The organism is Cryocola sp. 340MFSha3.1 (genome assembly GCF_000383315.1).
Taxonomy (GTDB): domain Bacteria; phylum Actinomycetota; class Actinomycetes; order Actinomycetales; family Microbacteriaceae; genus Leifsonia.
Genome location: NZ_KB911087.1, coordinates 739071 through 850096 on the forward strand (window position 1 = coordinate 739071; position 111026 = coordinate 850096).

115 protein-coding genes and 1 tRNA gene (2 of these 116 cut by a window edge) are annotated in these 111026 nt (G+C 70.4%); 47 read left to right on the forward strand and 69 right to left on the reverse strand.

Annotated features, from left to right (window positions below):
- The 8 genes from H284_RS0103505 to H284_RS0103540 form a co-directional block, all read left to right on the forward strand.
- Positions 1-828 carry the 3' portion of a ThiF family adenylyltransferase gene (locus tag H284_RS0103505; RefSeq protein ID WP_020075173.1) on the forward strand. 303 nt of this gene lie to the left of the window's left edge, so only the last 828 of its 1131 coding nucleotides appear in the window; its start codon lies off the left edge, out of view; its stop codon occupies positions 826-828.
- 113 nt (positions 829-941) lie between these two features.
- Positions 942-2171, forward strand: a complete 1230-nt coding sequence (locus H284_RS0103510; protein ID WP_020075174.1) for a molybdopterin molybdotransferase MoeA — start codon at positions 942-944, stop codon at positions 2169-2171.
- Complete coding sequence (gene moaCB, locus H284_RS0103515; protein WP_020075175.1) at positions 2168-3160, forward strand: bifunctional molybdenum cofactor biosynthesis protein MoaC/MoaB; 993 nt, start codon at positions 2168-2170, stop codon at positions 3158-3160. The genes H284_RS0103510 and moaCB overlap by 4 nt, the downstream gene beginning before the upstream one ends.
- On the forward strand, positions 3157-3570 hold the full coding sequence (locus H284_RS0103520) for a molybdenum cofactor biosynthesis protein MoaE (RefSeq protein ID WP_018190418.1): 414 nt from the start codon (positions 3157-3159) through the stop codon (positions 3568-3570). The genes moaCB and H284_RS0103520 overlap by 4 nt, the downstream gene beginning before the upstream one ends.
- A 36-nt stretch (positions 3571-3606) precedes the next feature.
- The gene (locus tag H284_RS0103525; RefSeq protein WP_018190417.1) at positions 3607-4011 is read left to right on the forward strand and encodes a TOBE domain-containing protein; all 405 of its coding nucleotides are present in this window, start codon (positions 3607-3609) and stop codon (positions 4009-4011) included.
- Positions 4008-4817 carry a molybdate ABC transporter substrate-binding protein gene (gene modA / locus H284_RS0103530; RefSeq protein ID WP_020075176.1) on the forward strand — a complete coding sequence of 270 codons (810 nt, stop codon included), beginning with the start codon at positions 4008-4010 and terminating at the stop codon, positions 4815-4817. Before H284_RS0103525 ends, modA begins: the two co-directional genes overlap by 4 nt.
- Positions 4818-4833: 16 nt before the next feature.
- Entirely contained in the window at positions 4834-5649 is an 816-nt protein-coding gene (locus tag H284_RS0103535; RefSeq protein ID WP_020075177.1) for an ABC transporter permease, read from the forward strand.
- A complete protein-coding gene (locus H284_RS0103540; protein WP_020075178.1) occupies positions 5646-6686 on the forward strand; it encodes a sulfate/molybdate ABC transporter ATP-binding protein in 1041 nt (346 codons plus the stop codon). Before H284_RS0103535 ends, H284_RS0103540 begins: the two co-directional genes overlap by 4 nt.
- 133 nt (positions 6687-6819) lie before the next feature.
- Here H284_RS0103540 and H284_RS0103545 read toward each other — a convergent pair whose 3' ends face one another.
- Positions 6820-7065, reverse strand: coding sequence for a MoaD/ThiS family protein (locus tag H284_RS0103545; protein ID WP_020075179.1), 246 nt, complete (start codon positions 7063-7065; stop codon positions 6820-6822).
- Positions 7058-8149, reverse strand: coding sequence for a GTP 3',8-cyclase MoaA (gene moaA, locus H284_RS0103550; protein WP_020075180.1), 1092 nt, complete (start codon positions 8147-8149; stop codon positions 7058-7060). Before moaA ends, H284_RS0103545 begins: the two co-directional genes overlap by 8 nt.
- A gap of 79 nt (positions 8150-8228) precedes the next feature.
- Here moaA and H284_RS0103555 point away from each other — a divergent pair, with 79 nt between their 5' ends.
- The 3 genes from H284_RS0103555 to H284_RS0103565 are packed head-to-tail and all read left to right on the forward strand — an operon-like array spanning position 8229 to position 9849.
- Positions 8229-8822 (forward strand): sulfite oxidase-like oxidoreductase, encoded by a 594-nt coding sequence (locus H284_RS0103555; protein WP_029042806.1) that lies wholly within the window; start codon positions 8229-8231, stop codon positions 8820-8822.
- 14 nt (positions 8823-8836) lie between these two features.
- On the forward strand, positions 8837-9586 hold the full coding sequence (locus H284_RS0103560) for an FAD-binding oxidoreductase (RefSeq protein ID WP_018190410.1): 750 nt from the start codon (positions 8837-8839) through the stop codon (positions 9584-9586).
- On the forward strand, positions 9583-9849 hold the full coding sequence (locus H284_RS0103565) for a DUF6510 family protein (RefSeq protein ID WP_018190409.1): 267 nt from the start codon (positions 9583-9585) through the stop codon (positions 9847-9849). The genes H284_RS0103560 and H284_RS0103565 overlap by 4 nt, the downstream gene beginning before the upstream one ends.
- A gap of 54 nt (positions 9850-9903) precedes the next feature.
- On the opposite strand, the gene H284_RS0103570 is transcribed toward H284_RS0103565, so the two are convergent.
- Both H284_RS0103570 and H284_RS0103575 read right to left on the reverse strand, forming a co-directional pair.
- Positions 9904-11895 (reverse strand): APC family permease, encoded by a 1992-nt coding sequence (locus tag H284_RS0103570; RefSeq protein ID WP_020075182.1) that lies wholly within the window; start codon positions 11893-11895, stop codon positions 9904-9906.
- Positions 11896-11935: 40 nt separating this feature from the next.
- Positions 11936-13438 (reverse strand): SDR family NAD(P)-dependent oxidoreductase, encoded by a 1503-nt coding sequence (locus H284_RS0103575; RefSeq protein WP_020075183.1) that lies wholly within the window; start codon positions 13436-13438, stop codon positions 11936-11938.
- Between the two features lie 29 nt (positions 13439-13467).
- Here H284_RS0103575 and H284_RS0103580 point away from each other — a divergent pair, with 29 nt between their 5' ends.
- Positions 13468-13893 (forward strand): DUF1622 domain-containing protein, encoded by a 426-nt coding sequence (locus H284_RS0103580; protein WP_018190406.1) that lies wholly within the window; start codon positions 13468-13470, stop codon positions 13891-13893.
- Positions 13894-13909: 16 nt separating this feature from the next.
- Here the strand turns inward: H284_RS0103580 and H284_RS0103585 are convergent, their stop codons facing one another.
- Positions 13910-14302 (reverse strand): DUF5997 family protein, encoded by a 393-nt coding sequence (locus H284_RS0103585; protein ID WP_018190405.1) that lies wholly within the window; start codon positions 14300-14302, stop codon positions 13910-13912.
- A gap of 33 nt (positions 14303-14335) precedes the next feature.
- Between H284_RS0103585 and H284_RS0103590 the strand changes: the two genes are divergently transcribed.
- The 3 genes from H284_RS0103590 to H284_RS0103600 all read left to right on the forward strand — a co-directional run bounded on the left by H284_RS0103590 (position 14336) and on the right by H284_RS0103600 (position 16912).
- Positions 14336-14983 carry a LysR family transcriptional regulator substrate-binding protein gene (locus H284_RS0103590; protein WP_020075184.1) on the forward strand — a complete coding sequence of 216 codons (648 nt, stop codon included), beginning with the start codon at positions 14336-14338 and terminating at the stop codon, positions 14981-14983.
- 117 nt (positions 14984-15100) lie between these two features.
- Complete coding sequence (locus H284_RS0103595) at positions 15101-16399, forward strand: alpha-hydroxy-acid oxidizing protein (RefSeq protein WP_020075185.1); 1299 nt, start codon at positions 15101-15103, stop codon at positions 16397-16399.
- A 36-nt stretch (positions 16400-16435) separates the two neighbouring features.
- Entirely contained in the window at positions 16436-16912 is a 477-nt protein-coding gene (locus H284_RS0103600; protein WP_020075186.1) for an acetyltransferase, read from the forward strand.
- Here the strand turns inward: H284_RS0103600 and H284_RS0103605 are convergent.
- The 4 genes from H284_RS0103605 to H284_RS0103620 form a co-directional block, all read right to left on the reverse strand.
- Positions 16909-17316, reverse strand: coding sequence for a hypothetical protein (locus H284_RS0103605; protein WP_018190401.1), 408 nt, complete (start codon positions 17314-17316; stop codon positions 16909-16911). The genes H284_RS0103600 and H284_RS0103605 overlap by 4 nt on opposite strands.
- Positions 17317-17332: 16 nt before the next feature.
- Positions 17333-18256: an NADP-dependent oxidoreductase gene (locus H284_RS0103610; RefSeq protein ID WP_020075187.1), complete on the reverse strand. Its 924-nt coding sequence runs from the start codon at positions 18254-18256 to the stop codon at positions 17333-17335.
- 86 nt (positions 18257-18342) lie between these two features.
- The gene (locus tag H284_RS0103615; protein ID WP_018190399.1) at positions 18343-19371 is read right to left on the reverse strand and encodes a 6-phosphofructokinase; all 1029 of its coding nucleotides are present in this window, start codon (positions 19369-19371) and stop codon (positions 18343-18345) included.
- Between the two features lie 117 nt (positions 19372-19488).
- A complete protein-coding gene (locus H284_RS0103620; protein ID WP_020075188.1) occupies positions 19489-20103 on the reverse strand; it encodes a CYTH domain-containing protein in 615 nt (204 codons plus the stop codon).
- A 76-nt stretch (positions 20104-20179) separates the two neighbouring features.
- Between H284_RS0103620 and H284_RS0103625 the strand changes: the two genes are divergently transcribed.
- Both H284_RS0103625 and H284_RS0103630 read left to right on the forward strand, forming a co-directional pair.
- Complete coding sequence (locus H284_RS0103625; protein WP_020075189.1) at positions 20180-20572, forward strand: DUF3224 domain-containing protein; 393 nt, start codon at positions 20180-20182, stop codon at positions 20570-20572.
- Positions 20573-20615: 43 nt separating this feature from the next.
- A complete protein-coding gene (locus H284_RS0103630) occupies positions 20616-20816 on the forward strand; it encodes a hypothetical protein (protein ID WP_020075190.1) in 201 nt (66 codons plus the stop codon).
- A gap of 85 nt (positions 20817-20901) precedes the next feature.
- On the opposite strand, the gene H284_RS0103635 is transcribed toward H284_RS0103630, so the two are convergent.
- The 3 genes from H284_RS0103635 to H284_RS0103645 all read right to left on the reverse strand — a co-directional run bounded on the left by H284_RS0103635 (position 20902) and on the right by H284_RS0103645 (position 24193).
- Positions 20902-23061: a DEAD/DEAH box helicase gene (locus H284_RS0103635; RefSeq protein ID WP_020075191.1), complete on the reverse strand. Its 2160-nt coding sequence runs from the start codon at positions 23059-23061 to the stop codon at positions 20902-20904.
- Between the two features lie 170 nt (positions 23062-23231).
- Positions 23232-23579 (reverse strand): DUF6804 family protein, encoded by a 348-nt coding sequence (locus tag H284_RS0103640; protein WP_020075192.1) that lies wholly within the window; start codon positions 23577-23579, stop codon positions 23232-23234.
- 110 nt (positions 23580-23689) lie between these two features.
- Positions 23690-24193 carry an RbsD/FucU domain-containing protein gene (locus tag H284_RS0103645; RefSeq protein WP_231371061.1) on the reverse strand — a complete coding sequence of 168 codons (504 nt, stop codon included), beginning with the start codon at positions 24191-24193 and terminating at the stop codon, positions 23690-23692.
- 118 nt (positions 24194-24311) lie between these two features.
- Between H284_RS0103645 and H284_RS0103650 the strand changes: the two genes are divergently transcribed.
- The 9 genes from H284_RS0103650 to H284_RS0103690 all read left to right on the forward strand — a co-directional run bounded on the left by H284_RS0103650 (position 24312) and on the right by H284_RS0103690 (position 34495).
- Positions 24312-24590, forward strand: coding sequence for a metal-sensitive transcriptional regulator (locus tag H284_RS0103650; protein WP_018190392.1), 279 nt, complete (start codon positions 24312-24314; stop codon positions 24588-24590).
- Between the two features lie 9 nt (positions 24591-24599).
- On the forward strand, positions 24600-25136 hold the full coding sequence (locus tag H284_RS0103655) for an O-acetyl-ADP-ribose deacetylase (protein ID WP_020075193.1): 537 nt from the start codon (positions 24600-24602) through the stop codon (positions 25134-25136).
- Entirely contained in the window at positions 25133-26458 is a 1326-nt protein-coding gene (locus H284_RS0103660; RefSeq protein ID WP_020075194.1) for a M20/M25/M40 family metallo-hydrolase, read from the forward strand. Before H284_RS0103655 ends, H284_RS0103660 begins: the two co-directional genes overlap by 4 nt.
- 241 nt (positions 26459-26699) lie before the next feature.
- Complete coding sequence (locus tag H284_RS0103665; RefSeq protein WP_020075195.1) at positions 26700-28085, forward strand: purine-cytosine permease family protein; 1386 nt, start codon at positions 26700-26702, stop codon at positions 28083-28085.
- A gap of 45 nt (positions 28086-28130) precedes the next feature.
- Positions 28131-29684 (forward strand): hydantoinase/oxoprolinase N-terminal domain-containing protein, encoded by a 1554-nt coding sequence (locus tag H284_RS0103670; RefSeq protein ID WP_020075196.1) that lies wholly within the window; start codon positions 28131-28133, stop codon positions 29682-29684.
- Positions 29681-30775: an S-methyl thiohydantoin desulfurase family protein gene (locus tag H284_RS0103675; RefSeq protein ID WP_020075197.1), complete on the forward strand. Its 1095-nt coding sequence runs from the start codon at positions 29681-29683 to the stop codon at positions 30773-30775. Before H284_RS0103670 ends, H284_RS0103675 begins: the two co-directional genes overlap by 4 nt.
- Positions 30772-31917 carry an S-methyl thiohydantoin desulfurase family protein gene (locus H284_RS0103680; RefSeq protein ID WP_020075198.1) on the forward strand — a complete coding sequence of 382 codons (1146 nt, stop codon included), beginning with the start codon at positions 30772-30774 and terminating at the stop codon, positions 31915-31917. Before H284_RS0103675 ends, H284_RS0103680 begins: the two co-directional genes overlap by 4 nt.
- A 38-nt stretch (positions 31918-31955) precedes the next feature.
- Entirely contained in the window at positions 31956-32984 is a 1029-nt protein-coding gene (locus H284_RS0103685) for an S-methyl thiohydantoin desulfurase domain-containing protein (RefSeq protein WP_020075199.1), read from the forward strand.
- Positions 32981-34495, forward strand: a complete 1515-nt coding sequence (locus H284_RS0103690; protein WP_020075200.1) for a PucR family transcriptional regulator — start codon at positions 32981-32983, stop codon at positions 34493-34495. Before H284_RS0103685 ends, H284_RS0103690 begins: the two co-directional genes overlap by 4 nt.
- A gap of 103 nt (positions 34496-34598) precedes the next feature.
- Here H284_RS0103690 and H284_RS0103695 read toward each other — a convergent pair whose 3' ends face one another.
- From H284_RS0103695 to H284_RS0103715, 5 genes are all read right to left on the reverse strand, one after another.
- Complete coding sequence (locus tag H284_RS0103695) at positions 34599-35192, reverse strand: SGNH/GDSL hydrolase family protein (protein ID WP_020075201.1); 594 nt, start codon at positions 35190-35192, stop codon at positions 34599-34601.
- Positions 35193-35265: 73 nt separating this feature from the next.
- Positions 35266-36126 (reverse strand): aldehyde dehydrogenase family protein, encoded by an 861-nt coding sequence (locus H284_RS0103700; protein WP_020075202.1) that lies wholly within the window; start codon positions 36124-36126, stop codon positions 35266-35268.
- Complete coding sequence (locus H284_RS0103705) at positions 36123-37628, reverse strand: aldehyde dehydrogenase family protein (RefSeq protein WP_018190381.1); 1506 nt, start codon at positions 37626-37628, stop codon at positions 36123-36125. The genes H284_RS0103700 and H284_RS0103705 overlap by 4 nt, the downstream gene beginning before the upstream one ends.
- 14 nt (positions 37629-37642) lie before the next feature.
- Complete coding sequence (gene deoC / locus H284_RS0103710; protein WP_020075203.1) at positions 37643-38680, reverse strand: deoxyribose-phosphate aldolase; 1038 nt, start codon at positions 38678-38680, stop codon at positions 37643-37645.
- Positions 38681-38709: 29 nt separating this feature from the next.
- On the reverse strand, positions 38710-39678 hold the full coding sequence (locus H284_RS0103715; protein WP_018190379.1) for a sugar-binding transcriptional regulator: 969 nt from the start codon (positions 39676-39678) through the stop codon (positions 38710-38712).
- A gap of 91 nt (positions 39679-39769) precedes the next feature.
- Between H284_RS0103715 and H284_RS0103720 the strand changes: the two genes are divergently transcribed.
- Complete coding sequence (locus H284_RS0103720) at positions 39770-40744, forward strand: ROK family protein (protein WP_020075204.1); 975 nt, start codon at positions 39770-39772, stop codon at positions 40742-40744.
- Positions 40745-40837: 93 nt separating this feature from the next.
- Here the strand turns inward: H284_RS0103720 and H284_RS0103725 are convergent, their stop codons facing one another.
- The 6 genes from H284_RS0103725 to H284_RS0103750 are packed head-to-tail and all read right to left on the reverse strand — an operon-like array spanning position 40838 to position 45543.
- Positions 40838-42058 carry an MFS transporter gene (locus H284_RS0103725; protein WP_020075205.1) on the reverse strand — a complete coding sequence of 407 codons (1221 nt, stop codon included), beginning with the start codon at positions 42056-42058 and terminating at the stop codon, positions 40838-40840.
- Positions 42058-43020 (reverse strand): bifunctional riboflavin kinase/FAD synthetase, encoded by a 963-nt coding sequence (locus H284_RS0103730; RefSeq protein ID WP_020075206.1) that lies wholly within the window; start codon positions 43018-43020, stop codon positions 42058-42060. The genes H284_RS0103725 and H284_RS0103730 overlap by 1 nt, the downstream gene beginning before the upstream one ends.
- Positions 43017-43517: a hypothetical protein gene (locus tag H284_RS0103735; RefSeq protein WP_020075207.1), complete on the reverse strand. Its 501-nt coding sequence runs from the start codon at positions 43515-43517 to the stop codon at positions 43017-43019. Before H284_RS0103735 ends, H284_RS0103730 begins: the two co-directional genes overlap by 4 nt.
- 30 nt (positions 43518-43547) lie before the next feature.
- Positions 43548-43916 carry a hypothetical protein gene (locus H284_RS0103740; RefSeq protein WP_018190374.1) on the reverse strand — a complete coding sequence of 123 codons (369 nt, stop codon included), beginning with the start codon at positions 43914-43916 and terminating at the stop codon, positions 43548-43550.
- Entirely contained in the window at positions 43913-44824 is a 912-nt protein-coding gene (gene truB / locus H284_RS0103745) for a tRNA pseudouridine(55) synthase TruB (RefSeq protein ID WP_020075208.1), read from the reverse strand. The genes H284_RS0103740 and truB overlap by 4 nt, the downstream gene beginning before the upstream one ends.
- On the reverse strand, positions 44821-45543 hold the full coding sequence (locus H284_RS0103750) for a TetR/AcrR family transcriptional regulator (protein WP_018190372.1): 723 nt from the start codon (positions 45541-45543) through the stop codon (positions 44821-44823). Before H284_RS0103750 ends, truB begins: the two co-directional genes overlap by 4 nt.
- Before the next feature lie 90 nt (positions 45544-45633).
- On the opposite strand from H284_RS0103750, the gene H284_RS0103755 reads away from it, so the two are divergent.
- Positions 45634-47121, forward strand: a complete 1488-nt coding sequence (locus H284_RS0103755; RefSeq protein WP_018190371.1) for a DHA2 family efflux MFS transporter permease subunit — start codon at positions 45634-45636, stop codon at positions 47119-47121.
- Between the two features lie 95 nt (positions 47122-47216).
- On the forward strand, positions 47217-48221 hold the full coding sequence (locus tag H284_RS0103760) for a ketopantoate reductase family protein (protein ID WP_020075209.1): 1005 nt from the start codon (positions 47217-47219) through the stop codon (positions 48219-48221).
- A 9-nt stretch (positions 48222-48230) separates the two neighbouring features.
- On the opposite strand, the gene H284_RS0103765 is transcribed toward H284_RS0103760, so the two are convergent.
- The gene (locus H284_RS0103765; RefSeq protein WP_020075210.1) at positions 48231-48815 is read right to left on the reverse strand and encodes a nucleoside/nucleotide kinase family protein; all 585 of its coding nucleotides are present in this window, start codon (positions 48813-48815) and stop codon (positions 48231-48233) included.
- Between the two features lie 39 nt (positions 48816-48854).
- On the opposite strand from H284_RS0103765, the gene H284_RS0103770 reads away from it, so the two are divergent.
- Entirely contained in the window at positions 48855-49718 is an 864-nt protein-coding gene (locus H284_RS0103770) for an iron-sulfur binding domain-containing protein (protein ID WP_020075211.1), read from the forward strand.
- Positions 49719-49731: 13 nt separating this feature from the next.
- On the opposite strand, the gene H284_RS0103775 is transcribed toward H284_RS0103770, so the two are convergent.
- The 5 genes from H284_RS0103775 to nusA form a co-directional block, all read right to left on the reverse strand.
- Positions 49732-50022, reverse strand: coding sequence for a YciI family protein (locus H284_RS0103775; RefSeq protein ID WP_020075212.1), 291 nt, complete (start codon positions 50020-50022; stop codon positions 49732-49734).
- A 32-nt stretch (positions 50023-50054) separates the two neighbouring features.
- A complete protein-coding gene (gene rbfA / locus H284_RS0103780; protein ID WP_020075213.1) occupies positions 50055-50570 on the reverse strand; it encodes a 30S ribosome-binding factor RbfA in 516 nt (171 codons plus the stop codon).
- Between the two features lie 57 nt (positions 50571-50627).
- Complete coding sequence (gene infB / locus H284_RS0103785) at positions 50628-53402, reverse strand: translation initiation factor IF-2 (RefSeq protein WP_020075214.1); 2775 nt, start codon at positions 53400-53402, stop codon at positions 50628-50630.
- Positions 53403-53505: 103 nt separating this feature from the next.
- Positions 53506-53832, reverse strand: coding sequence for a YlxR family protein (locus H284_RS20670; RefSeq protein WP_353597353.1), 327 nt, complete (start codon positions 53830-53832; stop codon positions 53506-53508).
- Positions 53833-53958: 126 nt separating this feature from the next.
- Positions 53959-54966 carry a transcription termination factor NusA gene (nusA, locus tag H284_RS0103790; RefSeq protein WP_018190364.1) on the reverse strand — a complete coding sequence of 336 codons (1008 nt, stop codon included), beginning with the start codon at positions 54964-54966 and terminating at the stop codon, positions 53959-53961.
- Positions 54967-55074: 108 nt separating this feature from the next.
- Between nusA and H284_RS0103795 the strand changes: the two genes are divergently transcribed.
- Positions 55075-55866 carry a DUF1206 domain-containing protein gene (locus tag H284_RS0103795; RefSeq protein WP_020075215.1) on the forward strand — a complete coding sequence of 264 codons (792 nt, stop codon included), beginning with the start codon at positions 55075-55077 and terminating at the stop codon, positions 55864-55866.
- A 13-nt stretch (positions 55867-55879) separates the two neighbouring features.
- On the opposite strand, the gene H284_RS0103800 is transcribed toward H284_RS0103795, so the two are convergent.
- The 4 genes from H284_RS0103800 to H284_RS0103815 are packed head-to-tail and all read right to left on the reverse strand — an operon-like array spanning position 55880 to position 61246.
- A complete protein-coding gene (locus tag H284_RS0103800) occupies positions 55880-57853 on the reverse strand; it encodes an ABC transporter ATP-binding protein (protein WP_020075216.1) in 1974 nt (657 codons plus the stop codon).
- Between the two features lie 11 nt (positions 57854-57864).
- Positions 57865-59598 (reverse strand): ABC transporter ATP-binding protein, encoded by a 1734-nt coding sequence (locus H284_RS0103805; RefSeq protein ID WP_020075217.1) that lies wholly within the window; start codon positions 59596-59598, stop codon positions 57865-57867.
- Positions 59589-60221 (reverse strand): TetR/AcrR family transcriptional regulator, encoded by a 633-nt coding sequence (locus H284_RS0103810; protein ID WP_231371062.1) that lies wholly within the window; start codon positions 60219-60221, stop codon positions 59589-59591. Before H284_RS0103810 ends, H284_RS0103805 begins: the two co-directional genes overlap by 10 nt.
- 53 nt (positions 60222-60274) lie before the next feature.
- Entirely contained in the window at positions 60275-61246 is a 972-nt protein-coding gene (locus H284_RS0103815; protein ID WP_020075218.1) for an aldo/keto reductase, read from the reverse strand.
- 144 nt (positions 61247-61390) lie between these two features.
- Here H284_RS0103815 and H284_RS0103820 point away from each other — a divergent pair, with 144 nt between their 5' ends.
- On the forward strand, positions 61391-61888 hold the full coding sequence (locus tag H284_RS0103820) for a methylated-DNA--[protein]-cysteine S-methyltransferase (protein ID WP_020075219.1): 498 nt from the start codon (positions 61391-61393) through the stop codon (positions 61886-61888).
- Entirely contained in the window at positions 61885-62484 is a 600-nt protein-coding gene (locus H284_RS0103825; RefSeq protein ID WP_020075220.1) for a DNA-3-methyladenine glycosylase I, read from the forward strand. The genes H284_RS0103820 and H284_RS0103825 overlap by 4 nt, the downstream gene beginning before the upstream one ends.
- Before the next feature lie 320 nt (positions 62485-62804).
- Here H284_RS0103825 and H284_RS0103830 read toward each other — a convergent pair whose 3' ends face one another.
- The 13 genes from H284_RS0103830 to H284_RS0103890 all read right to left on the reverse strand — a co-directional run bounded on the left by H284_RS0103830 (position 62805) and on the right by H284_RS0103890 (position 73627).
- On the reverse strand, positions 62805-63614 hold the full coding sequence (locus H284_RS0103830) for a YaaA family protein (RefSeq protein WP_020075221.1): 810 nt from the start codon (positions 63612-63614) through the stop codon (positions 62805-62807).
- A 1-nt stretch (position 63615) separates the two neighbouring features.
- Positions 63616-64176 carry a P-loop nucleotide/nucleoside kinase family protein gene (locus H284_RS0103835; RefSeq protein ID WP_018190355.1) on the reverse strand — a complete coding sequence of 187 codons (561 nt, stop codon included), beginning with the start codon at positions 64174-64176 and terminating at the stop codon, positions 63616-63618.
- Between the two features lies 1 nt (position 64177).
- Positions 64178-64438 carry a F0F1 ATP synthase subunit epsilon gene (locus tag H284_RS0103840; protein WP_018190354.1) on the reverse strand — a complete coding sequence of 87 codons (261 nt, stop codon included), beginning with the start codon at positions 64436-64438 and terminating at the stop codon, positions 64178-64180.
- A 2-nt stretch (positions 64439-64440) separates the two neighbouring features.
- Positions 64441-65904, reverse strand: coding sequence for a F0F1 ATP synthase subunit beta (gene atpD / locus H284_RS0103845; protein WP_026307115.1), 1464 nt, complete (start codon positions 65902-65904; stop codon positions 64441-64443).
- 25 nt (positions 65905-65929) lie between these two features.
- Positions 65930-66829 carry a F0F1 ATP synthase subunit gamma gene (locus H284_RS0103850; RefSeq protein ID WP_018190352.1) on the reverse strand — a complete coding sequence of 300 codons (900 nt, stop codon included), beginning with the start codon at positions 66827-66829 and terminating at the stop codon, positions 65930-65932.
- Positions 66830-66867: 38 nt separating this feature from the next.
- A complete protein-coding gene (atpA, locus tag H284_RS0103855; protein WP_020075222.1) occupies positions 66868-68505 on the reverse strand; it encodes a F0F1 ATP synthase subunit alpha in 1638 nt (545 codons plus the stop codon).
- A 22-nt stretch (positions 68506-68527) separates the two neighbouring features.
- Positions 68528-69319 carry a F0F1 ATP synthase subunit delta gene (locus H284_RS0103860; RefSeq protein WP_026307114.1) on the reverse strand — a complete coding sequence of 264 codons (792 nt, stop codon included), beginning with the start codon at positions 69317-69319 and terminating at the stop codon, positions 68528-68530.
- Positions 69319-69891 (reverse strand): F0F1 ATP synthase subunit B, encoded by a 573-nt coding sequence (locus tag H284_RS0103865; RefSeq protein WP_018190349.1) that lies wholly within the window; start codon positions 69889-69891, stop codon positions 69319-69321. The genes H284_RS0103860 and H284_RS0103865 overlap by 1 nt, the downstream gene beginning before the upstream one ends.
- A gap of 28 nt (positions 69892-69919) precedes the next feature.
- Positions 69920-70141 (reverse strand): ATP synthase F0 subunit C, encoded by a 222-nt coding sequence (gene atpE, locus H284_RS0103870; protein WP_018190348.1) that lies wholly within the window; start codon positions 70139-70141, stop codon positions 69920-69922.
- A 51-nt stretch (positions 70142-70192) separates the two neighbouring features.
- The gene (gene atpB / locus H284_RS0103875; RefSeq protein WP_018190347.1) at positions 70193-70990 is read right to left on the reverse strand and encodes a F0F1 ATP synthase subunit A; all 798 of its coding nucleotides are present in this window, start codon (positions 70988-70990) and stop codon (positions 70193-70195) included.
- A 179-nt stretch (positions 70991-71169) separates the two neighbouring features.
- A complete protein-coding gene (locus H284_RS0103880) occupies positions 71170-71664 on the reverse strand; it encodes a Cg1360 family ATP-synthase-associated protein (protein WP_018190346.1) in 495 nt (164 codons plus the stop codon).
- Positions 71661-72920: an MraY family glycosyltransferase gene (locus H284_RS0103885; RefSeq protein ID WP_018190345.1), complete on the reverse strand. Its 1260-nt coding sequence runs from the start codon at positions 72918-72920 to the stop codon at positions 71661-71663. The genes H284_RS0103880 and H284_RS0103885 overlap by 4 nt, the downstream gene beginning before the upstream one ends.
- A complete protein-coding gene (locus H284_RS0103890; RefSeq protein WP_020075223.1) occupies positions 72917-73627 on the reverse strand; it encodes an L-threonylcarbamoyladenylate synthase in 711 nt (236 codons plus the stop codon). Before H284_RS0103890 ends, H284_RS0103885 begins: the two co-directional genes overlap by 4 nt.
- 59 nt (positions 73628-73686) lie before the next feature.
- Between H284_RS0103890 and H284_RS0103895 the strand changes: the two genes are divergently transcribed.
- Positions 73687-74313 (forward strand): HAD family hydrolase, encoded by a 627-nt coding sequence (locus H284_RS0103895; RefSeq protein WP_018190343.1) that lies wholly within the window; start codon positions 73687-73689, stop codon positions 74311-74313.
- A 109-nt stretch (positions 74314-74422) separates the two neighbouring features.
- Here the strand turns inward: H284_RS0103895 and H284_RS0103900 are convergent, their stop codons facing one another.
- Together H284_RS0103900 and H284_RS0103905 are read right to left on the reverse strand one after the other, a co-directional pair.
- Entirely contained in the window at positions 74423-75220 is a 798-nt protein-coding gene (locus H284_RS0103900; RefSeq protein ID WP_020075224.1) for an ABC transporter permease, read from the reverse strand.
- On the reverse strand, positions 75217-76134 hold the full coding sequence (locus H284_RS0103905) for a daunorubicin resistance protein DrrA family ABC transporter ATP-binding protein (RefSeq protein ID WP_020075225.1): 918 nt from the start codon (positions 76132-76134) through the stop codon (positions 75217-75219). Before H284_RS0103905 ends, H284_RS0103900 begins: the two co-directional genes overlap by 4 nt.
- Before the next feature lie 132 nt (positions 76135-76266).
- Between H284_RS0103905 and H284_RS0103910 the strand changes: the two genes are divergently transcribed.
- Entirely contained in the window at positions 76267-77256 is a 990-nt protein-coding gene (locus tag H284_RS0103910; RefSeq protein ID WP_018190340.1) for a TetR/AcrR family transcriptional regulator, read from the forward strand.
- Between the two features lie 113 nt (positions 77257-77369).
- Here H284_RS0103910 and epsC read toward each other — a convergent pair whose 3' ends face one another.
- Together epsC and cysK are read right to left on the reverse strand one after the other, a co-directional pair.
- Positions 77370-77939: a serine O-acetyltransferase EpsC gene (gene epsC, locus H284_RS0103915; protein WP_018190339.1), complete on the reverse strand. Its 570-nt coding sequence runs from the start codon at positions 77937-77939 to the stop codon at positions 77370-77372.
- A gap of 5 nt (positions 77940-77944) precedes the next feature.
- Complete coding sequence (cysK, locus tag H284_RS0103920) at positions 77945-78883, reverse strand: cysteine synthase A (RefSeq protein ID WP_020075226.1); 939 nt, start codon at positions 78881-78883, stop codon at positions 77945-77947.
- Between the two features lie 101 nt (positions 78884-78984).
- Between cysK and prmC the strand changes: the two genes are divergently transcribed.
- Positions 78985-79893: a peptide chain release factor N(5)-glutamine methyltransferase gene (gene prmC / locus H284_RS0103925; RefSeq protein ID WP_020075227.1), complete on the forward strand. Its 909-nt coding sequence runs from the start codon at positions 78985-78987 to the stop codon at positions 79891-79893.
- 117 nt (positions 79894-80010) lie between these two features.
- Here prmC and prfA read toward each other — a convergent pair whose 3' ends face one another.
- The 8 genes from prfA to argS form a co-directional block, all read right to left on the reverse strand.
- Positions 80011-81087: a peptide chain release factor 1 gene (prfA, locus tag H284_RS0103930; RefSeq protein WP_018190336.1), complete on the reverse strand. Its 1077-nt coding sequence runs from the start codon at positions 81085-81087 to the stop codon at positions 80011-80013.
- Between the two features lie 90 nt (positions 81088-81177).
- Positions 81178-83406, reverse strand: a complete 2229-nt coding sequence (gene rho / locus H284_RS0103935; RefSeq protein WP_020075228.1) for a transcription termination factor Rho — start codon at positions 83404-83406, stop codon at positions 81178-81180.
- A gap of 251 nt (positions 83407-83657) precedes the next feature.
- Entirely contained in the window at positions 83658-84626 is a 969-nt protein-coding gene (gene thrB / locus H284_RS0103940; protein ID WP_020075229.1) for a homoserine kinase, read from the reverse strand.
- Positions 84623-85747, reverse strand: coding sequence for a threonine synthase (gene thrC / locus H284_RS0103945; protein WP_020075230.1), 1125 nt, complete (start codon positions 85745-85747; stop codon positions 84623-84625). Before thrC ends, thrB begins: the two co-directional genes overlap by 4 nt.
- Entirely contained in the window at positions 85747-87120 is a 1374-nt protein-coding gene (locus H284_RS0103950; RefSeq protein WP_018190332.1) for a homoserine dehydrogenase, read from the reverse strand. Before H284_RS0103950 ends, thrC begins: the two co-directional genes overlap by 1 nt.
- Positions 87117-88574 (reverse strand): diaminopimelate decarboxylase, encoded by a 1458-nt coding sequence (gene lysA / locus H284_RS0103955; protein ID WP_020075231.1) that lies wholly within the window; start codon positions 88572-88574, stop codon positions 87117-87119. The genes H284_RS0103950 and lysA overlap by 4 nt, the downstream gene beginning before the upstream one ends.
- A gap of 122 nt (positions 88575-88696) precedes the next feature.
- Positions 88697-89494 carry an LmeA family phospholipid-binding protein gene (locus H284_RS0103960; RefSeq protein WP_020075232.1) on the reverse strand — a complete coding sequence of 266 codons (798 nt, stop codon included), beginning with the start codon at positions 89492-89494 and terminating at the stop codon, positions 88697-88699.
- A gap of 20 nt (positions 89495-89514) precedes the next feature.
- Positions 89515-91203 (reverse strand): arginine--tRNA ligase, encoded by a 1689-nt coding sequence (gene argS / locus H284_RS0103965; protein ID WP_020075233.1) that lies wholly within the window; start codon positions 91201-91203, stop codon positions 89515-89517.
- Between the two features lie 141 nt (positions 91204-91344).
- Between argS and H284_RS0103970 the strand changes: the two genes are divergently transcribed.
- The 3 genes from H284_RS0103970 to H284_RS20840 all read left to right on the forward strand — a co-directional run bounded on the left by H284_RS0103970 (position 91345) and on the right by H284_RS20840 (position 93079).
- A complete protein-coding gene (locus tag H284_RS0103970; RefSeq protein ID WP_018190328.1) occupies positions 91345-91959 on the forward strand; it encodes a hypothetical protein in 615 nt (204 codons plus the stop codon).
- Positions 91960-92045: 86 nt separating this feature from the next.
- A tRNA-Arg gene (locus H284_RS0103975) sits at positions 92046-92121 on the forward strand.
- A 238-nt stretch (positions 92122-92359) separates the two neighbouring features.
- Positions 92360-93079 (forward strand): Abi family protein, encoded by a 720-nt coding sequence (locus H284_RS20840; protein ID WP_166645315.1) that lies wholly within the window; start codon positions 92360-92362, stop codon positions 93077-93079.
- Between the two features lie 124 nt (positions 93080-93203).
- Here H284_RS20840 and H284_RS0103980 read toward each other — a convergent pair whose 3' ends face one another.
- Genes H284_RS0103980 through H284_RS0103995 form a run of 4 tightly spaced genes read right to left on the reverse strand, consistent with a single transcriptional unit; the run spans position 93204 to position 97366 of the window.
- Positions 93204-93473, reverse strand: coding sequence for an HPr family phosphocarrier protein (locus tag H284_RS0103980; protein WP_018190327.1), 270 nt, complete (start codon positions 93471-93473; stop codon positions 93204-93206).
- Positions 93474-93504: 31 nt separating this feature from the next.
- Positions 93505-95592, reverse strand: a complete 2088-nt coding sequence (locus tag H284_RS0103985; RefSeq protein WP_020075234.1) for a PTS fructose transporter subunit IIABC — start codon at positions 95590-95592, stop codon at positions 93505-93507.
- A 41-nt stretch (positions 95593-95633) separates the two neighbouring features.
- Positions 95634-96584, reverse strand: a complete 951-nt coding sequence (locus tag H284_RS0103990; protein ID WP_029042808.1) for a hexose kinase — start codon at positions 96582-96584, stop codon at positions 95634-95636.
- Positions 96581-97366 (reverse strand): DeoR/GlpR family DNA-binding transcription regulator, encoded by a 786-nt coding sequence (locus H284_RS0103995; RefSeq protein WP_026307112.1) that lies wholly within the window; start codon positions 97364-97366, stop codon positions 96581-96583. The genes H284_RS0103990 and H284_RS0103995 overlap by 4 nt, the downstream gene beginning before the upstream one ends.
- A gap of 112 nt (positions 97367-97478) precedes the next feature.
- On the opposite strand from H284_RS0103995, the gene rlmC reads away from it, so the two are divergent.
- Positions 97479-98603 (forward strand): 23S rRNA (uracil(747)-C(5))-methyltransferase RlmC, encoded by a 1125-nt coding sequence (gene rlmC / locus H284_RS0104000; RefSeq protein ID WP_020075236.1) that lies wholly within the window; start codon positions 97479-97481, stop codon positions 98601-98603.
- 29 nt (positions 98604-98632) lie between these two features.
- Here rlmC and H284_RS0104005 read toward each other — a convergent pair whose 3' ends face one another.
- From H284_RS0104005 to msrB, 4 genes are all read right to left on the reverse strand, one after another.
- The gene (locus tag H284_RS0104005; protein ID WP_020075237.1) at positions 98633-99445 is read right to left on the reverse strand and encodes an ABC transporter permease; all 813 of its coding nucleotides are present in this window, start codon (positions 99443-99445) and stop codon (positions 98633-98635) included.
- On the reverse strand, positions 99442-100302 hold the full coding sequence (locus H284_RS0104010; protein ID WP_020075238.1) for an ABC transporter ATP-binding protein: 861 nt from the start codon (positions 100300-100302) through the stop codon (positions 99442-99444). Before H284_RS0104010 ends, H284_RS0104005 begins: the two co-directional genes overlap by 4 nt.
- Positions 100303-100375: 73 nt before the next feature.
- On the reverse strand, positions 100376-100885 hold the full coding sequence (gene msrA, locus H284_RS0104015) for a peptide-methionine (S)-S-oxide reductase MsrA (protein WP_020075239.1): 510 nt from the start codon (positions 100883-100885) through the stop codon (positions 100376-100378).
- A gap of 11 nt (positions 100886-100896) precedes the next feature.
- Positions 100897-101343 (reverse strand): peptide-methionine (R)-S-oxide reductase MsrB, encoded by a 447-nt coding sequence (msrB, locus tag H284_RS0104020; protein WP_018190319.1) that lies wholly within the window; start codon positions 101341-101343, stop codon positions 100897-100899.
- A 208-nt stretch (positions 101344-101551) separates the two neighbouring features.
- Between msrB and H284_RS0104025 the strand changes: the two genes are divergently transcribed.
- Complete coding sequence (locus H284_RS0104025) at positions 101552-102277, forward strand: alpha/beta fold hydrolase (RefSeq protein ID WP_020075240.1); 726 nt, start codon at positions 101552-101554, stop codon at positions 102275-102277.
- A gap of 1 nt (position 102278) precedes the next feature.
- On the opposite strand, the gene H284_RS0104030 is transcribed toward H284_RS0104025, so the two are convergent.
- The gene (locus tag H284_RS0104030) at positions 102279-102707 is read right to left on the reverse strand and encodes a hypothetical protein (protein ID WP_020075241.1); all 429 of its coding nucleotides are present in this window, start codon (positions 102705-102707) and stop codon (positions 102279-102281) included.
- The gene (locus H284_RS0104035) at positions 102704-103969 is read right to left on the reverse strand and encodes a mechanosensitive ion channel family protein (protein ID WP_020075242.1); all 1266 of its coding nucleotides are present in this window, start codon (positions 103967-103969) and stop codon (positions 102704-102706) included. The genes H284_RS0104030 and H284_RS0104035 overlap by 4 nt, the downstream gene beginning before the upstream one ends.
- Positions 103970-104125: 156 nt before the next feature.
- Between H284_RS0104035 and H284_RS0104040 the strand changes: the two genes are divergently transcribed.
- Positions 104126-105121 (forward strand): SDR family oxidoreductase, encoded by a 996-nt coding sequence (locus H284_RS0104040; protein ID WP_020075243.1) that lies wholly within the window; start codon positions 104126-104128, stop codon positions 105119-105121.
- A gap of 18 nt (positions 105122-105139) precedes the next feature.
- On the opposite strand, the gene H284_RS0104045 is transcribed toward H284_RS0104040, so the two are convergent.
- The gene (locus H284_RS0104045) at positions 105140-105697 is read right to left on the reverse strand and encodes a COG4315 family predicted lipoprotein (RefSeq protein WP_020075244.1); all 558 of its coding nucleotides are present in this window, start codon (positions 105695-105697) and stop codon (positions 105140-105142) included.
- 158 nt (positions 105698-105855) lie between these two features.
- Here H284_RS0104045 and H284_RS0104050 point away from each other — a divergent pair, with 158 nt between their 5' ends.
- From H284_RS0104050 to H284_RS0104070, 5 genes are all read left to right on the forward strand, one after another.
- The gene (locus tag H284_RS0104050) at positions 105856-107007 is read left to right on the forward strand and encodes an ROK family transcriptional regulator (protein ID WP_020075245.1); all 1152 of its coding nucleotides are present in this window, start codon (positions 105856-105858) and stop codon (positions 107005-107007) included.
- A gap of 97 nt (positions 107008-107104) precedes the next feature.
- On the forward strand, positions 107105-108436 hold the full coding sequence (locus H284_RS0104055) for an ABC transporter substrate-binding protein (protein WP_018190312.1): 1332 nt from the start codon (positions 107105-107107) through the stop codon (positions 108434-108436).
- Positions 108437-108446: 10 nt separating this feature from the next.
- Positions 108447-109430, forward strand: a complete 984-nt coding sequence (locus tag H284_RS0104060) for a carbohydrate ABC transporter permease (RefSeq protein WP_020075246.1) — start codon at positions 108447-108449, stop codon at positions 109428-109430.
- Positions 109427-110338 carry a carbohydrate ABC transporter permease gene (locus H284_RS0104065; RefSeq protein ID WP_018190310.1) on the forward strand — a complete coding sequence of 304 codons (912 nt, stop codon included), beginning with the start codon at positions 109427-109429 and terminating at the stop codon, positions 110336-110338. Before H284_RS0104060 ends, H284_RS0104065 begins: the two co-directional genes overlap by 4 nt.
- A gap of 4 nt (positions 110339-110342) precedes the next feature.
- Positions 110343-111026 carry the 5' portion of a 6-phospho-beta-glucosidase gene (locus H284_RS0104070; RefSeq protein ID WP_020075247.1) on the forward strand. The gene runs 588 nt beyond the window's last position, so the window shows 684 of its 1272 coding nt (coding positions 1-684); its start codon is at positions 110343-110345; its stop codon lies beyond the right edge, outside the window.

Below are 111026 nucleotides of genomic sequence, written 5' to 3' on the forward strand. Positions count from 1 at the left end.
GCCGTGCGCGCCCTGGACGACGAGGTGGAGCTGCGCCTGTACGCCGAGCGGCTGACGTCGCAGAACGCGCCGGGCATCCTCGCCGGGTTCGACCTGGTGCTCGACGGCAGCGACAACTTCCCGACCCGGTATCTGGTGGATGACGCGGCGACGCTCGCGGGCATCCCCGTCGTGTGGGGCGCCGTGCACCAGACCGGCGGCCAGGCGGGGCTCAGCTGGGCCGCGCACGGGCCGACCTACCGCGACCTGTTCCCGGTGCCGCCCGCGCCGGGCACGGTGGCGAGCTGCGCCGAGGCGGGCGCGCTGCCGTCGATGTGCGGCGTGATCGGCGGGCTGATGGTCAGCGAGGCGATCAAGCTGGTGACCGGGACGGGCGATCCGCTGCTCGGCCGGGTCGTCATCCACGACGGGTTGCGCGGGACGTTCCGCGAGCTGGCCTACGAGCGCGATCCGGAGGCGGCACCCGTCACGGAGCTGATCGACTACGACCTGTTCTGCGGGGTGACCGACACGATGTCGCCCGCCGAGCTGCACGCGCGGCTCGTGGCGGGTGAACCGCACACGCTGCTGGACGTGCGCGAGCCGTGGGAGGCCGACATCGTCGAGCTGCCCGACTCGCTGCTGGTGCCGCTCGGCGTCGTGGAGCGCGACGCGGCCGGAGTGGCCGAGCGGCTGCCCGACGCGCCGCTCGTGATCGTCTGCCACCACGGCATCCGAGCAGAGACCGCGCGCCGCTTGCTCGCCGACGCGGGCAGGCCCGGCCTGGTGCTCGCCGGCGGCCTCGACGCCTGGGCACGAGACGTCGACCCCGGAATGCCACGCTACTGACGCCGCGATTCGTGCCGAATGTGCGGAATGGGCGCGCGTAAACGCACATTCGGCACGAATGTGCGCCGCGAAGCAGCACGCCGCGAGACGGACGGACGCGGGATACTGAACGCATGACAGGCGATCCCTCCGCGCACCCGCGCAGCGTCGAAGACCACGCCGGCATCATCGCGCGGATGCTCGAGCCGCTCTCCGAGGAGCCCGACATCGAGACGGTCCCGCTCGAGGCGGCGCTCGGCCGGGTGACCGCCGACGAGGTGCGGTCGGAGGTCGACCTCCCGCTGTTCCGCAACTCGCAGATGGACGGCTACGCGGTGCGCGCGGCCGACATCCGGTCGGTGCCCGTCGCACTGGAGGTGTCGGGCGACATCCCGGCCGGGCACACCAGCCCCATGACGTTGATCGCCGGCACCGCGCTGCGCATCATGACCGGTGCACCCGTGCCGTCCGGCGCCGACACGATCGTGCCCGTGGAGGACACCGAACTCGTGCTCGGCCGCGACGACGACCTGGCCGGGGCGATCGTCGAGATCCGCCGGTCGCGCCGCGCAGGCGAGTACGTGCGCGAGCGCGGGAGCGACGTGCACCGAGGGGATGTGCTCCTCCCCGCGGGCACCCGGCTCGGCCCCCGGCACCTCGCCGCCCTCGCGGCCGCGGGCATCGCGAGTGTTCGTGTGCGGGCACGCCTCCGCGTGGCCGTGCTCACGACCGGGACCGAGCTCGTCGGCTCCGGCACACCGGTCTTCGGACAGGTGTACGACGCCAACGGCATCGCCCTCGCGGCGCTCGTCGAGGAGGCGGGCGCGACCGTGTCGGTGCGCGCGAGCAGCGACGACGACCCGGCGGCGTTCGAACGCATCCTGGACGACGCGTTGCACCGCAGCGACCTCGTCATCACCTCCGGCGGCATCTCCCGCGGGGCCTACGAGGTCGTCCGCGAGGTGCTGCTCCCCCACGGCGCCGACGTGACGACCGTCGCGATGCAGCCCGGCGGCCCGCAGGCGACCGCCGTGGTGGGCGGCGTCCCGGTGTTCGCATTCCCGGGCAACCCGGTCAGCACGCAGGTGTCGTTCGTCGTGTTCCTCCGCGACCCGCTGCGCGCGGCGGCCGGTCTTCCGGCCGTGCCCCCGGTCGAGGCCGCGCTGAGCGAAGGCCTGCGGTCCGTCCCCGGGAAGCGGCAGTTCCTCCGCGGCAGCCTCGACGACTCGGGTGCCGTGTCCCCCGTCTCCGGCCCGTCGTCGCACCTCGTCGCCGGGATGGCCCGCGCCGACGTCCTCATCGACGTGCCCGCCGAGGCGGAGGCGCTCGACGCCGGCGCGGCCGTGACAGTCTGGACACTATGACGCAGCTCACCCACCTCGATTCCGACGGCCGCGCCCGCATGGTCGACGTCGGCGGCAAGCCCGAGACGGACCGCGAAGCTGTCGCGCGCGGCCGGTTCGTCACCACCCCCGAGGTGATCCGCCTGGTCGCCGCCGACGACCTGCCCAAAGCGGATGTGCTGGCCACCGCGCGTATCGCGGGCATCGGCGGGGCGAAGCGCACGAGCGAGCTCATCCCGCTCTGCCATCCGCTTCCGCTGAACAGCGTGCGCGTCGACTTCGAGCTCGACCCCAAGGCGGGCGCGATCGATATCGAGGTGGTCGCGCGGACACACGGTCGCACGGGCGTCGAGATGGAGGCGCTCACGGCCGTCGCGGTCGCCGGCCTCACCCTGCACGACATGGTCAAGGCGGTGGATCCGGCCGCCAGCCTCACCGACATCCGCCTGGTCGCGAAGAGCGGCGGTAAGCGCGGCGAGTGGCGGCGCGATGGCGAGGAGGTGGAGGCGCCGGCTGAGTCCGCATCCATGGAGCCGGCCGTCGCCGTGCCCGCGATCGTGCTCGTGGCCTCCACCCGGGCCGCGGCCGGCGTCTACGAGGACACCACCGGTCCGGTGATCGCCGACTGGCTGGCGGAGCGCCGCCTCCCGGCCGACGTGCGTGTCGTCGCCGACGCCGAGGTGGATGCGGCCCTGCGCCAGGCGGTCGCCGAGCGTCCCCGCGTGCTCATCACGACGGGCGGAACGGGCGTCTCGCCCACCGACCGCACGCCGGAGGCCACTGCGGCACTGCTCGACCGGCAGCTTCCGGGCGTCGCCGAGGCCCTGCGTGCGCGCGGCGCATCCGCCACGCCTCTCGCCGCGCTCAGCCGCGGGGTGGTCGGCGTCGCGGGATCGACGCTCATCGTCAACCTGCCCGGCTCGCGCGGCGGCGTCGCCGACGGGCTCGCGGTGCTGGACGACCTGCTCCCGCACCTGCTCGACCAGCTGCGGGGAGGAGACCACGCATGAGCGACATCCTGGCCACCGTCACGGACGACCCGCTGGAGCCGTCGACCGTCGACGAGTTCGTCTGGCGCACTGATGCTGGGGCCGTCGTGTCCTTCCAGGGGATCGTGCGCGACCACGACGGCGGCAAGGGTGTCGTGTCGCTCGACTACCGCGCGCATCCCGAGGCGGAGACGTTCCTCCGGGAGTGCTGCGAGGAGGTCGCACGGACGACCGGGCTGCGGGTGGCCGCGCAGCACCGCGTCGGCTCGCTCACCATCGGCGATCTCGCCCTGATCGCCGCGGTCGCCGCGCCGCACCGCGCCGAGGCCTTCGCCGCGTGCGCCGAGCTGGTCGAGATCATCAAGGCGCGGGTGCCGATCTGGAAGCGGCAGCACTTCACCGACGGTGACTCGGAGTGGGTGGGGCTCTAGCTCGATTTCCGCATCTGCGGCCGTAGGATGGCATCCATGCCGCAGATTCGGATCAAGGACGCCGCCCTCTACCTCGGGGTGAGCGACGACACCGTGCGCCGCTGGATCGACGGCGGTGTGCTCGGGAGTGCTCGCGACGAGGCCGGCCGCACCGTCGTCGACGGACTCGAGCTCGCTCAGCTGGCCAAGCAGAACGCAGTGCTGCCCGGCGACCCGTCCGGCGTCGCGGGCTCGGCGCGCAACCGTTTCGTCGGGCTCGTGACCGACATCGTCATGGATCGGGTGATGGCCCAGGTCGAACTGCAGTGCGGCCCGCATCGCGTGGTGTCGCTCATCAGCAGCGAGGCCGTGCGCGAGCTGGGCCTCGAGCTCGGGTCGGTGGCGGTCGCCGTCGTCAAGGCGACCAACGTCATCGTCGAGGCTCCGGCGGTGGCCCGATGACCGGGCTTCGTCGCATCGCCCGGCTGGCGAGCGCAGGTGTCGCAGCCATCGCGGTCGTCGCTCTGGCTCTGTCCGGATGCAGCAGCCCGGCCGCATCCACGCCGTCGGCTCCGCGCCCCTCGGACGGCGTGACCGGCACGATCACGGTGTTCGCCGCCGCCTCGCTCACGAAGACGTTCACCGAACTCGGCACGCGGTTCGAGGCCGCGCATCCCGGCGCGAAGGTCACGTTCTCGTTCGCCGGCTCCTCGGATCTGGTCTCGCAGCTGACCGCCGGCGCCCCGGCGGACGTGTTCGCGTCGGCCGATGAGGCGAACATGACGAAGGCGGTGGATGCGAAGGTCACCAGCGGCTCGCCCGTGGACTTCGCGACGAACGTGCTCGCCATCGCGGTGCCGCCCGGCAACCCGGCGCACGTAACGGGCTTCGCCGATCTGGCCTCCCCCTCCGTCAAGACGGTCGTGTGTGCGCCGCAGGTGCCGTGCGGTGCCACCACCGCGAAGGTGGAGAAGTCGGCCGGCGTCACCCTGACGCCGGTGAGCCAGGAGTCGTCGGTGACGGACGTCCTCGGCAAAGTGACATCGGGCGAGGCGGACGCGGGGATCGTCTACGCCACCGATGTGAAGGGTGCCGGCTCGGCGGTCGAATCCGTTCCGTTCCCGGAGGCGGCGAAGACCGTCAACGTCTATCCGATCTCCGTCGTGGCCCAGGCGCCGAACGCCGCGGGCGCGAGGGCGTTCGTCGCGTACGTGACCGGGCCCGCGGGGCGCGCGGTGCTCGCCGCCGCCGGGTTCGGGGCACCGTGACCGGCACGGGTCGGCGATGAGCATCCGGCTGGGGGTTCCGCGCTGGATCGTGGTGGTCGCCGCCGTCGGCGGCCTGTTCATCGTGCTCCCGCTGATCGCGATGGCGGCCCGCGTCGACTGGGCGGACTTCATCCCCCTCATCACCTCGCCGTCGTCGGTGGATGCGCTCCTCCTCAGCCTGCGCACGTCGCTGCTGGCGACCGCCGCCTGTCTGGTGCTCGGCGTCCCGATGGCGATCGTGCTCGCCCGCGTGCCCTTCACAGGGAGCCGGGTCGTGCGGGCGGTCGTGCTGCTGCCGCTCGTGCTGCCGCCGGTCGTGGGCGGCCTCGCGCTGCTCGCCCTCTACGGCCGCCGTGGGCTGCTCGGCGGTGCGCTCGAAGTGGCCTTCTCGACGCCCGCGGTGGTGATCGCGCAGACGTTCGTCGCCCTCCCCTTCCTGGTGCTCAGCCTGGAGGGCGCACTGCGCTCTGCCGGGGAGCGCTACGAGGCGGTGGCGGCGACGCTCGGTGCACGGCCATCCACGGTGCTGTTCCGCGTGACGTTGCCGCTGGTGCTTCCGGCGATCGTCTCCGGGTCGATCCTGTCGTTCGCTCGGGCGCTCGGCGAGTTCGGCGCGACCCTGACGTTCGCGGGCAGTCTGCAGGGGGTCACCCGGACGCTGCCGCTGGAGATCTACCTGCAGCGGGAGACCGATCCCGATGCCGCCGTCGCGTTGTCGCTGGTCCTGGTGGCCGTCGCCATCGCCGTGGTCGCGGTGGCCCACGGAGCGGGCGAGGGGCTCCGACCGCGCCGGGTGAGCGCCGATGCCGACGTTCGCGCGAGGGCGGCGTGAGCCTCCACCTGGCGGCGTCGCTCGCCGCGCGAGACGTCGCGGTCGAGCTCACCGTCGCCGACGGCGAGACGCTCGCCCTGCTCGGGCCGAACGGCGCGGGCAAGTCGACGGTGCTCGGGATGCTGGCCGGGCTCGTCCGACCCGACGAGGGCCGTGCGACGCTCGGCGACCATACCCTGTTCAACCTCCCCGGCACCTGGCGGCCGCCGCATCAGCGGGGCGTCGCGCTGCTCGCGCAGGACGCCCTGCTGTTCCCGCATCTCAGCGTCCGCGACAACGTGGCCTTCGGGCCCCGGTCGTCCGGTGCCGGCCGTGCCGACGCCGCCGAGCGGGCCGACGAGTGGATGCGCCGGACCGCGACGGCGGAGTTCGCCGACCGGCGCCCCGCCGAGCTGTCCGGTGGGCAGGCGCAGCGTGTCGCTGTCGCGCGGGCGCTGGCCGCCGAGCCGCGACTGCTACTCCTCGACGAGCCGCTGTCTGCGCTGGATGTCGCTGTCGCTGCAGAGCTGCGAGGCACGCTCGCCGGGGTGCTGGCGGGGCGCACGACGGTCCTCGTCACGCACGACGCGCTGGACGCGTACCTCCTCGCCGACCGAGTAGCGGTCATGCACGAGGGTCGCGTGGTCGAGCAGGGGCCGATGCGACAGGTGCTCGAACGGCCACGGAACCCCTTCACCGCTGAGCTGTCGGGGCTGACGCTGGTAGCCGGGGCACGGACGGCCGACGGGCTCGTCACCGGCGACGGGATGCGACTGCGCGGCAGCGCGGTCGCGCCCGTCGAGGTGGGCGCTCGGGCGCTGGCGGCGGTACGTCCGTCCGCGGTGCGCGTGCTGCCCGACGGTGATGGGAGCGACCGGCCCGAGCGCATCCACGCGACGGTGACCGGTCTGGAGCCGCAGGCCGACCTCGTCCGCGTGCGCACCGACCGCCTCGACGCGCTGGTGCCGCCCGCCGACGTGGCGGACCTCCGCCTCCGCGTCGGCGACCGCGTCACCCTCGACGTTCCGCCCTCCGCCGCAACCGTCTACCCCGCCTGACCCCCTCGGGCCTCCGCCCACCGTCGAGTCCGCAAACTTTGCACGCTGGGAGGGCGGATTCTGTGCAGAGTTTGCGGACTCGACGGTGGGCGGACGAGCGCACGCGACAGGGAAGGGAAGGGACGGGACGGGGTCAGCCGCCGGCGAAGGGCGGCAGCACGTCGACGGTGGCGGTCAGCTCGCGGGAGGGGTCGCGCGAGACGACGCCGCCGACGAGGAACGAACCGGAGCGCACCACGCGTTCCATCGGCTCGCCGTAGCGCGACACGAGTTCGGCCTGGAGGCCTCCGACGGTCGCGTCCGCGACCTCCACGCGCTCCTCGGGCCGCCCCGCAGCCTCCTCCGCCGCAGCGAAGTACCGCACCAGCACCTCAGCCACCGATCGCCCCCATGCTCCGCACCGGCGGGGCGAACCCGGCCGCGTCCATCCCGTGACCGGCCTGCTTTCCCCACATGGCCGCGCGCCACCAGCGGGCGATCTCGGCGTCGTCCGCCCCGCCGCGGAGCAGCCCGCGGAGGTCGGTCTCATCGTCTCCGAAGAGGCACGACCGCACAGTGCCCTCGGCGGTGATGCGGGTGCGGTCGCAGGCCGAGCAGAACGAGCGGGTGACCGACGCGATGATCCCGACCGTGGCGGGGAGCCCATCCACCGTCCAGCCGTCGACCAGCCACTCCTCCGCGGGGGCGTGCGGGTCGTCGCGACCCGCCTCGATGAGGGTGAAGCGCTCGCCCAGCACCGAGAGCAGCTCCTCGGCCGACACCATGTTCTCGCGCAGCCACGACCGGTCGGCGTCGAGCGGCATCTGCTCGATGAACCGCAGCCGGCAGCCGTTCTCCAGCGCCCACGCGAGGAGGTCGGGGGCGTCGTCGAGGGTGTCGCGCATCATCACCGCGTTGAGCTTCAGCGGGGTGAGCCCGGCAGCGTGCGCCGCGTGGATTCCGGCGAGCACGGCGGGCAGGCGGTCACGCCGGGTGAGCCGGGCGAAGTGCTCCCGGTCGACCGTGTCGAGCGAGACGTTGACGCGGGTGAGGCCGGCGTCGACGAGCGAGCGCATGCGGTGGTCGAGTCCGATGCCGTTGGTCGTGATCGACAGGTCCACCCCGGGAGCCACCGCCGCCGAACGGCCGATGATCTCGGCGAGATCGGCGCGCATCAAGGGCTCGCCGCCGGTGAACCGCACCTCGCGCACGCCCAGGTCGCGGACGCCGATGCCGACGAGCCGCGCGATCTCCGTCGCACTCAGGAGGTCGTCGCGCGGGATCGCCGGCAGACCCTCCGCGGGCATGCAGTACGTGCAGCGCAACGAGCACTTCTCGGTCACCGACACGCGCAGGTCACGGGCGACGCGCCCGAACCGGTCGACGAGCCCGGGATGCTCGGGCCGACCCACTGTGCTGGGGGCCGACGGCGGCGCGGCCTGGCGCTGCGCACTCAGCGGGAGCCCCAGGTTGACGGCGGTCATGTCATCACCCTAGACCGCTCTCCCGACAACACCGAGTCCGTCGTAGACCCGGTGGCATGCGCGGCAATAAGCTTCCCCCATGGGAATCATCTCCTCCGGCTTTTCGGGCCGTCGCAGGGCCGACGACCCCCGTCTGCCACCGGGTCAGTATCTGACCGAGGGCTTCCCGGTGCTGTCGGCCGGGCCGACGCCCCGCATCGCCAAAGACGACTGGGCGTTCACCATCACCACCGAGAAGGGCGACGTCCACCGCTGGAGCTGGGATGAGTTCCTCGCGCTCCCGCAGGAGGACGTGAGCACCGACATCCACTGCGTCACCAGCTGGTCGAAGCTCGGGACGTCGTGGCGCGGTGTGGCGCTGGACACTCTGTTCCAGGATGTCGACACCAGCTTCGAGTACACCATGGCGCACAGCTACGGCGGCTACACGACCAACGTCCCGCTCGCCGACCTGCTCGGCGGCAAGGCGTGGGTCGCGCACAGCTTCGACGGCAAGGACCTCGAGCCCGAGCACGGCGGTCCCGCCCGGCTCCTCGTGCCGCACCTGTACTTCTGGAAGAGCGCCAAGTGGGTCAACGGGCTGCAGATGCTCCCTCAGGACCAGCCCGGCTTCTGGGAGCAGAACGGCTACAACATGTACGGCGACCCCTGGAAGGAACAGCGCTACTGGTGAGCAGCGTATGGCGGGTGGCCGACGTCGTCGCCACGCGGATGGAGACCCCGACGGCCCGCACCATCCGGCTGCGCATCCCCGGATTGCACGGCCACCTCGCGGGGCAGCACGTCGACATCCGGTTGACGGCGCCCGACGGCTACCAGGCGGTCCGGTCGTACTCGATCGCCTCCGGCGGCGGACGCGGAGCCATCGAACCGCATGACCTCCCCGACGACGAGCTGGAGCTGACGGTGGAGGAGCTCGCCGACGGCGAGGTCTCCCCCTACCTCGTCCGCGACCTCGCCGACGGCGACCAGCTGGAGGTGCGCGGACCGGTCGGCGGCTGGTTCGTCTGGCGCGACGGCGACACGACGCCGGTGCAGCTGATCGCCGGCGGTTCGGGTGTCGTCCCGCTCATGTCGATGGCGCGGGCGCACGCCGCCGCCGCGAGTCCCGCACCGTTCCGGATGCTGTACTCGCTGCGCTCCCCCGCCTCCGGGTACTACTCGGACGAACTCTCGGCGCTGGCCGCCGACACGGCATCGCCGCTCCAGCTCGACTACGTCTACACGCGGCAGGCTCCGGAGGGCGCACCGGCGCCCGCCCGCCTCACCGCCGAAGGCCTCATGCGTCGCACCATCCCGGCCTCCGACTCCCCCACCTTCTTCATCTGCGGCTCCACGCCGTTCGTCGAGGCGGTCTCCGGCTGGCTCGTCGACGCGGGTCACGAGGCGGCGCGCATCCGCACCGAACGCTACGGCGGCATCGGAGGCACGCCATGACGGATCAGGACTTCCTCGACGGGAACGCCGCGGCCGGGATGCTGTCTGAGGTCTTCGCGGCCGACGTCACCACCGCGGTCGGCTGTTGCGGCAACTGCGGCGACGAATCGGTCGTCGCGCGCGGTCGCGTCTACCTGGACGAGCACGGCCTCGTCGTGCGCTGCTCGGTCTGCGGCGACGTGCTGGCGGTCGCATCGGAGCGGGCCGGCCGCCTCTGCCTCGACCTGCGCGGCCTCGCCTGGCTGGAGTTCGCGGTCGAGTAGCCGCGCTCAGGACACGTTGCGCTCAGGACACGTGGCGCTCAGGACACGCCGCGCTCAGGACACGTGCACGGCCGGGCGCCGCTTGACGTCCTTCTCGGCCTCCCGCAGCACCTCGCGCGTGACGGGGGCGACCTCGCCGACGCCGGTGATCAGGTAGCGGAACATGTTCGAGATCGGGTTGCCCTCCGTCCACTCGAAGTAGATCGCCGGCACGACACCCGTGATGTCGCGCATCTCCAGCAGCACGGCCGCGATGGTGTTCGGCACGTTGCCGCTCCGCACCTGCAGCACCCGGTAGCCGTGCTTGACGACGCCCTGCACCTCCAGGTCCTCCTCGAAGTCGGAGGAGTCAGACGGCAGCACCTCGAGGAAGATAGTGCGCGACCGCTGCGGGATGTGGCTGAACTTCCGCTCGTCCTTGTTCTTCTGCGCGTACTCCTTGTCCGTGTCGACGTCGGGCTCGTGCGAGATGATCCGGATCTCGCCCTCCTCCGCGTCTTCGAGGATGAAGTCGAGGGCCGTCACATCGAACGTGACGGAGGTGGCGCGCAGCTGGAACGACCGCCCGATGCGCGACACGATCGACACGATCAGGATGGCGAGGATGAACAGGGTCGCGATCCGGAGGCCGTCCGGCCGTTCGATGATGTTGTCCACCGTCGTGTAGACGAAGATCGCCGTGATGATGCCGAACGCGACCATGCGCTTCCGCTGCCGCTTGCGTCGCGCCGACAGCGTCACCGCGAGGGAGGCGGACGTGATCAGCACCAGCACGCCGGTCGCGTAGGCGCCGCCCTGCGCATCCACGCTCGCCTCGAAGACGAGGGTGATCAAGAAGGCGATGGCCGTGAAGACGAGCACCAGCGGACGCACCGCGCGCGCCCACTGCGGCGCCATCCCGTACCGCGGCAGATACCGCGGCACCAGGTTGAGCAGGCCGGCCATAGCGGAGGCACCTGCGAACCAGAGGATGAGGATGGTCGAGATGTCGTAGACCGTGCCGAAGCCATTGCCCAGGTACTCGTGCGCGAGGTACGCCAGCGCACGGCCGTTGGCCTGTCCGCCGGGCTGGAACTCGCGCTGCGGGATGAGCAGCGTCGTGGTGAAGCTCGACGTGATCAGGAAGCAGCTCATGATGATCGCCGCCGTGGTGAGCAGCCGCCCCGCGCCACGGATGCGGCCCTTCGGGTAGGCGGGGTCGTCGTCCGGCCGTCCCTTGATCTGCGGCATCACCGCGACGCCGGTCTCGAAGCCGGAGAGGCCGAGCGCGAGCTTCGGGAACACGAGCAGCGCGACCCCGACGATGACGAGCGGGTTGCCGTTCTGTTGGAACAGCGCCTCCGACCAGTCGGTCACCGCATTCGGGTGCACGAACACCTGGACGATGGATACGCCGACCACGACGACGTTGAGCGCCAGGTACACGGCGACCAGCACCACCGCGATGCCGATCGCCTCCTTGAATCCCCTGAGGAACACGGCGCCCAGCAGCGCGAGCAGGAAGAGCGTGATCAGCACGTTGTTGCCGTGGAACCAGTCCGGCGCGTACGGGTTCTCGATCGCGTGCGCCGAGGCGTCCGCCGCCGACAGCGTGATCGTGATCATGAAGTCGGTCGCCGCGAAGCCCAGCAGCACGAGCACCAGCAGCTTGCCCGCCCACCACGGCAGCAGCCGCTCCAGCATGGCGATGGAGCCGGAGCCCTTGAAGCTCTCCCGCGCCACCCGGCGGTAGACCGGCAGCGCGCCGAGCAGGGTGAGGGCGACGAGCACCAGCGTCGCGAACGGCGAGATGAGGCCGGCGGCGAGCGCCGCGATGGCGGGCTGGTAGCCGAGGGTGGAGAAGTAGTCGACACCGGTGAGGCACATGACCTGCCACCACGGGTGGGTGCGTTCGGGGTTGCGGCCGTGCGGTCCCTGCTGGGTGCCGCGCTCATCCACCAGGCCGGTGAGCAGCCAGTGCCGGAGCGCGCCGCCCTTCGCCCGTTTCGGGGTGGGCCGCGCCTGACCGGGCACGGGGGAAAGCTGCTGGTCGGGAGTGCTCGACATCGGCGTCCTTCCGCTCATGCCTTCGTGGTCAGCGTAGCGCTCACCAGGCCGAGGCACGGTAGTCCTTCAGGAAGACGCCGTGCAGGTCCTCTCCGGCCTCTCCGCGGACGATCGGATCGTAGACGCGGGCGGCGCCGTCGACCAGGTCGAGCGGGGCGTGGAAGCCCTCCTCCGCGAGCCGCACCTTCGTGTGGTGCGGGCGCTCGTCGGTGATCCATCCCGTGTCGACGCTCGTCATGAGGATGCCGTCGGTCTCGAACATCTCGCCGGCGCTCGTGCGCGTGAGCATGTTCAGCGCCGCCTTCGACATGTTGGTGTGCGGGTGACCCGGCCCCTTGTAGCGGCGGCCGAAGACACCCTCCATCGCCGACACGTTGACGATGTACGACCGCCCGGCGGCGGCGAGGGAGGGACGCAGCCGGTCGATCAGGATGAAGGGGGCGGTCTGGTTGCACAGCTGCACCTCGAGCAGTTCCAGTGCGTCGATCGCTCCGATGTTCTGCGTCCAGCTGTTCACGTGCGCCACGTCGGGGACGAGCCCGCCCGCGTCGATGGCCGTGCCGTCCGCATGCTTCTCGAGCGACGACGAACCGGCGGCCATGGCGACCGCCGCCAGGTCGTCCGCGGTGAGCGCGGCCGCGCCGGCGACCTCGGCGATCGTGCCGCGGACGTCGGCCGCCGACAGCAGCGGGTGCGCCGCGACCGAACGCTCCAGGGCGAGGGGATGCGGATCCGCGGTGTGCCCGAACGTCTCGAGCTCCGGCAGCGGACCGTCGGGCAACGGCTGCGTCTCCGCCTCGGCCAGCAGGGAGTACGCCCCGGGTGAGCGACGGACGGTCTGCGCCGCGTTGTTGATCAGGACGTCGAGGGGTCCGCGCTCGGCGACCGAGTCGGCCAGCGCGATGACCTGCGCCGGGTCGCGGAGGTCGATGCCGACGACCCGGAGCCGGTCGATCCAGCGCCCGGCGTCGGGCAGCTGCGAGAACCGGCGCACCGCATCCCGCGGGAACCGGGTGGTGATGGTGAGGTGGGCGCCATCACGGAGCAGCCGCAGGGCGATGTGCATGCCGATCTTGGCCCGGCCGCCGGTGAGCAGCGCGCGCTTGCCGGTCAGGTCGGTGGTCGCGTTGCGCTTCGCGTGGCTGAAGGCGGCGCACGACGGGCACAGCTGGTGGTAGAACCAGTCGACCTGCGTGTAGTCCTGTTTGCAGATGTAGCAGGCGCGCGGCGTGATGAGGGTTCCGGCGGTGTGGGATGCGGTCGTGCCGGAGGTCAGCTCGCGCCCGCGCGTCTCGTCGTCGATGCGGTCCGGAGCGCCTGTGGCGGTCGCGGCGATGACGGCGCGGTCGGCCGCCTGCACCTGCTCGCGAAGCTGCCGCTTCCTGGCCTGCTTCGACGCCTTGAACATGTGCGCGGTCGCCCGGCGGACGGTCACGTAGTCGGGATGCTCCTGGTCCAGCTCGTGCAGCTGTCCGAGGACGCGGAGGGTGACGGCGAGTTCGTCGGGGTCGAGGCCGGAGGACGCCGGGGTTTCGGGAGGCACCGGAGAATTCTACGTGGCACCATGAGCACATGGATGCGCACGCGTTGTTCGAAGCGACCGGCACGGCGTTCGAGTTCGCCGGTGTCGCCGCGATGGCGATCGGCCTGGTGGTCGCGATCGGCCTGTCGCTGGTCGCCTGGCGGCGTCAGCGCAGCGGCGCTGCGGCGTTCCGGACGCTGCGGGAGAGCTTCGGCGGCGTCATCCTGCTGGGTCTCGAGATCCTCGTCGCGGCCGACCTGGTCAAGACCGTGACATCGACGCCGTCGCTGACGGATGCGGTGGTGCTCGGGATCATCGTGCTGATCCGCACCATCCTCAGCTTCTCGCTGCAGGTCGAGATCGACGGTGTCGCGCCGTGGCGGCGCGCGCTGGTCACCGGGCCGGAGACCATCGCACGAGCCGCCCGCTCGGCGAACCGCACGCCGGACGGCACCCCGGAGCCGCGCGGGGCCTGACGGTCGCCGCTCCCGCCTACTCCTCTTCGGCCGCGCGCCGGGCCGCCCGCTCGGCGTCGCGCTGCTTGACCCGCGCGTTCTCGGCGCGAACCGCCGCCTGCGTCGCCCGCTCGTCGACCAGCCACTGCGGCGGATCGGCCAGGAGGTCCTTGATCTGCGCGGTGGTCAGGGCCTCGGTCACCCCGCCGCGGGCGAGGCCCGAGTTCGAGACGCCGAGCTTGCGTGCCACCACGTCGCGGGGATGCGGACCCTCGGCGCGCAGGGTCTGCAGCCACTCCGGCGGCTCGGCGTTCAGCGCATCCAGCTCGGTCCGGCTGATCTCGCGGTCGCGGAAGTCGTCGGGCGCCGCCGGCAGGTAGATGCCGAGCTTCTTGGCCGCTGTGGCCGGTTTCATGGTCTGCGCCTTCATGTGCTCCAGGCTACCGTTCGCTACCCTCGTCAGGTGTCCTCCCGCTTCGCGATCGCCTTCCCGCTCGGTGTCACCGTCGGCAAGTGGACGCGCGCGTTCGAGCAGCGCCACCCCGACGTGGAGCTGGTGGTGCGGCCGAGCGACGATCCGCTCGGCGTGCTCGCGGCCGGAGATGCGGACATGGTGTTCGCCCGCGACGCCGAGGCGGACGACGACCGCCACCTCATCCCCCTGTACGCGGAGGATGTCGTCGTGGTCGTGCACCACGAGCACCTGCTCACCCTCGAGGAGCACCTTCACCTCGCCGACCTCGACGGCGAGCCCCGGGTTGCCGGCGAGCCGTCGGAGGCGTTCATGCGAAGTGTCGCCGCCGGCGACGGCATCGCGCTACTGCCCGCATCGGTCGCGAAGGCCCTCCGTCGGAAGGACGTGGTGGCCCTCCCCCTCGAGGACGGCCCGCAGAGCCGCATCGGCCTGACCTGGCCGCGCGAGGGGCAGCATCCACTGGTCGACGACTTCATCGGCATCGTGCGTGGGCGCACGGCGCACAGCTCGCGCAACCCGGAGGTCGCCGCGCGCGAGGCGGCGGACGGCCGCAAGGCGAGCGGCCGCGCGCCCGGCGGCCGCCCCTCCTCCGGCCGCGCTCGCCCCGGCTCCCCCAAGCGTCCGCGCCGCCGCTGACGCGCCCCGCGCTCGCCCACCTGCGTCCAGGGGTCGCAACACGCCGTTATCCGCCCCGCATAACGGCGCGTCGCGCCCCACGGATGCCTCGCCCGGCGGGAGGGGCATGATGGGGGGATGAGCTCCAGCGCCGGGCGCGACGCCCAGTCCGAGATCTACCGCGACGGTGTCGCGGGCCGTCGCCCGCGCATCCCCGTGGGATACCCCCAGCTGGAGCGAGCCGCACAGCGACGGCTGAGCCGAGCGGCGTTCGCGTACATCGCCGGGTCCGCCGGGCTGGAGCGCACGGCGGACGCCAACACGGAGGCGTTCCGGCGGCGGCGCATCGTCCCGCGCGTCCTGCGCGACGTGTCGGCGCGCGACCTCTCCGTCGAGCTGTTCGGCGTCCGGCGGCCGACGCCGCTGCTGCTCGCCCCGATCGGCGTGCTGGAGCTCGCCCGGCGCGGAGGGGATGCGGCAGCGGCCCGCGCCGCCGCCGCCCTCGGCGTGCCGGCCGTGCTCTCGAACCAGGCGTCGCAGCCGATGGAGGAGGTCGTCGGCGCTATGGAGGACGTGGCGCCCGCCGCATCCCGCTGGTTCCAGCTGTACTGGAGTTCGTCGCGCGACCTGGTGGCGAGCCTCGTCGAGCGGGCGGAGCGCTCGGGATGCGAAGCGATCGTGGTCACGCTCGACACGCACGTGCTCGGCTGGCGGCCGCGCGACCTCGCCCTCGGCTACCTTCCGTTCAGCCGGGGTCTGGGGATCGCGCAGTACACCTCCGATCCGGTGTTCCAGCAGCTGGTGCGCGAGCGGGCGACCGTCGCGTCCGGGCCGCGCCCGACGCCGACCCCGGCTGCGGTCGCGGCCTTCGCCAGCATGCTGCGCCACCATCCCGGGCCGCTGCGCGAGAAGCTGCGATCGGGAGAGCCGCTCGCCGCGGTCGAGACGTTCCTCGACGTGTTCGCGGACCCGTCGCTGACCTGGGACGACCTGGCGTTCCTCCGCGAGCACACCCGGCTGCCGATCGTGCTGAAGGGCGTGCTGCATCCCGACGACGCCCGACGTGCGCTCGACGCCGGGGTGGATGCCGTCCAGGTCTCGAACCACGGCGGCCGCCAGATCGACGGCGAGGTGGCGGCGCTCGATGCACTGCCCGGTGTCGTGGCGGCGGTCGACGGACGGGTGCCGGTGATCTTCGACAGCGGCATCCGCGGCGGTGCGGATGCGGCGATCGCCCTCGCCCTCGGCGCCCGGGCCGTCGCGATCGGCCGGCCGTACGCCTACGCCCTCGCCGTCGCGGGCGAGGCGGGCGTGCGGGAGCTGCTGCGCAACACGATCGCCGAGCTCGACATCACCCTCGGTCTCGCGGGCGTCCGCAGCGTCGCCGAGCTGGATGCGGGCATCCTGTCACCGACGCCCGCGCCGGTCGCTCACTAGGCTGGAAGATCGGTACCAGCCGAAGGGAGCCTGCTGATGTCCGAATCCACCGCGGCGCCTGTGAGCATCCGGGCCTCCATCGGGGTAGCCGAGTACCCGGCTCTCGTGGCGATCTGGCGACGAGCCGTGGATGCGACGCACGACTTCCTCTCGGCGACCGATCGCGACGAGATCGAGGCACGGCTGGCATCCGACTACTTCCCCGCCGTCACGCTGTCGGTCGCCGACCGGGACGGCCGCCCCGTCGGCTTCTCCGGTCTGCTCGACGGCACGCTGGAGATGCTCTTCGTGGATGCGGCCGAGCGCGGCGGCGGGATCGGCACGGCGCTTCTCGATCACGCGATCCGCGACCACGGCGTCGTCCGCGTCGACGTCAACGAGCAGAACGCATCAGCCGCCGGTTTCTACCGCTCCCGCGGCTTCGCGGTCGTCGGTCGGAGCGCGACCGACGAGGCCGGTCGTCCGTATCCGCTGCTCCACCTCGAGCTCGCACCGGCGAACCGGCCCCGCTAGGAGACCGACGCCCCGATCAGCGAAAGCAGCGCCTGCGCATAGGCGGTGGCGGCGTCATCGTGCTCGAAGTACCGCTCCTCCCCCTCGATCAGCACGGTCACCCGGTAGCCGTCGGGCGTGCGCGCCAGGTGGCGGAAGGTGCCGCCGAGCAGTTCGCGCAGCTGGTCCTCGCGCGGGATCCATAGGGCGTCCTCGACGGCGAGCGAGTCGAGCGCCCACTCGGTCGTGCCGTTGAAGCCGAGGATGGTCCCGGTGTCGAAGTGGTGCGGCTCGATCGTCATCTCGCTGACGGTGAAGCGCTCCCCCTCCATGCCGGGTCGGTCGATGGCGAATGTGTCGCCCGACGCCGGCTGCCAGCGCAACCCCGCCGTGCGAAGCTGCCGGGCGATGTCCTCTGCGATCATGGATGCTCCTTTGCGGTCAGTCGGTGACGATGACGATCTTGCCGCGCACGTGGCCCCCCTCGAGCCGCGCGTACGCCTCCACCGTCCGTTCGATCGGGTAGATCGAGTCGATCGGCAGCACCAGCTCGTTCTCGGCGAGCAGGTCGGCGAGCTCGGCGAGGTCGTCGTTGGTCGCGGCGCGCCCGCCGACGTTCTGCGCTCCCCGCGCCTCCGGCCCGAAGACCGCGATGGAGTTGACGCGTTCGATCGGCACACCGAGTTCCAGCGCCGCCTCGATCGTCTCCGGGCCGTGGTTGTCGAGCACGGCGGTCACACGGTCGTCGTCGAGGACGTCGCGCACGCGCTCGGCGAGACCGTCGCCGTAGGTCACCGGGATGACGCCGAGCGACTCGAGGAACTCGTGGTTCTCCTCGCTCGCCGTGCCGATCACCGTCGCCCCCGCGCGGACGACCAGCTGGGCGGCGAGCACGCCGACCCCGCCCGCTGCAGCGCTCACCAGCACGGTGTCGCGCTCGCGGATGCCCAGAGCGCGCACCGTGGCGAACGCCGTCCGGCCGACGACGCCGAGCGAACCGGCCACCTCAAACGTCAGCGGATCGGGTTTCGCGATCACCTGCCCGTCCTCCGGCACCACCACGAAGTCGGCGATGGAGGAGAACGGCGCCGTGCCGAGCACGGCCTGGCCGAGCTCGAACCGCGTTACGCCGTCGCCGATCTCCTCGACGAATCCGGCGAAGTCCTGTCCGATCCCGCTCGGCAGCGTCACGCCCATGTGCGCGGCGGCCCGCTCGTCGCGGTAGGCCTTCACATCCATCGGATTGAGCCCGGCCGCCATCACGCGGACCAGCACCTGGCCGGGACCCGGCCACGGTCTCTCCCGCTCCACCACGTGCAGGTAGTCGCGGGAGCCGAACTCATCGAACTGGACGAAACGCGGCACGGACGGGCTCCTTCCCTCTGGTAGCACGGAGCCTAGCCCCGACACCCCCGGAACAGCAGGGAGAGAGCCACAGGTGCAGCGAGCGCTCAGCCGAAGAGGAGCGCGGCCTCCTCGTAGCGCGCGGGCGGCACGGTCTTCAGACCGCCAGTCGCGTCGGCGATCGAGACGTTGACGACGTCGGTGCCGCGCAGCGACACCATGGAGCCCCAGCGACCCTCGTACACCGCATCCACCGCCGCCATACCGAGGCGGGTGGCGAGGACGCGGTCGTACGCGCTCGGGACGCCGCCGCGCTGCATGTGGCCGAGCACGGTCGCCCGCGACTCGATGCCGGTGCGCTCCTCGATCATGGGGGCGAGCATCTCGCCGATGCCGCCGAGGCGCGGCCGGTTGAACGCATCCAGTCCCTTGTGCGAGTGCGCCTCCTCCATCGTGTCGAGGTGGAAGCCCTCCGACACGACGATGACGGGCGCACGGCCGCGGTCGCGGACCGACTCGACCCACTCGCAGATCTGCTCGATCGACTGCGGCTGCTCCGGGATGAGGATGGCGTGGGCGCCGCCCGCCATGCCCGAGTGCAGGGCGATCCAGCCGACGTGACGGCCCATGACCTCGACGACCATGCAGCGCTGGTGCGACTCGGCGGTGGTGCGGAGGCGGTCGATCGCCTCGGTGGCGATCTCGACGGCCGTGTCGAAGCCGAACGAGTAGTCGGTGGCGGCGAGGTCGTTGTCGATGGTCTTCGGCACGCCGACGATCTTGAGCCCGGCGTCGGTGAGACGGCGTGCGGCCGTCAGGGTGCCCTCTCCGCCGATGGCGATGATCGCGTCGATGCCGTTCTCATCCATCATCCGCTGGATGTTCTCGGGGCCGCCCTTGTCGCCCTCGAACGGGTTGGTGCGGCTGGAGCCGAGGATGGTGCCGCCCTGGCGGGACAGGCCGCGGACGCTGTGCCGGTCGAGCGGCATGATGTCGCCGTCGACCACACCGCGCCAGCCGTAACGGAAGCCGGCGAACTCGGAGCGGTACACGCGGTCGCCCTTCAGGACCGCGCCGCGGATCACCGCGTTCAGGCCCGGGCAGTCGCCGCCGCTGGTGAGGATGCCGATCTTCATGCTGCTCCGTTTCTCAAGGCGTTCCCTGAATCATGCCCGGATGCCCCGGCCTGCACAAAATCGCACTGGACGCTGAGCGCGGCGGGTGGTAAACGGGCCGGGTAGACCGTTCGGGTGTCAGAGGCCGAGGGCGCGCTGCAGCTTGGACGAGCTGGCCGACGGCCGGGCTCCCGCCGCGAGCAGGTGCTCCTCGATCTCGTCGAGGAGGGCGTTGCGGCGCTGACGGGTGTCGGGGGCCCCGCTCAGGAGCTCCACCTCCCACTCGCGCCACTCCTGCGTCGCGCCGGTCCGGAGGTTCTCGCTCCGGACGTGGTCGTCGGTGAGCTCGGCGACCTCGAAGCCGGCAGCATCCTGCAGCAGGACGCTGTCGCGCTCGTTCGTGACCCGGGCGATCGGGACGAGCGGTTCGTCGCCGATCAGCTCGCGCAGGTGCTGCCGCAGCTCGGCGGGCGGCTCGTCGCCCTCCGTGAGGTCCCAGTGCAGCTCGGTGCGGCCCTCCTCGGCGGGCAGCTTGACGTGCCAGCCGGCGTCGTGGCCGCCACGGCGCACGCGGACCGCGGTCCTGTGCTGGGCGAGCGCCAGATCGGCCGTGTCGAAATAGGTGGCCACGAGTTCGTGCCGCTCGGGCTCCCCCTGCACCGCGATCGTGCCGACGCCGACGAGCTGAGGATGCTGTGCCTCGGCCTCGACGTCGTACTTGCGCTCGATCTCGGTCTGGGAGTGGTGGGGCATATCCCCTGTCTAGCCCACAATTCGTCTGTCGCGAAATTTCAAGCGGGCCGCCCGCCGCAGCCCCTACGGTGAACGCATGACCTCAGAGACGATCACCGCCCGCTTCGATGTCACCGGCTGGGAGCCGGCCGACCTGCCGGGCATCGACGGCGACTGGGTGGGCGCCGTCGTCATGCGGAAGACCTACACCGAGGGACTGGTGGGCGAGTCCGTCGCGCACTTCGTCTCCTCCGGCACCGAGGAGGGCGGGCGCGGTTACCTCGCCGCCGAGCGGATCACCGGCCGGCTGGAGGACGGGAGGGCAGGCTCGTTCACCGTCCACCACGGCGCGCTGCAGCATCCCGGCGACAGCTCGGCCTTCGGGAACATCGTGCCGGGCACGGGGACGGACGACTTCGCCGACTTCCGGGGAGCGGCCAGGATCGAGCACGACGACCGCGGCGCGTTCTTCGTCTTCGAGCTGGAGTGAGACCACCCTTCACGCCCGCAGCAGGCCGCTGTACCGTGGGGGCATGAGCGACCCCAGAGGACGTGAGTACCGAGACGACGAGGACCTCGACGACTTCCGCGAGGCGCAGGAGACCGACTACGAGCCGGAGCCCGTCATCCACGACCCGGAGGACGTGCCGGTGGTCGACGACGAGGACGACAAACTGCTCCCCGACGACGACCGCCCGGTGCCGATCGACCCCGACGACGCCGAGATCGCCTAGGCGACAGCTCCTGACTTTTTCGGCCGAATCGGCGTCTGGGACGCGAAAAACTCAGGAGCCGGCGGTGTGAGCCGGCGGTGTGAGGTCAGGCGAGGGCGTCCGTCAGCAGGTGGATGAGGGCGTCGAGCTGCACGGAGTCGGCCGAGCCGACCTCGACATCGCTGCCGTCGAGGGCGCGCGCGGCGAGGCCCTGCTTGGCGTCGATGAGCTCGGCGATCTTCGAGTCGATCGTCTGCGCCGCGATGATCCGCCACGCCGTGACCGGCTCCTCCTGACCGATGCGGTGAACGCGGTCGATCGCCTGCGTCTGCTCGGCCGCCGTCCACGACAGCTCGGCGAGCACGACGTTCGACGCGGCCTGGAGGTTCAGGCCGACGCCCGCCGCCGTGAGCGAGCAGACCGCGACCGCGACCTCCGGGTCGTTGTTGAACGCGTCGATCTCCTTCTGCCGTGACAGCGCGGACTGGTCGCCGCGGATCGAGATCGTCTTCAGGTCGCGGGCCGCGAAGGCCTCCTCCGCCGCATCCATCACGTCGATGTGCTTGGCGAAGAACACCACCTTGCCGACCGAGCGGGCGAGCTGGGCCGTGTAGTCCGACGCGAGGCCGGCCTTCGCCTGGCCGATCCGGCGGACCATCGTGAAGACGTTCTCGCCGGACTTGGCCGACTTCGAGTCCTCCAGTTCGGACTGCGCAACCAGCCGGATGAGGTGCTTCTTGTGCGCCTCGTCGTCGCCTTCGAAGCCGTCCGGCCGACCGGCGGCCGCCGCGCGCTGGTAGCGCGTGACGAGCCGGGCGGCGAGGTCCTTCTCCGCCTGGCGGATCGAACGCCCGAGTTCGTCGTCCAGCTCGACCGGCAGGTCCACGACGCGGCGACTCGGCAGGTCGGCCGCGACGTCGAGCTTGCGCCGGCGCACGATGCCCATGTCGATGACGGCCTCGCGGGCGGCGGCGTAGAAGCCGAAGTCGGCCGGGGTCAGCCCGGTCTCCTCCAGGTGCTCCATGAGGGTCGCGGTCGGCTTGTTGCCGTCGATCCAGCCGAGGAACTGCCAGATCGCCTTGAAGTCGTCGATGTCGTTGATCAGCGGGGTACCGGTCAGGGCGATCATCAGCGGGTCGGGTGTGGTCGAGCGGATGGCGTCGGCCAGCCCCAGCACCAGGCGCGAACGCTGCGAGTGCAGGTTCTTGATGAAGTGCGCCTCGTCGACGACCATGCCCTTGAAGCCGAGCGTGCTCAGCCAGGAGAGGTGCCGATCCAGCACCTCGTAGTTGACGATGACGATGTCCGCGAAGGCGTCGAGGCCCTCGCCGTCGCCGTGGATGACCGTGGCGCGACGCTGCGGAGTCCAGCGCTCGACCTCGCGCGCCCAGTTCATCTTGACGACGTTGGGAACGACGGCGAGCAGCGGATACGCCCCGGCGACCGAGGCGGCGAGGACGGACTGCGCCGTCTTGCCGAGGCCCGGCTCATCCGCCAGCAGGAAGCTGCGGTGGCCGAGGCGCACGCTCTCGATGAAGCGCGATTGGTGGTGCATCAGCTCGAGGCCCTGCGGAGAGTAGCGGTCGAGCAGCGGGGCGGGCGGCAGTTCCATGCTGGCCGCCTGGCCTCCTGCGCCGTACTCGAACGACTTGAACAGCGGGCCGAGCAGCTCCCACGAGTCGAGCCGGCGGCGCGGTGTCGGCGCGGACGCACTGAGACGGGAGAAGTCGGGAGCGAGGAACGGGTTGGACAGCTGGCGCGCCTTCACCGACGGCGGGACGACCTGCTTCTCCGCCAGCTCGGGCGGGATGACGCTGTCCTGCTTGGTCACCGGACGCTCGATCGTGATGATCAGGTCGTCGGGCGAGAGCTCGGTTCCCGACTCCAGGAGCCAGTCACGGCGCATCTTCTGCGCGGTAGCGGTGGAGGGCGACTCGCTCTCGAGCAGCGAGATCAGCGACGTGTCGCGCGCCGCCGTCTTCGCCAGGATGGTCGCGATGCCGTCGAGGCGCTTCAGCTGCTCCGCACGTGCGGCGTCGCTGAGGTCCGGGTCGGACTTCGCCCTGGCGCGCTCCTCGCGCATCAGGAACGCGATCACCTGGAACTTGGTGCGGTTCGTCGGCCCGAGCTTCTTGCCGTCGGCGGCCTTCGCCTCGACCTCGCGCACCTTGCGGGCGAGGACGGGGATGAGTCCGTCGTTGTTGGCGTGCCGGTTCTTCCGCTGCTGCGGCCTGGTCGGGCTGGTGCGCTGACCGGAACGAGACATGGTCCTCCAGGAGAGGCGTCGCGCACTGCCGGAGGGTGCGACGCCGTTTGGGCGTGAGGCCGGCGGGGCGGGGAGGTCGGGTACCGAGTGGACCGTGTTCGCCGCGAGTGACGCCGGGAGCGCGACACAGGATGGCCGCGCAACACCCATTTTACCGGATGTACGGCCGTTCAGCGACGCGTGTCTGCGGGGATCTTGATCGTGACCGCCGCGGCGACGAACACGACGGCTCCCGCGATCGACAGACCCTGCAGTGCGACGCCGCCGAGCGGCAGCGGCCAGACCGGATTCCAGACCACCGCGAGCGGGATGAGGCCCGCGAACCACCACCACATCCGCGCCTGTCCGGCGAAGACGCAGAGGATGAGCGCGAGGATGCTGACCGCGTAGCGCACGTACAGGTACCAGTCGCCGCCGATCAGGGCGAGACCGGCGAGGAGCACGATCGCTCCGAGCAGGCCTGGGACCAGCGCGGCGCGGTTGAAGGCGGGCTGCTGCGGAGTGTGAGGTGCGGGCATCGGGAGTCCACTCTACGCAGTCCGGATGCCGGAAATGGTGCGCCCGCCCGATGGCGGAGACGTTCTCTCCGGTCGGGCGGGCGACGCTGTGTGGTGCGGGTCGCTGTCGGTTACAGCACTCCGCGGCGGAACAGGAATGCGCAGGGCGGGGCGTCGGATCCGACACGGACCGTGACGCTGGAGTTTCGGGCGAGCTCGAGGAACGGTTCGAGCTCGAGGCGGGTCATCGGGACTCGACGGAGTTCGGCGTCGGATGCGATCCCGTTCACTGCGAACGCGACGTCGGGTACGTCGTAGGGTTCGTCAGCGAGATCAAGGAACACGATCGGCGATGCATCGTCCTGGTCGAGCGGGAACACGGAGAGGATCGCCTCGGCGGCGGCCTCAGTCGTGACGTCGTCACCGAGGTGAACGACGGGCGTTGTTATCTTGTCCTCCGGGTAGCCGCTGCCGACGAGGGTAAGCGTCGCGCCATCATGCATCGCGTCGAGCGCGCTCAAGAGCGCACCGGACAGCAGCGGGCTGAGGTTCTTCAGCAAAGTCGGGCCTTTCCTGTTAAACGAATATTTCTCAACCCCTACGTGGAGGATAGACCCACCGGTATGTCCACACACGCCCCCTATTAGGGGGATACTTGTCTGTCCACCGTGCGCACACCCAGTCGAGATGCTCTGCGCGAACGGGATGGCGTACCCCCGCCGGGTATGAGCCTTCCGGGACTATCCTGAGGGGGTGATCGCAGACATCAAGAAGCGGGCGCTGCACCGCACGCGCATCCTCGAAGGCCAGCTCCGGGGCCTCGAGAAGATGATCGAGAACGAGGACTACTGCATCGACATCATCACGCAGTCCCTCGCCATCCAGAAGTCGCTCGGCTCGCTCAATAAGCTGCTGGTCGAGAACCACCTCCGCACGCACGTCTCCGAGATGTTCGAGGAGGGCGGCAGCGCACGGGACGACGCGATCGTCGAGCTGCTCAAGGTGTACGAGCTCTCCAACAACCGCGGCTAGGCGTAGCGCATGAGTGACCGCGAAGAGCTCATCCACATCGTCCGCGGCGACATCACCGACGAGACCGTCGATGCGATCGTCAACGCCGCCAACAGCTCGCTCCTCGGCGGCGGAGGGGTCGACGGCGCCATCCACCGCCGCGGCGGGCCCACGATCCTGGAGGCCACGCGCGAGCTCCGCGCGACGACCCTCCCGGACGGCCTGCCCACCGGCCAGGCCGTCGCGACGACCGCGGGCGACCTCGCGGCGAAGTGGGTCATCCACGCGGTCGGGCCGGTCTGGTCGAGCGGCGAGGACCGCACACCTCTCCTGCAGAACGCCTACCGCTCGTCCCTCCGCGTCGCCCGCGAGCTCGGTGCCCGCACCGTCGCCTTCCCCGCGATCTCGGCCGGCGTCTACGGCTGGCCGATGGATGACGCGGCGCGCATCGCCATCAGTACCGTCCGCGCCGTGCTGTCCTCCGGCGTCGGCTCGGTCGAGCACGTGCGCTTCGTCCTGTTTTCCGACGAGGCGTTCGACGCGTTCCGGGAAGCGGCCGGCGAGTGACGGCGGAGGCGCTCGACCGCTTCCGGGCTCTGCTGCGCATTCCCACCATGTCCCGCAACGCCGTGGAGGAGACCGACTGGGCGGTGTTCGACGAGTTCATCGCCGCACTGCCGCAGCTCTACCCGGCCCTGCACAGCGCCCTGGAGCAGGAGCGGCACGGACACTCCCTGCTCTACCGCTGGCGCGGCCGGAGCGATGAGGCGCCCACCGTCCTGATGGCGCACTACGACGTGGTTCCCGCGACCGCGGAGGGCTGGACGCATCCGCCCTTCGGCGCCGAACTGACCGGCTCGGGCGAGCAGCAGCTGTTGTGGGGGCGCGGGGCGATCGACGACAAGGGGGCGCTCGTCGCGATCCTGGAGGCGGTGGAGGCGCTCGTGCAGGACGGCTTCCAGCCGGCCAACGACGTGTATCTGAGCTTCGGACACGACGAGGAGACGGTCGGCTCGGGAGCGCGGGCGATCGCCTCGGTGCTCGCCGGGCGCGGCATCCGCCCGGCACTGGTCCTCGACGAGGGCGGCGCCGTCGTCGAACGCATCTTCCCGGGCGTCAGCAAGCCCATCGCGGTGATCGGCGTGAGCGAGAAGGGCATCACCAGCGTGCGGCTCACCGTCGAACAGAACGGCGGTCACGCGTCCACTCCCCCGAAGACGACCGCGACGGTCCGGCTCGCCCGGGCCATCACCCGCCTCAACGACCGGCCGTTCCCCGCCCGCCTGACCGAGACGAACCTGCGGATGGTGGAGACGCTGGGCGCGCACGCGACCGGTCCCCTGCGCGCCGTCTTCACGCGCGCCCGCCGGCTTCAGCCCGCGCTGCGCGTCGTATTCGGCCGGCTCAGCGACGAGACGCGTGCGATCGTGCGGACCACGACCGCCGTGACGCAGCTGCGCGGGAGCCTCGCCGCGAACGCGCTGCCGGAGACGGCGGAGGCCGTGGTCAACACCCGAATCGCGGTCGGCTCGTCGGTCGCCGAGACGCTCGACCACATCCGCCGGGCGATCCGCGACGACGCCGTCCGTGTGGAGGCGGTCGACGCGAGCGAGCCGTCCCCCGTCTCCCCCGCCGACGGTCCCGAGTGGGACCGTCTCGCGACCGCGATCGGAGCCGTGCACCCGCACGCCGTTGTGACGCCGTACATCATGCTCGGCGCGAGCGACAGCCGGCACTTCACCGGCATCTGCGACGCGGTCTACCGGTTCACCCCGTTCGAGCTGAGCGCCGAGGAGCGGGGCGCGCTGCACGCGCGCGACGAGCGCATCCATGTCGCCACCTGGCGCCGCGGCGTCGCCGTCTACGCCCACCTCCTCCGCGCCTCCTGACCCGCCGCCCTCCGCCACTCCGCCCTCCGTCGAGTCCGCAAACTTTGTACGCCGCGACCGCGCGGCGCGTGCAAAGTTTGCGGACTCGACGGCTGGGGCGGAGCGGCGGGAGAGATGAGCCGGGGTGTGCGAAGTGCACAGAGTCGAGGCGAAGTCGTGCGGGGTGCACATTCCGTGAGGGGAGGGGCGCTGGCTACGGTTTCGGGCAACCGTCCCCCTCCACCCGTATGAAGGACACCCAATGGCACGCACAGCTCATGCCGACGACTTCGCCCTCTCCCGTGTTACCCCCGACGCGCGCAAGCCGTGGTTCGGGATCGCGGTGCAGCGCTTCGGTCAGGTCTCGGCTCTCTCGCAGTTCCTGCTCGGGGCGACCCTGGGCTACAGCATGACCTTCGGCGAGGCGGCGCTCGCGCTGCTCCTCGGCTCGATCATCCTCGAGGTGATCATGTGCATCGTCGGCATCATCGGGCAGAAGGAGGGGCTGAACACGGCCCTCCTGGCCCGCTGGACCGGCTTCGGCGAGATCGGCGCCTCCCTCGTCGGCCTCGCGATCGGCATCAGCCTCATCGGCTGGTTCGGCATCCAGTCCGCCATCTCCGCCCAGTCCCTCAACGTGCTCATGCCCGGCGTCATGCCGGTGTGGGTGTGGAGCCTGCTGTTCGGCCTGGCCGTCACCGCCATCGTCGCGTACGGCTTCGTCGGGATGCAGTGGCTGGCGAACATCACCGTCCCGCTGTTCCTCATCCTCGTCGGCTGGTCGATCATCAGCGAGCTCAGCAAGCACTCGCTCGGCGAGCTGATGACGTCGCCCGCGCCCGGTCCGACGATGTCGGTCTGGCAGGGCACCGGAATCGTCGCGGGCGGCCTCATCGTCGGCGCGATCATCACCGCCGACATGACCCGGTTCAACCGCAGCCGGGCCGACGTCGTCAAGCAGACCGTTCTGGGCGTGACGCTCGGCGAGTTCGTCATCGGCCTCGCCGGCGTGCTGCTCGCCCACGCGGCGGCCAGCGGCGACATCGTCGCCATCGTGACCTCGTCGATCGGCTTCGTCGGCCTGATCATCGTCATCACCGGAACGCTGAAGATCAACGACTGGAACCTGTACTCGTCCACGCTCGGACTGGTCAACTTCATCTCCACCGCGTTCGCGAAGAACCTGCACCGCGTGACCACGACGATCGTGCTCGGCATCGTCGGCTCGGTGCTCGCCGCCGCGGGCATCCTCGCCCAGTTCACCGGCTTCCTCACGATCCTCGGCGTCGCCTTCCCGCCGATCGCCGGCATCATGGTCGCCGAGTACTTCTTCGTCCGCCGGTGGCGCGGCGACCTCGACGCCACCCGGGCCTCCGGCCGCCTCCCGGAGCACGCCCCGCGGATCGTGCCCGTCACCCTCCTCGTGTGGCTGGTCTCCTCGCTGGTCGGCTACTTCGTGACCTGGGGCATCCCCGCCATCTGGTCGCTGCTGCTCTCGATCGTGCTCTACACGGTCGCCGGCAAGCTCGGCTGGGTGCGCGGCGTCGGCCGCGCCACGACCATCCAGGCTCCGGCCGGTGCGGACGGCGCGACGACGGCACCGTCGGCGGACGCCCCCTCCGGCCCCGAGGCCGTCGCCTCCAACTGAGCCTCGGCTCCCGAACCGCCCCATCACCACAGAAAGCGACACAACATGCATATCGGCATCGACGTCGGCGGCACCAACACCGACGCAGTGCTCATGGACGGCCGGACCACCCTGGCCGGCGTCAAGAACTCGACGAGCCCGGATGTCACCAGCGGCATCGTGAGCGCGATCGAAGCGCTGCGGGCGGCGCGGGACTTCCGGGGCGACGACATCCAGGCGGTGATGATCGGCACCACGCACTTCATCAACGCGCTCGTCGAGGCGAAGCGGCTCGCGCCCACCGCGGCCCTCCGCCTCGGCCTGCCCGCCACGCGGGCCCTTCCTCCGCTGGTGGACTGGCCGGAGTCGCTCATCGCCGCGATCGGCGGTCGGAGCTATCTGGCGCACGGCGGCTATGAGTTCGACGGTCGTCCCATCTCGCCGATCGACGTCGCCGAGCTCAAGGGCATCGCGGCGGACATGGCGGCCAACGGCGTGCGGTCGGTGGCCATCTCATCCGTCTTCTCGCCCGTGAACCACGACGTCGAGACGCAGGCGGCGGCCATCCTCGCGGACGAGCTGGGCGACGGCGTCGCCATCTCGCTGTCGCACGAGATCGGGCGCATCGGGCTGCTCGAGCGCGAGAACGCCACGATCATCAACGCGGCGCTGCGCGAGCTCGCCTCCGAGATCGTCGACGGCCTCACCTCGGCGGTGCGCGCCCAGGGCATCGACGCGCCGATCTTCCTGAGCCAGAACGACGGGACGCTGATGGACGAGGACTACGTGCGCCTCTACCCGGTGGCGACCTTCGCCTCCGGCCCGACCAACTCCATGCGCGGTGCTGCCCTCACCAGCGGCCTCGAGACCTGCGCGGTGGTCGACATCGGCGGAACGACGGCCGACATCGGCCTGCTCGTCAACGGCTTCCCGCGCGAGACCGCCAACGAGGTCAAGGTTGCCGGCGTCCGCACCAACTTCCGGATGCCGGACGTGCTGTCGATCGGCATCGGCGGCGGGTCCATCGTCGACACCGAGACGGCGGAGGTCGGGCCCGAGTCGGTCGGCTACCGGCTGACCTCCGAGGCCCTCGTCTTCGGCGGTTCGACCCTGACCGCGACGGACATCGCGGTCGCTGCCGGCCGCGCCGACATCGGCGACCCCGCGAAGGTCGCCCACCTCGACCCCGCCTTCGTGCAGCGGGTGCTCGACCGCATCGCCGAACGCGTCGCCGAGGCCGTCGACCGGATGCGCACCTCCCCCGACCCCATCCCCGTCGTCGCGGTGGGCGGCGGCTCGATCCTGCTGCCGGACGAGCTGCCGATCTTCGGAGCCGTGCATCGGCCCGACAACTACGCCGTCGCCAACGCGATCGGCGCATCCATCGCACAGGTCGGGGGCGAGATCGACAAGGTGTACGCCGTCGAGCCCGGCCGCCGCGAGGAGGCCATCGCCGCCGTTCGGGCGGAGGCGGTGGACAAGGCGATCGCGGCCGGCGCTTCCCCCACGTCGGTCGCGATCGTCGACTTCGACGAGGTGCCCATCCCGTACCTGCCCGGCAACGCGACCCGGATCCGGGTCAAGGCCGTCGGCGACCTGGCGATGGAGGTGCGGGTATGAGCTGGACGCTGACCGCCGACCGCATCGCCGAGCTCGCGCGCGGCGCCGCCGTGCTCGGGACGGGAGGAGGCGGAGACCCGTACATCGGGTCGCTGCTGGCCGCCCAGGCGCTCGCCGAGCACGGACCGGTGACCGTCGTCTCCCTCGACGAGGTGCCCGACGACGCCCTGGTGCTCACCGTCGCGATGATGGGCGCCCCGACCGTCATGGTCGAGAAGCTGCCCAGCCTCGAGGAGGTGATCGCGCCCGTCCACGCCCTCGGCACCTACCTCGGCCGGCCGGTCACCCACGTGGCGTGCGCCGAGATCGGCGGGGTCAACTCCACGATCCCGGTGGCCGCGGCCGCAGCGCTCGGACTGCCGCTCGTGGATGCCGACGGCATGGGCCGCGCGTTCCCCGAACTGCAGATGGTGCTGCCGACGCTGTACGGCGTCACGGCGTCCCCGCTCGCCTTCGGCGACGAGAAGGGCAACGTCGGCGTGCTGAACACCGCCGACAACCATTGGACCGAGCGGATCGCCCGCGTCGCATGCGTCGAGATGGGCTGCTCGATCATGATCTCCGGCTTCCCGATGAGCGGCGCCGTCGCGCGGGAGGCGCTCGTCCCGGGTTCGTTGAAGCACTGCCTCGCCATCGGCTCCGGGATCACCGCCGCCCGCGCGGCGAAGACCGACGCGGTCGCGGCGACCGTCGAGCTGCTCGGCGGCCGCGAGTTCTTCTCCGGCAAGGTGGTGGATGTGGAACGCGGCACCACCGCCGGGTTCGCCCGCGGGCGCGCCCGCATCGAGGGCGCGGAGTCGTCGCTCGACCTCGCCTTCCAGAACGAGCATCTGATCGCGCGGTCCGGCGACGAGGTCTTCGTGACCACTCCCGACCTGATCATCGTGCTCGACGCCGAGAGCGGGGAGCCGATCACCACCGAGGGCCTGCGGTACGGCCAGCGGGTGCGGGTGATCGCCGCGCCCAGCGACCTGCGCTGGCACAGCGCCGAGGCGCTCGCCATGGTCGGCCCCGGATACTTCGGCTACGACCTGCCGTCGCACCGCTTCGACGGAACCGTCGAGCGCACCCTCGAGGGGGTGACCGCGTGAGCTGGACGCTGACGGCGGCCGACCTCCCGGACCTCGCCCGCGGCGCGACACTGCTCGGAACGGGCGGCGGCGGCGATCCCTACATCGGTCAGATGCTCGTCGCCCGCGTGCTGAGCGAGAGCGGCCTCGGCGAGCGCGGCATCACCATCCTCGACCCGGACGATCTCGCGGACGATACGTTCGTCATCCCGACGGCGCAGATGGGCGCTCCGACCGTGATGATCGAGAAGATCCCGGCGGGTACGGAGCCGACCCTCGCGCTGCGGACGCTGGAGGCGCACCTCGGCCGCTCAGCCGACGCCACCATGCCGATCGAGTGCGGTGGCATCAACTCGATGATCCCGCTGATCGTCGCCGCCGAGACCGGACTGCCGGTCGTGGATGCGGACGGCATGGGCCGCGCGTTCCCCGAGCTCTCGATGGAGACGTTCGCCGTGTACGGCGTGCACGGCTCTCCCCTGGCGCTCGCAGGAGAGCGGGGCGAGACCGTCATCATCGACACCGGCGACGACGACCGGCAGATGGAGTGGCTGGCGCGCGGCATCACCATCCGGCTGGGCGGAGTCGGGCACATCGCCGAGTACGCGATGAGCGGCGCCGACGTGAAGCGCACCGCCGTCCCGCGCACGCTCTCGATGGCGCTCGCCCTCGGCCGGGCCATCCGAGAGGCACGGGAGCAGCACCGCTCGCCCTTCGAGGCGATCGCGCAGACCCTCTCCACCACGCTGTACTCGGAGGTGCGGGAGCTGTTCGCCGGCAAGGTGACGGACGTGGAGCGCCGCACCACCGAGGGCTTCGCCAAGGGCCGGGCCACGATCTCGTCGCTCGACGGGACGAGCGGCCCGGGCGGTCCCGGTGGTTCCGGCAGCACGCTCGAGATCCGCTTCCAGAACGAGAACCTCACGGCGCACCGCGACGGCGAGCTGGTCGCGATCGTGCCCGATCTGATCTGCGTCACCGACATCGAGTCGGGAGAGCCGATCACCACGGAGGGTCTGCGCTACGGACAGCGCGTGCGCGTGCTCGGCATCTCCACCCCGGAGATGATGCGGACTCCCGCAGCGCTCGCCGCCTTCGGTCCGCGCGCGTTCGGGCTGACCGAGGAGTTCGTCCCCGTCGAGACGGCGCAGGCGCTGGTCTGACGCCGTCGCCGCGGCGGTCTCCGCCTACTCTGGAGGGCATGAGAACTCTCGGACAGGAGAGCCTGCCTGCTCTCGCCCGGGGATTCTCCCTGCTCGGCTCCGGAGGCGGCGGGGCGACCACGATGCTGGAGCTCATGGTGCAGGATGCCCCGATCTGGCCGATCGCCCTGCGGGAGCCGGAGGAGTTCGACCCGTCCACGCCGTGCGTCGCGGTGGCGTTCGCCGGGTCGACCTACCTACTGACCGAGCGCCTTCCCGCCGCCGACGCGTTCGGGCCGCTTCTGGCCGCCGCCGAGCGCTGGACGGGCGTGCGCGCCCGGGCCGTGTGCGGGCTGGAAGGTGCCGGGATGAACGGGCTCAGCCCGCTCCTCCTGGCCGACCGCCTGGACCTCGTCGACGCCGACCTGATGGGACGCGCGCTCCCCCGGCTCGATCAGATCTCGCTGCTGGTGGACGCCGTCCCCGGCGTGGTGGCGGTCTGCGACACGGGCGGTGGCGTCGTCGTGATCGACACCGCCCGCCCGGCCGACGTCGAGAGCCAGGTGCGCGCCGCCATCGTGCAGGCCGGGGGCGCCGGAGCGGTGCTGATCGCCGGGTTCACCGTGGGCGACCTCACCGAGCACGGCGTGCTCGGCACCCCGACGCGGGCCCTCCGTCTCGGCCGGGGCGGCGCCGACCGGAGCCTGGCACCGGCCGCACTCGCGGAAGCGCTCGGCGCCCGGCTCCTCGGCACGGGCCGTGTGGCCGGAGTCGAGGCCTCGATCGACGACCCGTACGTGAGCGCCATCCAGCTCGACGACGACGGCGGCGCGCTCCTTCGGCTGGTGGCGCGGTCGGAGCTGCTGGCCGTCGTGCGCGACGGCGTGACCACCGCCGCGAGCCCCGAGATCATCGTGGCGCTCGACTCGGTCTCGGGCGACGTCCTCCAGGTCGACGAGATCACCCTCGCCCGCAACGTGATCGTGCTGGCGCTGGAGCCCCCGGCGTGGTGGACGTCCTCCCCCGACCGCGAACGGCACATCACCCCCGCCGGGTTCGGGCTGCGCGGGCTGGAGGTGCCCGCGTGAGCGACGGACTCGACCTCGCCGCGCTGTTCGCGCATCCCGCGAACGGCGGGCTGCGCGGGATCGCCGGAGCGCATCCATCGGTCGTCTGGCGGGAGCTCGTCGTCGCGGCGGACGAATCGGGGCTGCCGGCCGACGGCGACGGACGGCTCGCGGTGCTCACGGTCCCGCCTCCGGCGACGCCCTGGCAGCAGGATGCGCTGGTGCGCCGCGTCCGCGACCGCGGCTACCGAGGGCTGGTGCTCCCGGAGGCGGAGGGATTCGGCGCCGGCACGCGCTCGCTCGCGGAGCGTCTCGGTCTCGCGCTCCTCGGCGCGACCGACCCGATGGCGCTCGCGCGTGCGGGGTGGGAGCTCCGCGAGGGCCGGGATGCGCTCACCCTCGGGTACGTGCGCCGCGTCGCGCAGTCGATCGAGTACCACGCCGACAACCTCGCGGACCTGCTCCGACATCTTTCCGCCAGCGTCGGCCACGGTGTCGCCCTGATCGACAGCGAGGGCGTGCTGCTGGAGGCCGGGCAATCGCTTCCGGCGGTCGTGCACGCCGCAGTCGACTTCGGTCCCTGGATCAGCACGGTCGAGCTGCCGGAGGGGTCCGCGGCCTCGGTGCGGGTCGACAGTCCCAGCCGGGCGGGCCTGCGGCTGGCCGTCTTCGGGCAGGGGCTCGGGGCCGTCCAGCTGAGCGCTCTCGCCGTCGCGGCGGAGGTCGCCATGCCGGCGGTGGCGGCGCGCATCCTCATCGACGAGGTGGCGGACGTGAACGATGCCGCCGTCGCCTCGGGCCTGCTCCGCGACTTCCTCGAGCTGCGCGACAGCCGTGACTCCGATCTGGAGCAGCGGATGCTGGAGCGCGGCTGGCGCACGACCGGATACCACCTGGGGTTCCGGCTGGTCGGACGCTCCCGCCTGGACACACTCCAGCTGCTGCGGCTGGTGGCGCGGGAGCTGACGGCACTTCCCGTGGACTCGCACGCCGCCACCAGCGGCCGAGGGGTGACGGGCTGGCTCAGCTTCGCCACGCCTCCCCCGCCGAGCCGCGTCGAGGAGAGCGTCCGGGCACTGCTGGCGGTGCACACCGCCGCCCGCCGCGTGTTCAACGTCGCGACCGGTGTCGGGACGCTCGAGAGCGGCGCGACCGGCCTCGTCGCGACCATCGACGGAGCGTCGGACGCCGCCCGCATCGCAGCGGGCCGCTCGGCGACCGGCTATTTCGTGCGGATCGACGCGCTCGGACTGGAGCAGCTGCTGCTGTCGTGGACCGAGAGCGACACATTCGTGCCGGCCGCCGAATCCCTGCTGGCCCCGCTGATCGCGCGCGGGCCGGAGCTCGTCGAGACGCTCGCCGCGTATCTGGATCACGAATCGGGCATCGCGGCGACCGCCGAAGCGCTGGGCCTCCACCGCAACACGGTCTCCACCCGCGTGGCCCGGGCCCAGGAGCTGCTCGGTCTCGACCTGGCCGACCCCGAGACCCGCCTCGCCGTGCACCTCGCGTGCCGTGCGCTGCGCCGCTGATCCGCCCATCGTCGAGTCCGCAAACTTTGCACGCTCACGCGACGCGTCGTGTGCAAAGTTTGCGGACTCGACGGTGGGCGGAGGGGCGGTGGGGCGGGAGGGGTTAGGCGGCGCCGCCGAGGTCGGGCAGGGTGATGGCGCGGCTCGACGGAGGCAGTTCGCGGAGGCGCTCCAGCGCCGGGATGAGCTCGCCGGCCCACACGCGGTAGCCCTCGGCGTTCAGGTGCAGGCGGTCCTCGGTGTACGCCGGATTCAGCTCGCCGTCCTCCAGCGCCATCGCCGGCCACAGGTCGAGCCAGCCCGCGTGCACGGTCGGCGCGAACTGCCAGAGGTGCCGGTTGATGTCGCGGATCTGGTCGGCGAACTCGTGCCCCCGCGGCATCACCGACTGCGCAAGGATGCGCGTCTCCGGCAACTCCTTGCGCAGCGTGACGAGCATGGTCTCGACGTTGCGCACGACGTGCTCCACCGAGCGGCGCCAGGCCAGGTCGTTGGTCCCGATGAGGAGCGCCACCAGAGCGGGGCGCGTGTCGATCACGTCTCCGAGCCGCGCGAGCACGTCGTCGGTGGTGTCGCCGGCCATCCCGAAGTTGCGGACCGCCTCGCCCGGAAGCAGCGCATCCCAGTCGCCTCCCTGCGTCAGGCTGTCGCCGACGAGGGCCAGCTCACCGCGTTCCGGTCTCCGCTCATCCGTCATACCGTGTCCCCGTTCCTCGCCCCCATCCTCCCCCACATCCGCGACAAGGGGAAGGAAAGCGGGCTCGGGCGGGCTAGAGGAGCGACTTCGTGTGCCAGACCGTCTTCGTCTCGGTGAAGAAGGCGATCCGGTCGAGCGAGGGCGCTGCCGCGTCCGGGCCGTTCTCGGGCGTCAGCACGCGCTTGAGGGTGTCGGCCGCGGCGATCTGCAGGTCCACCCAGTCGAGGTCGCCCGCGCCGACGAGGTCGAGGGCGTTGACGTCGGCGTGCGATGCCAGCCACGGTGCGATCTCGGCCGGCGACCCGGTCAGGATGTTGACGACGCCGCCCGGCACGTCGCTCGTCGCGAGCACCTCGCTGAGGCTGATCGCCGAGAGCGGGAAGCGCTCGCTCGCGATCACGACGACCGTGTTGCCGGCGACGAGCGCGGGGGCGACCGCGCTCGTGAACCCGAGAAGGCTGGAGTCCTGCGGTGCGACGATCGCGACGACGCCGGTCGGCTCCGGGACCGAGATGTTGAAGTACGGGCCGGCGACGGGGTTGGCGTTGCCCGCGACCTGCGCGAACTTGTCGGCCCATCCCGCGTACCAGACCCAGCGGTCGATGGCCTCGTCGACCTGCGCGGTCGCCGCGGACGCCGACACGCCTTCGGACTTCTGGATCTCGTCGATGAACTGAGCGCGACGCCCCTCCATCAGCTCCGCGATCCGGTACAGCACCTGGCCGCGGTTGTAGGCGGTGGCGCCGGACCAGCCGGACACGGCGGCACGCGCGGCGACCACCGCGTCGCGGGCGTCCTTGCGGGACGCCTTGGCCGCGTTCGCCAGGAACGCGCCCTTCGCGGAGACGACCTCGTAGGTGCGGCCGGACTCGCTGCGCGGGAACTTCCCGCCGATGTACAGCTTGTAGGTCTTCGGAACAGCCAGGCGGCTCATTTGGAGGCTCCCTTGCGGGTCGGGCGGACGGCGGGGATGCGGAGCGGCGACGCGGGCGCCAGCGAGCGGCCGGGCACGAGGTACGCGCCCAGACCGTGGCGACCGCCCTCGCGGCCGTAGCCGGACTCCTTGTAGCCGCCGAACGGGCTCGCGGGGTCGAAGCGGTTGAAGGTGTTGGCCCAGACGACGCCGGCCCGCAGCTTGTCGGCAACGGCCAGGATGCGGCTGCCCTTCTCGGACCAGATACCGGCCGACAGCCCGTACGGCGTGTTGTTCGCCTTCGCGATCGCCTCGGCCGGTGTGCGGAAGGTCAGCACCGACAGCACAGGGCCGAAGATCTCCTCGCGGGCGATGCGGTGGCTGGTGGACACGTTGTCGAAGATGGTCGGCGCGAACCAGAAGCCGTTCTCCGGGATCTCGCAGTCCGCCGTCCAGCGCTCCGCGCCCTCCGCCTCTCCGATGTCGGACAGCTCGCGGATGCGCTGCAGCTGCTCGGCCGAGTTGATCGCGCCGATGTCGGTGTTCTTGTCGAGCGGGTCGCCGAGGCGCAGCGTCGACAGGCGGCTCTTCAGCCGTTCGACGACCTCGTCGTGGATGCTCTCCTGCACCAGCAGGCGGCTTCCGGCGCAGCAGACGTGGCCCTGGTTGAAGAAGATGCCGTTGACGATGCCCTCGACCGCCTGGTCGATGGGGGCGTCGTCGAAGACGATGTTCGCGGCCTTGCCGCCGAGCTCCAGCGTCAGCTTCTTGGACGTTCCGGCGACCGTGCGGGCGATCTCGCGCCCGACGGCGGTGGAGCCGGTGAAGGCGACCTTGTTCACGTCCGGGTGGGCGACCAGGTCGCGCCCGGTCTCCCCCGCGCCGGTGACGATGTTCACGACACCCGCCGGGAGGTCGGCCTGCTGCACGATCTCGGCGAACAGCAGCGCGGTCAGCGGGGTGGTCTCGGCCGGCTTCAGCACGACCGTGTTGCCCGCCGCGAGAGCCGGAGCGATCTTCCACGCGAGCATCAGCAGCGGGAAGTTCCACGGGATCACCTGCGCGGCGACCCCGAGCGCGCGGGGCGCAGGGCCGAGGCCGGCGTGCTCGAGCTTGTCCGCCCATCCCGCGTAGTAGAAGAACCAGGCGGCGACGAGCGGGACGTCCACATCCCGGCTCTCCTTGATCGGCTTGCCGTTGTCGAGGCTCTCGGCCACGGCGAGCTCGCGGGCGCGCTCCTGGACGAGCCGGGCGATGCGGAAGAGGTACTTGCCGCGGTCGCTGCCGCTCATCCGCGACCAGACGCGGTCGTAGGCGCGACGGGCGGCGGCGACGGCCGCATCCACATCGGAGGAGTCGGCGGTGGCGATGGTCGCCAGGCGCTCCTCCGTCGCGGGAGAGATGGTCTGGAACGGCGTGCCGTGCCCGTCGACGAACTCGCCGTCGATGAACAGCCCGTACTGGTCGCGCAGGTTCAGGATCGACCGCGACTCGGGAGCCGGTGCGTATTCGAGGAAACTCATGGTCTGGTCAGCTTTCAGTCGATCGTCACGTAGTCGGCGCCGGAGTAGTGCCCGGTGGCCAGCTTCTGGCGCTGCAGGAGCACGTCGTTCAGGAGGCTGGAGGCGCCGAACCGGAACAGGTGCGGCTGCAGCCACCGCTCGCCGACCGTCTCCGCGACGGTCACGAGGTACTTGATGGCGTCCTTCGACGAGCGGATGCCGCCGGCCGGCTTGACGCCGATCTCCTCGCCGGTGAGCAGGTGCCAGTCGCGCACGACCTCCAGCATCAGCAGGGTCACCGGGAGCGTCGCGGCGGGCGACACCTTGCCGGTGGACGTCTTGATGAAGTCGCCACCCGCGAGGATGCTCAGCCAGGAGGCGCGTCGCACGTTGTCGTACGTGTTCAGCTCGCCCGTCTCCAGGATCACCTTGAGGTGGGCGTACGTGCCGTCCTCGCGGCGGCACGCCTCCTTGACGGCGACGATCTCGTCGAAGACGAGCCCGTAACGGCCGGAGAGGAAGGCGCCGCGGTCGATGACCATGTCGATCTCGTCCGCGCCGGCCGCAACGGCGTCCGCCGTGTCGGCCAGCTTGACCTTCAAGGAGGCGCGTCCGCTCGGGAAGGCGGTCGCGACGGCGGCGACGTTGACACCCCCGGTGCCTCCGGCCCGGCGGACGGCGCCGGCGTGCGCGGCGCCCAGCGCCTCGACGGCATACGGCACCATGTCGCCGTAGACGCAGACCGCGGCGGGGCGCGGAGTGGAAAGGTCGGACGGGTCCGGGGTGAGCGCCTTGGCCACCAGGGAGCGCACCTTGCCGGGGGTGTCCGCCCCCTCCAGGGTGGTGAGGTCGATCAGCTCGATGACGGTGTCGAGAGCCCACTTCTTGCTGGTGGTCTTGATGGAGCGCGTGCCGAGGCCGGCCGCGCGCTGCTCCAGGCCCACCGCATCCACTCCGGGGATGCCGTTGAGGTACCGCCGGAGCGATCCCTCCGTCAGGTCGCCGCCGAGCACCTCGACGGCGCGGGCCGCGGGTGCGAGGGTGCGCACGGGCGGCGTTGTCTCGATGGTCACGTGTTCCTCCAGGTGGTGCAGCTCGGATGCTACGGAGCGGTGGTGCCGGGCGCCGCGCGCCCGAGCAGGTCGTTGGCGGTGGATTCGTCGGTGATGAGCGTCGTGCAGAGGCCGCTCGCGACGACGGCGTGGGCGACGCGGTGCTTGGCCTCCCCGGCGATGACGGCGATGGAGGTGCGGGCCGAGCGGAGCTCGTCGAGGCTGAGCCCCAGCGTCCGCGAGTTGAGCTCCGGGTCGGCGACCTGTCCGTCGTCGGTGATGAAGCGGCCGACGACGTCGCCGACCGCGCCCTTCTCGGCGAGTGCGGCGACATCCTCCACCGAGAGGTAGCCGGAGTCGACGTGGACCGAGCTGGTGTCGACGACGCCCGCGCTGAACAGATACGCGCTGGCGTCGCGGGCGAGTTCGAGGACGCTCTGCACCGAGCGGTCGGCCTCGATCGCCCGCCGGGTGGCGGCGTGCTCGAAGATCGCCGGGCTCGGGAGCAGGGTCGCGGTGCCCTGCGCCTTGCGCGCGATCACGACGGCCGTGTCGGCGGCGGCGGTGGCCTGGCGGGTGGACGAGACGCTGCCGTTGATCTGGACGGGGTTGACCCCGACGGCCCAACCCGGCCGCAGGCGCGCGGCGACGGCGTGGAGCGTGCGGCCCCAGCTCACGCCGAGGGTGCGCGGGACGGGACGGAGCGTGGTCAGGTAATCGGCGGCGGCCTGCGCCACTCGGCCCTGCACCTCGGAGTCGGACTCCGCCGCGGGCACGACCACCGCATCCATCAGGCCGTAGAAGCCGCAGAGCTCGCGTTCGAGCGAGAACCGGCGGGCGCTGGGGTGCACGATCTCGATGCGCACGAAGCCGTGCTCACGGGCGGCGACGAGCAGGCGGCCGACCTTCCAGCGCGAGACGTTGAGGGCGACGCCGATCTCGTCCTGCGTCTTGCCGGCCTCGTAGTACAGTTCCGCGGCTTTGACGGCGAGGATCTCGTCCGAATCGTTCAGGGCCACCCCTCCAGCTTAGGAAGGGCGTGCGCGCCTGAGCAACATGTGTGTGGTGGATGCTCAAATGAGCAGAGGCCGTTTCGTTTATCGTTGGGTCGTGCCCACAGACCCCTCGCTGACAGCCGCCACCGCCCCCACCCCCTACGTCCTGGCCGTCGACTTCGGCGGGACGAAGGTCGAAGCCGCCCTGGTGGATGCGGAGGGCCGCCTCGTCGAGGGCTCCCGGCACCGCCGTCCGACCGGGCGGAACGCCACCGTTCCGGAGCTCGAGGAGTCGGTCGGCGGCGTCGTGCGCGCGGCCGCCGCATCCCTCCCGTCCGACGCCGCGATCATCGGCGTCGGCATCGGCAGCGCCGGCCCGATCGACCGGCAGCGCGGGCTCGTCTCGCCGCTCAACGTGCCGCACTGGCGCGACTACCCGATGCGCGACTTCGTCGCCGGCGTCGCCGCCGAGCTCTCCCTCAACGTTCCCGTGACCCTCGAGATGGACGGCGTGGCGATCACCATGGCCGAGCACTGGGTGGGTGCGGCGCAGGGCGTCGACAACGTCATGGGGATGGTCATCTCGACCGGGATCGGCGGCGGGCTCATCGTGGGCGGCCGCGTGATCACCGGTCCGACCGGCAACGCCGGCCACATCGGGCACGTCGAGGTCGGCGACATCAAGGGCGAGGACACGTTCGGCAACCCGTACGCGCTGGAGGCCATGGCCTCCGGGCCGCACACCGTCGCGTGGGCGCGGCAGCAGGGTTTCGAGGGCGCGACCGGTGAGGAGCTGGCGGCGGCGTACGTCGCAGGCGACCTCGTGGCGCGCGAGGCGATCGCCCGCACCGGCGAGGCCGTCGGCCGCGCGATCGCGTCGGCGACCGCACTGCTCGACCTGGAGCTGGTCGCGATCGGCGGAGGCTTCTCCCACTCGACGCCGGACCTCTTCGACCACATGCGCGAGGTCATCGAGCACCACTACTTCCCGTTCGTGCGCAAGGTGCGGATCGTCCCGTCCGCCCTCTCCTCCGAGGGTCCGCTCATCGGGGCCGCCGCCCTCATCCACCGCGCCGCCCTCCTCCCGTAACCCCCACCGTCGAGTCCGCACGAATTGCACACGACGCGCCGCTGCGGCGTGCAGTTTTTGCGTACTCGACGGGGGGCGAACCGACGTGAGGGGTCAGTCTTCGAGGTACTTGGGGCGGGCGGCGACGGCGCCGGCCGCGGCGGCCGCGAGGGCTGTCGCGGTCAGCACCACGAGGGCGAGCGTCCAGGAGCCCGTGAGCTGGTGCAGCACGCCGACCGCGAGCGGACCGAGCGCGCCCAGCGTGTAGCCGAGACCCTGCGTGAACCCGCTGAGCGCGACAGACCCCGCGTGCGTCCGCGTCCGCATATTGATCAGCACGAGGCACAGCGGGAAGAGCAGCGGCCCGAGCCCGGCCAGCGCCACCCACAGCCACGTCGCGACGCCGGGCGCGAGGATGAGACCGAGGTACCCGACGACGAAGAACGCGACCCCGGCATAGATCAGCCAGGCGACGTTCCGCATCCGCGCGGCCAGCATCGGAACCAGCAGTCCCGCCGGTATGCCCATCCCGGCATACACCGACAACAGTGCCCCCGCCTCGATCGGAGTCAGCCCGGCCACATCGTGCAGGATCTCCGGAAGCCAGGCGAACATCGCGTACGCGTTGAGGCTCGACACGGCGAACAGCACCGCCATCGCCCAGGCCAGCGGCGAGTGCCAGACCCGGCCGGCCATCGCCGGCTGCGCCTTCTCGACCTCCACGTCGCGGTCCGGGTGCGCCGGTCGGTGCGTTATCAGGATGCGCAGCCACGGCACGATCGCGAGCGCGCAGACCACGGCCCACATGCCGACGGAGACGTGCCATCCGGCCGCATCCGCCACCGGCACCGCGACGAGCGGCGGCAGCAGCGTCGACACCGACATGATGGTCGCGTACAGCGAGGTGACGAGCCCGATCCGATCGGGGAAGTACCGCTTGACCAGCGGGGGCAGCAGCACGTTCCCGACGCCCATGCCCGCGAAGGTCACCGCCGACCCGATCGCCAGCACCGCGAACGACGGGGCGGCCGCACGGATGAGGTGCCCGGCCAGCATGACGCCGAGCGCGAGCACGACGACGGCTTCGAGGCTCAGCCTCCGCGTGAAGGTCGGCGCGACCAGGCCGAACACTGCGAAGCACACCGGCGGCAGCATCCCGAGCAGTCCGACGTCGATGCTCGACACGTCGAACTCGGTGCGGATCTCGGCGAAGATCGGCGACAGCGCGGCGACGGCGGTGCGGAGGTTCGCCGCGACCAGCAGGATGCCGAGCAGCGCGATCGCGCGGCCGTGCCAGAGCGGCCGCCGGTCGGCGGCCGGGTTCGCGCCCGTCATCAGGAACGCTCGTCGGCGTCGGTCGCCGGGACGACGCCGAGGATACGCCGCGCCTGCTCCACGTCGTCCGCGATCTGCGCGATGAGCGGCTCGATGCCTGTGTACGCGACCATCCCGCGGATGCGCTCGACGAAGGCGACCTCGACCGTGTGGTCGTAGAGGTCGAGCTCGCGGTCGAGCACGTACGCCTCCACCTGCTTCTGCGGGACGCCCTCGAAGGTCGGGTTGTTGCCGACCGAGATCGCGGCCGGGTACCGCTCGCCCGCGTCGGTCAGCCAGCCGGCGTAGACGCCGTCGGCGGGGATGAGTCCCTCCGACTCCGGCGAGAGGTTCGCGGTCGGGAAGCCCAGCTCACGCCCGCGTGCCGCACCGTGCACCACGAGCCCGCGCACGGTCGGAGGGGCGCCGAGCAGCTGGGTCGCGTGCGCGACGTCGCCGTCGGCGAGCAGCTCCCGGATCCAGGTGGATGAGACGCGCCGGCCGTGCTCCGGCCGCACGTCGTCGATGAGCTCGACGGTGAAGCCGTACGTCTCGCCTAGCCGGCGCAGCAGCTCGACGTCACCTGCGCCGCGCGCACCGAACCGGAAGTCGCTGCCCACGAGCACCGCCGCGGCATGCAGCCGGTCGACGAGGATGTGGTGCACGAACTCCTCGGGCTCGAGCGCGGCGAGCGCACGATCGAAAGCCACCATGAGGGTCGCGTCGACGCCGGTCGACGCGAGCAGGTCGAGCTTCTGCGCGTTGCTCACCAGCGACGGCGGGCACTTCGCGGGGGCGAGCACCTCGAGGGGATTGCGGTCGAAGGTGATGATCGTCGAGACGAGCCCGCGTTCCGCGGCGACGGCGCGCAACCGGTCGATCACCGCGCGGTGGCCGGTGTGCACCCCGTCGAACTTGCCGATGGTGATGGCACTGGGCCCCCACCCGTCGGGAACCTCCGAGACGGCGTGGAAGACCTTCACGAGGCGGCCCCAGACGTGGCATCCTGCACCGGTTCGATCGGATGGTGCTTCCGCAGCCACAGCATCCCGAGCACCGGCAGCACCAGCGGGATGAACAGGTAGCCCATCCCGTACACCGACCAGACCGTGGCGTCGCGGCCGAACGGGTCGATGTCGTGCAGGCCGAGCACGGCGGGGGCGAACAGGCTCAGTGTCCCGATGATCAGCACGCCGGCGAGCTCGAAGCTGATGGTGACCCAGGCGACGCGGTACCAGACGCGGCCCGGCGCGATCAGGGCGACGGTCGCGACGATGTACACGACGGCGGCGAGCCCGGAGAGCGTGAACGCGACCGGCGCCTCGTGGAAGCGGTCGATGATCTGGAAGACGCTGCGGCCGGTCGCCGCCAGCGCCAGGACGCCGTAGACGAAGACGAGCACCCGGCCCACCCCCGTCATCCGCCGCCTCGGGGAGGACGGATCGGAGTCGGTGCGCGCGGACATGGTGTGGTGGGACATCGCTTCGATTCTATTTGCCCGCGGAGACGGTCACGCGCCCTGCACGAACCAGATCTGGCCCATGCGGTACACCATGACCGCGATCGCGAGACAGACGCCGCCGAGGATGACGGTGCTCCACCGGTTGCGCTCCACGAGGGCCCAGAATCCGCCCGCCAGGGGCAGGATGATCGCCGAGATCAGGTAGATGTAGAACTCGGCGAGGCTGCCGGACGGCGGATTGCCCGCAGCGGGCGCGATGATCGCGATGACCAGCTGCACGAGCAGCAGCACCTCCACCAGCGCGACGGCGCCCATCGAAACGTCGCCCGGCAGACGCCCGATCAGTCCGAGGACGATGCACAGGATGCCCGCAGCGCACGCGACGATCACCTGGAGTGTGACGAACCACTCGATCATGCGGGACCGACCGCTTCGTCCGTCGGGAAGTTCACCAGGGTCCGTGCTTCCTTTCCGCGGAACTCGATGAGTCCGACAAGCGCTCCGTTCGGGGCGACGGCCGCGACCGGCACACCGCCGCCATCCTCCCGGTCGGCGACGTGGATGCGACGGCCGTGGGTGAGGTCGATCGCCTGCTGCTCGGTGAGGTCGAGCCGCTCGAACAGCCGGACGGCCGCATCCACCGCCGGGATAAGCGCGGCCTCCGCGTCGAGCGTAGCGAGGTCGTGGGCGTCGCGCACGTCGTACGCGCCGACCCGGGTGCGCCGCAGCGCGGTCAGGTGACCGCCGACGCCGAGACCGGCGCCGAGGTCGCGGGCAAGCGAGCGGATGTACGTCCCGGAGGAGCACACGACGCGCACCTCCAGGTCGATCAGGCCCGCGTCGCGCCGGGTCCCGATCAGCTCGAACTCCGCGACGGTGATCGCGCGCGGCTTCAGCTCCACCGCTTCGCCCGCACGCACCCGGGCGTACGCGCGCTTGCCGTCGACCTTGATCGCGCTGACGGACGAGGGGATCTGCTCGATCTCGCCGGTCAGCTCGGCCATCCCGGCGGCGATCGCCTCGGCGGTCACCGCGTCGAGCGCGGCCTGCGGCGCCGGCTCCCCCAGCTCGCCCTCGGCGTCGTCGGTCGTCGACGACGCCCCGAGACGGATGGTCGCAAAGTACTCCTTGTCGGCGCCGACGATGTAGGTCAGCAGGCGCGTGGACGAGTTGATGCCGAGGATGAGGAGCCCGGTCGCCATCGGATCCAGCGTCCCGGCATGCCCGACCTTCCGGGTTCCCGCCGCGCGCCGGACGCGCGAGACGACGTCGTGGCTCGTCATGCCCGCCGGCTTGTCGACGAGGATGAGACCGCTGCCCGTCATGCGCCCTGCGCCTTCGCCGTCGCCACGGGCGCGGAGGCGGCCGCGGACGCAACGCCTCCGCCGCTCTCGGCCGCGACATCCAGCACCAGCGCCAGCTTGGTCCGGAACGTGCACTCCAGCAGCTCCGTCGCGGCCTCGTCCCGGCCGTACTCGTCGGGCAGCCGGAGCCCCAGGAGCGTGTTCAGCAGCATCCCCTCGGCGAGGAAGGAGCGCACCTGCTCGGGCGTGAAGCCGGCCTCGTCGCGCAGCAGCCGGTAGATCGCGAGGAACCCGTCGCGCGCCTTCGCGCCGATGGTCGGGTCCTGCCCCATGCTGAACGCCTGCATGAGCGACAGCAGCAGGCCGCGGTCCTCGATCAGGTTCACATACGCGAGGCCCAGGCGACGGCCGATCTCGCCGTGTCCACCGGCGACGGGCGTGCCGTCCGTGACGACGGCGGCAGCCGGTGCAGCGGGCGAGCCCTCCGCCTTCCACTCCTCCAGCGTGCGGGTGAAGGCGACCAGCAGGCGGTCGAGCGACCGCGAGAGCACACCGACGAACAGGTTCTCCTTGCCGCCGAACATCCGCACGACGTAGGGCTGACTGATCCCCGCGGCCTTGGCGATCTGATCCGTCGTCGCGCCGAAGTAGCCGCGCTCTCCGAACACCCGGCTGGCGGCTTCGAGGATCTGCTCGCGGCGCTCGGCCGACGGGATCCTCTCGCTGATCTTGTCTGTCACGCTTGACAGGTTATCAGCCGATTACTAGTGTCAGCTCTTGTAATCATCCGATAACCACATTTCTCGATAACCACACTCTTGGAGGCGTGCATGTCCGCTCCCCTCACCCGCGACGCCGGCGGCACGACCGCCCGCTCGCGGCGCATCCCGATCTGGCTGGCGATCGTCGCCGCCTCGCTGCCGATGTTCATGGCCACCCTCGACAACCTCGTCGTCACCAGCGCGCTGCCCGTGATCGCCAAAGACCTCAGCGCCTCCATCGAAGAGCTCCAGTGGGTGGTCAACGCGTACACCCTCACCTTCGCGACGCTCATGCTGATGGCCGTCGGCCTCGGTGACCGGCTCGGCCGCCGCTCCGTCTTCCTCGGCGGCATCGCGATCTTCACGCTCGCCAGCGCGGCCGCAGCGCTCTCGACCGAGCCGTGGCAGCTCATCGGCGCCCGTGCGCTCCAGGGAGCCGGCGCTGCGGCCCTCCTGCCGCTGTCGCTGACCCTGCTCGCCGGCAGCGTCAGCGAGCGTCTGCGTCCCGCCGCCATCGGCATCTGGGGCGGCATCTCCGGCCTCGGCGTCGCGCTCGGCCCGCTCATCGGTGGTGCCGTGGTCGAGGGATGGAACTGGCAGGCCATCTTCTGGCTGAACGTCCCGCTCGGCGTGATCGCCGTCCCGCTGGTGCTCCTCGCCCTGCCGAACAGCTTCGGAGCACGCGTCCGCGCCGATGTCGTCGGCCTGCTGCTCGCCGCCCCCGGTGTGCTCGGGGTCGTCTGGGCGATCGTCCGCGGCAACGACGCGGGATGGGGCAGCGCCGAAGTCCTGATCCCCCTGATCGCCGGCGCGGCCCTGCTCGTGGCGTTCGTCTTCTGGGAGTCGCGCACGTCGGCGCCGCTGCTGCCGCTCCGGCTGTTCCGCGACCGCAGCTTCACGGTGGCGAACCTCGTCGGTGTGACGTTCAGCTTCGGCATCTTCGGGGCGATCTTCATCCTCATCCAGTTCCTCCAGGTCGTGCAGGGTCACACCCCGCTCGAGGCCGGTGTGATGACCATGCCGTGGACCCTCGCACCGATGGTCGTCGCTCCGCTCACCGGCCTGCTGTCGTCGCGGACCGGGACGCGCCTCCCGGTGGTCGTCGGCCTGACCCTGCTCGCGGTGTCGATGGGCTGGATCGCTCTGACGCTGTCGGCGACGCTGCCCTACTCGGAGATGTGGCCCCCGTTCCTCCTGGCCGGCATCGGCATGGGCCTCGTCTTCGCGCCCAGCTCGACCGCGGTCCTCGCCAACATGCGGCCGGCCGACCACGCCAAGGCGTCCGGCACGAACTCGACGCTCCGGGAGGTCGGGGTCGCCCTCGGCGTCGCCGTCCTGACCGCCGTGTTCACCGGCGCTGGCGGGACGCTCACTCCGACCGGATATGTGGATGCGGCGATCCCGGCCGTCTGGGTCGGCGCCGGGGTGCTCGGCGCCGCGGCTCTGATCTCGCTGGCTCTGCCGGGCCGCCGGGCAGCGGCCCGCGCCGCCGCCGCGCCGGAGTCGGCCGCCTCCGCCCTCGCTGACGCCGAGCCCATCCCCGTCCTCGCCGACTGACCACCACAGATTCGTGCCGAATGTGCGTTATCGCCCTGCGATAACGCACATTCGGCACGAATCGTCAGGGGGTCGCCGCCGTTAGGCTGGAGCGCGTGCGTATCGGCGTGATCGGAGCAGGAGCCATCGGCGGAACGATCGCGGCGCTCCTCGATCGCGTCGGCCACCTGGTCGAGGTGACGGCCCGCGGCGAGCAGCTGGCGGCCATCCGCGACGACGGCCTCCGGCTCGACGGCGACTGGGGCGTCCACACTGCGCGGGTCGCCGCCGCGGAGACCCTCCAGACCCGCCCGGAGCTGGCCCTCGTCACCACCAAGGCCCAGGATGCGCCCGCCGCGATCCGCGCCAACGCCGCCGTCCTCGATGGCATCACCGTCGTGATCGTGCAGAACGGCCTCGCCGGCCTCCGCGAGGCGGAGCAGCTGCTGCCCGGATCCGACTGCGTCGGCGCCCTCGCGCTATACGCCGCGAGCTACCTCTCCCCCGGCCGCGTCTCGGTCACGACGACCGCGAACACCTACCTCGGCGCCGGGGACGGCCCACCGCCCGCCGCCGCCGTCGAGGCCGCCCGCATCCTCGACGCCGCGATGCCCGCCTTCGCGATCGACAACTTCACCGGCGCCCAGTGGACGAAGCTCATGGTCAACCAGATCAACGCCCTCCCGGCCATCACCGGGCTGAGTGCGCAGCAGGTGCTCGGCGACCGGCGGTTGCGGCCCATCGTGACCGCGAGCCTCCAGGAGGCCACCCGCGTCGGCTACGCGCGCGGCGTGCGCTACGGGAGCATCCAGGGCCTCGACGATCGCATCCTCCGCGTGGTCGCGCGGGCTCCGCGCTGGGCCGCCCAGGCCGTCCCCCTGCTCATGAAGCGGAGGATGGGGTCGACGCCCAACCCGGGCTCGACGCTGCAGAGCATCCGCCGCGGTCAGCTCACCGAGATCGACTACCTGAACGGCGCCGTCGTCGACGAAGCCCGCACCGCCGGAGTCGATGCGCCGGTCAACGCGGCGATCACCGCGCTCGTGCACGAGGTTGAGCGCACCGGCGCCTTCCTCACGCCCGACCAGGCCGCCGAACGGATGCGTCCCCTGCTGGCCTGAAAAGCCGCCTCAGAGCGCGCGGTCGACCCGCAGCGGCAGCTCGGGCTCGGAGTCGTCGACCAGGTGGTCGGCATGGGCGAGCGGACGGGCATCGTCGAGGTACACGGTCTCCTGCAGCGCGTTCACGAGCAGGATGGAGGCGTTCCAGGCGTCACGCAGCGTCGGACGCAGGGCGAACTCCCCGTCGACGACGAGCACCGCATCCTGTCCGGCCGTCAGCCAGCGGGCCTCGACCGGCTGATCCCGCTCCTCGTCGAAGGCCGCGGTCTGGAACCCGGCGCTGCCGCCGAGGCGGAACGGATCGAGCAGCACGCGCCGCAGCGTCACGTAGTCGTAGGAGTCGCGGTAGTAGCTCTCCTCCGTCTCGGGGCCGAGGCGGGTGCGGTACGCCCGCGAGTTGTGGAAGTCCGCGAGCCGCGCCCGGAACGTGTCGGCACCGGACTCCCGGAACACCGCCGCGAGGTCGTCGGCGAACGGGCCTCCCACGGTTCCCCCGTCGACCACGACGATCACCCGCCCGACCGGCGAGACCGCACGGATGTCACCGACCAGCGAGCGCAGGAACACCACCCGCGGCGTCGGAGGAAGCATCATGCGACGAGCATAGGCCGTCGCACCGGTTAGCCTCGATGCATGCACGACTTCGCCGGGACGGTGGTGGATTGGTACCACGCCAACCGGCGCGACCTCCCGTGGCGACGCGACGGCTTCACCGCCTGGGGCACCCTCGTCAGCGAGTTCATGCTGCAGCAGACGCCGGTCTCCCGCGTCATCCCGCGCCTCGAGGAGTGGCTCACCCGCTGGCCGACCCCGGCCGCCCTCGCCGCTGTGCCGCCCGGCGAGGCGGTGCGCGCCTGGCAGTCGCTCGGCTACCCGCGCCGTGCCCTCTGGCTGCACGCGGCCGCCGTCGCGATCACCGAGCAGCACGACGGCGTGGTGCCGGAGGACGTGGATGCACTGCTCGCGCTCCCCGGCATCGGCGACTACACCGCACGTGCCGTCGCGGTCTTCGCCTACGGCAACCGGCACCCGGTGGTCGACACGAACATCCGCCGCGTCATCGCCCGGGCGATCGACGGGCAGGCGGAGCCCGGCCCGCCCGGCAAGCGCGACCTCGCCGCGATGGAGGCGCTGCTCCCGGAGGATCGGCCGGCCGCCGCGGCGTTCAACGCCGGGATGATGGAGCTCGGCGCGATCGTCTGCGTCGCCCGATCGCCCCGCTGCGACGAGTGCCCGGTCGCGTCGCGCTGTGCGTGGCGCCAGGCCGGCTACCCCGCGTACGACGGGCCGAAGAAGGCCGTGCAGAAGCGCTACGAGGGCAGTGACCGGCAGGTGCGCGGACGCATCCTCGCCGAGCTGCGGGCGTCGCACATCCCGGTGACCGCTGCCGAGCTCGAGACCGTGTGGCCGGATGCCGCCCAGCGCGACCGTGCGCTGGCCGGGCTGCTCGCCGACGGTCTCGCCGTCACGGCCGAGGGCGGGTACACGCTGCCGTAAGTCTGGTCGGACGTCAGCTCTCGGAGAAGACGAGCGGGTCCCAGTCCTGGATGCGCACCCGATACACCAGACCCTCCGTGACGAACGGGTCGCCCTCCAGGAAGCGCTCCGCCGCCTCCCGGCTGCGGAAGATCGCCATCGAGCCCTGCGTGGCCGGGTCGCCGAAGGTGCCGATCATCAGCACCTCGCCTCCCGCCGCGAACTCGTCGAGGTAGGCGCGGTGACGGGGGTACGTCTCGACGAGACGCTGGAAGTGCTCCGGAGACGCGTCCGGGTCGGCATCGTAGAACGTGACGGCGAACATGCCGTCAGCCTAGAGCCGACCCGGCGCGGCGGTCAGTGCTTGTCGTCCGCCTCGTCGGCGTCCTCGGTGTCGTCGTCTTCGGTGTCGTCGTCCTCGGTGTCGTCGAAGTCCTCGTCGTCGTCCTCGAACTCGCGGGGCTTGACGTACGGGTCCTCGTCGCCGGCGTAGTTCGCGCCGGCCGCGAGTCCCGCGACCTCTTCATCCCGCTGACGCGCCTCGCGGAGCAGGTTCTCGATCTGCGCGGCGTTCTCGGGGATCGCGTCGAGCTGGAACTCCAGCGTCGGCGTGAGCCGGGCGGTGATGTTCTTGCCGACCTCGCTGCGCAGCATGCCGGTGGCGGCCTTGAGAGCAGCAGCGCTGTCGTCGCGCTCCTGCTCAGTGCCGTACACCGTGTAGAACACTGTGGCGTGCTGCAGGTCACCGGTCACCTGGACGTCCGTGATCGTGACGAAGCCGAGGCGCGGGTCGCGGAGACCGCGATCGAGCCGCTTCGCGATGATCTCCTTGATCCTGTCCGCGAGCTTCCTCGCGCGTGCCGGGTCAGCCATGGTTGTGCTCCTTTCAGACAAGATGGCCGGTGGCGAAGCCACCGGCCATCTCTCGAATCAGACTCGAGGCTTCTCGCGAAGCTCGGTCGTCTCGATCTCGTCGCCGATCTGGATGTCGTTGTACTTCCCGAGACCGATACCGGCCTCGAAGTCCGTACGGACCTCGGTGACGTCGTCCTTGAACCGGCGCAGCGACTCGATGGCGAGGTTGTCCCCCACCACGACGCCGTCGCGGATGACCCGCGCCTTGGCGTTTCGCGTGATCGTCCCGGAGCGGACGATGACACCGGCGATGTTGCCGAACTTCGAGGAGCGGAACACCTCGCGGATCTCGGCGACACCGGACTGGACCTCTTCGAACTCGGGCTTGAGCATGCCCTTCAGCGAGTTCTCGATGTCCTCGATCGCGTTGTAGATGACCGAGTAGAAGCGCACATCCACACCCTCGCGGGCCGCACGCTCGCGCGCCTTCACGTCCGGGCGGACGTTGAAGCCGATCACGATCGCGTTGTCGATCGTCGCCAGGTCGATGTCCGACTCGGTGATCGCGCCGACGCCGCGGTGCAGGATGCGGAGGGAGACCGAATCGTCGACCTCGATCTTCATGAGCGACTCCTCCAGCGCCTCCACGGCACCGGACACGTCGCCCTTGATGATGAGGTTGAGCGCCTCGACCTTGCCCTCCTCCAGGGCCCGGGTGAAGTCCTCGAGCGAGATGCGCTTGCGGGCCTTCGCCAGCTGCGCGTTGCGCTCCGCGGCCTCACGCTTCTCGGCGATCTGGCGGGCGGTGCGGTCCTCCTCGGTGACGAGGAACACGTCACCGGCGCGCGGGACGCTGGAGAGACCCTGCACCTGGACCGGACGCGACGGGGCTGCCTCGAAGACGGCCTCGCCGTTCTCGTCGGCCATGGCACGCACGCGGCCGTAGGCGGTGCCTGCCACGATCGCGTCGCCCACCCGGAGCGTTCCGGACTGGATGAGCACGGTCGCCACGGCGCCGCGGCCCTTGTCGAGCTTCGCCTCGATGGCGACACCGCGGGCGTCCTTGTTCGGGTTGGCGCGGAGGTCGAGACCGGCGTCGGCGGTCAGCAGGACCGCGTCGAGCAGGTCCTGGATGCCGATGTCGTTGCGCGCGGACACGTCCACGAACATGACGTCGCCGCCGTACTCCTCCGCCACCAGGCCGAACTCGGTGAGCTGCTGGCGCACCTTGGCCGGGTTGGCCTCCGGCTTGTCGATCTTGTTCACCGCGACCACGATCGGCACGTTCGCCGCCTGAGCGTGGTTCAGCGCCTCGATGGTCTGCGGCATGATGCCGTCGTCCGCCGCGACCACGAGGATCGCGATGTCGGTGACCTGCGCACCACGGGCACGCATGGCGGTGAACGCCTCGTGACCCGGGGTGTCGATGAAGGTGATGGCACGCTCGATGCCCTCGTGCTCCGTCCACACCTGGTACGCACCGATGTGCTGGGTGATGCCGCCGGCCTCGCCCGCGACGACGTTCGCGTTGCGGATGGCGTCGAGGAGGCGCGTCTTACCGTGGTCGACGTGACCCATGACGGTGACGACCGGGGGACGGATCTCGAGGTCCTCGTCGGACTCGCCGGCGAGCTCGCCGTCGAGGTCGATGTCGAAGCCCTCCAGGAGCTCCTTGTCCTCGTCCTCGGGCGAGACGACCTGGATCTTGTAGCCGAGCTCCTCGCCGAGCACCTCGAAGGTGGCCTCATCGAGCGACTCGGTCGCGGTCGCCATCTCGCCCAGGTGGAAGAGGACGGTGACCAGCGACGCGGGGTTCGCGTCGATCTTGTCGGCGAAGTCCGAGATGGACGAGCCGCGACGCAGTCGGATGACGGTGTCGCCGTTGCCGCGGGGAACGGTCACGCCGCCCAGCGACGGGGCCTCCCGCATCTCGAATTCCTGACGCTTCGCGCGCTTCGACTTGCGGGCCTTGCTCTTGCCGCCACCGCGGCCGAACGCACCGGCCGTGCCGCCGCCCGGTCCACGACCACGACCGCCGCCGCCACCGGGGCGCGGGCCGCCGAAGCCGCCGCCGGGACGCTGGAAGCCGCCGCCTGCGCCTGCTCCCGCACCGCCACCGGTGCCGGGGCGCTGCTGGAAGCCGGGACGACCGCCGCCGCCCTGACGCGGGCCGGGACGGTTCCCGCCACCCTGACCGGGTGCGCCGATGCGCGGGGCACCGGGACGCGGCGGGGTCGGACGCGGGATGTTGCCGGGCGAGGGACGCTGTCCCATGCCCTGCGACGACGAGAACGGGTTGTTGCCCGGACGCGGCGTGCGCTGGCCCATGCCCTGGTTCGACGAGTACGGGTTGTTGCCGGGGCGCGGGGCGCTCGGGCGCGGGATGCCACCGCCGCCGGGGCGGGGTGCGGAGCTCGGCTTGACGGCGTCCGGGGTCGCCGGGGCGCCTGCGGCGGGCGTGCTCGAAGCAGCCTTCTCCGCCGCCTTCTCAGCGGCCTTCTCGGCGGCGGCCTTCTCGGCCGCGGCCTGACGCTCGGCGACCGACATCGGCGCCTGCGGCTTGGGCCCGGCATCCGTCTCGGTCGCGGCGGCGGGCGCCTGCGGCGGACGCGGAGCGGCCGGACGCGGCGCCTGGGACGGCGCCTTCGGGGCGGTAGCGGTCGCCTTCTCGGCGGACGGCTTCGCACCCTCGGCCTCCAGCGCGGCACGCAGCTTGCGTGCTACCGGGGGCTCGATGCTCGAGGACGGTCCCTTGACGAACTCGCCCATCTCCTTGAGCTTCGCGAGCGCGACCTTGCTGTCGACGCCGAGCTCGCTCGCGACCTCATGTACGCGTGGTTTTGCAGCCACAATTCTCCTGTCTGGGCCCACCCCAGACAGGGGCAGGCGTTAATAGCGGACGGATCTCATTTCGAGACACTCATCGGTTGTCACTCATGTGAAGTCAACTTCTTCAGCCTGTTCTAATGAATTGCGACCGGATGGTCGCGGTGTCGAGCGTCCCCTCCACCCGAAGCGCCCGCCCGAAGGCCCGGCGCTTCAGTGCGAGTTCGAGACACTCCTCGACCGGATGCAGCCACGCACCTCGCCCCGGCCGGGTGGCGGACGGGTCCACCACGAGTTCCGAATCCTGGGCGACGATCCTCAGAAGAGAGGACCGGGGAGCGCGAGAACGGCATCCGACGCACGTTCTGACGGGTTCCATCCTACTCCTCCCGACGGCACGCGCCGAACGGACAGGAACCCGCGCCATCAATAACGCTGTGGAATGCAACCGCATTCCAACCGGCCGAACTCAATCGCGGTCGAGGATCGAATCGGGCTGGATGCTGTGCTTGTGCGCCTGCGGCGACCGTGGCGCCACGGCTCCGCCGCGTCGGCACGGCGCGAAGATCGACAGACGAACTCAATCGCGGTCGAGGATCGAATCGGGCTGGATGTCGATCTTCGCGCCCGTGAGCTTCGCGGCGAGACGCGCGTTCTGACCCTCCTTGCCGATCGCGAGCGACAGCTGGTAGTCGGGCACGAGCGCGCGGACGGCCTTGAGCGACTCGTCGATGACGAACGCACTGGTCACCTTCGCCGGCGACAGCGCACTCGACACGAACGTCGCGAGGTCCGGCGAGTAGTCGACGATGTCGATCTTCTCGTTGTTGAGCTCCGCGGTCACCGCGCGGACGCGCTGACCCAGCTCGCCGATGCACGCGCCCTTGGCGTTCACTCCCGGCTCGGTCGCCCGGACCGCCATCTTCGTGCGGTGCCCGGCCTCGCGCGCGAGCGAGACGATCTCGACGACGCCGCTGGCGATCTCCGGGACCTCCAGCGCGAACAGCTTCCGGACGAGCGCCGGGTGCGTGCGCGACACGGTGATCGACGGACCCTTCGGCCCCTTGGTGACGCTCGTGACGTAGACGCGGATGCGCGAACCGTGCGTGTACTCCTCGCCCGGCACCTGCTCCTCCGGCGGGAGGATGGCCTCCACCGTTCCCAGGTCGACGTGGATCATGCGCGGGTTCGGGCCCTGCTGGATGACGCCGGCGACGATGTCGCCCTCGCGTCCGCGGAACTCGCCGAGCACGGCGTCGTCCGCGATGTCGCGCAGCCGCTGGTTGATCACCTGCTTGGCCGCGAAGGCCGCGATGCGGCCGAAGTCGCTCGGGCTGTCCTCGGCCTCGCCGATGACGTTGCCTTCTTCGTCGCGCTCGGGCACGTAAACCGTGACATGCCCCGTCTTGCGGTCCAGGTGCACCCGTGCGGCCGGCGGCTGGTCGCTGTGACCGTGGCGGTGATCGGCCTGGTTCGTGTGCTTCAGGTAGGCGGTCAGGATGGCCTGTTCGATGATCTGCACCAGTTCATCGAAGGGGATCTCCTTCTCGCGCTCCATGAGACGCAAGACGCTGAGGTCGATGTCCATGCCGGCCTCCTCTATTCAGATCTCGCCGCCGCGTGACGGCGCGGCGGACTCAGTCCTCTACGGTACCCGAGATTCCCGAACGCGTGAACGCCGCGTACCGTTCACGCCATGACCTCCCCCAGCCGCGTCGCCTCCCGGGTCGAACGCCATCCGCTCGTGCGCGGCCTCGCCCGGGTCGGCCTCGCCGCCATCGGCATCCTGCACATCCTGATCGGCGTCATCGCGCTGGCCGTCGCGTTCGGATCGGGCGGGGATGCCGACCAGTCGGGTGCCCTGCAGGCGCTCGTCGCCGTGCCGGGCGGCCTCTTCGTGCTGTGGGCCGTGATCGTCGGGCTCATCTTCCTGGCGGCCTGGCAGATCCTGCAGGCGATCACGGCGCACAAGCCGGGCCAGAAGGTGACGGAGGTCGCCAAGTGCGTCGTGTACGCCGCCCTCGCCGGTATCGCGATCTCCATCGCGTCCGGCGGCCGGCAGGATGCGTCCACCTCCGAGAAGTCGATGAGCGCGAAGCTGCTGGCGATGCCCGGCGGAGTCTTCCTCCTCGCCGGCATCGGGGTCGCGATCGTGGTCGTCGGCGTCGTCTTCGCCGTGAACGGGCTGACCCACAAGTTCGAGCGCGACCTGCGCCTCCCGCCGAACCGCTGGGCGACCGTCACGACGACGCTGGGCCGCGTCGGCTACGTCTCCAAGGGCGTCGCCCTGGTGATCGTCGGCGGTCTGGTCGTCTTCGGCGCCTTCACGTCCGACCCCGAGAAGGCGGGCGGACTCGACGGCAGCCTGAAGGCGCTCACCGAGGTCCCGTTCGGCGTCGTCCTCCTCATCCTCATCGCGCTCGGCCTGATCGCGTACGGCGTCTTCTGGTGCGTGCGCGCGTACGCGTCCCGCCTCGCCGAGCCGTGATCGGCAGAGGCTCCTACTCGTCCGCCGCCCCGGCGAACTGCGCGTTGTAGAGCGAGTAATACGCTCCGCCGCGCGCCAACAGTTCGGCGTGCGTGCCCTGCTCGACGATCCGGCCCGCCTCCATCACCAGGATGAGGTCGGCGTCGCGGATCGTGGAGAGCCTGTGCGCGATGACGAACGACGTCCGGTCCGCCCGCAGCGCGCTCATCGCCTTCTGCACGAGCAGCTCGGTGCGGGTGTCCACGGACGAGGTCGCCTCGTCGAGGATGAGCACGCTCGGCCGCGCGAGGAAGGCCCGCGCGATCGTGAGCAGCTGCTTCTCCCCCGCCGAGATGTTCGACCCCTCGTCGTCGAGGATGGTGTCGTAGCCGTCGGGCAGCGAGTGGACGAAGCGGTCGACGTAGGTCGCGCGCGCCGCATCCAGCACCTCCTCCTCTGTCGCGTCCGGGCGGCCGTAGAGGATGTTGTCGCGGATGGTGCCCTTGAACAGCCAGGTGTCCTGCAACACCATCCCCATCCGGCTCCGCAGGTCGTGCCGGCTCATCGACGCGATGTCGACGCCGTCGAGGGTGATGCGTCCGCCGTCCAGCTCGTAGAAGCGCATCATCAGGTTCACGAGCGTGGTCTTGCCGGCGCCCGTCGGTCCGACGATCGCCACGCTCTGCCCGGGCTGGGCCACCAGCGACAGGTCCTCGATCAGCGGGGTGTCCTCCACGTAGCGGAACGAGACGTCCTCGAACGTCAGGAGGCCCTTGGTGCCGGCTGGACTCTCCGGCTCGCGCGGGTCGGGCGACTGCTCGTCGGCGTCCAGCAGCTCGAACACGCGCTCGGCGCTCGCGACACCCGACTGCAGCAGGTTCGCCATCGACCCGAGCTGGGTGAGCGGCTGCGTGAACTGACGGGAGTACTGGATGAACGCCGTCACGTCACCGAGCTGCATCGCGCCGTTCGCCACCTGCAGTCCACCCACCACCGCGATGGCGACGTACATCAGGTTCCCGACGAACATCATCGCCGGCATGATGATGCCCGAGATGAACTGGGCGCCGAAGCTCGCCCGGTACATCTCCTGGTTCTTCTCGCGGAACCGGGCCTCGACCTCGCGGTGGCGGCCGAACAGCTTGACCAGGGAGTGGCCGGTGAACGCCTCCTCGATCTGGCCGTTCAGCTCGCCGGTGTGCCGCCACTGGGCGACGAACAGCTTCTGCGAGCGCTTCGCGATGACCGTCGTGATGACCAGGGTCAGCGGGATGGTGATGAGCGCGATCAGCGCGAGGAGCGGCGAGATGACGAACATCAGCACGACCACTCCGACGACCGTCAGAAGGGACGTCAGCAGCTGGCTCATCGTCTGCTGCAGCGACTGCGAGATGTTGTCGATGTCGTTGGTGACCCGGCTGAGCAGCTCGCCCCGCTGCATCCCGTCGAAGTACTTCAGCGGGAGACGGTGCAGCTTGTCCTCCACATCCGAGCGCAGACGGTAGACCGTGCGCTGCGTGACGCCGTTGAGCACGTACGCCTGCAGGTAGCTGAACACCGACGACAGGATGTACAGCGCGAGCACCCACAGCAGGGTCTGGCCGACCGCGGTGAAGTCGATGCCGGCGCCGGGCGTGAAGGTCGTGCCGGAGAGCAGGTCGGCGTACTGGTTCTGGCCCTGCGCCCGCAGGCCGGCGATGACCTGCGCCTGGGTCTCGCCCTTCGGGAACTGCAGGGAGAGGGCGCCGGCGAACACCAGGTTGATCGCGTTGCCGAGCAGCTTGGGCCCGAGCACCGCGAACGTCACGGACACCACCGCGAGCAGCGTCACCGCGGCGAGCGGCAGCCACTCCGGGCGGAGGCGGCCGAGCAGGCGCTTCGCACTCGGGCCGAAGTTCATCGACTTCTGGACGGGCATGCCGAAACCGGCGAACGGTCCTCCCCCGCCGGGTCCGCGCCGGATCGGAGGGCCGGCCGGCCGCTCGGGGGTTGTCGTCTTGTCGCTCATCCCGCTTCTCCCTATGCCGCATCCTGAGCCGCGAGCTGCGACGAGACGATCTCGGCGTAGGTCTCGTTGCTCTCGAGGAGTTCGTCGTGCGTCCCGCGACCGACCACGCGGCCGTCGTCGAGGACGATGATCTGGTCGGCATCCACGATGGTGGACACCCGCTGGGCGACCACGATCCTGGTCGCGTCGGTCACATCCCGCGCGAGCGCCGCACGGAGCCGTGCGTCGGTCGCGGTGTCGAGCGCGGAGAAGGAGTCGTCGAAGACGAAGATCTCCGGCTTCCTGACCAGTGCGCGAGCGATCGCGAGCCTCTGCCGCTGACCACCCGAGACGTTGGTGCCGCCCTGTGCGATCGGCGCGTCGAGACCCTCCGGCATCGCCTCGACGAAGTCGCGCGCCTGCGCCACCTCGAGCGCGTGCCAGAGCTCGTCGTCGGTCGCATCCGGATTGCCGTACCGCAGGTTCGACGCCACCGTGCCCGAGAACAGGTAGGGGCGCTGCGGCACGATCCCGATGCGGGACCACAGCACCTCCGGGTCGAGGTCGGCCACATCCACACCGTCGACCAGCACGATCCCGCTCGTCGCATCGAACAGGCGCGGGATCAGGTTCACCAGCGTCGTCTTGCCTGCGCCGGTGCTGCCGATGATGGCGGTCGTCCGCCCCGCCTCGGCGAGGAAGGTGATGTCGGTGAGCACGGGATGCTCGGCTCCCGGGTACGAGAAGCCGACGTCGACGAACTCCACCGTTCCGTGCGTCTCCACCTCTGTGACCGGGGTGTCGGACGCGCGAACGGACGGCTCCGTGCCGAGCACCTCGCCGATGCGGTCGGCGCACACCGACGCGCGCGGCACGAGAACGGCCATCATCGTCGACATCATCACGCCCATGAGGATCTGCATGAGGTACTGCAGGAACGCCGTGAGCGTGCCCACCTGGAGGGTGCCGTCCTGCACGCGGAAGGAGCCGAACCAGATCACGGCGACGCTCGACACGTTGAGCACGAGCATCACGATCGGGAACATCAGCGCGAACAACCGGCCCGCCTTCAGCGCCGTCTCCGTCACCTGGTCGTTCGCCACCCGGAACCGGTCGGTCTCGACGCGTTCGCGCACGAACGCGCGCACCACGCGGAGGCCGGTCAGCTGCTCGCGGAGCACGCGGTTGACGCGGTCGATCCTGTCCTGCATGCGTCGGAACAGCGGCACCATGCGCGCGATGATGATGCTCACCGCGACCAGCAGTGCCGGCACGCTCACAGCGATGAGCCACGACAGGTCGATGTCCTGCTGCATCGCCAGTACGATGCCGCCGACCGCGAGGATGGGCGCCGAGACGAGCAGCGTGCACGTCATCATCACCAGCATCTGCACCTGCTGGACGTCGTTGGTGTTGCGGGTGATCAGCGAGGGCGCGCCGAAGGACGACACCTCGCGCTCGGAGAACTCCCCGACCCGGTGGAAGATCGCCTCGCGCAGGTCGCGTCCGACCAGCATCGCGACCTTGGCGCCGAAGTAGACGGCGGTGATGGCGCAGGCGACCTGCACCAGCGTCACGCCGAGCATTTCGGCGCCGACGGCCATGATGTAGCCGGTGTCGCCCTTGGCGATGCCGTTGTCGGTGATGTCGGCGTTCAGGGTCGGCAGCCACAGCGAGAGCAGCGATTGCGCCAGCTGGAAGACGATCACCCCGATCAGGAGCGGCCAGTGCGGCCGGAGGAACCGGCCGAGCAGTCTCAGGAGCATGATGCCTCCGTGTCGGATGACGGGAAGAGAACGTGGGGCGAGGTCCCGGCGACGCCGACCAGCGTCATCCGGGCGAGGTCGTCGATGCTGAACTCGATGCCCTCGTTGAGCGCGGGGAACGCGGAGGAGAAGCTGATCAGCCGCAGCAGGTGAGCGACGCGCTCCGGCGGCCAGTTGAGCTCACCGGCCTCCGGCTCCAGGATCTGGGCGATGATGCGGGCGAACTCCCCGCGCTCCTGCGGCACGGGCGGACGCTGTGCGCCGATGACCGGCATGATCCGCATGACGCTCTGGAAGCGCTCACGCAGCAGGTACAGGATCGCGCGCATCTTGTTCTCCAGCGGGAGCGCGGGGTCGATGCTGCGGAGCGCCTCGCGCAGCGGCTCCGGATCGAGGTACTTCTCGATCGCCGCCTGCACGAGCGTCTCCTTGTCACCGAAGGCGCGGAAGATGGTGCCCTCGGCGATGCCGGCGGCCTCGGCGATCTGGCGTGACGTCATTCCGCGCCCGTGCTCGAGCAGCAGCGGGATGACCGCGTCGATGATCATCGCCTTACGGTCGTCCACCGCCATCGGCTGCGCGCGCGAGCGCGGCTGGGATTCTGTCGCTGCGTCGTTCGTCACGCGGCGACTCTACCCGGAGTGAGTGCTCACTCACAAGGCTTTCGTAGGCGATTTCAGCCCGCCGGAGCGAAGATCTCCCCGATCCCGGCGACCTCCTCCGCCGTCGGCTTCCACGCGGTGGCCGCCTCGGCATTGGCGACGATCTGCTCCGGCTTCGTCGCTCCCGCGATGACGCTCGACAGTCCCGGCTGAGCGAGCAGCCAGGCGAAGGTCGCCGCGAGCATCGTGACCCCGCGCTCGTCGCAGAACGCCTGGTAGCGCTCGATCCTGTCCCACGGCGCCTCGTCCAGCAGGTGACGACGGAGGTGCATGATCCGACTGTCGGCGGGGCCGCCCTGGCGCGTGAACTTGCCCGTGAACAGGCCGTTGTAGAGCGGGAAGAACGGCAGGAAGCCCAGGCCGTAGCGGTTCACGGCCGGGAGGACCTCCCGCTCGACATCACGCGCGAGAAGACTGTACTCGTTCTGCGCCGAGATGAACTTCGGATGCCCGCTGAGGCGAGCGGTGAACTCCGCCTCGGCGATCTGCCACCCCGACAGGTTGGAGTGCCCGATGTAGCGGATCTTGCCCTCGGTGATCAGGTCGTCCAGCGTCGCGAGGGTCTCCTCGATGGGCGTCACCGGGTCGGGACGGTGCAGCTGGTAGAGGTCGATCCAATCGGTGCGGAGCCGGCGGAGCGAGCTCTCGACCGCGAGGCGGATGTAGCGGCGGGAGGCGCGCGCATCCCAGTCGGGCCCGTTGAGACCGGCCATGTCCATCCCGAACTTCGTGGCGAGGACGATGCGGTCGCGCTTGCCTTCGAGCGACTTGCCCATCAGCGTCTCGGACAGCCCGCGTTCGGAGCCGTAGATGTCGGCGGTGTCGAACAGCGTGACGCCGGCGTCGATCGCGGCGCCGATCACCGCGTCGGTGCCCTCCTGGGTCTCGGTGAGCGTGTCCTTTCGGCCGAAGTTGTTGCAGCCGAGACCGATCGTGGAGACGACGAGGCCGGAGGGGCCGAGAGTACGGTATTCGATGTTCGCCATGCCTCGAGTCTAGGCAGGGCGCAGGACGGCTGCGGATGCGATGGCGACGGGGTGAAACCGTCCACAGGCTGAGACCGGAGCGAGTTATCCCCCGATGTCCGATTCCCGCGAGTGCGCGTCGGTGGCGCGCCCTAGAGTCGTCCCATGAGCAGTTCCTTCGCCTATCTCCTCCGCACCACGAGCCCCATCGGGCGGCTCGAACTGACCAGTGACGGCACGGCCGTCACGTCCCTCTCCATCGAACGGTCGGGGCATCTCCCGCTCGAAGACCATCCCGAACGCAGCACGCCGGTGCTCGATGACTCGGCCGCGCAGCTGGAGGAGTACTTCTCCGGGTCGCGGCGCGCGTTCGACGTCCCGGTCCGGCTGCAGGGCACCCCGTTCCGCCAGGCGGTGTGGGAGAGGCTGTCGTCGCTCGAGTTCGGCACGTTCGTGTCGTACGGCGAGCTCGGCGCCTCGCTCGGCCATGCGGGTTATGGCCGCGCGATCGGCGGGGCGGTCGGCGCGAACCCGGTGCCGATCATCGTGGGCTGCCATCGCGTGCTCTCCTCCAGCGGTCGCGTGACCGGGTACAGCGGTGGCGACGGCATCCCTACCAAGATCTGGCTCCTCGAGCACGAGGGGATCCTGCTGGCCGCATGAGCGACACGACGACGACCCCCGCCCGCTCCGCTCTCGTGGTCGGCGAGGACGGCATCGCCCGATGCTCCTGGTCGGCGAGCGACCCGGAGTACCGCCGCTACCACGACGAGGAGTGGGGCACCCCGCAGCACGACCCGCGAGCGCTCTACGAGAAGCTCTGCCTGGAAGGATTCCAGGCCGGCCTCTCGTGGATCACCATCCTGCGGCGACGGCCGGCATTCCGCGAGGACTTCCTCGGCTTCGTCCCCGAGAAGGTCGCCGCCATGACGGAGGCCGACGTGCAGCGCCTGCTGCAGGACGAACGGATCATCCGTCATCGCGGCAAGATCGAGGCGACCATCTCGAACGCGCGCGCCGTGCTGCAGCTCGACGTGCCGCTCGAAGAGCTCATGTGGAGCTTCGCCCCCGAGCCGCGTGCCGATCACCGGCCACGGGAATGGGGCGAGATCCCCGCCGTGACGGCCGAGTCGACTGCGCTCAGCAAGGAGCTTCGGCGCCGGGGATTCCGATTCGTGGGCCCGACCACGATGTACGCGCTCATGCAGGCGACGGGTATGGTCGACGACCATTTCGAAGGCTGCTTCCGCGCGGCGTGAGCGATGCAGGCGCGGTCGAGGAACTCGAGAGAGGACCGAGAGAGTCGGGCCGACGGCGGATATGGACTCCGACACCGGATTCTCGCTGGTGAGGGCGTACCGCTCGTGCCCGACCGCAGGCGGAATCTTGGTGCCTCACACTCCGGCGAAGGAAACGACGCATGGGGATGACGCGTCGGCCACCACACGTCGGCCCGACTTGTTGAGACGGTGACACACAACCAGTGCGCGCACGCCTCGGATCAGTTGATCCTCTCTCTTGGTTGTGAGCTTATCTCACTTTTCACTCCTGCACCACTGAAAGTTGGCCGGGAGTGTCGTCAGATCCGCAGCGCCGCCATGAGCTTGCCGGGAGCACCGCGCACCTCCGGGACGACGAGCTCCAGGTCGCGGGAGCCATCCCCCGCGGGCCGCAGCTCGTACCCCTCGGCGTACGCCCAGTCCAGAAGCGACGCGGTCGTCTCCAACCCCGCTCCCGCCTCGATCAGAGCGCGCGTCAGCAGACCCTTCGCCTGCTTGTTGAAGTGGTTCAGCGCACGGACATGGCCCGACTCGTCGCGAGCGAGCACGCGCACGTAGTGGGCGCCGTCGCGCTCGGGAAGCGGCGCCAGGGCCGCATAGCCCTCGGAGCGGAGATCGAGCAGGAGGTCGTTCCGCTCCGCCAGAGCCGCGGCCCCCGCCTGCGACCACCGCTTCTTCAGCGACGCCGCGCCACGATGCAGCGACAGGCGCGAGTCGAACGACAGCCGGTACGCCGGCACCGGATCGCCCGCACCGACCAGACCGAGCAACGCCGACTGCACAGCGACCGTCTCTGCGGCGACCTCCCAGTCCGCAGAGGAGAGCGATTCCGCATCGAGCGCGTCGTACAGGACGCCGGTGTAACGCTCCAGCGCCCGCATGGTGGGAGCCGACGGGATGCCACGGTTCCGCTCCACTTCGCCGGCCTGCTTGGGCCCCAGCTTGAGCGCGCGGATCGCCGCATCGTGGTCCGCAGCGAGCTCGACCACCGCATCCACCACCTCGCGGCGGACAGGGTTCAGTGAGGGGAAGCGCAACCGCTCCACGGCGAGCGGAGACCCCGCTCCCCCGTCCCTCTTCGTCTCGGAGGGCGGGAGCAGGATGAGCACGCTAGCCCTCCACGAAGTTCAGTGCCGTATTGACGTTCTCGCCCAGCGGCGCCGCAGTGTCCAGGGTCACCCGGGGCAGCGTGCCGCACGCGCCGCGCCACTCGTCGTACTCGTCGGTACTCTGCTCGACGGCGTACGCCGCGACCAGACCGCTGCGCTTGCCGAGCCGCTCCTCGTGGAGCTCCGGGTCGGAGCACACCGTCTCGATCACGCGGAGCTTCACGTCGCACCGCTCCGCCAGATCGCGCCACTGCAGACGCGCCGGCTCCACGGCGTTCACGGCGTCGACGACGACAGAATGGCCCGAGAGCAGCACCTGCTCCGCCATGGTCTCTGCCACCAGATAGGCCGCGAGCCCGGTCGGCTGGTCGGAATCGATCCCCGCACGAATGATCGACGCCTCGATCGGATCCACCGAGATCACCGTCGCGCCCATGCGCCCGGCCAGGATCTCCGCGATGGTGGACTTCCCGGAACCAGGAAGCCCCGCCATCGCCACCAGCATCGGGACGCGGACGTCTCCGAACTGGCGCTCCAGCGGGGCTCCCTGCTGCCCGGACATGTCAGACCAGCTCGGCCTGACGGGCCACGATGGTGACCGTGTTGTTCTCGACGGAGAGGAAGCCGTCATCGGCGTTGGCCGTGATCGACTCGCCCCCATTCAGGGTCACGCGCACCTCGCCCTGCGCAAGGATGGCCAGCAGCGGCTCGTGGCCGGGCAGGATACCGATCTGCCCTTCCACGGTGCGCGCGACGACCATGCTCGCCTCGCCCGACCACACTTCGTGGTCGGCGGCGACGACGCTGACGTTGAGGACAGCCATTGTTAGCCGTTCTCCTTCTGAATCTGCGCCCACTTCTCCTCGACGTCGGAGATCGGTCCGACGTTGAAGAAGGCCTGCTCGGCCACGTGGTCGAACTCGCCCTTGGCGATCGCGTCGAACGACTCGATGGTGTCCTTCAGCGGGACGGTCGAGCCCTCCACGCCGGTGAACTTCTTCGCCATGTAGGTGTTCTGCGAGAGGAACTGCTGGATCCGGCGCGCACGCGACACCGTGATCTTGTCCTCCTCCGACAGCTCGTCGACACCGAGGATCGCGATGATCTCCTGCAGCTCCTTGTTCTTCTGCAGGATCTGCTTGACCGTCGTGGCCACGCGGTAGTGGTCCTCACCCAGGTAGCGGGGGTCGAGGATGCGCGAGGTCGAGGTCAGCGGGTCGACCGCCGGGTACAGACCCTTCGACGCGATCTCACGCGAGAGCTCGGTCGTGGCGTCGAGGTGGGCGAACGTGGTCGCCGGCGCCGGGTCGGTGTAGTCGTCGGCCGGCACGTAGATCGCCTGCAGCGAGGTGATCGAGTGACCGCGGGTCGAGGTGATGCGCTCCTGGAGCTGACCCATCTCGTCGGCGAGGTTCGGCTGGTAACCCACGGCCGACGGCATACGGCCGAGCAGCGTGGACACCTCGGAACCGGCCTGCGTGAACCGGAAGATGTTGTCGATGAAGAGCAGCACGTCCTGGTTCTGCACGTCGCGGAAGTACTCCGCCATCGTCAGAGCGGACAGGGCGACGCGCAGACGCGTCCCCGGCGGCTCGTCCATCTGGCCGAAGACGAGCGCGGTCTTGTCGAAGACGCCCGCCTCCTCCATCTCGTGGATGAGGTCGTTGCCCTCACGGGTGCGCTCGCCGACACCGGCGAACACCGACACACCACCGTGATCCTGCGCCACACGCTGGATCATCTCCTGGATGAGGACGGTCTTGCCGACACCGGCGCCGCCGAACAGGCCGATCTTTCCACCCTGGACGTACGGGGTGAGCAGGTCGATGACCTTGATGCCGGTCTCGAACAGCTGGGTCTTGGACTCGAGCTGGTCGAACGCGGGCGGGTTGCGGTGGATGGGCCAGCGCTCGGTGATCTCGACCTTCTCGCCCGGCTCGAGGTTCAGGATGTCACCGGTGACGTTGAACACCTTGCCCTTGGTCACGTCGCCGACGGGCACGCTGATGGGAGCACCGGTGTCGCGCACCTCGCCGCCGCGGACCAGGCCGTCGGTCGGCTTCAGTGCGATCGCGCGCACCAGGTCGTCGCCGAGGTGCTGAGCGACCTCGAGCGTGATCTCGGTCGACTCCTCGCCGATCGTGATCGTGGTCTTCAGGGCGTTGTAGATGCCCGGGATCGCATCGTGCGGGAACTCGATGTCGACGACCGGACCGGTCACGCGGGCAATTCGTCCCACACCGGCCGGCTGCGCGGTCGAAGCCTGGGCTTCGGCGGTAGCGGTAGTCATGATTGTTATCTCTCTCGTTGGACGATCAGTGGGACGAGCTCAGCGCATCCGCGCCGCCGACGATCTCGGAGATCTGCTGAGTGATCTCCGCCTGACGGGCGTTGTTGGCCAGACGCGTGTAGTCGGTGATGAGCTTGTCGGCGTTGTCGCTCGCAGCCTTCATGGCCTTCTGCGTCGCGGCGTGCTTGGAGGCGGCCGACTGCAGCATCGCGTTGAAGATGCGGCTCTCGATGTAGACGGGGAGCAGCGAGTCGAGCACCGTCCCCACATCCGGCTCGAACTCGTAGAGCGGCAGGACCTGCGTGCGGTCCGGCTCCTCCACGCCCTCGACGACCTCCAGCGGCAGCAGGCGGACGACCTGCGGCTCCTGGGTCAGCATGCTGATGAAGCGGTTGTAGATGATGTGGATCTCGTCCACACCGCCGTCGGACGCATCGCGCAGGAAGGACTCCAGGATCGCGTCGGCGATCTCCTTGGCCTGCTCGAACTCCGGGGCATCCGTGTTGCCGGTCCACACCCGCTCAAACGCACGGCGGCGGAAGCTGAAATAGCCCTGCGCCTTGCGGCCGACGAGGAAGTACACGACCTCCTTGCCCTGGCTGCGCAGCAGCTCCGCGAGCTTCTCGGACTCCTTGAGCACGTTCGAGTTGAACGCGCCCGCGAGACCGCGGTCGGAGGAGAAGATGACGATCGCGGCGCGCTCGATCTTCTCCGGCTCGGTGGTCAGGACGTGGTCGACGTTCGAGTACGTCGCCACCGCCGACACCGCGCGCGTGATCGCGCGGGCGTACGGCGAGCTGGCGGCGACCCGCGCCTGCGCCTTCTGGATGCGGGAGGCGGAGATCAGCTCCATCGCACGGGTGATCTTCTTGGTCGTCTGGGCAGATCTGATCTTCTGCCGGTAGACCCGAAGCTGTGCTCCCATGTCTCTCCTTGTTACCTAGTCTCTCAGGGCCTCAGCGCTCAGCGCCGGGCCTTGACGATGCGCTCCTGGTCGACCTCGTCCTCGTCGATGGCCTGGAACTCCTCGCGTCCGACCGAGGCGAGCGGCTTGCCCTCACCGGTCTGGAACTCGAGCTTGAAGTTGTCCACCTCGGAGTCGAGCTTCGCGACCGTGTCGTCGTCGAGGACGTTGGTGTCGCGCAGCGTGTCGAGGATGTCGGTGTTCCGGCGCAGGTGGTCGAGCAGCTCGGCCTCGAAGCGCAGGACGTCCTCGACGGCGACCTCGTCCAGCTTGCCGTTGGTGCCGGCCCAGATCGAGACGACCTGCTCCTCCACCGGGAACGGCGAGTACTGCGGCTGCTTCAGCAGCTCGGTGAGGCGGGCGCCGCGTGCCAGCTGACGGCGGCTCGCCGCGTCGAGGTCGGACGCGAACATCGCGAACGCCTCGAGCGAGCGGTACTGCGCCAGCTCGAGCTTGAGCGTGCCGGAGACCTTCTTGATGGACTTGACCTGGGCGTCGCCACCGACTCGCGAGACCGAGATGCCGACGTCGACCGCAGGGCGCTGGTTGGCGTTGAAGAGGTCGGACTGCAGGAAGATCTGGCCGTCGGTGATCGAGATCACGTTGGTCGGGATGTACGCCGAGACGTCGTTCGCCTTGGTCTCGATGATCGGCAGACCGGTCATCGAGCCGGCGCCCAGCTCGTCGGAGAGCTTGGCGCAGCGCTCCAGCAGGCGGGAGTGCAGGTAGAAGACGTCACCCGGGTAGGCCTCACGTCCCGGCGGACGACGGAGAAGCAGCGACACGGCGCGGTACGCCTCGGCCTGCTTGGACAGGTCGTCGAAGACGATGAGGACGTGCTTGCCGCCGTACATCCAGTGCTGACCGATGGCCGAGCCGGTGTAGGGGGCGAGGTACTTGAAGCCGGCCGGGTCGGAGGCGGGGGCCGCGACGATGGTGGTGTACTCCATCGCGCCGGCGTCCTCGAGCGCGCCCTTCACCGAGGCGATGGTCGAGCCCTTCTGACCGATGGCGACGTAGATGCAGCGGACCTGCTTGTTGACGTCGCCCGACTCCCAGTTGGCCTTCTGGTTGATGATCGTGTCGATCGCGATGGCCGTCTTGCCGGTCTGGCGGTCGCCGATGATCAGCTGGCGCTGTCCGCGGCCGACCGGGATCATCGCGTCGATGGCCTTGATACCGGTCTGCAGCGGCTCGTGCACCGACTTGCGCTGCATGACGCCGGGCGCCTGGAGCTCGAGCTCGCGGCGGCCCTCGCTGGCGATCTCGCCGAGACCGTCGATCGGGTTGCCGAGCGGGTCGACGACGCGACCGAGGTAGCCGTCGCCGACGGGGACGGAGAGGACCTCGCCGGTGCGGGTCACCTCCATGCCCTCGACGATGTGGTCGAACTCGCCGAGCACGACGACACCGACCTCGTTCTCGTCGAGGTTCTGAGCGAGGCCCAGCGTGCCGTCCGCGAAGCGGATGAGCTCGTTGGCCATCACGCTCGGGAGGCCCTCGACGTGCGCGATGCCGTCGGAGGCGTCGAGGACGTGGCCGATCTCGGTCGCCTGTGCGGACGCCGGCTCGTACGTGTTGACGAAGTCCTTGAGCGCGTCGCGGATGTCGTCGGGGCTGATCTGTGTGTCTGCCATAGTGATTCCTATCTTGAGGCGGTCAGCCCGCCAGCTGAAGCCGGAGTTCGGCCAGACGCGACGCGATGCTTCCATCGATGACGTCGTCACCGATCTGCACGCGCAATCCGCCGATGATCGAGGGGTCGACGACCTGGTTGATCCTGAGGTCGCCGTAGGAGGCGCTGAGCACCGTGCGCAGGCGCTCGGCCTGGGCCTCGGGGAGCGCGGACGCGGCGTAGACCGTCGCGATGGTCTGCCCGGACTGGGCGGCCACCATGCGCGCGGCCGCACGGAGCGACTCGCGGACGCTGCGGCCGCGGGGCTGGGCGACGAGCTGGCGCACGATGGCGACGGTCTCCTTCGACGCTTTTCCGCCGAGCAGGCGCTCGACCAGCGCGACCTTGGAGTCGGCCGAGGCGAGCTTGCTGCGCAGCGCGAGCTCGAGGCTCGCGTCGGAGGTCACGGCGCCTCCGAAGGTCAGCAGCTCGGCGACGATGTCGACGTTCCGGGGCGCGGAGCCGGCGATCGCGCGGATCCCGAGCTCCTCGATCGCCCCGAGCAGGTCGTCGTGCGACGACCAGCGCTGAGCGGCGATCACGGTGAGCAGCTCGACGGCCGGAGCCGACAGCGAGGCGAAGACGCGCTTCACGAGCACCGTCTTGCCCTCCGCCGGGACCGTCGGGTCGCCGAGGACCGCCCGCAGCTGGGCCGAGTCGGCGACGACTCGCCCTGCGCTGAACAGGTCCTCAGCCGTCGCCAGATCGGCCTTGGACCCCAGGTCGGCGAGAGCCGAGACGGAGTTGGCCAATGCTTCTCTGGTGGCGCTTCCCATCAGTTGCCCGATCCTGCCTTCTGGTCGGCCTGAGCCTTCTCGTCGGCCTCGAGGTCCGCCAGGAAGCGGTCCACGATCGCCTGTGCTCGCTTGTCCTCATCGAGGGCCTCACGCACGACGGTCGACGCGAGGTCGATCGCCAGCGAGCCCACCTCGCCGCGCAGCTGGACGAGCGCCGTCTGGCGCTCCGCCTCGAGCTGCGCCTGCGCCTGGGCGGTCACACGCGCGGCCTCCGTGGCAGCGGCCTCGCGGGCCTCCGCGACGATCTTCTGACCGTCGGCACGGGCGGTCTCGCGGATCTTGCCCGCCTCCGCACGCGCCTCGGCGAGCTGGGCGGTGTACTCCTCCAGCAGGGCTTCGGCCTTGCGCTGCGCCTCGTCGGCCTTCTCGATGTTGCCCTCGATCGCCTCTGCGCGCTCATCCAGCAGCTTCTTCATACGCGGAAGCACGAGCTTCCAGAAGAAGAACAGGATGATCAGGAAGCAGAGAAGCGCGCCGATGATGTCCGGCCACTCCGGGATCAGCGGGTTGTGCGACCCCTCTGAGGCTGCGATCACCACACTCTTGAGCATGGTTCCTCCTTACTGAGGGAAAAGAGGATTACTGGAAGATGAAGTAGGTAGCGATACCGATGAACGCGAGCGCCTCGGTGAATGCGATACCGATGTACATCAGGACCTGGAGGCGGCCGGCCAGCTCAGGCTGACGAGCGACGCCCTCGATGGTCTTGCCGACGACGATGCCCACGCCGATGGCCGGGCCGATGGCCGCGAGGCCGTAACCGACGGTGGCGATGTTGCCGTTGATTGCAGCGATGTCCACGTTGTGTGTTTCCTTCCGTGATGGCGATCCGTGCGGGTGCGCGGATCGTTCTTAGTGTTCCTCGGCGACTGCCAGCTGGATGTAGACAGCGGTGAGCAGTGCGAAGACGTAGGCCTGCAGGACTGCGACCAGGATCTCGAAGACGGTAAATGCGAAGCCGAAGGCGAAGGTGCCGACGCCGAACAGCGACCACCAGCCGCCCGCCGTGAAGAAGAAGAACTCCGTGGCGAGGAAGAACAGGACGAGCAGCAGGTGCCCGACGACCATGTTCATCAGGAGTCGCAGCGTCAGGGTGATCGGACGCAGGATGAAGGTCGAGACGAACTCGATCGGCGTCACGATGATGTAGAGGAACCACGGAACGCCGGGCGGGAAGAGCGCGTTCTTGAAGAAGTTCTTCGGGCTCTTCTTGACGCCCGCGTAGATGAAGGCGATGTACGCGACGATCGCGAGCAGCAGCGGCACGGCGATGACCGACGTGCCGGCGATGTTGAGGAACGGGATGATGCCGGTGATGTTGAAGAACAGCACCATGAAGAAGATGGTGGTCAGCAGCGGCAGGAACCGGCGGCCGTCCTTCTTGCCGAGCAGGTCTTCCGCGATGTTGACGCGCACGAAGTCGAGACCCATCTCGACGACCGACTGGAAGCGGCCGGGGATGAGGCGCATCCGGCGGGTGCCGAGCCAGAAGATGAGGATCAGCGCGATGGTCGCGAGAGCGCGGACCACGAAGATGCGGTTGAACTCGAGGTCACCGATCGTGAACAGGGTCGGGGGGAAGAACTCGTTGATCGAGGGACCCTGGAAGCTTCCATCATCGGAGCTTGCGGCCTGGACCAGCAGGTTCACAGCGTTAGCTAACAGCGCTATCTCCTGTTTCGGGGCGTCGAGCTGAAACAGCTCTCGCGACGACGAACGGTGGGACACCCTGCACTTCTCGCGACCTCAGAGTTTCTCGGGCGCGAACGGGGTGGGGGATCGCTCATAACTCTACAAGAGTTTTCAGCCCATAACGAATTGGATACAGGTCAGCGCTTCTCCCCCGGCAGCGTCACGTCGCTGACGTAGGGAACGCGGGAGCGGAAGACCACGATCATGTCCACCACGAGCGATCCGATCACCCCGGCGATGAGGCTGAGGAAGAGCACGACGGGGTTGATCCAGGGCTGGTCGCGCAGCAGGATCGCGAGCACCAGGAACAGCACGAACTTGACGATCCAGCCGCCCAGGACGATGCCGAAGAACAGGCCCACGAACAGGTCGGTGCCGATGAAACGGTTGGCGATCAGGATGCTGAGCGCCGTGATCGACAGGAACACCGCCGCCATCGCGGTGCCGATCAGCGCGCTCGTGACGCCGACCCATCCGGCGAACAGACCGCCGAGCAGCATCCCCACGACGGCGATCCCCGCGGCCAGGATCAGACCGTACTTCAGCACATCCCTCAGCACGGGCGTCGAGGTGGGCTGGGCGGGCGGCTGGGCCGGCCGCGGGGCGGTGGCTCCGTCCTGCTGGTCGGTCATCGGGTCTCCTCGGTCAGAGCGGTCGGGGATGTCGGGGATGCGGGCGTGGCCGGCGTGCTCTCGCTCGCCGCATCCAGCTGGTCGAAGCGCGCTGTCTCCGCGGCCTCGCGGCTGCCCGCCGGTGCGAGCTCGGCGACGGCCTCGTTCGCCTTCCTGCGGCTCAGCGGAGCGAGCGTGAACGCGGTGCAGACCACGAGCCCGATCGCGACGAAGACGATCGCCATCCAATACGGGTCGAAGAAGAACAAGAGGCAGCCGATCGACAGCACGGCCGTCCACGCATAGAAGATGAGCACCGCGTGGAGGTGGGTGTGACCCATGTCGAGCAGTCGGTGGTGCAGGTGCTTGCGGTCGGCGCTGAACGGCGACTTGCCCGCGCGCAGGCGGCGGATGACCGCGAGCCCGAAGTCGAGCAGCGGGATGATGAGCACCGCGAACGGCAGGATGATCGGGATGAACGCCGGGACGAGCGACGACCGGCCGAGCGTCTGCAGGTCCTGCGGGTTGATCGTCCCCGTCACCGAGATCGCCGAGGTCGCCATGAGCAAGCCGATCAGCAGCGCGCCCGCATCCCCCATGAACATCTTCGCGGGGTGCCAGTTGAGCGGCAGGAACCCGGCGCAGGCGCCGACCAGGATCGCGGCGATCACGCCGGCGAGGCTGAAGTAGTTCTGCGGGCTGATCTCGCGCTGAAGGAGGTAGGTGTAGACGAGGAACGTGCCGTTCGCGATCAGCGCGACGCCCGCGACCAACCCGTCCAGGCCGTCGATGAAGTTGATCGCGTTCATCACCAGCACGATGGCGAACAGCGTGATGATGATCGACATGACCGGCGAGCCGACGGTGAGGCCGCCGATCGGCAGCGAGTAGATCTGCACGCCCAGCCAGGCGACGAGGCCGGCGGCCACGAACTGTCCGGCCAGCTTCGTCATCCAGTCGAGATCCCAGATGTCGTCGGCGACGCCGATCACGACGATGAGCAGGGAGGCCCCCAGGATCGCGAGGATCGGCCCCTGGTCGGAGAAGATCAGCGTCAGCACGCCGAACTGGCTCGACAGCAGCCACGAGACGCCGAAGGCGACCAGGATGCCGAGGAACATCGCGACGCCGCCGAGGCGGGGCGTCGGCCGGGTGTGCACGTCGCGAGCCCGGATCTTCGGGTACAGGCGGTACCGCATCGCCAGCTTGTAGACGACGAACGACATCCCGAACGTGATGACGGCCGAGATCAGTGCGAGGGCGAGGAGGAGGGTCACGGCGCGGCGTCCGCAGCGGCCGCCGGCTCGTCCAGGGCGTCGCCGACGACCTCGCGCAGCTGATCGACCGAGATGACGCCGTGGCGCAGGATGCGCAGTCCGCCCACACCGGCGGCCAGAGCGGTCGCGTCCACGATCGTCGACGAGGAGTCCTTGCCCTCGACGCGCTCGTAGTCGGCACCGGCCTCTCCCCCGTCGAGGTAGACGGAGATGGAGTCGCCCAGCATGGCCTCGGCCTCGGCGGCGGTACGGGCGGCCGGGCGGCCGGTGAGGTTCGCGGACGACACGGCGAGCGGACCGGTCTCGGACAGCAGCTCGAGCGCGATCGTGTCCTTCGGCATGCGGAGGGCGACCGTGCCCTTCGTCTCGCCGAGATCCCAGACCAGCGACGGCGACGCGGGCAAGACGATCGTGAGGCCGCCGGGCCAGAAGGCCTTCACCAGCGCATCCACCTCGTCCGGCACCCGCTCGGCGAGGGCGGCGAGCGTCGGGATGCCGGGGACCAGCACCGGGGGCGGCGACTGGCGGCCGCGTCCCTTCGCGTCGAGCAGGCGCTGCACGGCGGCAGGGTTGAACGCGTCCGCAGCCACCCCGTACACGGTGTCGGTGGGGATGACGACGAGTTCGCCGCGCCCGATCGCGGCCCGTGCGAGGCGCATGCCGGTGAGCAGCTCGGAGTCGACGGAGCAGTCGTAGATGGAGGCCATGACGGCTCAATGATAGCCGGGGCGCGGAAGCCCAGACTGGGAGGACGATACTGGAGGGGATGGATGTCTACTTCTTCGACTGCGACAAGACGCTCTACGACTACGACTTCCACAAGCGGCTGCCCAAGCTCGCGGAGCTGGGAGGCGTGAGCCAGTACCGGCTCGCATCCAGCTGGTGGGCGGGTGGACACGAGCGTGCGGCCGAGATCGGCGAGTACGCCACGAGCGAGGAGTACCTGGAGGCGTTCGCCGAGGTGACCGGCGCCCGGCTGACGCTCGCGCAGTGGCAGGAGGCGCGGAAAGCGGCCATGACGCCCATCCCCGGCGCCATTGCGGCTCTGCACGAGGCCGCGACGCTGGGAACGGTGTCGCTGCTGTCGAACAACCCCATCCCGTTCAAGGACTCGCTGCCGGTGCTGACGCCCGAGATCGTCGACGTGCTGCAGGACAACGATTTGGTCTCGGCCGTGCTCGGCGCACGGAAGCCCGAGCGCCGGATCTACACCAGGGCGCTCGGGCGGTTCGGGGTGCGGCCGGAGGACGCCATCCTCTTCGACGACTCGATCGCGAACGTGGAGGGCGCCCGCGAGTGCGGGATGCACGCGTACCACTTCGCCAAACGCGAGGACGGCACCTTCGACACCGACGGCATGCTCGACGCCCTCCACGCCTTCGCCGCCCGCTGACCCCGTCCCTTCCACGCCTCTCCCCCCACCGTCGAGTCCGCAAACTTTGCACGCGACACGCTGGGGGCGTGTGCAATTTGTGCGGACTCGACGGTGGGTGGGAGCGGGTTCAGCGGCGGCCTGCGGAGCGGCGGAAGAGCCAGGCGGCCCAGACGTAGGCGGCCGCGACGATGAGAGCGCACCAGCCGAGCGCCCACCACAGGTCGTCGCCGGGGTCGCGGCCGAAGAGCAGCGCACGGATCGTCTCGATGATCGGCGTGATCGGCTGGTTCTCCGCCACCCACCGCAGCCAGTCCGGCATCGTGTCCGTCGGCACGAACGCGCTCGACAAGTACGGCAGGAACAGCACGGCGAAGCCGTACCCGCTCGCCGCGGTCGGGCTCTTCGCGGCGAGGCCGATGGCGGCGAACAGCCAGGTGATCGCCAGGATGAACAGGGCGACGATTCCGAGCGCGCCGATCCACTGCGCCACATCGGCGGTCGGGCGGAAGCCCAGCAGTAGGGCGACGCCGATGACGACGCCGGTCGCGACCAGGTTGCGCAGCAGGCTCGCCACCACGTGGCCCGTCACGACGCCGCGTGATCGCAGCGGCATGGTCCGGAAGCGGTCGACGATGCCGTCGCTCATGTCGTTGGCCACATCCACCGCGGTGCTCGACGCCCCGAAACCGGCGCACAGCAGGATGATTCCGGGCACGACGTACTGGACGTAATCCCCCGAGCGGTCGATGGCGCCGCCGAACACGAACGTGAACAGCAGCATGAGGATCACCGGAAGCGCGATGGCCATGGTGAGCGCGTCCACATCGCGGAGCGAGTGGCGGACGCTGCGACCCACGAAGACGAGGGTGCTCGTGAGGGGCGAAACCCGCCGCGCCGAGCGGACGGGGACGGTGAGAGCGGTCATCGGACGACCTCCTTCTCGGTCGAGGTGTTCTGGGGGACGTTCTGGACGGACTGCCCGGTCAGGGCGAGGAAAGCATCGTCGAGCGACGGCTTGCGGATGCCGATGGAGGCTCCGGGGACGCGGAGCGCGTCGAGCATGTCGATGGCGTCGCGGAGCGCCTCGACGCTTCCGTCGGTCGGCACCTCCCGCACGATCTCGCCGTGCGCGTCGCGGAGCTCGACGACCTCGCCGCCGACGCGCGCCTTCAGCTCGGTGGCGGTCCCCTCCGCGACGATCGTGCCGTGGTCGAGGACCGCGATCCGGTCGGCCAGCTGGTCGGCCTCCTCGAGGTACTGCGTGGTGAGCAGGATGGTGGTTCCTCGGCGTGCCAGGTCCTGGATGATGTCCCAGAGCGCCTGCCTGCTGCGGGTGTCGAGGCCGGTCGTCGGCTCGTCCAGGAAGATGACCGGCGGCGTCGCGACCAGGCTGAGCGCCAGGTCGAGGCGCCGTCGCATCCCGCCGGAGTAGGTCTTGACGCGCTTGCGTGCCGCCGCGGCCAGGTCGAACGCGTCGATCAGCTCGCCGGCCCTTCGGCGCGACTCTGCGGCGGTGAAGCCGGAGAGTCGTGCCATCATCCGCAGGTTCTCCTCCCCGGTGAGCACGCCGTCGACCGCCGCGGACTGGCCCGTCACGCTGATCGCGCGCCGCACCTCCTCGGCCTCGGCGACCACGTCGTGCCCGGCGACCGTGACGCTTCCCGCGTCGGGCCGGACCAGGGTCGAGAGGATGGTGATCAGCGTCGTCTTGCCCGCACCGTTCGGCCCGAGCAGCGCGAAGACGCTCCCCGACCGCACGCGCAGGTCGATGCCGTCGAGGACCGTCTGCTCCCCGAAGGACTTGCGGAGGCCGACCACCTCGATCGCGGTTCCGTTCATCGGACTTTCCCTTCTGTGTGCTGCCTAAACTGTTTATGCTGTAAACAACTGTTTAAGTGATACACAGTCCTAGGATGAGTGTCAACACCTGATCCCGAAGATCCGGGAACACGGGATGAGAAGGGCGGGACCATGGCCGACGACGTCGAGGACGTCCTCCCCCGCGCCGTCGCGCTCAGCTGGGGCGTCGCCGAACACCCGCAGCGGGGGCCGAAGCGCGAACTGAGCATCGAGCGCATCGTCGACACGGCCATCGAGATCGCGGACGCCGACGGCCTCGGCGCGGTGTCCATGAGCCGCATCGCCGGCGACCTCGGCTTCACGACGATGTCGCTCTATCGCTACGTCACCAGCAAGGACGACGTCCTCGCTCTGATGCAGGACGCGGTCTGCGCCATCCCGATCCCGCCGGACGACGAGCTGGCGCGGCGCGGCGACACTGTCAGCCAGGAAGGCTCGCGCACGGACGGCTCGGATCACGACTGGCGTGCCGGTCTGCGGCGGTGGGCCATGGCGAGCATCGAGGTGATCCAGGCGCACCCGTGGTTCCCCGACATCCCGATCAGCGGCATCCCGCTGATGCCCAACAACCTGGCCGTGTTGGACTGGGGGCTCCGTGAGATGCGCGGCCTGCCGCTCACGGACGCCGAGAAGATGTCGACCGCGCTTCTGCTGTCGTCGTACGCCCGCGCGGTCGCCATCGTCGAGCGGGATGTGAGCCGCTCGCGCTCCGCGGACGCGCCGCCCGCTCACGGCGAGGCGTTCACCGCAGCGCTCGCCGAGCTGGTGACGCCCGAGCGCTTCCCCGACCTGGCGCCGCTCGTGTCATCCGGTGCTTACGCGGACTCCGACGGCGCCGATGATCAGGACGACTTCGCGTTCGGACTGGAGCGCATCCTCGACGGCATCGCGACCTACATGGCCGCACGGCGGAGCGGCGAGCCCGTCACCCCGTACGAGGATCGGCCGGAGCCGATCCCGCGTGACAAGGCGGTTCGCGAGGCGGCGAAGGCGCGCCGCGAGGCGGAGTCGCGTCTCCGTGAGGCCCGCAAGAACGAGCGCGAGGCGATCGCCCGCGCCCGCGAGCGCACCGCCCGTGAGGCGGAACGCGCCGCCCGCTGACCCTCGCCCCCTCCGCGCCGCACCCCTCCGCCCACCGTCGAGTCCGCAAACTTTGTACGCTCACACCGCGCGTCGTGTGCAAAGTTCGCGGACTCGACGGCGGGCGGAACGGGTCAGATGTACATGGCGGGGTCGATCCAGTCGTCGCCCGCGATCTGCTCGTGGCCCGAGCGGGGGCGGGGATGCGCCGGCACGCCGACGAGCAGCGAGTCGGCGGGCGCATCCCGCGTGACGACGGCGTTCGCCCCGATCACCGAGCGCGCCCCGATCGTGATCGCACCGAGCACCTTGGCCCCGGCGCCGACGATCACGCCGTCCTCCACCGTGGGATGCCGTTTGCCGTGCCCGCTCCCCCGGCCGCCCAACGTGACGCCGTGGTAGAGCATGACGTCGTCGCCGATCCACGTCGTCTCGCCGATCACCACGCCCATCCCGTGGTCGATGAAGAAACGGCGACCGATGCGCGCGCCCGGATGGATCTCGATCCCGGTCAGGAAGCGGGTGAACTGCGACAGCAGCCGCGCGGGCGTCCGCAGGCCCGCGCGCCACATCCGGTGCGCGATGCGATACGACCACACGGCATGAAGCCCGGAGTACGCCGTGGCGACCTCGAACCCGGTGCGGGCCGCAGGGTCGTGCCTGCGCGCGTTGCGGATGTCCTCGCGCGCTCGGAAGATCGGCACCCCGTTCAGTCCAGCAGGTCGGCCCAGAGCGGCGTGGAGATGTACCGCTCACCGGTGTCGCAGACGATCGCGACGATGGTCTTGCCCGCGTTCTCCGGACGCTTCGCGAGCTGAAGAGCCGCCCAGACGATCGCACCGGACGAGATGCCGGCGAGGATGCCCTCCTCGCCGGCGAGCCGCTTCGCCACGTCGAGTGCGTCGTCGAAGGAGACGTCCACCACCTCGTCGTACACGGTGGTGTCGAGGATCTCGGGCACGAAGTTCGCGCCGATCCCCTGGATCTTGTGCGGTCCCGGCTTGCCGCCGTTCAGGATGGGCGAGTCGAGCGGCTCGACGGCGACCACGGTGACGCCGGGCTTGCGCTCCTTGAGCACCTGGCCGACGCCGGTGATCGTGCCGCCGGTCCCGACGCCCGCGACGAAGATGTCGACGTCGCCGGCGGTGTCCTCCCAGATCTCCTCCGCCGTGGTGGCGCGATGGATGGCCGGGTTGGCCTCGTTGGCGAACTGGCGCGCCCAGATGGCGTTGTCGGTCTTCGCGACGATGTCCTGCGCCGTCTCGACCGCTCCGCGCATCCCGTCAGGGCCGGGCGTCAGCACGATCTCGGCGCCGAACGCGCGCAGCAGCACGCGGCGCTCCTTGCTCATGGTCTCGGGCATCGCGAGGATCACCTTGTAGCCGCGCGCCGCACCGACCATGGCGAGCGCGATGCCGGTGTTGCCGCTGGTGGCTTCGACGATCGTGCCACCGGGCGTGAGGGCTCCGGCCTTCTCCGCGGCGTCGACGATCGCGACACCGATGCGGTCCTTGACGCTGCCGGCCGGGTTGTAGAACTCGAGCTTGGCGAGGATCGTCGCGTCGACGCCCTCGGTCAGCCGGTTGAGGCGGACGAGCGGCGTACGGCCGACGGCCTCGGTGACGTTCTCGTAGATGTGACCTGACATGGCCTGTTCCTCGTGCTCTCGTACGGTGGATGACGACAGGGGGATGCGTGATCGCGTCTCCACTCTAGACGCCGTGCGCCAGCCGCTAGGCTCTTCTGGCGATGACCCCCACCACCCCTGCTCCTGGCGCATCCCCCGCCGCGTCCTCCGGCGCCGTCTCCGTCCGATCCGCCCGGGAGGATGCCGCCGCCGCACTGTCGCGCGGGGGCGTCCCCGACCCGGAGGTGGATGCCGAACTCCTCATCGGGCACGTGCTCGGCGTCGGCCGTGGCCGCGTCCAGGCGCTCGTCGTGATGGATGCGGAACTCCCTCCCGAGGACGCCGCGACGCTGCGATCCCTCGTCGAACGCCGAGCCGCCCGGGAGCCGCTGCAGCACATCACGGGCCGCGCCCCGTTCCGCTCGCTCGAGCTGAACGTCGGGCCGGGCGTCTTCGTACCGCGGCCCGAGACGGAGCAGGTGGCGCAGTTCGCGATCGACGCGCTCCGCGCCGTCCCCTCGCCCGAGCCGGTCGCGGTCGACCTCGGCACCGGGAGCGGCGCGATCGCGCTGGCCCTCGCGACCGAGGTGCCTCACGCACGCGTGTACGCGGTCGAGAACTCGCCGGAGGCGTTCATCTGGGCGCGCCGGAACATCGACGAGGTCGGCGCGACGAACCTGACGCCGGTGTTCATCGACCTCGCCGACGCGCTCCCGCAGCTCGACGGGACGGTGGATGTGGTCATCTCGAACCCGCCGTACGTGCCGGACGACGCCATCCCGCGCGACCCCGAGGTCCGGCTGCACGATCCGCACGCCGCGCTCTACGGCGGCCCGGACGGGTTGGACGTGGTGCGCACGATCTCCCGGGTCGCCCAGCGTCTGCTCCGCCCGGGCGGCACCCTCGTGCTCGAGCACGGCGAGCTGCAGGGCGCGGCGATCCGCGACCTCCTGACCGCCGACGGCTGGCGTGCTGCCGCGACGCACCGCGACCTCACGACCCGAGACCGCGCGACCACAGCCCTCCGCTGACCGCGCGCGTTCCCTCAACTCTCGCCCTCTGCGCCCACCGTCGAGTACGCAAACTTTGCACGTTCGGAGCACACCCAGCGTGCAAAGTTTGCGGACTCGACGGTGGGTGGGAAGGGGTTAGTCGGTGGCTAGGTCGGCGAGGCGGGTCTCCTCGTCGAGTGCGATGTTCGACTCGATGACGGGGTCGAGGGCGCCGTTCATGACGGCGTCGAGGTTGTAGGCCTTGTAGCCGGTGCGGTGGTCCGCGATCCGGTTCTCCGGGAAGTTGTACGTGCGGATGCGCTCGGAGCGGTCCATCGTGCGGATCTGGCCCTTGCGGAACTCCGCGGCCTCGGCGTCCGCCTCCTCCTGCTGCCGGGCCAGCAGCCGGGCGCGGAGCACGCGCATCGCGGCCTCGCGGTTCTGCAGCTGACTCTTCTCGTTCTGCATCGAGACGACGATGCCGGTCGGCACGTGGGTGATCCGCACGGCCGAGTCCGTCGTGTTGACCGACTGACCGCCGGGGCCGGACGACCGGAAAACGTCGATCTTGAGGTCGTTCGGGTTGATCTCGACCTCCTCCGGCTCGTCCACCTCCGGGAACACCAGGACGCCGGCGGCGGACGTGTGGATGCGGCCCTGCGACTCGGTCGCCGGCACGCGCTGGACGCGGTGCACGCCGCCCTCGTACTTCAGGTGCGCCCAGACGCCCTCGGCGGGATCGGTGGAGCTGCCCTTGAACGCGACCTGGACATCCTTGATGCCGCCGAGGTCGCTGGAGGTCTGCTCGATGATCTCGGCCTTCCACCGCTTCGAGTCGGCGTAGTGCAGGTACATGCGCAGCAGGTCGCCGGCGAAGAGAGCGGACTCGGCGCCGCCCTCCCCCATCTTGATCTCCATGATCACGTCGCGGCTGTCGTTGGGGTCACGCGGGATGAGCAGGCGGCGCAGCTTCTCGGCCGACTCGGCGACGCTCTGCTCCAGACCGGGGACCTCCTCGGCGAACGCCGCGTCCTCCGTCGCCAGCTCACGGGCGGCGTCGAGGTCGTCGGACAGCTGCTTCCACTCGTTGTACGCGGCGACGATGCGGCTGAGCTCGGCGTAGCGCCGGTTGACGCGCTTCGAGCGGACCGGGTCGCTGTGCAGCTCCGGGTCGGAGAGCTGCTGCTGGAGGTCGTCGTGCTCGGCGATGAGGCTGTTCACCGATTCGAACATGGGGTCTTCTTTCTGGAGGGGTGCGGCCGGGGAACGACGAAGCGCCCGCCCGCCGTGCACGGTGGCACGGCGGGCGGGCGCTGATCGCAGCTAGCGGTGGTCGTTCTCGTGGCCGTGCGAGTGCGCGTTGCCGTGGCCGTTGGTCGGCGCCGGCATCGACTTCTGCACCTGCATCAGGAACTCGACGTTGCTCGAGGTCTCCTTCAGGCGGCCGAGGACGATCTCGAGGGCCTGCTGCTGGTCGAGCCCGGCGAGGGCGCGGCGCAGCTTCCACGTGATCTTGACCTCGTCCTGGCCCATGAGCATCTCCTCGCGGCGGGTGCCGGAGGCGTTCACGTCGACGGCCGGGAAGATGCGCTTGTCGGCCAGCTGGCGCGACAGGCGGAGCTCCATGTTTCCGGTGCCCTTGAACTCCTCGAAGATGACCTCGTCCATCTTGGAGCCGGTCTCCACCAGCGCCGAGGCGAGGATGGTGAGCGAACCGCCGTGCTCGATGTTGCGCGCGGCGCCGAAGAACCGCTTCGGCGGGTACAGCGCCGAGGCGTCGACACCACCGGAGAGGATGCGGCCGGAGGCCGGCGCGGTCAGGTTGTACGCGCGGCCGAGGCGGGTGATCGAGTCGAGCAGCACGACGACGTCGTGGCCCAGCTCGACGAGGCGCTTCGCACGCTCGATGGCGAGCTCGGCCACCGTGGTGTGGTCCTCGGCCGGACGGTCGAAGGTGGAGGCGATGACCTCCCCCTTCACCGTGCGCTGCATGTCGGTGACCTCTTCGGGACGCTCGTCCACCAGCACGACCATGAGGTGGACCTCAGGGTTGTTGGCGGTGATCGCGTTGGCGATCTGCTGCATCACGATGGTCTTGCCGGCCTTGGGCGGTGCGACGATGAGACCGCGCTGGCCCTTTCCGATCGGGGCGACCAGGTCGATGATCCGCTGGGTGACCTTGCTGGGCTCGGTCTCCAGGCGCAGGCGCTCCTGCGGGTACAGCGGGGTCAGCTTGCCGAACTCCACACGGGTGGCCGCCTCGTCCGGGGTCTGCCCGTTGATCGAGTCGACCTTCACCAGCGCGTTGTACTTCTGGCGGCTGTTGTTCTCGCCCTCGCGCGGCTGGCGGATGGCGCCGACGACGGCGTCGCCCTTGCGGAGGTTGTACTTCTTGACCTGGCCGAGCGAGACGTACACGTCGCTGGCGCCCGGGAGGTACCCGGTCGTCCGCACGAACGCGTAGTTGTCGAGCACGTCGAGGATGCCGGCGACGGGGATGAGCACGTCGTCGTCGGACAGCTCCGGCTCGAACTCGTCACCCGGTGCGCCGCCGCGGCGCTTGCGGTTGCGGTCGCGGTAGCGGCTGCGGTCGCCCTCGAGCTGCTGCTGGGCGTTCTGGCCGCGGTTCTGCTGGCCGTCGCCCTGCTGGCCGCCCTGCTGCAGGTCCTTCGGCTGGTTCTGGCCCTGCGCCTGGCCCTGCTCGTTCTGCTGCCCGTTGTTCTTGTTGCGGTTGCGGTTGCGGCGGTTGCGGCCCTGGCCCTGCTGCTCGCCGGCGTTGTCGCCCTGCTCGCCCTGCTGGGCGTCACCCTGCGTCGCGTCGGCCTGCTGGCCCTGCTCCGCCTGCGGCTGTTGGCCGTCGCGCTGCTGCGCGTCGCGCTGCTGGCCGTCGCGGTTCTGGTCGGCGCCCTGGTCGCCGTTCTGACCGCCCTGGCCGCGACCGCGGCGACGGCGTCCGCCGCCCTGGTTCTGGCCGTTGCCCTGCTCGTCCTGCGCGCCCTGGCCGTTCTGGCCGCGCGCCTGCTCACGGGAGGCGAGAGCGGAGTCGAGGAGCGCATCCACATCGGGGATGAGCGACTCGACGCCCGTGGCACCGGAGTTGACGTGCGATCCGGCGGCGACGCCGGATCCGGCGGTGGCACCGGCGATGCCCGTGCCGTCGGGGCTCGACACGCGGCGCGAGCCGCGGCGACGTCCGCCGGTCTGCTCGGCGGAGGCATCTGCCTGCGGGAGCACGGGGTCGCCCACGGTGGGCTCGACGCGCTCGGCCCCTGCGGGCTCGGCGATGAGCGGCTCAGCGATGAGCGGCTCGGTGAGCACCTGGGAGGCGGCGGCCGGCTCGGCGGCCGGCTCCTCGGTCTCGGGAAGCTCGAGGGTGTCTGCCGGTGCGGAGGCGGCGCGCGCTGCGGCGATCGCCTCGACCAGCTCGCCCTTGCGGAGCCGGGTTGCGCCCTGGAGCCCGAGCCCGGCGGCGAGAGCTTGCAGCTCTGCCACCTTGAGGCCGGTCAGGTCGCTGGTGTCCACGCCCCCGGCGTGGAGTTCGACATCAGTCACGGAAGAGGATCCTTTCCCCCGGCGCGCCTTACGCGCCGTCTGAAGCTTCGTCACATGAACTGCCGGGAACGTGCTGCGTTCGGATCCGCGCTACGTCGCCGCCCGGGTTCTCCGGAAAGGGAGAGCCGGGAAGGCAGGCAGGAGTGACGGCATGATTGCTAGGAGATCACCCGGAAGCGGAATTCGCTCGTGACGCGGGTTCTTCACGGGTGCGACTGCAGTTTACCACCTTGCGGCGGGGCCGTCCGACGCTAGGCGGCTGGCGTGTCCGTCCGTGTCGTCACGGCCTCGGCGGCGACACGGCTGACCGTCGCGCCCTTGAAGTCGACGGCGAGCATGAGCGGCTGCCAGCGGGTCTCGGCCGACTGCTCGACGAGGCGCGCGGCGGCCAGACGCTGGCTCGGGTCGCTCCCGAGCACGAGGATGGACGGGCCCGCGCCCGACACGACGGCGGCGAAGCCGTTCTCGCGCAGCAGCGTGATCAGCCGGTCGGTCTCGGGCATCGCCGAGGCGCGGTAGCTCTGGTGGAGCTTGTCCTCGGTCGCCGCGTGCAGCAGCTCGGGGCTCTGGATGAGAGCCGCGACCAGCAGGGCGGAGCGGGAGACGTTGAAGACGGCGTCCTCGTGGGGCACCGACTGCGGCTGGAGGCTGCGGGCGAGCGCGGTGGACATGACCGTCTCGGGCACGAGCACGAGCGGCGAGACGCCGCGGTGCACGATGAGCTTCTTGAACCGCGGACCCTCCGGGGTCACCCACGCGATCGTCAGGCCGCCGAACAGGGCGGGCGCCACGTTGTCCGGGTGTCCCTCCATGTCGTTCGCGAGCGCCAGCAGCGTCTGCGCATCCAGGTCGACGACGCCCTCCAGCAGCCCTTTCGCCGCCATGATGCCGGAGACGATGGCGGCGCCGGAGGAGCCCATCCCCCGCCCGTGCGGGATGCTGTTGCGCGCCCGCAGGTTCAGGCCGGGAAGCGGGATGCCGACGGCCTCGAAGGTGTGCGCGATCGCGCGGACGACGAGGTTGCTCTCGTCGGTCGCCACCTCTCCTTCGCCCACACCGGTGACCTCGACGGTCGCACCGGGCTCGTCCCGCACGGAGACTTCGAGCTCGTCGTACAGCGCGAGGGCGAGGCCGAGCGTGTCGAATCCCGGTCCGAGGTTGGCGCTCGTCGCCGGGACCTTGACCGCGACGGTCCGGCCGCGGAGGTCGGGCGTGGTCACGCGGTCGCCTCTGCGGCCGAGGTCTGCCCGGCGGGCGCCAGGCCGAGCACGTCGGCGATGGCGGTCGTGTCGACCGGGACGACGGTGGGCTGGACATCGGAGCCGTCGGCCGTGCGGAGGGCCCACTGCGGGTCCTTCAGGCCGTGGCCGGTGACGGTGAGGACGACGGTCGCGCCGGCGGGGATCACTCCGGCCTCCGAGCGCTCCAGGAGCCCGGCGACGCTGATCGCGGACGCCGGCTCGACGAAGATGCCGACCTCGGCGGAGAGGATGCGGTGCGCCTCGAGGATCTTGGCGTCGCTGATCGCTCCGAACCAGCCGTCGCTGTCGTCGCGGGCGTTCAGTGCGAGCTCCCACGACGCCGGGTTGCCGATGCGGATCGCGGTGGCGATCGTGTCGGGGTCCTTCACGGCGTGGCCGAGGACGATGGGGGCGCTCCCCGAGGCCTGGAAACCGAACATCCGGGGCAGCTTGGTGGACTCGCCGCGCTGCAGCTCCTCGGTGTAGCCGCGGTGGTAGGCCGTGTAGTTGCCGGCGTTGCCGACCGGGACCAGGTGGAAGTCCGGGGCGTCGCCCAGGGCCTCGACGACCTCGAAGGCGGCGGTCTTCTGCCCCTCGATGCGGTCGGGGTTCACGGAGTTCACCAGGTGCACCGGGTAGTTGGTGGCCAGCTCGCGCGCGATGTCGAGGCAGTCGTCGAAGTTGCCCTGCACCTGCAGCAGCTGGGCGTTGTGCGCGATGGCCTGGCTGAGCTTGCCCATCGCGATCTTGCCCTCTGGCACGAGCACGACCGACTGGATGCCCGCGTGCGTCGCGTAGGCGGCGGCCGACGCCGAGGTGTTGCCGGTGGAGGCGCAGATGACCGCCTTCGCACCGTGCTCGACGGCCTTGGAGATCGCCATGGTCATGCCGCGGTCCTTGAAGGATCCGGTCGGGTTCATGCCCTCGAACTTCACGTACACGTCGGCGCCTGTCCGCGCGGACAGCGCGGGGGCCGGGATGAGCGGCGTGCCGCCCTCGCCCAGCGTGACGATCGGAGTGGCATCGGAGATGTTCAGGCGGTCCGCGTACTCGCGGAGGACGCCGCGCCACTGACGACTGTAGGCCTTCGGCTGGGGCATTACGATCCTTCGACTCGGAGAACGGAAGAGATGGCGGTCACGACGTCGCTCGCCGCGAGAGCCTCGACGGTGGCCGCGAGTGCGGCCTCCTCGGCTTCGTGGGTGCCGATCACCAGGGTAGCGGTGGCCGTCCCGCCGCCGTGAATCGGCCCGGTCGCGGCGGATGCCGCTCCGGCGATCGCGACGGGTCCTGTTGCGGTGTTCGGCACGGACTGCTGAACGGTCTCGACGCTGACGTCGCCGTCGCTCAGGATGCGCGCGACCGCGGCGAGGACGCCCGGCTGGTCCTCGACGTCGAGGGTGATCTGGTAGCGGGTGACGACGCGGCCGATGTCGAGCACCGGCAGGTCGGCGTGCGTGGACTCGGCGACGCCAGGGCCGCCCACCACGTGCCGCCGGGCGGCGGAGACGACGTCGCCGAGCACGGCCGACGCGGTCTCGACGCCGCCGGCGCCCGCGCCGTAGAACATGAGGTCGCCCGCGGCGGCCGCCTGGACGAACACCGCGTTGTGGGCGCCGTGCACGGCGGCGAGCGGGTGGTCGCGGCTGATCAGCGCCGGGTAGACGCGGGCTGAGACGCCCTCCTCCCCCGTCTCCGGGTCGGTCAGACGCTCGCAGATCGCCAGGAGCTTGATGACCGCGCCGGCCTCGCGGGCCGCATCCACCTGCGCCTTGGTGACGCTCGTGATGCCCTCGCGGTAGACGCGCTCCAGCGGCACGACGGTGTGGAAGGCCAGGCTGGCCAGGATGGCCGCCTTCTGCGCCGCGTCGTACCCGCCGATGTCGGCGGTCGGGTCGGCCTCGGCGTATCCGCGGTCTGTGGCCGTCGCCAGCGCGTCCTGCAGCGTCTCGCCGTTCACGTCCATCCGGTCGAGCACGAAGTTCGTGGTGCCGTTGACGATGCCGAGGATGCGGTTGATGCGGTCGCCCGCGAGGCTGTCGCGCAGCGGCCGGATGATCGGGATGGCGCCGGCGACGGCAGCCTCGTAGTAGAGCTGCGCGCCGACCTGCTCGGCGGCGTCGAACAGCTCGGGGCCGTGCGTCGCCAGCAGCGCTTTGTTGGCGGTGATGACGTCGGCGCCGGAGTTCAGCGCCTCCAGCACGTAGCCGCGGGCCGGCTCGATGCCGCCCATCAGCTCCACGACGATGTCGGCGCCGAGGATCAGCGAGGAGGCGTCGGTGGTGAACAGCTCGCGCGGCAGGTCGGTGTCGCGCGGCGCATCCACGTCGCGGACGGCGATGCCCACCAGCTCGAGGCGTGCGCCGATGCGGGAGGCGAACTCGTCGCCCTGCGAGAGCAGGAGGCGCGCCACCTGCGATCCGACGGAGCCGGCCCCGAGCAGGGCGACACGGAGGTTGCGGTACTCGATCATGCCTGGCTGCGCTCCTTCGACGCGGAAACGGTGGATGCGGGCGCCGTGTAGCCGGCGTCGCGCGCGAGGAGGTCCTCGATGGTCTCGCCGCGGACGATCACCCGCGCCTCTCCGTCGCGCACCGCGACGACCGGGGGCCGCCCGATGTGGTTGTAGTTGCTGGACAGCGGCCAGCAGTACGCGCCCGTCGCGGGCACGGCGAGCAGGTCGCCGGGCTGGATGTCGCCGGGCAGGTACTCCGCGTCGACGACGATGTCGCCGCTCTCGCAGTGCTTGCCGGCGACGCGCACGAGCGCCGGAGCGGCCGTCGAGACGCGGTTCGCGATCCTGGCCGAGTAGTCGGCGCCGTAGAGCGCGGGCCGGGCGTTGTCGCTCATCCCGCCGTCGACGCTGACGTACCGGCGGACCACGGTCTCACCGTCGTCCTGGAACGCGACCGGCACGTCCTTCGTGGTGCCGACGGTGTACAGGGTCAGACCGGCGGTGCCGATGATCGACCGGCCGGGCTCGAACGCGACGACCGGCGTCGGGATGTCGAGCTCCTCGCATCCCGCAGCCACCGTCTCCGCGATGCGCCGGGCGAGCTCGCCGATCGGCGCGGGGTCGTCGGCGGACGTGTAGGCGATGCCGAAGCCGCCGCCGAGGTTCAGCTCGGGCACGTCGCCGCCCGCGAGGAGCTCCTTGTGGAGCGTGAGCAGCCGCGCGGCCGACTCGGCGAACCCGTCGGCACCGAAGATCTGCGAGCCGATGTGGCAGTGCAGGCCGCGAAACGCGAGGGAGGCGTGCGAGCGGATCAGCGCGACGGCCTCCAGCGCCTGCTCCAGCGCGATGCCGAACTTCTGGTCCTCGTGGGCGGTCGCGAGGAACGCGTGGGTGTGCGCGTGCACGCCGCTGTTCACCCGCAGGCGGACGCTCTGGACCACGCTGTGGCGCTCGGCTGCGGCGGCGACGCGGCCGATCTCCTGCACGCTGTCGATGATGATGGCGCCGATGCCGGCCTCGGCCGCCCGGTCGATCTCGGCGAGCGACTTGTTGTTGCCGTGGAAGCCGATCCGCTCCGGGTCGACGCCGGCGGCCAGCGCGACGGCCAGCTCGCCCCCGCTGCAGACGTCGATGTTGAGGCCGGCCTCCGACATCCACCGCGCCACCTCGATGCTGAGGAACGCCTTGCCTGCGTAGTAGACCTTCGCGGCGGTGCCGATCTCGGCGAACGCGCGGTCGAAAGCCTCGCGCACCTCGACGGCGCGCGCCCTGGCGTCCTCCTCATCGATCACGTACAGCGGCGTGCCGAAGCGGGCGGCGAGCTCGCTCGCCGCGAGACCGCCGACGACCAGCTCTCCCGCGTCGCGATCGACCGTCCGGGACCAGAGGCCCGGGGCGAGCGCGTTCGCATCCGCGGGCACGTGCAGCCACTGCGGGGCGAGCGGGTTGGACGCAGCGACAGGATCAGCCATAGGGAACCTCACGGGTGGCGACGAGTGGGGGTCTCCTAGGCGAGCGGACCCGGATTGGCCCCTGAAGCCGGTGGAGATGACAGCAGAAGTCTATCCAGGCCGCACGACACGCTCGGTGCGTGTTACGAACAGCTCCCCTTGCTGGCCATGAACTTCTGGTCGAGGACGAAGTCGCTCGCGGTCAGCTCGACGGTGGCGTGGCCAGGGGTCACCTGGATGTCGGACACCTCGACGCCGTCGGGGAGGTACTGCGCCGCGCACACCGGGAACGGGCCCTGCGAGGTCAGCGCCTGCAGCAGACGGCTGAGGTTGACGTCGCCGGCTCCGGTCGTCAGGTTGGCCTTGTCCGGCTTCAGCAGCACCTGCTTGCCGGCCGCCTCGGGCGTCGCTGTCACGGTGTAGCCGACGGGGAGGCCGAGCAGGTCGATCTTCCCGTCGTAGCCGATCGTGCCGTCGCCGAGGGTGATGTCGCCGGTCGCTCCGGGGATCTTGACGAGCGTGTTGAGCGACTCCTGGCTGATGCGCAGGGTGCCGGTCGCGTCGGCGATCGGCTTCGAGAAGTCGGCCGGGACGCCGGTGGCGACGACGGTCGCGCTCAGCGGGGCTCCCTGCACGACGAGCCTCGGCGCATCCAGCTCGACCCTCTGGAAGGAGCCCGACAGGTACTGCTGCAGCACGGAGAAGCCGCCGATGTGCGTCCTCACCTCGCCGCGGATGTCGGCCGGCAGGTTCTTCTCGATCTCGTCGGACACCCGCTGCTCGGCGTAGGCACGTGCGGCCGTGTCGACCACGACGAGCAACACCACGATGACGACGACCGGGATGCCGATGGCGAGCAGGAGGCGCAGCCACCGCGGACGCCGGCGACGGGGCGCCGGGGCCTGCGGCTCGGGGATCACCTGGGTGGTGTTGTCGCTCATCCGGTCGTCACATCCGTTCGCTACATGCGGTCCGGCGCGGAGACCCCGAGCAGGCCGAGGCCGTTTCGGATCACCTGGCCGGTCGCGTCGTTCAGCCAGAGGCGGGTGCGGTGCAGGTCGGTCACCGGCTCCTCGCCGTGCGGCAGCACGCGCGTCGAGCCGTCGCGGACCGCGTACCAGGCGTGGTAGAGGCCGGCGAGCTCCTCGATGTAGCGGGCGACGCGGTGCGGCTCGCGCAGCTCGGCCGCCTGGGCGACCACGCGCGGGAACTCCTGCAGACCGCCCAGCAGCGCCGACTCGGTCTCGTGCGTGAGCAGCTCCGGCGCGAAGGCGCTGTGGTCGACTCCTGCCTTCTCGGCGTTCGCCGCCACCGAGCGGGTGCGCGCGTGGGCGTACTGCACGTAGTAGACGGGGTTCTCGTTGCTGCGCTTGGTCAGCAGGTCGAGGTCGATGTCGAGCTGCGAGTCGGTCGAGGAGCGCACCAGGGCGTAGCGCGCGGCGTCGACGCCCACCGCATCCACCAGGTCGTCGAGCGTCACGATGGTGCCCGCGCGCTTGGACATGCGGACGGGCTCGCCGTCCTTCACCAGGTTGACCATCTGGCCGATGAGGATCTGCAGGTTCTCGTTCGGCTTGTCCCCGAACGCCTCGACCATCGCCATCATCCGCCCGATGTAGCCGTGGTGGTCGGCGCCCAGCATGATGATGTTCTGCTCGAAGCCGCGCTCGCGCTTGTCGAGGTAGTAGCCGAGGTCGCCGGAGATGTAGGCGGGCTCGCCGTTGGAGCGGATGATGACGCGATCGCGGTCGTCGCCGAACGTCGTGGTGCGCAGCCAGATGGCGCCGTCGGCCTCGAAGATGTGGCCCTGCTCGCGCAGTCGGGCGATGGCACGGTCGACCGCACCGGACTCGTGCAGGGAGTCTTCGTGGAAGTAGACGTCGAAGTCCACGCCGAACGAGTGCAGGCGGTCCTTGATCTCCTGGAACATCAACTGGGTGCCCGCCGAGCGGAACACCTCCTGCTGCTGCTCGCGCGGAAGGGCGGCGAGGTCGCCGTCGAATCCCTGCACCACACGCTCGGCGATCTCGCCGATGTAGCCGCCGCCGTAGCCGTCCTCCGGCGTCGGCTCGCCCAGGTAGGCGGCGAGCAGGCTGCGCGCGAACCGGTCGATCTGCGAACCGTGGTCGTTGAAGTAGTACTCGCGGGTCACGTCGGCGCCCTCGGCCTGCAGGATGCGGGCCAGGCTGTCGCCGACGGCCGCCCAGCGCGCGCCGCCCATGTGGACGGGGCCGGTCGGGTTGGCCGAGACGAACTCCAGGTTCACGGTCAGGCCGTCGTAGACGTCGCCGCGACCGTACGCGTCGCCGGACTCGACGATGGTCTTGGCCAGCTGCCCGGCGGCCGCGGCCTCCAGGCGGAAGTTGATGAAACCGGGACCGGCGACCTCGGCGGACGCCACACCGTCGATGCCGGCGGCGGCCGCGGCGATCTGCTCGGCGAGCTCGCGCGGGTTCGCCCCGACCTTCTTCGCGAGGCGCATCGCCACGTTCGACGCCCAGTCGCCGTGGTCGCGGTTCTTCGGGCGCTCCAGCGGCACGTCGTCGACCGTGAGAGCGAGCTCGGGGATGTCCGCGCCGGCCGCTCGTCGCTGCTCGACCACCGTCGTCACGATGTCGAGGAGGGCGGCGGAGAGGTCAGCGGGAGTCATGAGGATCGATTCTACCGGGCGGCCGCAGGGCACGGCGTCGGCGGGGCACGGCGGGCCGTCGGGTTCGCGGCGCGCGAATTGATAGGGTCATCGCGACGCGCGCTCCCGCACGGCGTGCCGAACAGAGAGACGAAAAGCCGAATGCCTTCATCCACCCGCCGTTTCGCCCTTCTGACCGCGACCGTCGCGGCAGGCCTCCTCGCATCCGCGGCGCTCGCCGGCTGCACGCCGACGCCTACGCCGTCGAAGACGCCGACCGCTTCCGCGTCGGCCACCAAGACGCCGACGGCGACGCCCGTGCCGGTGGTGACGCCGACCGCTCCCCCGACGCCCGTCGGCATCACCTGCGATCAGGTGCTCACCGCGGACCAGCTCTACGCGTTCAACCCGAATTACGGCCCGGATCCGGACTATGCGCCCAAGGACGGCACCCTGGAGAAGAAGATCGTCGACTGGCAGGGCGTCTCGTGCGCCTGGAAGAACCAGACCAGCGGCGACGTCGTGCAGATCGCGGTCGCGAAGCCCCCGTCGGACGCCATGGAGAACCTGAAGAACGTGGCGATCACCGACGCCAAGCCGGTGCCGACCTACGGCGTCCCGCCGGAGATCGAGGGCTACTTCAAGGCCGGCAGCAGCGGCCAGGTGCAGATCTTCCGCGGCCCGTACTGGATCGTGTCCGAGTCGGGCGCGTTCTTCGAGCCGGGCGACGCGGCACCGCTGATGCAGAACGTGCTGGCGAACATCCCCGCGTCCTGACCGGGCACCCGTTCTCAGCGAACACCCGCCGGCCCCGCCGATTTCGCGGCGGCGGCCGACGGGATGCTAGCCTGGAGAACACCCTGGCCCCCATAGCTCAGGGGATAGAGCGTCTGCCTCCGGAGCAGAAGGCCGTAGGTTCAAATCCTACTGGGGGCACCATCTTTCCTCGCGGCGCATGTTGGATGTATCCACAAGCCGCGCCGTCCCCGCGGACCAGCCGCACTCTCGCGCTCTGCCCTGATGAGTACGCGACACCAGCCGACGTTCCCTGGAAGTCGCGCTAAGGGCGATGAGGCACGGACGCAAACAGGAAGCCCCCCGCTCAGCGGGGGGCTTCCGAGGTATGCACGCCAGTCCAAGCCCGGCGCTCGTAAGAACTACGATACGGTCTTCTGATGTGACGAGTCAACCAGCGTTGCAGCGCCTCCTGGGTACTGCGCGATTGGCGACCTACCTCACGGCAGCCAAGGGCGACCTGAACCGGGCCGCAGACCTGTATCTATGGGTCACCCAGGTATCAGGCGCATTGCACGGACAAATCTCCTTCGTGGAGATTGCAGTCCGAAATGCGATAGACGCCCAACTCGCGATCTGGAACACCGCGAGGGGATTCGGCGCGGACTGGACGGCGGCTCAAGGGACGGCTGACCCCCTGTACACGTTGCTGCGAAAGCAGCTTGAGGACGCCCGCGGGCGTGCCGATGTCGAAGCCCGAGAACGAGGCTCGAACCATCGCCGCCATGGCGTCGCCGCGACCCACGATGACGTCGTCGCCCAACTCATGTTCGGTTCGTGGGTGAAAGTCATCCGGCCCGTATCACGTACAGAATCACCGGCACGACAGCAGAGGCTCTGGGCCGCGGGAGTGTCTCTTGCGTTCCCCCACGCATCCAGCGACGACATGAGTCGAATCGCGATTGGAGACCAACTCGACACGCTCCGTCGGCTCCGAAATCGAGTTGCGCACCACGACAACCTGCTGGAAGTGGCGCTGAAGCACAGACTCAACGGCATGCTTTCATTGCTCGCCAAGCTCGACCCTGCGTACCCTCAGCTAGCCGCAGCGCGCTCCACCCTGCGACAGTTGATCAAGGATGACCCGCGCCGCGCCTGGTGATGAGAGCCGTCGCCAAGTGCGCTGAGCGCCGGGACACATGATGAAGACCCGCCACACGGGTGTGCACGCGCCCCTTAACGTCAGGGGGCCCGCGCTTTCGTGGCGCGGGCCCCTCGCGTTTCTCCTAGACGGCGTCCAAGTCCGTCTCGAGCAGCTCCACGAGCTCGTCGAGGGCTCCCTCCGCGCCCGGTGCGTCCGAGCGCAGGGTGACGACCGTCCCCTTGCTTGCGGCGAGGCCCATGAGCGAGAGGATGCTGCGCGCATCCAGCTCGGGTCCGTCGCCGACGGCGATCGTGACGGGGATGGCCTTCTCCTGCACCGACTGAACGAACAGTTTGGCGGGTCGGGCATGGAGTCCCGAGGAACTGGCGATGGTGGCGTGACGTTCGGTCATGGGATGTGTCCTCGTTCTGAGTGTCGAATGGTTACGCGGCCACGGTCTCGCGGACCGGCTGCTCGGCTGCGGTATCGGCCGGCGCCGACTCGACCCGGCGGCCCGGAGCGGTGAACCGCTTCAGAGCCGTCACGATCAGGGCGGTGGTGACGGTTCCGGCGAGGAGCGCCAGTGCGAAGCCCCACAGCGGGTCGATCGCGAAGAAGACGAACACGCCGCCGTGCGGGGCGCGCGACTCGACGGCGAACGCCATCGCGAGGCCGCCGGCGACCGCTCCCCCGACGAGGTTCGCGGGGATGACGCGGAGCGGGTCCGCCGCGGCGAACGGGATGGCGCCCTCGGAGATGAACGAGGCGCCCAGCAGCCAGGCGGCCGCGCCGTTCTCGCGCTCCACCTCGGTGAAACCGCGCCGGTACAGGAGCGTGGAGGCGAGGGCCATGCCCAGCGGCGGCACCATTCCGGCGATCATGACGGCGGCCATGACCTGGAAGCTGGCGTCCGTCTGCTGCGCCAGTCCGGCGACGGCGAACGCGTAGGCGACCTTGTTGACCGGGCCGCCGAGGTCGAAGCACATCATCAGTCCGAGGATGATGCCGAGCACGATCGCCCCGCCGCCGCTCAGACCGTTGAGGAAGCCGTTCAGCTGGGTCATCAGCCAGGCGATCGGGGCACCGAGGATGAGCAGCATCAACCCCGACGCGATGATGGACGCCCCGAGCGGGATGATCACCACCGGCATCAGGCCGCGGAGCCACCGCGGGACGGTGGGACGCCCGATCAGCCACGCCGCGAATCCGGCGAGCAGACCGCCGACCAGGCCGCCGAGGAATCCGGCGTTCATGAAGACCGCGATGGCGCCGGCGACGAAACCGGGAGCGATGCCCGGCCGGTCGGCGATGGCGAAGGCGATGTATCCCGCCAGCGCGGGCACAAGGAAGCCCAGGCTCACGCTGCCGATCTCGAACGCGATCGCGCCGAGGTAGTAGCCGAGCCCCTCCGGCGGGAGGTTCCAGATCGCGAAGTGCTGCAGCGTGTACACGGCGTTGTTCACGCCGGAGTCGCCGTGCGCCAGCGCGATGCCGTACCCGCCGAGGAAGGGCAGGAAGCTGATCGCGACGAGCAGCCCGCCGCCCGCGACGAACGGGATCATGTAGCTGACGCCCGTGAGCAGGATGCGCTGGAGGTTGCGGCCCCACGACACGTTCTGGGACGGCGCGGACGATGCCCCGGATGTCGTGTTGGCGCCGGCCTGGACGCGGGCGCCGTTCGGGTCCTTCGCGACGGCGACCGCCTCCGCGACGAGGGCCGCGGGCTGCTCGATGCCGCGCTTGACCCCCGAGCGGACGACCGGCTTGCCGGCGAAGCGCGCCTCTTCGCGCACATCCACATCGTTGGCGAAGATGACCGCGTCGGCGGCATCGATCACGCTCTGCGGGAGCGCCTGGTAGCCGCTCGAACCCTGCGGTTCGACGACCAGGTCGACACCGGACTTCGTGCCGGCCGCGGTGAGCGCGTCGGCGGCCATGAACGTGTGGGCGATGCCGGTCGCGCAGGAGGTGACGGCGACGATCCGGGCCGGGCGGCCGTCGATGAGGAGACCGTCGGCGACGGCGGCATCCGGGCGGGCCGCCTGCGGTGCGGCGGCGGGCGCCGCAACAGTGGCCTCCCCCTCGCCGATCGCCTCGTCGACGAGCGCGACGACATCCTGCGGCGTCTTCGCGGCACGGAGGCCGGCGGTGAACTCGTCCAGCATCAGGCTGCGGGCGAGCTTCGAGAGCACCGCGAGGTGCGTCTCCGCCGCATCGGCAGGCGCGGCGATGAGGAAGACGAGGTCGGCCGGGCCGTCGGAGGCGCCGAAGTCGACGCCGGGCTTCAGCCGGGCGAACGCCAGGGACGGCACGGTCACGGCCGCGCTCTTCGCGTGCGGGATCGCGATGCCGCCCGGCAGCCCGGTCTCGTCCTTCTGTTCACGCGCCCAGGCGTCCTCGTAGAGGGCGTCGGCGTCCGTCGCCCTCCCCTGCGCGACGACGTGCGCGGCGAGCTCGCGGATCACCTCGCTCTTGTCCGCGCGGCCCACGTCGAGTTCGACGAGTTCGGGGATGATGGTCTTCGATGACACGGTGTCCTCCAGGGTGGTTCGGGGTGACAGGTGGGTGGGGTTCAGGGATGCAGCGCGGCGACGCGGATGTCGCCCGGCGGCAGGTCGAGGGGGCGCGGGGCCTGGGTGCCCGGCAGGGATGCGGCGGCCGATCCGTAGCGGACCGCGTTGACGACCCGGTCCGCTGGGGCGGCGTCGGCGAGGTCGGCCAGCAGGTAGCCCGCGAGGGCGCTGTCGCCCGCTCCGACCGTGCTCCGCACCCGGATGCGCGGCGCCTCGGCGACGAATGCGCCGTCGGCGGTGACGAGGACGGAACCCTGCGCGCCGAGCGTGATCAGCGCCGCGCCCACCGTCTCCGGGACGAGAGGGCCGGCTGCGGTGAGGACCGCGTCGACCAGCCCGTCGGGATCCGGCCGGCCCGTGCCCGTCAGCTCGGCGAGCTCCTGCTCGTTCGGCTTGATCAGGTCCGGTTGCCCGTCGAAGACGGCGGCACGCAGGGCGTCGCCCGACGTGTCGACCGCGATCTTCGGTGCGTCGTCCCGCCAGCGGTCACGGACCGCACGGATGACGGTCACGTAGAAGTCGTCCCCCGCACCGGGCGGGAGTGATCCGGCCAGGACGAGCCAGCGTGCGCCCGCGCACGCGTCGACGACGGCCGCGACGAGTGCCGCGCTCTCCGCGGGCTCGAGGATCGTGCCCGGCAGGTTGAGCTTGGTCGTGACGCCGGCCGGGTCGGTGATGGTGAGGTTCGCGCGGGCGTGGCCGTGGACGGGGACGGGACGCGTGCGCACACCGGCCGACTGCAGCGCGACCCCGAACGGGTCGTCCGCGGCGAGCGGCAGGACGGCGAGAGCCGGGACGGCGGCGGCGGCGATCACCCGGGCGACATTGATGCCCTTGCCGCCCGCATCCTCCCGCGCCCCGACCGCGCTCTGGACCTCGCCGGGCAGCAGCGGGGCGCCGAGCGTGACGGAGCGGTCGAGCGACGGGTTGGCGGTGAGCGTGACGATCATGCGGACCACACCTCGACATCCGCCGCGGCCAGCGCCTCGGCCAGGGCGCCCTCCGGCGCCGCATCCGTCACCAGCAGGTCGATGGCGTCGAGCGGCGCGAAGGCGACCAGCGACTCCTGCTGGAACTTGCTGGAGTCGGCGACGACGACGACACGGCGCGCAGCGCGGACGATGGCCTCCTTCACGGCGGCCTCCTCCGGGTCCGGCGTGCTCAGGCCGAAGCCGGCCGAGACGCCGTTGGCGCCGACGAACACGATGTCCGGGCGCAGCGAGTGGATGGACCGAACGGTCCCGGCGCCGACCGCGGCGGCGGTCACCCCGCGGATGCGCCCGCCGATCACGGTCAGCGACACGCGCTCGGTTCCGGCCAGCGCCGGCGCGACGGCCAGCGAGTGGGTCACGACCTCGGCCTCGCCGCGTGTGCCGGACAGCCGGTCGGGCAGGAGTTCGGCGACGGCGGCGGTGGTCGTGCCCGCGTCGAGATAGAGGGAGCCGCGGAAGCCGTCTCCGAGGATGTCCAGCGCACGCGCGGCGATGCGCTGCTTGGTGTCCGCCCGCAGCGCTGTGCGCTCGGAGACGGAGACCTCGGAGGTGCTGACGCGGTCGATCGCGACGGCTCCGCCGTGCACCCGCCGGAGCGCACCGGACTGCTCGAGCGCGTCCAGGTCGCGGCGCACGGTCTCGGTCGTGACCCCGAATCGCTGGGCGAGGTCGACGACGGCGACGCGGCCGTCGTCGAGCAGCATCCGCTCGATCAGCCCCTGGCGCTCCATTGCGTACACGCGGTGTCCCTCCGTTGGTTTCCCACACGTTACAACACGTTCACAGAGAAAACAACATGCAGATGTGGTTTTCTGTTGCAGTCGTCGGACGGCCCGTAGAATCGACACTCCGATGGACTGCTCCTACTTCGACGCCGGCGCGTGCCGCTCGTGCACGCTGATGGGCGTCCCGTACGCGGAGCAGCTCGACGGCAAGGACCGCCTGGCCCGCGAGCTGCTCGCCCCCTACGGCGACGCCACCTGGCTCGCGCCGGTAGCGAGCGCCGAAGCGGGATATCGCAACAAGGCCAAGATGGTGATCGGCGGCACCGTGGAGCAGCCGACCATCGGCATCCTCGACGAAGCCGGCCGCGGCGTCGACCTGCGCGAATGCGGCATCTGCTCCCCCGGCATCCGCGCTGCGCTGCCCGTGCTCGCGCGGTTCATCACGCGGCAGCGGCTGGAGCCGTACCGCGTCCCCGAGCGCCAGGGCGAGTTGAAGTACGTGCTCGTCACCGAGTCGCCGGACCACGAGCTCATGGTGCGCTTCGTCGCCCGCTCGGAGCAGACGGTCGCGCGCGTCCGCGCCGGTCTCGGCCGGCTGCTGGGCGACCTGCCGAACGCCCGCGTCGTCACGGTGAACGTGCAGCCCGAGCACAAGGCGGTCGTGGAGGGCGACACGGAGGTCGTGCTCACCCGGGAGTCCACCCTCACGATGCGTCTCGGACCCGTGTCGCTGCGCCTCCGGCCGCAGAGCTTCTTCCAGACCAACACCGACGTGGCCACCGCCCTATACGGGCAGGTCGCCGCCTGGGTCGACGAGATCGGCCCGGCCTCGGTGTGGGACCTGTACTGCGGCGTCGGCGGGTTCGCCCTGCATGTCGCTGCTCCCGGACGCCGGGTGGTCGGCGTCGAGACCAGCCGGGAGGCCGTGCGCAGTGCCCGGGCGACGGCGGCTGCCGCCGGACTGCCGCAGGTGGCGTTCCGTGCCGGTGACGCGACGGCGTTCGCCGTGTCCGCAGCGGCGGCGCCGGAGCTCGTGATCGTGAATCCGCCGCGCCGTGGCATCGGAGCAGAGCTCGCCGGGTGGCTCGAGGGGTCCGGAGTCGGCAGCGTCGTGTACTCCAGCTGCAACCCGAAGAGCCTCGCGCACGACCTCGCACGGATGCCGTCGTACCGCGTCCGGGCCGGCCGGGTGCTCGACATGTTCCCGCAGACCGGGCACATGGAGGTGGCGGTGCTCCTCGAGCGCCGCTGAGCGACGACGGCGCTCAGGCGTCCGTGTGCTCAGGTGTCCTTGCGGATCCAGCGGAACGTGATCCGGCTCGCCAGCAGACCGACGACCAGCCACACCGAGAGCACGATCGCGATCCCGGCGAGCTGCCAGCTGCCTCCCGGCTCCCGCGCCTCGAAGCCCGGCGGCAGGAAGACGCTGCGCATCCCCTCGGCGATCCACTTCAGCGGGAACACGCTGGCCACGTTCTGCAGCCACGTCGGCAGCACGTTGAAGGGGATGTAGACGCCGGAGATGAACTGCAGGATCAGGACGATCGGGATGATGACGGCCGTTGCACTCCGACCGGTGCGCGGAATGGAGGACAGCGCGATCCCGAGCACGGCGGACGTCACGATGCCGAGCAGGTAGATCCACGCGAACCGCACCCAGAGCTCGGCTTCGGTCGGGAGCGCGACGTCGAACGCGAACCGGGCGACCACCAGCAGCAGGCCGATCTGCAGCACGCTCGTCGCGAGCACCTGGCCCATCTTCCCGATGAAGTACGAGATCACCGGCAGCGGGGTGCCGCCGAGGCGCTTCAGGGTGCCGTCGCTCTTCTCCCCTGCGATGTCGACGGCCAGGTTCTGGACGCCGGAGAGCAGGATGCCCGCCGCGATCATGGCGGGCAGGTAGTAGGCGGCCTGGCTGATACCTCCCGTGCCGTCCGGCGCCGCTCCGACGTCCCCCATCCCCTGGAACGCCACGGAGAAGATGCCGAGCATCACGACCGGGAACAGGAAGGTGAAGAAGATCGTGTCCGGCTGGCGGAAGTAGGTGATCGTCTCGTACCTGGCCCGCTCGATCCCCAGGCCGAGGGCGCTCACGACTCCGCTCCCGCCCGCTGGACGAGGTCGAGATACACATCTTCCAGGCTCGGCCGGATGACCTCGAGGTCGGAGGGTTCGCCGCCGGTCTCCGCGGTCAGCCTCGCGACGACGGCCGCGGGCGTGTCGGTGCGTTCGGAGCGCGGGATGCCGTCCGCGTCACGCCAGCGCACGATCGGGACGCGCGCCGCCGCTCCCCCGAGCTGGTGGATGGCGCCCATGTCGACGAGCCGTCCCTCGGCGATCACGGCCGCGCGGTCGCTCAGCTGGGCGGCCTCGTCGAGGTAGTGCGTGGTGAGCAGGATGGTGGTCCCCTCGCGTTTCAGCGAACGGATCAGCTCCCAGAACTGGTGCCGCGCCTCCGGGTCGAACCCCGTGGTGGGCTCGTCGAGGAACAGCAGCTCGGGCCGGCCGATGACGCCGAGCGCCACGTCGAGCCGCCTGCGCTGGCCGCCGGACAGACTGCGGACGCGCGCCTTGGCCTTGTCGGAGAGCCCGACCGCCGCCATCACCTCGTCGACGTCGCGCGGCGTCGGGTAGAACCGTGCGAAGTGGGTGAGCTGTTCGCGGACGGTGACGTTCGTCGCCTCCGCCCCGGTCTGGAGGACGATTCCGAGCCGCGCCTTCCACTTCGTCCCGCCTCTGGCCGGGTCGACACCGAGGACGGACACGTCGCCCGACGACCGGTCGCGGTATCCCTCGAGGATCTCGATCGTCGTGCTCTTACCGGCGCCGTTCGGGCCGAGCAGGGCGAACGTCTCCCCCGCGTGGATGTCGAAGTCGATCCCCCGCACGGCGTCGAACGATCCGTAGGACTTCCGAAGCCCCCGGACCGTCACCGCGCTGTCGCTGCTCACGGCCTCAGTATGGCAACCGGCCGGTGGACGTGTGTCCACCGGCCGGTGATGTCGCTCAGATCGCTCGGATCGCTCAGCTCGCCGCGGTCTCGCGCTTCGGCAGCTTCCAGCCCGGGCGCACGAAGTGGCAGGTGTAGCCCCACGGGATGCGCTCCAGGTAGTCCTGGTGCTCCGGCTCGGCCTCCCAGAAGGGACCGGCGGCGGTCACCTCGGTGACGACCTTTCCGGGCCACAGCCCCGACGCGTCCACGTCGGCGATGGTGTCCTCCGCGACGCGGCGCTGCTCGGCGTTCTCGTAGAAGATCGCCGAACGGTAGCTGGTGCCGACGTCGTTGCCCTGGCGGTTCTTCGTCGACGGGTCGTGGATCTGGAAGAAGAACTCGAGCAGGTCGCGGTAGCTGGTCCGCTCGGGGTCGTACTCGATCTCGATCGCCTCGGCGTGGGATCCGTGGTTGCGGTAGGTGGCGTTGGGGACGTCGCCCCCGGTGTAGCCGACGCGGGTGCTGGTCACGCCGGGGAGCTTGCGGATGAGGTCCTGCATGCCCCAGAAACATCCGCCGGCGAGGATGGCCTTCTCAGTCATTTTCTGTGTCCTTACTTCTCGAAGAGCTTCGTGTAGTCGCCGTAGCCGGCCGCGTCGAGCTCGGAGAGCGGGACGAAGCGGAGGGCGGCGGAGTTGATGCAGTAGCGCAGGCCGCCTGCCTCGGCGGGCCCGTCGTCGAACAGGTGACCCAGGTGGCTGTCGCCGTGGGCCGAGCGGACCTCGGTCCGCACCATCCCGTAGGTGCGGTCCACCTTCTCGACGATGTTCGCGGGCTCCACCGGAACGGTGAAGCTCGGCCATCCCGAGCGGCTGTCGTACTTGTTCACGGACGCGAACAGCGGCTCCCCCGACACGATGTCGACGTACAGCCCCTCCTCGTGGTTGTTCCAGAACTCGTTGCGGAAGGCGGGCTCGGTGGCGGCCTCCTGCGTGACCGCGTACTGGCGCGGCGTCAGCTGGGCGAGGGCCTCCGGGTCCTTGCGGTAGTCCTGTGTCACGTTTCCTCCTCGTGCGGCGCGCTGGCTGCGGCGCCGTCAGTAGGTGGAACACCCGAGCGCTCCGGGATGGTCCCGCTGATCCTGTGAGTTCGCCGAGTGCGCGAAGGCCGAATGGAAAGGGGTAGACGCACGCCGAAGCCGCCCCCTAGCCTGGCGGCGTTCCGAGAGCGTCACCCACCCGTTCACAGCACAGAGCGAAGGAACATCCATGCCGAATCCCACCATCGTCCTCGTCCACGGCGCCTGGGCGGACGCCTCCAGCTGGAACCCCGTCATTTCGGATCTCCGCGCGCGGGGGTTCACCGTCTACGCCCCGCCGAACCTGCTCCGCGGGGTGACCGGGGATGCCGCGTACGTCGCCGCCTTCCTCGCGCAGCACACCGAGGGGCCGGTCGTCCTCGCCGGGCACTCGTACGGCGGCGCCGTCGTCAGCGGCGCCGGGCTGGGCGGCGGCGATGTGCGGGCCCTCGTCTACGTGGATGCGTTCATCCCCGACGAGGGCGAGAACGTCGTCGGTCTGCTCGCCGGCTCCGGGTCCGCCCTCGACGTCCCCGACCCGACGACGGTGCTCGACATCGTCGGCTACCCCGGGGCGCCGGAAGGCGATGCGGACGCCTACCTGAAGGCATCGACGGTCCGCGATTTCTTCGCCCAGGACCTCTCCGAGACCGACCAGGACCTGATCGCCGCCGGTCAGCGGCCGATCGCGCTCGCCGCCAACGTCATCGCGGCCGGCCCTCCCGCGTGGCAGAGCCTCCCCGTCTGGTCCGTCGTCGGCACCGAGGACCGCATCATCCCTCCAGCGCTCCAGCGCCGGATGTCCGAGCGCGCGCAGGCGACGATCGTGGAGACGGCCGCAGGGCACGTATCGATGCTGGCCGCCCCGGACGTCGTGACCGGCACGATCGTCGCGGCGGCCGAATCCCTCTCCTGAGTCATGGGCGGGCCTCGTGGCCCGGTTCGCCGTGGGTGCGCCGCTGCTCCTTGAGCTCCGCCTCGTAGAGGTGGCGGCGGCCCCCGGCGAGCCGGTCCCGCGCCTCGCGCTCGAGGTCGCGGAAGAGGGCGTAGTAGCCGTCGTCGAAGTCCTCGACGATCTGGAACGTCCACCGTCCCTCGATGACGTTCCGGCCGACCAGTTCTCGCTCGATGCGGTCGGCGAGGTCGGCGTGGCCGGCGTCGCGCAGCTTCTCGACGGCCTCGCCGAGCGTGAAGTCGGCCTTCCCGGTCAGGCGGTGGAAACCGTAGAGGAGCCCGCGCGCGTGCTCGACCACCTCGAGCGCCTCGCTGAGGCTGCCGAGCGCATCCACCGTCGCGTCGTCCAGGCCGTCGGGTCGCGTGTGCTGTTCGTCGGGTCCGTCGGTCATCGGTTCTCCTCGTCTCTCGGGCTCGTCGCCTCGGTGGCCGCGGCAGTGGCGTCGGCGTCGGCGTCGAGGTCGCCGTCGCTGTCGCTGTCGCCGTCGCTGTCCCGGATGATCGGGATGGCGTCGGTGAACTGCTGCGCGCGCTGCTCGTTCTCGGGGCTGCCGCTGAACAGGCGGCCCTCCTCCTCGCTGCGGGCGCGCGCCGGCCGGTCGCGCGGTTCCGGCGGCTCGACGAGCTCCACCCGCTGTCGCGGGAGCGACGTGGGAGAGTACCGCTGCATCCAGTCGATCAGCCGCTCGCGGACCAGGCAGCGCAGGTCGAACAGCGTCGGTGCGTCCTTCGCGGTGACGAGCACCCGAACGCGCACCCAGCCTCCGATGGCGTCGGTGACCTGGAGGATGCCGGTTCGGTGGTCCCACAGATCCGTGGTGGCGAGGATGCGATTGAGCTCCGCGCGCATCCCGCCGGTCGAGACCCGCCAATCGAGGTCGAACTCGATCGAGCCGAGCAGCTCGCTGTGCTGCCGCGTCCAGTTCTCGAACGGCTTCGTCGTGAAGTAGGTGGACGGGAGCACGAGTCGGCGGTCGTCCCAGACGTGCACGACGACGTAGGTGAGCGTGATCTCCTCGATGGTGCCCCACTGCTGCTCCACCACGACGACGTCGTCGATGCGGATGGCGTCGGAGAACGCGAGCTGGATGCCGGCGAACAGGTTCGCGAGGCTCGACTGGGCGGCCACACCGGCGATGATCCCGATGACGCCTGCGGAGGCCAGCAGGCTCGCGCCCGCCGCCTGCAGCGCGGGGAACGTCAGCAGCACGGCTCCCAGGCCGATGACGACCGCCGCCACGATGGTGAGCCGCCGCAGGATGAGCACCTGGGTGCGCACGCGCCGCGCGTAGCGGTTGTCCGGCACGTCGAGCCGGTAGCGCGCGAGCCCGAGGTCCTCCACGAAGACGACGAAGGCGGCGACGAACCAGACGCCGGTGGCGATGCTCAGGATGAGGAACGTGTGATTGATGCCGCTCCGCCAGGCCGCCGTGACCTCCGGCGGCATGCTGACGGCCACCGCGATCCACAGCACGATCACGACGAGGAACAGCCGGAACGGCATGCGGACGTGGCGGATCAGCAGCTCGGGCCACTGCCTCCTCCGGCCGATCAGACGCAGCACCACCGCCAGGATGGCCGTGACGGCGACCGCGACGACGACGGCCAGGAGGCAGGCGACGGCGAGGCCGGGCCAGCTGTGGAGGGGGAACACGGGTGGGAGGACTCCTCGGGGTCGAATTCGCGAAGGAGTGTACGCGCGCACCGCCGGAGGGTCGACCCGCCCTCGCAAGCGCGGGGCCAGCGGACTAGCCTGGCCATTCGGGCGACGTCCGCCGATCGGCGACGCAGGACGCGTAAAGGAGCGGGAATGGCAGCGACACGGACACTCTTCATCGGCGGGACGGGCGTCATCAGCTCGGCGTGCGTGGCGGAGGCCCTCGAGCAGGGCCACGAGGTCACGGTGGTGAACCGCGGGAACAGCTCGACCCGCCCCCTCCCCGATGGCGTCGAGGTGCTGCATGCCGACATCCGCGACCCGGAGAGCGTGCACCGCGCGCTGGGCGAGCGCAGCTTCGATGTCGCCGCCGAGTTCCTCGCCTTCACGCCCGAGCACATCACGACCGACTTCGACCTGTTCGAGGGCCGGGTCGGGCAGTACGTCTTCATCAGTTCCGCCTCCGCCTACCAGAAGCCGCCGTCGCGCGTGCCGGTGACCGAGTCCACCGCGCTGCGCAACCCGTTCTGGCAGTATTCGCGCGACAAGATCGCCTGTGAGGATGCGCTGATGGAGGCGTACCGCGACCGCGGCTTCCCCGTCACGATCGTGCGGCCGTCGCACACCTACGACCGCACGATGATCCCGACGTCCGGTCACTGGACCGACCTCGAACGGATGCGCCGCGGCGCCCCCGTCGTCGTGCACGGCGACGGGACGAGCCGGTGGACGATCACGCACAACACCGACTTCGCGGTGGGGTTCGTCGGACTGCTCGGCCGCCCGGAGGCCGTCGGAGACGCCTTCCACATCACCGGCGACGAGGCCCCGACGTGGGATCAGATCTACTGCTACCTGGCGGAGGCGCTCGGCGTCGAGGCCGAACTCGTGCACGTGTCGAGCGAGTCGATCGCTGCCGTCATCCCCGAGGTCGGCCCCGGCCTCCTCGGCGACAAGGCGCACTCGATGCACTTCGACAACAGCAAGATCCAGGCGATGGTTCCCGGGTTCCGTGCGCGGGTGCCGTTCGCCCGCGGCGCCGGGGAGATCGTGGAGTGGTACCTCGCCGACCAGGAGCGGCAGCGTGTCGATCCCGACCTGGATGCGGCGTTCGACCGCCTCGTGGAGCACGCCCGCGCGCTCGGCTGAGCACGCGGGCGCGCTGCGTCACTTGGTGTAGCCGCTGCCGGAGGTCGGCGTGGACGACGAGGAGGTGATCTTCGTGCCGTCCGGTGCGACGACCCACCAGATGCCGCCGAAGCCCTGGCCGGTGACGTCGCCGGCCGAGGAGTCGCCGGCGTAGGTGTACAGCGGGTGCCCATCGAGGGTGACCTGCTTCTTGCCGTCGACGCCGGTGATCGTTCCGACGGTGCCGGTGACCCCCTGCACGGTCGGGTGGTCGCTCCCGGCCTCGATGGCCGGCCACTGGGTGGCGCACTGCCCGGAGCAGACGCTCATCCCGGAACCGGCGGTGTCCTTGTCGAAGACGTAGGCGGTGAGGCCTTTCCCGTCGACGACCACGGTGCCGAGCGTGGTCGAGCCGGTCTTGAGGGCGGTCGCGCCGGACGCAGAGGCGCCGGACGACGTGGACGTCGACGGACTGGACGAGGCGGGCGCCGAGTATCCCCCGCCTCCCGTGGTCGAGCAGGCGGCGAGCGCCAGGAGGATGGCGGCGGCTCCGGCCGCCAGTGCCGCGAAGCGCGTGGGTGAGGTGATGTTTCTCATGAGCGGATGCTCCCTTCCACCCATGGCACGCTGCCGAAGGGCGGATGGTTCACTTCCTGAGAGGACCATCAGGCGCTCATCTGGAAACAGGAGCTTTACTATAAAGAAACTTTCCTGATACATTTCCGCGAGAGCATCGTTCCAACGAAGGGATGAGGATGACCGGACCGGTTCGGGGCACCCCCGGGTGGCTGCGCGAGACCAACGATCGCACCGCCCTGTCGTTGCTGCTGCAGCACGGCGTCCTCACCCGCAACCGCATCGGCGAGCTCTCCGGGCTCTCCAAGCCGACCGCCGCGCAGATGGTCGCGCGGCTCGAGACGGCGGGCCTCATCCACGTCGTCGGGGAGGTCTCCGGCGGCCGCGGACCGAACGCCGCCAGCTACGCGGTGCGGACCGACCGGATGCTCGCCGTTGCCATCGACATCGACGCCGAGGCCCTGCACTCGACCGTCGTCGACGCCTCCGGCTCGGAGCAGCCCATCGCCGTCACGCCCCTCGCCGGGCGTTCCCCTGAAGAGGATGTGCGCGCGGCCATCGAGGCGGCCTGCGCAGTGGCCGGCGCCGATCCGCAGCAGGTGCGCTCCGTCTGCATCGGCGTGCAGGGCGCGCTCGACCCGCGCACCGACGAGTTGACCTACATCGAGACGCTCCCCGGCTGGCCCAAGCAGGGCATCGGCCGGCGGCTGCGCGACGCCCTCGGCATCGAGGTGCGCATCGACAACGACGTGAACCTGGCCGCGCTCGCCGAGCGCACGGACGGCGCCGGGCGCGACACGGGCGGCTTCGCGCTGCTCTGGATGGGCGACGGCCTCGGCCTGTCGGTCGACCAGGGCGGCAGCGTCCACCGCGGAGCGTCCGGGGGCGCCGGCGAGATCGGCTACCTGCCCATCCCCCGCTCCGCCGCCGAGCTCGACCCCGAGGCAGGCGACCTGCAGGACCTCATCGGAGGCCCGGCGGTCGCCCGGCTCGCGGCCCGCCACGGGGTCTCCAGCGACGGCGCCTTCGCCGGCGACCCGGACGCACGCGAGGCGTTCCTCGGCGAGCTGGCGCGCCGGGTCGCCGTCGGCGTCGTCCCCGTCCTCGCCCTCCTCGACCCGGAGCTGGTCGTGCTGGGCGGCCCCACCGGCTCGGCGGGCGGCGACCGGCTCGCCGAGCTCGTCACCTCCGAACTCCGCCCCGCCTGGGGCGAACGCAACGTCGTCGCGACCGGCGTCGACGCCCACCCGGTGCTCCGCGGAGCCAGGGAGCACCTCATCGGCGAGGTGCGCGACGCGCTCTTCGCCGAAGTGTCGCGGATCGCACCGTAGCGACCCGCGACCGCACCACCGCATCCACCCGCACCACCCCATCCACCCACATCCCGCACCACCACACCTGCACCCACCGACAGTGAGGGAGCCACCCGTGAAACACCGCCATCTCATCGCCGCGGCAGCGGTCACCGCCGCCGCCGCGCTCGCCCTCTCCGGCTGCTCCGGCGGCGGAGGCGGCACCGACTTCGCCGCCAGCACCCCGAAGGACCTCAGCGGCACCGTGTCGTTCTGGCACTTCTTCTCCGACCGCGAGGCGAAGGTCATCCAGTCCGTCGTCGACGACTTCGAGAAGAAGTACCCGAAGATCAAGGTCGACGTCCACTCCGGCCAGGACGACGAGAAGCTCCAGAAGGCCATCGCCACCGGCAGCAAGGTCGACGTCGGCCTCTCGTACTCCACCGACATCGTCGGGAACTTCTGCTCGAACGGCGCCTTCCGCAGCCTCAACAAGGTGATCGAGCGCGACGGCGTCGACATGAGCCAGTTCTCCGACACCGTGAAGTCGTACACCGAGTTCAAGGGCACCCGCTGCGCGATGCCGATGCTCGCCGACGTCTACGGCCTCTACTACAACACCGACCTGCTGAAGGCGGCCGGCTACACCGCACCGCCGAAGACGCTCAGCGAGCTGGAGTCGATGGCCGAGAAGCTGACGACCTTCAACCCGGACGGCTCCATCAAGACCCTCGGCTTCAACCCGACCATGGGCTGGTACGAGAACTCGGCCGCCCACGTCGGTCCCGCCGCCGACGCGAAGTGGCTGAAGTCCGACGGCACCAGTGCGGTGGGCTCCAGCGAGGGCTGGAAGGAGCTGATGACCTGGCAGAAGAAGTTCGTCGACACCATCGGCTGGGACAAGCTCAACGCCTTCACCTCCGGGCTCGGTCAGGAGTTCTCGGCCGACAACGCGTTCCAGACCGGCCAGGTCGCGATGAACCTCGACGGCGAGTACCGCACGGCGTTCATCGACGACCAGGCGAAGGACCTCCACTACGGCACCGCGCCCTTCCCGACCGCCGATGACCAGACGCAGCTGTACGGCGGCGGCTACATCACCGGCAACATCATCGGCATCTCCAAGGGGTCGAAGCAGCCCGAGCTCGCCTGGGCGCTGTTGCGCTACCTGACCACCGACACGGACGCCGTCGTGAAGCTCGCCAACGGCCTCAAGAACGTGCCGACGACGAAGGATGCTCTCGCCTCGCCGAAGCTGGAGGTCTCGGAACAGTTCAAGACGTTCCTCGACATCGCATCGAACAAGAACGTCCAGACCACGCCGCCGAGCCCGCTCGGCCCCGGCTACCAGCAGTCGCTCCAGGACTGGTGGAACAAGTACCAGAGCCAGGGCGGCGACCTCGACGCCGGACTGAAGTCGGTCGACAAGCAGATCAACGACGCGCTCGCGCTGAGCACCGGACCGTGAGCCGGACGCCATGACCGCGACCGCAGAACGCGTGGGGCGGGCCACCGCCCGCCCCACGCGCCGCTCCCCGGCCCGCCGCAAGCGCTCCCTGGTGACGCTGGCGCTGCTCGCGCCGGCCCTCCTCGGGCTGCTGATCTTCTTCGTCTACCCGCTGATCGCCTCCGTCTACTACTCGTTCACGCGGTTCGACCTCGTGTCGCCGCCGCAGTGGATCGGCCTGCGCAACTACCAGTACCTGTTCACGCAGGATCCGAACGTCTGGCTCGCGACCCTCAACACGCTGTGGTTCGTCGTGATCTGGGTGCCGGTGAAGACGGCGTTCGCGCTCATCGTCGCCGGACTCCTCGCCCGGGCGCGCCGCGCCTCCGGCTTCTGGCGAACCGTGTTCTACGTGCCCGCCCTGGTGCCGCCGGTCGCGAGCGTCGTCGCGTTCGTCTTCCTGTTCAACCCCGGCACCGGACCGGTGAACCACATCCTCGGCTTCTTCGGCATCCAGGGACCACTGTGGTTCAACGACCCGGCCTGGTCGAAGCCCTCCCTCGTGCTTCTCGGCATCTGGGTCATGGGCGACGTGATGATCATCTTCCTCGCCGCCCTGCTGGATGTGCCCCGCGAGCAGTACGAGGCGGCGTCGCTCGACGGCGCCAACGGCGTCCAGAAGGTGCGCTACGTGACCATGCCGTCGATCGCCCCCGTGCTCCTCTTCGCCGTCGTGACCGGCGTCATCGCGGCCATCCAGTACTTCACCGAGGCGGCCGTGGCCTCCTCGGTGGCGTCGGGCAAGGCCGTGGTAGGGCAGGGCATCAGCTCCAACCTCGGCTACCCGGACGGCTCGCTCCTCACGTACACGCAGTGGCTGTACGTCCGCGGCTTCGGCACCTACCAGCTCGGCTACGCCTCCGCCCTCGCGGTGCTGCTGTTCGTGGTGGCCGCGGTCATCCTCGTCCTGCTGCTCCGCCGCTTCAAGGCGTTCACCCCGGAAGGCGCGCAATGACCTCGGCAACCCTCACCCCCGGCACGGCGACGACGGACCGTCCCGCCCTGCCGCCCCGGCGCATCCCGACCCCGCGGTCCGCCCGCGCCCGGCGCATCCTGAGCTGGATCGCCGAGCACGCGGTGCTCGTCGTGCTCGCGGTGCTGTTCATCGCGCCGGTGATCTTCGTGTTCCTCACCTCGCTGATGTCGAGCGAGCAGACCCTGACCGCATCGCTCTGGCCGCAGCCGTTCCACTGGGACAACTACGTCAAGGTGTTCACGACGGTGCCGCTCGCGCAGTGGTTCGCCAACTCCGCGATGTACGCGGTGCTGGCGACGGCCTTCATGCTGCTCTCGAGCGTTCCGGCCGCGTACGCGCTCGCCAAGATCCGGTTCCGCGGCTCCGGCGTGCTGTTCACCGTGATCATCATCGCCATGCTGCTGCCGCCCCAGGTGACGGCCATCCCGATCTACGTGATGTGGTCGCAACTGGGACTCACCGGGACGCTGTGGCCGCTCATCCTGCCGAACCTGCTCGGCGATGCGTTCTCGATCTTCCTGCTCCGGCAGTTCTTCCTCACCATCCCGAGCGAATACGCCGACGCGGCGCGGATCGACGGCAACGGCGAGTTCGGGGTGCTCTGGCGGGTGGTGCTCCCGATGGCGAAGCCGGGAATCGCTGCCACCGCGATCTTCCTGTTCTTCGCCTCCTGGAACGACTACTACGGGCCGCTCCTGTACACCTCCGAGAACCCGGCCGCGTGGCCGGTCGCCTACGGTCTGGCGTCGTTCCGCGGCGTCCACGGCACCGACTGGGGGCTCACCATGGCCATGACGATGCTCGTCACCGTCCCAGTCGTCCTCATCTTCTTCTTCGCCCAACGCGTCTTCGTGGAGGGCATCACACTCACCGGCGTGAAGGGATAAACACGTGAAACTGACGGTCGTCGGAGGCGGCTCCACCTACACCCCCGAGCTCATCGACGGGTTCGCGCGGCTGCGCGACCTGCTCCCGATCGAGGAGCTCTGGCTGGTCGACCCCGATCCGGAGCGCCTGCGCCTGGTCGGCGGGATGAGCCAGCGGATGTTCCGCGCGGCCGGCCACCCGGGTCGCGTCGTGCCCACCTCGGACCTGGTCGCGGGCGTCTCGGACGCGGACGTCGTCCTCATCCAGCTGCGGGTCGGCGGTCAGGCGGCGCGCCACGGCGACGAGACCTGGCCGCACGAGTGCGGCTGCATCGGTCAGGAGACGACCGGCCCCGGCGGCTTCGCCAAGGCGCTGCGGACGGTGCCGGTCGTGCTGCGCGTGGCCGACGCGGTCCGCACGCACGCAAAGCCGGGCGCCTGGATCGTCGACTTCACCAACCCCGTCGGCATCGTGACGCGCGCGCTGCTGCAGGAGGGCCACCGCGCGGTCGGGCTCTGCAACGTCGCCATCGGCTTCCAGCGGCGGTTCGCCGGGATGCTCGGCGTCGCCCCGGCACAGGTGCAGCTCGGCCACGTCGGTCTGAACCACCTGACGTGGGAGCGCTCCGCCCTCGTCACCGACGACTCCGGCACGCGCGACGCCCTCCCCGAGCTGCTCGGTACCCGGCTGGAGCAGCTCGCCGAGGAG

Excerpts from the sequence above, each read along its gene's own strand:
- H284_RS0103695 (WP_020075201.1), bottom strand. The coding sequence starts at position 35,192 with ATGACGGATGAGCGGAGACCGGAACGCGGTGAGCTGGCCCTCGTCGGC.
- H284_RS0104065 (WP_018190310.1), top strand. The coding sequence starts at position 109,427 with ATGACCTCGGCAACCCTCACCCCCGGCACGGCGACGACGGACCGTCCC.
- H284_RS0104025 (WP_020075240.1), top strand. The coding sequence starts at position 101,552 with ATGCCGAATCCCACCATCGTCCTCGTCCACGGCGCCTGGGCGGACGCC.
- H284_RS0103585 (WP_018190405.1), bottom strand. The coding sequence starts at position 14,302 with ATGAAGGCGCAGACCATGAAACCGGCCACAGCGGCCAAGAAGCTCGGC.
- argS (WP_020075233.1), bottom strand. The coding sequence starts at position 91,203 with ATGACTCCCGCTGACCTCTCCGCCGCCCTCCTCGACATCGTGACGACG.
- H284_RS0103685 (WP_020075199.1), top strand. The coding sequence starts at position 31,956 with ATGAGAACTCTCGGACAGGAGAGCCTGCCTGCTCTCGCCCGGGGATTC.
- H284_RS0103635 (WP_020075191.1), bottom strand. The coding sequence starts at position 23,061 with ATGTCTCGTTCCGGTCAGCGCACCAGCCCGACCAGGCCGCAGCAGCGG.
- H284_RS0103765 (WP_020075210.1), bottom strand. The coding sequence starts at position 48,815 with ATGATGCTTCCTCCGACGCCGCGGGTGGTGTTCCTGCGCTCGCTGGTC.
- H284_RS0103595 (WP_020075185.1), top strand. The coding sequence starts at position 15,101 with ATGAGCTCCAGCGCCGGGCGCGACGCCCAGTCCGAGATCTACCGCGAC.
- H284_RS0103900 (WP_020075224.1), bottom strand. The coding sequence starts at position 75,220 with ATGACCGCTCTCACCGTCCCCGTCCGCTCGGCGCGGCGGGTTTCGCCC.
- rlmC (WP_020075236.1), top strand. The coding sequence starts at position 97,479 with ATGGACTGCTCCTACTTCGACGCCGGCGCGTGCCGCTCGTGCACGCTG.
- H284_RS0103815 (WP_020075218.1), bottom strand. The coding sequence starts at position 61,246 with ATGGCGAACATCGAATACCGTACTCTCGGCCCCTCCGGCCTCGTCGTC.
- prmC (WP_020075227.1), top strand. The coding sequence starts at position 78,985 with ATGACCCCCACCACCCCTGCTCCTGGCGCATCCCCCGCCGCGTCCTCC.
- lysA (WP_020075231.1), bottom strand. The coding sequence starts at position 88,574 with ATGGCTGATCCTGTCGCTGCGTCCAACCCGCTCGCCCCGCAGTGGCTG.
- H284_RS0103960 (WP_020075232.1), bottom strand. The coding sequence starts at position 89,494 with ATGAGCGACAACACCACCCAGGTGATCCCCGAGCCGCAGGCCCCGGCG.
- H284_RS0103825 (WP_020075220.1), top strand. The coding sequence starts at position 61,885 with ATGAGCGACACGACGACGACCCCCGCCCGCTCCGCTCTCGTGGTCGGC.
- H284_RS0103510 (WP_020075174.1), top strand. The coding sequence starts at position 942 with ATGACAGGCGATCCCTCCGCGCACCCGCGCAGCGTCGAAGACCACGCC.
- H284_RS0104030 (WP_020075241.1), bottom strand. The coding sequence starts at position 102,707 with ATGACCGACGGACCCGACGAACAGCACACGCGACCCGACGGCCTGGAC.
- H284_RS0103860 (WP_026307114.1), bottom strand. The coding sequence starts at position 69,319 with ATGGGAAGCGCCACCAGAGAAGCATTGGCCAACTCCGTCTCGGCTCTC.
- modA (WP_020075176.1), top strand. The coding sequence starts at position 4,008 with ATGACCGGGCTTCGTCGCATCGCCCGGCTGGCGAGCGCAGGTGTCGCA.
- H284_RS0103600 (WP_020075186.1), top strand. The coding sequence starts at position 16,436 with ATGTCCGAATCCACCGCGGCGCCTGTGAGCATCCGGGCCTCCATCGGG.
- H284_RS0103950 (WP_018190332.1), bottom strand. The coding sequence starts at position 87,120 with ATGATCGAGTACCGCAACCTCCGTGTCGCCCTGCTCGGGGCCGGCTCC.
- H284_RS0103880 (WP_018190346.1), bottom strand. The coding sequence starts at position 71,664 with ATGACCGACCAGCAGGACGGAGCCACCGCCCCGCGGCCGGCCCAGCCG.
- H284_RS0103800 (WP_020075216.1), bottom strand. The coding sequence starts at position 57,853 with ATGAGCGACAAGACGACAACCCCCGAGCGGCCGGCCGGCCCTCCGATC.
- H284_RS0103735 (WP_020075207.1), bottom strand. The coding sequence starts at position 43,517 with ATGTCCCACCACACCATGTCCGCGCGCACCGACTCCGATCCGTCCTCC.
- H284_RS0103520 (WP_018190418.1), top strand. The coding sequence starts at position 3,157 with ATGAGCGACATCCTGGCCACCGTCACGGACGACCCGCTGGAGCCGTCG.
- H284_RS0104045 (WP_020075244.1), bottom strand. The coding sequence starts at position 105,697 with ATGAGAAACATCACCTCACCCACGCGCTTCGCGGCACTGGCGGCCGGA.
- H284_RS0103890 (WP_020075223.1), bottom strand. The coding sequence starts at position 73,627 with ATGGCCTCCATCTACGACTGCTCCGTCGACTCCGAGCTGCTCACCGGC.
- H284_RS0103615 (WP_018190399.1), bottom strand. The coding sequence starts at position 19,371 with ATGAAGATCGGCATCCTCACCAGCGGCGGCGACTGCCCGGGCCTGAAC.
- H284_RS0103840 (WP_018190354.1), bottom strand. The coding sequence starts at position 64,438 with ATGGCTGTCCTCAACGTCAGCGTCGTCGCCGCCGACCACGAAGTGTGG.
- H284_RS0103850 (WP_018190352.1), bottom strand. The coding sequence starts at position 66,829 with ATGGGAGCACAGCTTCGGGTCTACCGGCAGAAGATCAGATCTGCCCAG.
- H284_RS0103640 (WP_020075192.1), bottom strand. The coding sequence starts at position 23,579 with ATGCCCGCACCTCACACTCCGCAGCAGCCCGCCTTCAACCGCGCCGCG.
- nusA (WP_018190364.1), bottom strand. The coding sequence starts at position 54,966 with ATGGACATCGACCTCAGCGTCTTGCGTCTCATGGAGCGCGAGAAGGAG.
- atpD (WP_026307115.1), bottom strand. The coding sequence starts at position 65,904 with ATGACTACCGCTACCGCCGAAGCCCAGGCTTCGACCGCGCAGCCGGCC.
- H284_RS0103775 (WP_020075212.1), bottom strand. The coding sequence starts at position 50,022 with ATGTTCGCCGTCACGTTCTACGATGCCGACCCGGACGCGTCTCCGGAG.
- H284_RS0103905 (WP_020075225.1), bottom strand. The coding sequence starts at position 76,134 with ATGAACGGAACCGCGATCGAGGTGGTCGGCCTCCGCAAGTCCTTCGGG.
- H284_RS0103740 (WP_018190374.1), bottom strand. The coding sequence starts at position 43,916 with ATGATCGAGTGGTTCGTCACACTCCAGGTGATCGTCGCGTGCGCTGCG.
- H284_RS0103570 (WP_020075182.1), bottom strand. The coding sequence starts at position 11,895 with ATGTCGAGCACTCCCGACCAGCAGCTTTCCCCCGTGCCCGGTCAGGCG.
- rbfA (WP_020075213.1), bottom strand. The coding sequence starts at position 50,570 with ATGGCTGACCCGGCACGCGCGAGGAAGCTCGCGGACAGGATCAAGGAG.
- msrA (WP_020075239.1), bottom strand. The coding sequence starts at position 100,885 with ATGACTGAGAAGGCCATCCTCGCCGGCGGATGTTTCTGGGGCATGCAG.
- H284_RS0103865 (WP_018190349.1), bottom strand. The coding sequence starts at position 69,891 with ATGCTCAAGAGTGTGGTGATCGCAGCCTCAGAGGGGTCGCACAACCCG.
- H284_RS0103725 (WP_020075205.1), bottom strand. The coding sequence starts at position 42,058 with ATGACGGGCGCGAACCCGGCCGCCGACCGGCGGCCGCTCTGGCACGGC.
- H284_RS0103980 (WP_018190327.1), bottom strand. The coding sequence starts at position 93,473 with ATGACCGAACGTCACGCCACCATCGCCAGTTCCTCGGGACTCCATGCC.
- atpA (WP_020075222.1), bottom strand. The coding sequence starts at position 68,505 with ATGGCAGACACACAGATCAGCCCCGACGACATCCGCGACGCGCTCAAG.
- H284_RS0103670 (WP_020075196.1), top strand. The coding sequence starts at position 28,131 with ATGCATATCGGCATCGACGTCGGCGGCACCAACACCGACGCAGTGCTC.
- H284_RS20670 (WP_353597353.1), bottom strand. The coding sequence starts at position 53,832 with ATGCGGTTGCATTCCACAGCGTTATTGATGGCGCGGGTTCCTGTCCGT.
- H284_RS0103970 (WP_018190328.1), top strand. The coding sequence starts at position 91,345 with ATGCCTTCATCCACCCGCCGTTTCGCCCTTCTGACCGCGACCGTCGCG.
- H284_RS0103565 (WP_018190409.1), top strand. The coding sequence starts at position 9,583 with ATGACGGATCAGGACTTCCTCGACGGGAACGCCGCGGCCGGGATGCTG.
- thrC (WP_020075230.1), bottom strand. The coding sequence starts at position 85,747 with ATGCCCCAGCCGAAGGCCTACAGTCGTCAGTGGCGCGGCGTCCTCCGC.
- H284_RS0103700 (WP_020075202.1), bottom strand. The coding sequence starts at position 36,126 with ATGAGCCGCCTGGCTGTTCCGAAGACCTACAAGCTGTACATCGGCGGG.
- cysK (WP_020075226.1), bottom strand. The coding sequence starts at position 78,883 with ATGTCAGGTCACATCTACGAGAACGTCACCGAGGCCGTCGGCCGTACG.
- H284_RS0104060 (WP_020075246.1), top strand. The coding sequence starts at position 108,447 with ATGACCGCGACCGCAGAACGCGTGGGGCGGGCCACCGCCCGCCCCACG.
- H284_RS0103630 (WP_020075190.1), top strand. The coding sequence starts at position 20,616 with ATGAGCGACCCCAGAGGACGTGAGTACCGAGACGACGAGGACCTCGAC.
- H284_RS0103770 (WP_020075211.1), top strand. The coding sequence starts at position 48,855 with ATGCACGACTTCGCCGGGACGGTGGTGGATTGGTACCACGCCAACCGG.
- H284_RS0103755 (WP_018190371.1), top strand. The coding sequence starts at position 45,634 with ATGTCCGCTCCCCTCACCCGCGACGCCGGCGGCACGACCGCCCGCTCG.
- H284_RS0104040 (WP_020075243.1), top strand. The coding sequence starts at position 104,126 with ATGGCAGCGACACGGACACTCTTCATCGGCGGGACGGGCGTCATCAGC.
- H284_RS0103625 (WP_020075189.1), top strand. The coding sequence starts at position 20,180 with ATGACCTCAGAGACGATCACCGCCCGCTTCGATGTCACCGGCTGGGAG.
- H284_RS0103665 (WP_020075195.1), top strand. The coding sequence starts at position 26,700 with ATGGCACGCACAGCTCATGCCGACGACTTCGCCCTCTCCCGTGTTACC.
- H284_RS0103580 (WP_018190406.1), top strand. The coding sequence starts at position 13,468 with ATGGATGCGCACGCGTTGTTCGAAGCGACCGGCACGGCGTTCGAGTTC.
- H284_RS0103910 (WP_018190340.1), top strand. The coding sequence starts at position 76,267 with ATGGCCGACGACGTCGAGGACGTCCTCCCCCGCGCCGTCGCGCTCAGC.
- H284_RS0103525 (WP_018190417.1), top strand. The coding sequence starts at position 3,607 with ATGCCGCAGATTCGGATCAAGGACGCCGCCCTCTACCTCGGGGTGAGC.
- moaCB (WP_020075175.1), top strand. The coding sequence starts at position 2,168 with ATGACGCAGCTCACCCACCTCGATTCCGACGGCCGCGCCCGCATGGTC.
- H284_RS0103895 (WP_018190343.1), top strand. The coding sequence starts at position 73,687 with ATGGATGTCTACTTCTTCGACTGCGACAAGACGCTCTACGACTACGAC.
- H284_RS0103835 (WP_018190355.1), bottom strand. The coding sequence starts at position 64,176 with ATGTCCGGGCAGCAGGGAGCCCCGCTGGAGCGCCAGTTCGGAGACGTC.
- H284_RS0103620 (WP_020075188.1), bottom strand. The coding sequence starts at position 20,103 with ATGCCCCACCACTCCCAGACCGAGATCGAGCGCAAGTACGACGTCGAG.
- H284_RS0103555 (WP_029042806.1), top strand. The coding sequence starts at position 8,229 with ATGGGAATCATCTCCTCCGGCTTTTCGGGCCGTCGCAGGGCCGACGAC.
- H284_RS0104050 (WP_020075245.1), top strand. The coding sequence starts at position 105,856 with ATGACCGGACCGGTTCGGGGCACCCCCGGGTGGCTGCGCGAGACCAAC.
- H284_RS0103795 (WP_020075215.1), top strand. The coding sequence starts at position 55,075 with ATGACCTCCCCCAGCCGCGTCGCCTCCCGGGTCGAACGCCATCCGCTC.
- H284_RS0103705 (WP_018190381.1), bottom strand. The coding sequence starts at position 37,628 with ATGAGTTTCCTCGAATACGCACCGGCTCCCGAGTCGCGGTCGATCCTG.
- truB (WP_020075208.1), bottom strand. The coding sequence starts at position 44,824 with ATGACGGGCAGCGGTCTCATCCTCGTCGACAAGCCGGCGGGCATGACG.
- H284_RS0103655 (WP_020075193.1), top strand. The coding sequence starts at position 24,600 with ATGAGTGACCGCGAAGAGCTCATCCACATCGTCCGCGGCGACATCACC.
- H284_RS0103535 (WP_020075177.1), top strand. The coding sequence starts at position 4,834 with ATGAGCATCCGGCTGGGGGTTCCGCGCTGGATCGTGGTGGTCGCCGCC.
- prfA (WP_018190336.1), bottom strand. The coding sequence starts at position 81,087 with ATGTTCGAATCGGTGAACAGCCTCATCGCCGAGCACGACGACCTCCAG.
- H284_RS0103605 (WP_018190401.1), bottom strand. The coding sequence starts at position 17,316 with ATGATCGCAGAGGACATCGCCCGGCAGCTTCGCACGGCGGGGTTGCGC.
- H284_RS0103820 (WP_020075219.1), top strand. The coding sequence starts at position 61,391 with ATGAGCAGTTCCTTCGCCTATCTCCTCCGCACCACGAGCCCCATCGGG.
- moaA (WP_020075180.1), bottom strand. The coding sequence starts at position 8,149 with ATGACCGCCGTCAACCTGGGGCTCCCGCTGAGTGCGCAGCGCCAGGCC.
- H284_RS0103990 (WP_029042808.1), bottom strand. The coding sequence starts at position 96,584 with ATGATCGTCACGCTCACCGCCAACCCGTCGCTCGACCGCTCCGTCACG.
- H284_RS0103805 (WP_020075217.1), bottom strand. The coding sequence starts at position 59,598 with ATGCTCCTGAGACTGCTCGGCCGGTTCCTCCGGCCGCACTGGCCGCTC.
- H284_RS0103675 (WP_020075197.1), top strand. The coding sequence starts at position 29,681 with ATGAGCTGGACGCTGACCGCCGACCGCATCGCCGAGCTCGCGCGCGGC.